Source organism: Novipirellula galeiformis (assembly GCF_007860095.1).
Taxonomy (GTDB): Bacteria; Planctomycetota; Planctomycetia; order Pirellulales; family Pirellulaceae; genus Novipirellula; species Novipirellula galeiformis.
Genome location: NZ_SJPT01000006.1, coordinates 230,687 through 327,093, shown reverse-complemented (window position 1 = coordinate 327,093; position 96,407 = coordinate 230,687). Strand labels below are relative to the sequence as shown.

The following is a 96,407-nucleotide window of genomic DNA, read 5'->3' as shown; positions in this document are numbered from 1 at the left end:
AGAGTCCGATCGACTTTGAGCAATCCATCGAAGAACCGTTATTCGTCGGTGAATCCTGATCCACAGGAGGCACCATTTACCTTCCCGTTAAGACCGGCCCACTGTCAACTTTTCGTGGGCAATTCCATACTCTTAATCTTAATCCCGTCCGCGCAAGCTCTGTTGGACCGGGTTGAACCGGAGGAAATTAGGATTAAGAGTAAGATTAGGATTAAGAATGAAAAGCAACGGTAGGGCCGGTTCCTACCGGCTGTTCCCGATGCGAGAACGACAAAACCGGTCATCCCGGTCGGCCTTCATTTGTAAGTAACGGCAGCGAATATTCAATGCCGGTGGCCGGTGGGAACCGGCCCTGCTTGGCGTTCGAGCGGAGGGTCCAGAAGTATCCGGTCCAATGGAGCGTCGATCCGTGGAGGCCCAATTACAGGTAGAGGGTCCATTTGCACTAGGAGGATGACGCGATAAATCAGTTGATGCACTGGGGGGGGGATTGCCTCACACCGCTCGACACCATGCTCGCGATCATCTCTCGGGTGTGAGCGTGAGCAAGGTAACGCATCGTACGTGAGCCACCAATCCAACCCATAAAGCGTGCCATTTGTACTGGACTCCTTTCTGAGTGGCGAACACTTCTTTGTAGGGCAGCGAAGTTCGGTCACACCAATGAAAACGGTGGTGGGCCACGGGGATGGATTCAGTACCGCGAGAAAATGCTTGTTTTCTCGCACCGCTTACAACTATCGGACCGCGAGTGGTGAAGGTAGAATTTTAGTCAGTAGGGTATGGCGACTTCGGCAATGCCAACACTCAACGCCTGATTTTTTCCGCGATCCTAGGCTGCTGGCGACAAGGGGTGATCCACTATGCAACGCTTCCCACTGAGGCAAGAGGCTGACGCACCGCAAGAGGTCGGGCAGGTCTACCGCGACTTTCAGCACGGAATGGGGTTTCCCGAGGTGCCGAATTTCATCCGCGTCCAGGGAACTTCGCCAGGGATGTTGGCCAGCACCTGGGCACTTGCCAAACATATTCTGCTGGAGGGATCTCTTCCCAGGTCCATCAAGGAACTGATCTTTGTCGCCATCGCCGTGGAACGTCAGTGCAAATATTGCAAGGACGCGCACACCGCGTGTTGCCGAATTCTGGGAGTCGAGGACAGCACGATTCGAGCGGTGATGGAAGGGCTCAGCGAAGAACTCCCCGATCGCATTCGGGTCATCATCCAATTTGCGGTCAAGTGCGCCACCGGACCGCATGAACTGACCGACGAGGATTTCGCCAGTCTGCGGAGGCAAGACCTCGATAATGAGCAGATCCTCGAAGTGATTGCGACTGCGTCGATGGCGGTCTACGCCATCACCATTGCCGACGCAACGTTGTTAGATACCGATGCAATGTTCGTACAGGCTTAGCACTTGAGACTCGCCTGTGACGGATCCACCGGATCCGGATGCGAGCTAGGAGGAAGGACACTCTAAGGACGGAGGGCCGCCCGAGAAGAACGATGCATTCCGGTGCGTTGTAACCTTCCTTCTATCTTGAGGGGTGACGATCGGATCTTGGGGAAAAACTTCAGCCATCGCAAGGATTGGAGCGAACTGCGGTTGATCCCTTTCGCCGTGACCTTTGGGATCGATTTGTGGGTGTCGCTTCTGAATGCCTGCCACCGTTACTTAAGCGGTCGTGTGGCATTCAACTCGTTCGCGGTTCGTCGCTTTACGGGCTTTCCCCCTTGAGAAACTTGTCTTGGGGGGAGGTCTGAACGAGCAGAGCAAGTCCACCGGTGGGGCGTCGACGTGTTAGCGATGGCAATGTGCAGGTTCAGTGTCACTCGCCCGGGAACGAAAACCTCGCTGAAGCCTCGATTTCCGATCCTCCCCAGCATGCCTAGGCGGGGGAAGCAAGTGGTTGCGACATCTATGCTTGAACGCCGCATGACCTCTTACACGATTGAGTCGGGACGCTGCATCACGGTGCGAAGGGGGATGCGACATCGGAAGATTGTTTTAGACCCTAGCGGGGCGTCCCAGGGGGTGTGGATTTGATGCGAAGGTATCGCCCGGTCCGCCGCTGTTATTTGCGGCAACAGACATGTGAGCTACCGGCCGGTGTGGATTGGCGGCAAGCGTCCGTGCGTTTTAGTTGCAGAGGGCCGACGGTGACATCCGATAGATGAAATTGCGTACGATCAACCACATTTTGCTCGATCGACGCAGTATGAATCGCCAGCCTTCGCCGATTGAAGTCGGTCACCGTCAAGCAATCATAGCGTTTTCAATGGTTGTCCGACCGAGGTTGACTTCAACGCTCCAGTAAAGTGTTATGTCTGTGTGCCTGGCGATGGGACTAGGTGACGGAAAAACGGAAAGAAAAGTGCAGGTAGTCCGAGTGTTTTGGGTGATCCCGTTCACCAACGAAGTCAACTGAGGGTGACGCATGCGAATAGCTGGCAAGTTAGTGACTTGGAAGGATGATCGAGGTTTCGGGTTCATTGCACCGGATGGCGGTGGAGACGAATTGTTTGTTCATATCAAATCGTTCGTCCATCGGTCTCGTCGCCCAGCCGAATTAGACGTTGTTACTTTCGAGCAATCGGTTGGACCGGATGGTCGCGGTCAAGCCACCAGAGTGGTGTTCGAGGGAGAACCGCTCGTTAAGCCAACGCTCATTCCCATTCAGATTGTGATCGCGATTTCTTTTCTGCTGGCCTTGGCAGCATTAACAATCGATGGCAAATTGCCTTTTTACGTTGCAGGTTTGTATGCGACGATGAGCGTGATCGCGTTCATCGCCTATTGGATGGACAAAGTCGCAGCGATCCACCGTCGCAGCCGCACGCCAGAAAATACGCTACTGTATCTCGGAGTCATTGGCGGTTGGCCCGGAGCGCTCATCGCTCAGCAGGTGTTTCGGCACAAGACCGTCAAGCAGTCATTTCAAGCGGGGTTTTGGGTTTCGGTGGTCGTCAATTGCTGCGTGCTTATATTTCTAGCGTCTCCAGCATTGCGAGCGTACATTCGTTCGTTGGTCTAACACGTGCTATGGAAAACTAGCGACTGAGGGGGGCATTGCCAACCTTCGTCTTGCGGCGGCGAGGTTGCTGTCCCCGCAATTGCGGCTGGAGTGGAGTTTGTGGCGATGTCGCATGAAGGCGATTGGCAAATGCTTGACCGGATAGCCACGAATGTTGGCACGGAAAAACGCGGCAAGTCTTTCGACCGATTGGGCGTGGATGCGGCCTGATGGTGATTGGGGCAGCGACTTTGGCAGATCGTTTTGCACCGCAGCGGGTTTGCCTTGTCGTTCTCAGCATTCGGCCCGCTTGCGAATTGGAATGCATGGCCAAGTGCCACAGATTAATGAATCCGTTGTCACGAGTTGCCGTAGTCGATTGATTCGGATCGGCGTTTTAACTGCGGATCCAGGCTGCGGTTTCCGACTCGTGGACGATGATTGAGTTGCGATTGATTTTTGACCATGAAAACAGCGGGATCACGTCGGCGGCACTCCGCTCCGCTGCAGTCTCGGTTAAACCGGCGGAGTGCGCGGCCCAGCCGACGATCGTCTCCGGATCGACGCCTTGTTCGCGATACAGACTCAATCGCGTGTCGCCGTGACGTTTGGCCAAGCGGCGGCCATCGGGGCCTTTGATTAAAGGAACGTGAGCGTAGTGCGAACGAGGTAGCTTGAGTGCCTCGGCGAGCTCGAGATGCCGAAACGCACTGGGCAGCAAATCGTCGCCTCGCACCACCTCGGTCACTCCCATCGCGGCATCGTCCACGACACAGGCGAGATGATAAGAATAGCTGCCATTTTTTTGCGTGATCGGGAACGCGCCAAGATGCGCGGCGGGATTGCAATTCTGCTTTCCGAGCACAAGGTCGTCGATGTCAAGCTCGCGATCTTTGACGCGGAATCGCCAAGAAAATGTGCCCGCCTCGGGCAGCGGATCGCCGTTCTGCCAACTCGCACAGATGCCAGGATAGATGTTTCCCTCGTGCTCGAAATGGGGTGCCGAACCTGCATCGGCGATGTCTTGTCGCGAACAAGTGCAAGGAAAGACGAGATTGTCTGCGATCAGTCGCTCGAGTGCGTCGGCGTATAACGATTGACGTTCGGTTTGGATGTACGGCGAATGTGGACCGCCGACATCGGGCCCTTCGTCCCAATCGATTCCCAACCACCGCAAATCCTCGATCGCTTGCTGGATCGCCCACGATTTGACACGCGGCGAATCGATGTCCTCGATTCGCAGGATTAACTTTTTCCCCGTGCTGCGAGCTGACCAGTAGGCGAGCAAATAGGTACGAGCATTTCCTAAATGCTGAGCTCCGGTCGGGGACGGTGCCAATCGGCCGGTGCTCATTAAAAGTCAGCGTTGCCGGGGGTGCGGGGGAACGGAATCACGTCGCGAATGTTGGCCATTCCGGTGACGTACTGGACCGCTCGTTCGAGCCCGAGTCCAAAACCCGCATGCGGCACCGTGCCGAAGCGGCGCAAGTCGATGTACCACCAGTAATCTTCTTCGTTCAATCCCGCTGCGGCCATTCGCGACGTCAATACATCAAGTCGCTCTTCGCGTTGGCTGCCACCGATGATTTCACCAACGCCGGGCACAAGCACATCCATCGCAGCGACCGTTTTTCCATCATCGCTGACCCGCATATAAAACGGTTTGATCGACGACGGATAGTCGGTCAGGATGACAGGGCCTTTGACATGAACTTCGGTCAAATAACGCTCGTGTTCGGCTTGCAAATCGGTGCCCCAGGAAATCGGGTAGTCAAATTTGGCGTCGCAGGTTTCGAGAATCTTGATCGCTTCGGTATAGGTCATGTGAGCGAACGGACGTTCGACGACCGAGCGAATTTGGTCGATCACGCCCGGCTGAATACGCTCGTTAAAGAACTGCATGTCTTCGTCGCAGTGATTCAAGCAATCGGTGAAGATTCGCTTCAAGAAATCTTCGGCCAAACGCATGTCATCGGCCAAGTCAAAGAAGGCGGCTTCGGGCTCGACCATCCAAAACTCGGCAAGATGCCGGCTGGTGTTACTGTTTTCGGCGCGGAACGTCGGTCCGAACGTGTAGATACGACCAAGTGCGGTGGCGTAGGTTTCGCCATTGAGTTGCCCGCTAACGGTCAAATAAGCTGGTTTTTCGAAAAAGTCGTACTCAAATTTCACCGGGCCGCCGGATTTGGCCAGCATGTCCAAATCGAGCGTCGTGACACGAAACATCTCGCCAGCACCTTCGCAATCACTCGCCGTGATGATCGGTGTGTGAGTGTAGAAGAAGCCGTTTTCGTGAAAGAAGTGATGAATCGATTGGCTGATTTGATTCCGAGTACGCATCACGGCGCTGAGCGTGTTGGTGCGAGTCCTCAGATGTGCCCACTCACGAAGTTTTTCGAACGAGTGCCGTTTCTTCTGCAGCGGGTAGGACTCGGGATCGGCCCAACCGAGCACTCGCAGCGAAGTCGCTTGCAGTTCGGTGGCTTGACCTTTGGCAGGCGACTCAACCAACTTTCCCGCCACCACAACGCTGCAGCCCGCCGTTAGTTTTTGGACTTCGTCAGCGTAGTTGTCCAGTTCCCCTGGGGCAACGACTTGGATATTGCCAAGGCAGCTGCCATCGTTGACTTCAATAAAGCTGAAGCCCCCTTTGCTGTCGCGACGTGTGCGAACCCAGCCGCGAACTTCACAATCACGGCCTGCCGCCTCGGCTTTGCGAGCCTCAGCGACACGAATCCAGTTGTCTTGCATCGTCAATCCTTTTGATTTGAAGCTTTTACAAAGGGGAGATTGGCGTCCGATTCGAACGCCCGGACTACCACGCTATTCCGCAGCGACCTTGGTCGGTTTTCGGAACGCAAATCCGATCACCACCGCCAGCGAGTAGACAATTAGAATCCCAATCACGACATAAAACGAAATTGGGTTCTGTTTGTCCATCGCCTTGTCGTACATCGCAGTTCCTGCTGCTGCCACGGCACCGGCGACCGCCAGAAGCATCATCACATTCCAGGCCACCATTCGGCCACCGGTTGGTTTGTCGTCGCCCAAGATTCGGCGACTGTTCATCATCAAAAAGAAGGTGATGTAGGCGATCGGCAACAACATCACCGCAAACGTACTGGCGAAAATGGCCAGCCAAAATCGCGTTTGATCGTCGGTCCATAACCAAACCCAACTGGCTCCGGAGATACCAGCAACCAAAACGCCGGTGACAAACATGCCGCTGCTTCCGGGACGGCCGGACAATTCTTGAAAAGCGTAGCCATTGATCAACATCAAAATGATGATCGTCGAGAACCCCATGCCAAACACACCGAGCCCGAAAACGAGCTTCGCTTTACTGTCGCCCAGCAGCGGAGCCAAGGTTCGTGACAACTGGAACGCGTCCCGCTTGATCAGTGCGGATGCGATTCGCTTTTCATCTTCAGGTAGCTTGGCAACCATTTCGAGTTTTGTTGCCTCGTCGGTCGTCGCGGCGGCGTCGCCGAGTTCCAAGTCGACGCGGGCAAGCAAGCTCGATTTGACCGCACCAAACGTCGGTGACTGTTCCATTTCGGCGAGGTTGGTGGATGCCAATTGCGGATCAATCTTGTTATGGAACGATGCCGCCGCAGCGATCACGACACAGCTGGTCACGAGCACAAAAGGGATCGCCATGCCGGTGGACAAGTCAAAGCGTGCGAGTCCGCGAAACGGGCGATCCCAACCGCGAGCCAGCATCGAATAAGGCAACAAGAACGTCATGTTAATTCCGACGGCCGTTGCAATCGCCGAGATCATCACGCTCCGCTGCGTCCCCATTAATTTATGAGTCCAAAACGATTCACCCTCAGGCGATAAGCCTTCGACCAGCCCTTGCAAGTCGCCCGCCGGATGGATGAACTGGCCCAGATCGGGAATAAAACCGGCCAAAATCGTGCCAAATTCGAGCTCACCGCTACCAAACAGCAGCACGGCAACCCCGACAAAGCAAATCACGACCATGCCGATCAAGCCTTTGAGGAAAATGTCAAAGAACTTCGCCGCTTTGCCTTGCCGAGTATTTAGCAAGACGACAAAACCGGCCGCGAGGAACAACGACAACGTGATTCCCCACTTGGTCACCACGTCGCCGCCCAATCCATCGCCTCCCCCCAACGTCGCTAGATTTTTATCAAGCGCGTCGTAACAGAGACTGAACTGGGGCATACAAAAAATCATGTTGGCCATGATCGTGGCGACGATCCAGCCCCAACCGAGTGCGGGGTTGATTTCGCTATTGATCGCCTCGAAGGGGCGACGCCCGGTGCTCAGCGTGACGTAGCTGATCGCAGACAACATCACAACGCCCAGAATAATCGCAACCAATTGCAACCACAGCATGCTGTAGCCGCCAAGCACACCGAGGAACAACGATCCGGCCAGCGAGCCACCGCCCAGCGTAATCGCACTTTGCAACCAACCGGGCCCCGACAACCGAATGTAAGCCCCCAGAACCTTGCCATCGGCTTGTGCCTGCCGAAGTAACTCACGATCGGCTTGGACTTTTTCATTTCCGAGAGCTATTTGTTCTGTTTCGGCTGCTGACATGGCGAGATTTTCTGGGAGGTGGGGGATGGAGAAAAAGATAAGGTCGGTAGGCAATGGCGGAGGCACCGCGAGGTGCGTTGCTTGGTGCCGCTGGGTAACGCGTTGCTGGGTAACGCGTTGCATTCACGTTGCCGCAGGACCCAACGATCCTGCGACCGTGATTGCGTGGTTCGCTTACCCTTCGAGTTCCGCGAGGTAGCGTTCGGCGTCCAGGGCGGCCATGCATCCGGTGCCTGCGGACGTAATCGCTTGTCGATAATAATCGTCAGCGACGTCGCCTGCAGCAAAAACACCCTTCACGCTGGTGTTGGTGCGGAAACTTTTGGTCCAACGAATATAACCGCTGCTGTTGGTCTCGACAGCATTGTTCAAGAAGGCGGTGTTGGGCGTGTGCCCAATCGCAACGAACATGCCGCCGACGGGCAAATCGCTGATCGAACCATCGACGGTGCTTTTCAGTTTGATTCCGGTGACGATTTTCTCGTCGCCGTAGACTTCGTCGACGACACTGTTCCACTTCATTTCGATGTTGGGGTGATTGAGCGCGCGATCTTGCATCACCTTGGAAGCCCTCATCTCATCACGGCGAACGATCAAGTAGATCGTCGCAGCGTTCTTTAGATTGGCGAGGTAGGTTGCTTCTTCGACCGCCGAGTCACCGCCGCCAACGACCGCGAGTGGTTTGGCTCGATAGATCGGCAACGCACCGTCACAGACCGCACACGCGCTGACGCCCTTGTTCTTGTACGCTTCTTCGGTATCCAAGCCGAGGTAATTGGCGCGTGCTCCGGTCGCGATGATCACGGTTTTCGCTTTGACCGGTTCCCCGTTGGCGGGTTTCAGCACGTGAACGTCGCCGGAAAAGTCGACGCTTTCGATATCATCGCCGATCACGCGAGTGCCAAAGTTGAGGGCTTGTTGCTTCATCAACTCCATCAACTCGACGCCTTGGACGGCGTAATGCGGTTGGCCATCTTTTTCGTGCCCTGCGGGCGGCATCGGCAGATTCCAGTGTCGATCCTTGTCGACGGCCGATTCCACGAACGCGCGAATGTTTCCGGCGGGAAAACCGGCAAAGTTTTCCACTTCCGTCGTGAAAGCCAATTGGCCCAACGGAATCATTTCGGGACGCACGGTGCCTTCGTAGACCACTGGATTTAGGTTGGCGCGAGCTGCATAAATTGCGGCAGACCATCCCGCAGGACCACTTCCAATGATAATTGTCTTCTCGATTTTGTCGCTCACGCTAATGTGGCTCCCTGATTCGTAGCACTAAAGGAAAGATTTTGCGAGTTGGGCACGGTATTATAGGGTCTCAATCGTCCTATACTACGGGCGGTAAAACTGTATCGTCGCCACTGCGGATGCGGAAGTCGCTGTGATTTCATCCGTTGCGGCCACGTCGCCATCGAATGCGGCCACGTCGCCATCGAATGCAGCCACGGCGCCATCGAAGCGTGATTCGGACGCGCTCCCGGCCTGCGATGGCAGTACTTTCCTCTTCCTCCCTTTCCCATCTTGTTTATTTTTCATGAGCACATTGATTGTTGCCTTGGCCTCGATCGTCGGCTTTGTTGTGGCATACAACACCTATGGTCGTTGGTTGTCACGCCGATTGTTCAAATTGACGGCGGACGCGGTCGTCCCCAGCCATGAATTGCGTGACGATGTCGATTTCGTACCCACGCGTCGCTCGGTCATTTTTGGGCATCACTTTACCAGCATTGCCGGGACTGGACCGATCGTGGGACCCGCCTTGGCGGTGTTTTGGGGGTGGTTGCCGGCTCTAATGTGGGTGATCTTCGGTTCGATCTTGATCGGCGGTGTCCACGACATGGCGGCGCTCGTGATATCGCTTCGCAATAAAGGGCAAACGATTGGCGAAGTGGCGGGACGTTTGATTACACCGCGGGCCAAGGTGCTCTTCTTAGCGGTCTTGGCGCTGGCGCTGTCGGTCGTCTTAGCCGTCTTTGGCTTGGTGATCGCGATTATTTTCGCCATCTATCCCGAGTCGGTATTGAGCGTCTGGATCGCCATGCCGGTGGCCGTCGTGATCGGCATCTGGGTTTACAAAAAGGGAGGCGGGCTGCTGATGCCAAGCGTGCTGGGGTTGTTGATCTTGTATGGGGCCGTTTACTTCGGTGCGTATTATCTGCCGATCTCGTTGCCCGCAAACACCGATGGCTTTTTCACACCGGTGGTCGTGTGGACGTTGATATTGCTGGTCTATGCCTTCGCCGCGTCGGTGTTGCCGGTCTGGTTGTTGTTGCAACCACGCGACTACATCAACTCTCACCAATTGTATGTCGCGTTGGTATTGTTGGTGGTCGGGTTGGGAGTCGCTTCGATTTCGGGGAAAGCCGACTTGGTGGCCTCGGCACCGGCGATCGCCAAGGCCGAGAATGTGCCGGCCGATGCGCCACCGATTTTGCCATTCCTGTTCATCACCATCGCTTGCGGCGCGTGCAGCGGGTTCCATTGCTTGGTCAGCAGCGGTACGACCAGCAAGCAAATCAATTGCGAATTGGATGCACAAGCGGTCGGTTATGGAGCGATGTTGCTCGAGGGCGGTTTGGCGGTGTTGGTAATCCTCGCTTGTTGTGCGGGAGTGGGGATGGGGCGAGTCGAGCGAAGCGAGGTCAACGGGATTGGCGAGTATGCAACCGTAATGGCGGCCGATGGTACCGCAATCACAGGCAACGCCGCTTGGAAAACGTATTATCGCGCGACAAAAGCCGATGGATCACCGGGCGGTTGGGCCGATCATAAGTTGCCGCAGAAGTTGGCCGCGTTCATCGACGGCGGTGCGAACTTTTTGGCCACGATCGGACTGCCGCTAAAACTAGCCGTTGCGATCATGGCGGTGCTTGTCGCTAGTTTTGCCGCGACCACGCTTGATACCGCGACCCGATTGCAGCGTTATGTCTTGCAAGAACTTGGCCAAAGTGTGCATGTCAAACCGATGACCAACAAATACATTGCGACGGGAATCGCGGTTGCCGTCGCCGCCGTCATCGCACTCGAGGTGGGGGACAAACCGGGAACGGGCGGAATGGTGCTGTGGCCTTTGTTCGGAGCAACCAATCAATTGCTGGCCGGATTGGCGCTGATGGTTGCCGTCTTCTACCTCGCCCGACGCTCCAAACCGTTTGCCTTCGTCGCCATTCCGATGGTGATCATGTTGGTCATGCCAGCGTGGGCGATGACGTATGACTTGGTTTATAACTGGGTCCCCCAACAGAAATGGACATTAATTCTGTTTGGATTCGGCATTCTAGGTTTGCAAGCCTGGATGGTGCTCGAAGGATTATTGATGTGGCAACGCTGTCGCGGCGTGCTCGAAGCTCCGATTGCGTCCACCACGTCGCCTGCAGCCGAATCGGCTGCGGCAAGCTGACGCAGACTTAGGGGGCGACGAGACAATAAAACGCGTCGTTTGTAGTTACGACCGTCGCCAGACGGTGGAATCCACGCTCTGGCGAGGGTGGCTATGCGGATGATTCAATGGTCGTTGCTGATTCGGCTACTTTTTGGCAATCTTTGATCACCTCGCGACGGATCTTTGCGTCCGTCGTATAAAGACGGCTCACTGGGTTTGGATTCAGTGTGTCGCTTCGTCTCTCGTTTAGTTTTCTTGAAGGTTTTTTGCATGCGTGTTCTCTCTGGTATCCAACCCACCGGACGACCTCACTGGGGCAACTTTTTTGGTGCGATTCATCAATACATCGACCTGCAAGAAGACAACGATGGCTTTTATTTCATCGCGGATATGCACGCCTTAACGACCGTGCGTGACGCGAATGCCCTCAAGCAGTACACGCTCGACGCGGCATTGGATCTGATGGCGCTCGGGTTGGACCCGAAAAAGGCGACGTTGTTCGTCCAGTCTCAAGTGCCAGAAGTTAGCGAGTTGACTTGGTTATTGATGACGGGCACGCCGATGGGGCTGCTCGAGCGGTGCCACGCCTACAAAGACAAAAAAGAAAAGGGACTCAATGCGGACGCGGGGCTATTCACCTATCCCGTGTTGATGGCTGCGGACATTTTGATCTATGACTCCGAAGTCGTTCCCGTCGGCCAGGATCAAATCCAACACATCGAAGTGGCCCGTGATCTGGCTGGTAGTTTCAACCACACCTTTGGCGAAACCTTCAAGTTGCCCAAGGCAAAAACGCTCGATCATAGCGCCAAGGTTCCTGGAACCGATGGCGAAAAGATGAGTAAGAGTTACAACAACACGCTGCCGTTATTTGGTAACGTCAAACAAATTCGCAAACAGATCATGCGAATCACCACCGACAGCCGGGCGATGGAAGAACCCAAAGAGCCCGAGGGCGATCATCTGTTCCAGCTGTATCGATTGTTCTCATCGCCCGAGGATGTCGAAACCATGGCAGCGATGTATCGACGAGGCGGGTTCGGTTACGGCGACGTCAAGAAGGCGGTTGCCGAAGCAAGTGAAAACTACTTTGCCGAGGCGCGGGCACGTCGCGAAGAACTCGAAGCAAATTTGGATTACGTCCACGAAACCCTTCGCGACGGAGCAGCACGGGCTCGTGAAGTCGCCGCCACCGTCCTGTCGCGTGCACAAAAAGCCTGCGGCCTGCGTTAGGCGTCTGTTGAATTTGATGAGCCGCTCGTGCGTGAGCGGCCGGGGCTCACGCATTGCCGGGTCTCTGATGGTTCACGATGGCAAATTTGCATTTCGTTTAAATCTGTACCCCATGGGCCGCTCATTCCCTTCGGAAACGCCAACCACTTGTCCGCGCCGCTTCCTCGCACCGAACCGCTTGCCAACGACTCGCAGTTCGGTCAACACGATCGGCCGGTGCAGTGGCTTCGCAGCGGTTGTCGCGGAGCGGTGCCCCTCGATGGCGTTTTGGCATCGTGGATGGTGGACGTTTTATGCCAGCCATCGATCCACCAATGGGTCGAGCAATTTGAATCGCCTCTGAACGTCTTGTGCGAGGCTCCGCTGGAAGCCAATGTGCGTGCGTTGGCGGCCGTTGCGGGCGATCGAAATCTCGATTTGCAAATCCATTTCGCACGCAAGGCAAACAAATGCCTCCGCTGGATTGATGTCGCGAAGCGACTCGGTATCGCAATTGATGTTGCCAGCGGCATCGAGCTCCAGCAAACGCTTGAGCGAGGTATCGAGCCCGCAAAAATTATTTGCACCGCCGCGGTCAAACCGGTGGCTCTGTTGCAGCAATGTGTTGATCACGGTGTAACGATCGTGATTGATAATACAGATGAACTGTTGGCGATTCAAAGCGTCGCGAGTCGTTCGGCACACGCCGCGAAAATTGCGATCCGAATGAGTGGGTTTCAACATCGCGGTCAAAAGTTGTCCTCGCGATTTGGCATCGATGTTGATGACTTCGCAAGCGTTGTCGGTTCCGGATTCGGACTTTTAGCCGATCCGTCGCTTGCGGTGGTTGGCCTTCATTTTCATCTCGACGGCAGTTCCATCGCCCAACGTGTTACAGCGATTGAGCAAGTGTTGCCATGGGTGGATGAGCTCAATCGGCGTGGTCAGCAAATCAAATTCATTGACATGGGTGGCGGGATTCCCGTGCGGTATTTGCAATCGCAAGATCAGTGGACAGTCTTTCATCAAGAGCATGAACGTTCGCTGCTGGGGCTGCGTGAAGCGATCACGCTGGACCGTCATGGATTGGGGCGAATCGCTGGCGGTGGCAACGTTTTTGGCAAGTTGAATAGTTACCCGATGTACCAAGCCCCTGTTTCGGCAGATTGGTTTTCGCAATTGTTGGATCACCAACTCGATCCGATCATTGCCGCCGAGAGTTCGGTTGCGGATGCGATCCGTCGCCGAGGGTTGCAGCTTCGTTGTGAACCCGGGCGCAGTTTGTTGGATGGCTGCGGCATGACCGTTGCTCGCGTCGAGTTCTGCAAAAAACATCCAAGTGGTTACGCGTTGATCGGGTTGTCGATGAATCGGACTCAGTGCCGCACCACCGATGATGAATTCTTGGTTGATCCGATTCTGCTAACCTGTGCCGGAGTTCGAAGCACGAGCAGGTTGCAATCCGTTGACGGCTTTTTCGTCGGAGCTTACTGCACCGAGTCTGAGTACCTATCGCTGCGGCGGTTTCATTTTCCACACGGAGTCGCACGAGGCGACTTGATCGTGTTCCCCAATACCGCGGGCTACCAGATGCATTTTATGGAAAGTCGATCGCACCAGTTTCCGCTGGCAAAAAATGTGTTTCTCCAGCAACCTGCCTTAGATCAGGCAAGCTTGGATCCAATCGATCGCTAGTGTTTGAGTGTCAGCTACCCGATTTCACCACGGTCGCCGGTGGTCGCCGCAGCGATGTCGGCGGAGTAGCATTCGATCAAGGTGCTTTGATTCGCACTGCGGTCCACTTCTCGCAACGCGCGAATCGAGCGGTCCAGTCGATTTAGTGAATGCTGTGTGACCAAGCGGTCGCCCAAGCCTTGCCTAAGTTGTTGGCGGTAATGCTGGACTGCAAACGAAAACACATCCCGCATTGCGGCGCGTCGCTTTGCGGCTTCTTTGCCCGCTTGTTCGACATGGGCATTGATCATCCGGCACAAGGCTACCGGATCCGGGGTACGGGAACCAAACTGGGACCGCAGCGCATCGCGAAGCTTGTCCGCTTCTCCGCTGAGCAAGCGAACGGCCACGTGCATGTCGCCTCCGGAAACTTCAACGGCTTCAGCAATCTGTTGATCGGTCGCTTCGATCGAGTGAACCTCTCGCATCAATCGTTGGGCGTTCTCGGACGAGGGAGATTGGAACCGAATCACACGGCAGCGCGAACGGATGGTGGGCAATTGGCGTTGTTCGCTGGTCCCAATCAATAGAATGACGGCATTCGAGCTCGGTTCTTCGAGCGTTTTCAGCAAACAATTGGCCCCTTCTTCGTTGAGAAAGTCGGCGTCTTCGATCATGGCGACACGACGGCGACCCCGCATTGGTTTGAGTCGCACATCGCGACAAAAACCTTCTTGCATGCGTGAATCCGGCGGCCCGATTAGCAATTCCAATGGGATGAACGATTTGTCGTTCGGTTTGCTAACGCGGGTGACATCGGGGTGGGTGCCGGCGGCGACTTGAACACAGCCTTCACAAACGCCACAGGGATTCATGTCTTCGGGGGCGTTGCGCTCGCACAACAAGGTTCGCGCCAACAGATTTGCGGTGGTTCGCTTGCCGACACCGGGTTGTCCAACAAACAGAAAGCTGCCCGTCAGATGTCCTTTCCGGATCGCGGTCGCAAACCAGTTTTCAATTTGTTTGTGGCCAATCAGGTTAGACCAATTGGTTGACATCATTGACGCTGCGGTCCCTCCGGACCGGGGGCGGGTGTCGTCGCGGCGTCGCAGCGCAGGTTGGCCTGTTCGATCGAGCAGATTTTTTGCACGCGTTTACCGTGTCGGCCACCGTCGAATTCGGTGCGCAGCCAGAGCAGGACCAAGTCGTCGATCGGTCGTTCGCCGATCATGTCACCGGGCAAACAGAGCACGTTGACATCGTTGTGTCGCCGACTCATTTCGATCAGGACTTCGTCGTAACAGGACGCGGCGCGAACGCCGGCGAATTTGTTCGCCGTAATCGCCATGCCAATGCCTGTACCACAGATCAAGATTCCTCGGTCGGCTTCGCGGTGGCTCACTTTACGCGCCACTTGGCTTGCTAAATCGGGGTAATCACAGGCGGTATCGCTGTTCGTTCCTTCGTCGCTGACCGTGAATCCGGCGGCGGCGAGTGATTGCAGCAATTTGGCTTTGATATGAACGCCACGGTGATCGCTTGCTAAGCAAATTTTCAGCATTTTGTCACCCTATTCATCTTGGCTGGGAGTCTCGCTCGGGAAGAAATCTTCACCAAGCGAATCGAGCCATTTACCTAGTTCATCATTAATTTGGTCGGCACAGGCCTCGTAGACCTCGACCGCCAACCCGACAGGGTCGGAAATATCGCCGCCATCGCGTCGGAGCGTAAAGACACGCTCATGCATGTCCGGCCAAGCGGCCAGAATCGCAGCGCGGTGCCCACGGGTCATCGTCAGGATCAAATCCGCGACATTGACGACCGATTCGTCCAGCGGTCGGCTGCTGTGCCCGGTTAAATCGAGTCCGCGTGAGCCCATCACGGCAACCGCTTGGGGGCTCGCGCCCGCTCCGTTGGAAGCTGCAACGCCCGCCGAGATGACTCGCACCGCGTCGTCGCAACCGGTGCGTTTGTTCAGCTGTTCACGTAAAAGTGTCTCAGCCATCGGGCTGCGGCAGGTGTTTCCGGTACACACCACCGCAATCACAGGTTTTACAAATTGATTCATAGCTGCACGTTCGATCACGCCCTCGCGAAGCAACTGCCATCGATTGCCACTGACTCGGACAACCGTCGTTACACCACCATAACGAGTTGGGCCGTCGTCGAGCAGCAGTGGCAAATCATCGCCGTACATTTCCGCCACTCGAGCTGCGACGGTGGCTACCGGCGTCCCCTCGCTCGGCTGGAAACTCGCGAGCAGCAGCGGCCCCGACAAATAACGGTGTATTTGATCCAAAACGAAGTGGTCGACGACCCGAAAACCAACGTGACCTTTGTCGTCGGTAACCTGTTCACGCACTCCAGCGGACAGCTGAGAAAGTGCCGAAAAGGGCTCGGGGCACTGCACCATCACCGTCAACGGCCCCGGACAACACCGTCGCAAGAGACGCCGCACCGTATTCGAAGCGGCGCCGACGAAATCGCCAGCCGCTTCGCGGCTGCGGATCGATAATTCCATCCAATGGCGGTCCGTTTCGAGCCGGTTGCCATCCTGGGACGGCTGTAGTGCCCCTCGGGTGAGCGTCTTGAGCTGTTCGACACCGGTGGTACTCAAGGCCAATGCGGCCAGCGAGTAGGTCGTTTCGGTGGGAACCCCCACCACTTGTCCTTCGACCAATGCCTGAACCGTCCGATGCACGATATCACGTGAATCTTCTGCGGTTTTCAGGTCGAGAATTTTAAGCATTGCTAAAAATCAAAAGGAACGCGGGCAATTTCGAAGCAGGGGGAATATTCACAATTGTACGGGCGATCCAAAGCGAAGCACGACCCGAAGGGGCGCGATCCCACAAATGATTGTCTGAATGTCCGAGAGTGATCGTAATGACGTGATTGTACGGGGGACTAAAATGTCTTCACAAGTCGACCACGCCCCTGCAAAAGTCGCAATGACGGTTGCCTGTAATGGTAAACTATCGTAAGTGACAAACTAGCCAGTCGAACCAGAGAAACTCACGCCTCGTTCAAGAGAACCCGCTTGAGCAAGTCCGATTGAGCAAGATTGTCTGCGATACCGCCGCCCTACTGAACCGCCGAACACTGAATCAAAACTCCATCGTGTCGTTTACCCCAACCTCTCGTCGCGCGATGTTGTTGTCTTCGCTTGCGTCGGGCGCCGCCATGTTTTCGGGCTGCGTTTCGAGTTCCTCTCAATCGAGTACGCAACTGGTTTGGGGGCGGCGGGGATTTAGCGAGGGGCGATTCATCAAGCCACGCGCGATCACAATTTCTCCGGATGACGAATTATTTGTCGTCGACACCACCGGACGGATTCAAGTCTTTGACGTTGACGGTAACTATCGACGCGGTTGGAAAACGCCTGAAACGGAGAACGGTCGTCCCACAGGACTCGCGATTCAAGCCTCGGCGGGGCCAGACGCGACATCGAATTTGCTTGTCGCCGATACTCATTACTATCGCACGCTAACCTATACGTTGGAGGGAGAACTGCGTGTCGAGAAACAACTGGGCGGCACCTCGGGTCATGCCCCCGGCGAGTTCGCGTTCGTGACCGATGCGGTGTGCGACGAGCAAGGTTGTTTCTATATCGGCGAGTATGGAGATTCGGATCGTATTCAGAAATTTGATCCCAATCGCAATTTTTTAACTCAGTGGGGCGGGACCGGAGATCAACATGGCCAATTCGTCCGCCCACAAAGTCTGGTCGTTCACGAGCAAGTGTTGTGGGTCGCCGATTCGTGTAACCATCGCATCCAATGTTTCGATATTCGCGAAGAGAAGCCGAGATTGATCAAGGTGATCGGTCGCGAAGGAAACGCCCCCGGCGAGTTCTATTACCCCTATGACTTGGCATTCGCCAGCGATGGGACGCTCGTCGTGTGTGAATTTGGTAACCAACGGCTGCAGCGTTTAGAGCCCGACGGAAAATGGATTGCCAGCTGGGGCGGCCCGGGGTTCCAGCCGGGGCAGTTGTACGACCCCTGGGGGATCGTGGTCGACTCGAAAGACCGGGTGCACGTGCTCGATAGCAACAACAATCGCGTTCAACGTTTAGCCCTCTTCAGCTAACCTGGGATTGGTTTCAAGCCCGTCCTTAGCACTCCGCTCTGCTTGACTTTCTCAAGGTCATGCCGTGGGTAAAGCGATTGGTAGCAACAACGTGCAGCACCCTTCCCGCACCGGCTGGGAGGGGCGAAAATTGAGCCTTCAGCGAGATTTTCGGGGAGGGCCTGCGGTGCGATGTGAAAGACGCGGGCGGACGCAACCGCCGGTTGCGGCTTACTTGCTCGTCCCTCCCCACTCGTTTCTCACGCTCCTCACCGAGGGACGGTGGTTTCCGGTTTTGCGTTTCCTTTAAAGACGCGCAACTACGACTAAGCCAAATCCACTATTTGAGCTCGCGTAAGTCGGCGCGGCTCTCTTCGTACGTTGTGTCGAACGCCAACGCTTCGGGATCGGGAGTGACGCCCCAATTTGCACAGGCCGTTTGATAAACCTCAGGCCACCAATTTCGATGTTCCGTCAAGCCTTGCTCTTGGTAGGCACGCCAATGGCTGAGCACTTTAGACCAACACTTGTCGCCATAATCGAGTGCCTCATTGAGCGAGGCGAACTTCGGCACGTACCAACGACGACCGATTTGAGCGTGCAGCACTTCGTCGGCCCAATCGAAATCTTGAAACAATCCTGACAACGGGTCGCCGCTTTCCATACCGACTTCCCATTCGTATCGTTTTCCCGTTTTGGGCATCAGCCCTTGTTCGATGAAGAACAAAACGCCATGGCGTTCACGCGCATTGAGTTGGGTATTCAAATTGCGTGACCAAGTAAAGTTGATCGGGATTTTTGTCCAATCGATGCCTTGAGCAACGAACCCGACTTCGCCCATCATCGCATGCCGTGCTTCGTCCCAAAGTTGTCGCGACATCTCCGCATGAAAATCCCATGGTTCATCGTCGCCAAGCTCGACCAAGATGCTGGCCATCATCTCGGGAACATCTAATTCGCGGATGCGTTTGTAATACATCATCAACGTCTTATCGCGAGCTGAAAAACGCGGATCATAAAGAAACGCTTCGGGATTGACTCCGGCGTTGAACGAGTCTTGAAATCGCTCGTCCCGCTGGGGTTCGCCCTGGTAAACCGGCGGCACCAAGCTGTGCCAAGGCTCTGGAACGGAGCTGCTAGCGGTGTCGGCGCCATCGAGCCCCGCGGCCGAGCAGAGACATTGAATCAGACAGTCGATCCAGGGTTGCATTGAATCGCGTTGGGTTTGGTCCACCAGGCAAGCGATCGCGTCTTCGCCTACGGAGCGAACTTCGCTCAGTTCAAACTCCATTAGCTTGGCGATCCGTACCGAAGGCGCGTCGGCCAGTGGGTGCGCGTCGGCTTTGATTCTTTCACAGGCCTGGATGATCGCCGGGAATACCACTTCATAAACCCCGACGAGAAACTCATTCGTCGTGGGCGCCGAGGCGATCTCGTCCAGCAAACGCTGGAGTCCCGGATGAGGGATTTTGTCGAGCCCGAGCGGTGGTTCTCGCATCTCACTAACGCGGCGACGAATCATGCTGACTTGTTCGCTGCACAGGTAGGCATGATGGCTGAACAGCGTCTTGAGTTCGTAGATCGGCTCGGACGTGATCTTGGCGGTCAGCGTTTCATAGAGCCGTTTGAGCACAAAATGAAGTCGTTTCCAGCGTCTCGCACTTTCGTCCACACTCCAATCGCATTCGATGGCCCGCTCGATTGAGCTCAAACCCGCCAGCGAAGGCAGGCCGCGATAAGATTGATAGTCTTGAGTATTCATGATTTCTTGAACGGCGTCTGTCGACGCTACCCTATCTCTCATCGAGAATGCGAACGTGGGGAACAGGTTGGAATTATGAGCGATGCCAACATTGATCGCAATCTTTTGCTTCGCAATCGAGAGGCGATGATCGAGAGGAGATAAGAACGAGAGCAGGCAGGAAAATTCGATTTAATTTCACATCTGGCGTCAGATCGGGCGTACGACAAGGGTTATACGGTTAGCCGTTACCACTTCGACGCATCATTTCTTTGCATTTTTTGAGGCGAATCTGTTTTACCATGACGCCTTGGCCGACCCCCAATCCGCTGCTGATCTCGGACCTCAGCGATCCGGCGAACGACGCCGCTTGGCACCGGTTTGATGCGTTGTATCGACCGTTGATCTATCGATTCGCTCGTCGACGCGGGCTCGATCATCATGGGGCCGAGGAAGTGGTGTCGGACGTGATCCGCCGCGTCGCGCGAGTGGCCAGCCGATGGAATCGTGCTCCGGGCGAGGAACGATCCTGCGAAAGACCGCCCCAGCGTTTTGCAGCTTGGCTGAACCGCGTCTCGCGAAATTCGCTCGTCAATGTCGTCTGTCGCGATCTATCCCATCGGGGCATCGGCGGCACCACGCATCAGATTACACTCGAGTCGCGACCGGCTGCGACCGAGGATGCTCGCAGCGATTGGGAAAACGATCGCCAGCGAATTCTGATCCGACTCGCAGCCGACGCCATTCGAAGTGATTTCGATGAACCGAGTTGGGACGCGTTTTGGTCCTCGCATGTCGAGGGCGAATCGATTGACCGGGTTGCCCAACGGCTCGGCAAGTCACGCGGTGCGATCTACGCCATCCGCAGCCGGATTGTGCGGCGATTACGTGAGGAAGTTCGGCAGATTGAGGCCGCGGAGGATCGATCATGAAACCCAATGCCGACGTTTGTTTAGCCGAGGTCGATTTTCAGTCGCTGTTGGCTGGCGAGCCTGACCCGCGGATGGAACAACATCTCGATCATTGCCAATTTTGCGCAGCCCGACTCGACCAAATCGCGGCGGACGAGGCGTTTTGGAAAACATCGTCCAGCAGTTTGAGCGACGATTACTTGGACGCACCGACGAGCGAGGAATTGGAGGTGTCGGTGCAGCTATCGCCGGTGCTGCGTGCCATTTTGTCGCCTAGCGATGACCCTCATTCGCTTGGGCGGATCGGACGATTTGAGATCTGCGGCATCGTGGGCAGTGGCGGAATGGGAATCGTGCTGAAGGCACGTGACATCGACATCGATCGTATCGTTGCCTTGAAACTGCCTGCCGCTCATCTGCTGGAATTGCCGTCGGCATTGGAGCGGATCGAACGCGAAGCCCGCTCGGCCGCCACCATTCGTCATCCCAATATCATCGAGATTTACCAGGTCGATCGTTGGCAAGGGATCCCGTATTTGGTCATGCCCTATTTGCCGGGGCCATCACTGATGTCGCGTTTAGAGAGGCATGGCAAGCTCGATGTTTTGGATGCAATCCGGATCGCGAGACAAACCGCCTCGGCGCTGGCCGCCGCTCATCAACATGGCGTGATCCATCGCGACGTGAAGCCAGCGAATATTTTGTTGGGGAAGGGAACCGAACAGGCGGTGCTGACCGACTTCGGGATCGCCAAAATTCAAGACGACGTCTCAATGACCCACACCGGCGTGATCGTCGGGACGCCTGGTTTCTTGTCGCCCGAACAAGCTCGCGGTGACGAGGCCGGTCCGCAAAGCGACCTGTATTCGCTTGGTACCGTGTTGTGGTCGATGCTGACCGGCGGACCTCCGCTGCAAGGATTGCCGACGCATACGATTGTCGCCGCGATCGCTCGCGGCGAGATGCCAAAACTGGCTCAAGCCGGTCTCGATCTTCCCTCCTGGGTGTGTCGCTTGGTCGATTGGCTGCATGCGCTGGATCCCGAGGATCGTCCGGAAACGGCAGCCGAATGTGAAACGATCCTGCGTGCGTGTGAACAGCATTTACTCGATCCCGTGAGGTGTCAATTGCCACCCCGTTTACAACATCGCCGCCGATGGCTGCCGTGGCTTGTTGGCGTGCTATTGATGATGATCGTGATCTCGGTCAGTCTTAATGGCTTCCCCCAATGGCCGGCCGATGACAATTTCTCGCCGCGAGCGATCGCTCCGCAGTCCGCAAACGGAAACGGTCTGGTCGACTCTTCGGTTGGATCTAGCAAAGCCTTCCCGGCTACGAGTCCGCAAAACTCGATTTCAGCGCGTCCACGGCAGGCGAACATGGACGCCCTGTCCTTCTTCGAGACGATCACGCCAATCCCTAGCACAGGTCCTTCAACCGTTCCCGCAACGCCGATACGTGGCGTTGACGATCCGGAAATCGATCGGCTCGAAGCCACGGTGCAGCAAATTGATCTGGAGATGACTGCGCTGATCGATGAACTGGATCGCTTACGAGATGAAAACACACTTCCCCCAACCGACGAGAAAAACGATGAAGACTAAGCTCGCCAAGGTAATCGGAATCTTGACATTTCTCGTGATGGTCTCGAGTTGGGGATCGCCTTTATTTTCGCAAGAACCGACAACGAGGATTCATGTTGTCGGTCCCGATGGAAAGTTTGCTCCCGATACGATCGTCCATCGATTCAACGCAGGAGAACTTGTGTTTTTGCCCGATGGCAAGGCTGTCATTTCGATGAACGCCGAACCGGTCCACCGATCGGTTCTGGGTTATGTGCGACTGATGGATGAGGGAGACGGCATTCAGGTCGAACCTCCGCCATCGATGAGCGGCATGGGCATGATGATGGGAATGGACTCGGGCTCCAACGAAGTAGGGAATCCTAGCGAAAACCCCACAAATATCTTGTATTCAAGTCCAAGGGCACTTGGAGTCTTCTTCGCCACCAACCCGAAAAACGAATTTGCCTTTGTACCTCCGAGCACCAGCGTGGGCAAGAAAATCCAGCTGCGTGAACCGGCGAAGCTAACCTTTTCCGTGCCCGGACACTATACAGCGGATCGTTACGTCGTGTTGGCACTCTGGACCAATGGGTTTGTCTATCCACAGTTTGCTTTCAAGAGGGCAATTACCTCGAAAGGTGGGCAAGGAGGTTTTGCGGCTGGAGGTCCTGTCGGAGATGAAACGGGCCCAGGCACATCCGATTGGCGATTCAATTCGTATGTTTCCTATTGGCAAGTCGCTCCGCTGACGGCGCCTGAAAAGGAGGACGCAAACGGTTTTCTCATTGCCTCGCTGACGGTACCGCCCGGCGAAGTTCGCGTGACGTTGGTCCCGAAAGAGCGCTTCGAGGAAGTGCAGCATAATGCGAAGCTGTTGAACCAGTTGTCGTTAACGGGCGGCCCAAGCCGCATTGTCGTGGCGAGAGCGCGTCCGACAACCAACACCGCTAATAATCTTCCCATCGCGTTGGTGGCCGACGGAACGCTCGATCTCGAAATTCAGGGAGATTTGACCGAAGCGGCGATGCCGGATTGGTCCAGTGACGAACAATTGGTTGTACTGACGCGAAGCGATGATGCAGCCAACACGCCAAATACGGTGGATAGCGATGACTACGTCCGCTTGGCCGATTCGACACGCGCTCAGCGATCGGATTATCGGCCGCTGGGAATCGTCGCCCATCGGTCAGCGAATGGAACGTACCTCGCCACCGGATTGGTGCCAGGCAAATATCAAGCGTGGACAGTGCCGAAGTCAAAACTGGAGCGTGGCACCGATTTTCGTCGACCGATCCTGATTGACCTGGTTCGCATTGAAAACATCAGTTCGACGACGGCGGGAATCCTGATGCGAAAAGTGACGGCAAAAATCGGTTCGTCCGTCTCCTCGTCATCGAACACGTTCGTCTTGCCGACCACGCCGCAGGAGCGTGTGAGTCAGTCGGTTAGCGACGATCCGTTTGCCGATCCGGGCGTTCACCGAGTTGCGAGTGCCAATGCCAGTGAAGCTGACAAGGAACGAAGACGTCGTATTCTGATGCTCGCCAAACAGATCCAGGAGATGGACCAGCGAATCGAAGTGGCCAAAGAAATGCTCACCCAGCTCATGCGTCAGGAGCAAATTTTGCCAACTTCTCCCGCTCAAGATCCTTTTGCGAAGGGGCCCTTCGATCCGTTCGGAGGAGGCTCCGGTGGCGTGGATCCGTTTCACTCGCCCCCGTCCAGGCAAGGAAAGGTAAATGACGATCCATTTGCCCCGTAATTTGCAATCCAGCTCGGGCGAGACTTGTCGCCACTCATCGATACCAAGTGCTTTGTCAGTCTTTGGTTCTTGCGTAGTGGACGAGGCGACGAGTCCTGCTCACACGGCCAACTAGAAGGACTCGTCGCCTCGTCCACTACGATTGAACCTTAATTTTAATCCTGAGAAAGCATAAGAACACCTAAGCCGAAATGATTCGGAGTAATCCACCTCAGCCGAAGGGCGTTAGCTCAGATATTTCATAACCCGAAGCGTAAGCGAGGGACCCTTCGCAAAGTCCCTCGCTTACGCTTCGGGTTACGATTTTGTTTGCGTACATTATTCGAAATGCGTAACACGTTGTTGAGCAAACGGTTAGGACATTTTCGCTCGGTCGGATGAAATATCCGGGCTAACGGCATGCGGCTAATTTTACGGAAAGAGGCCTGCCTATGTGCTTAGAATGCACTCGTGTTGCCCCTCTTGAACGATTGAAAGCCCATGCCTCGCCTCTTTTTTTTAATATAGGGTCGCCTCGTTATTGCCGCGGTCGTTTTCGTTTGCAGCTCGTTGGCAGCCACCTCCGCCGAACCGCTAAATGAACGTCTGCAGGAGCTCGCTCGTCCCTATCTCGAATCCGAGGCGATCGTGGGGGTGTCGATCGCGGTGATCCACGCCGACGATTCGGCGACGGTTCATTTAGGACGCACCAGCGAAATTGGGCCGTCTCCCGATGATGACACGCTATACGAGATCGGCTCGATTTCAAAAGTGTTTACCGGGATCTTGTTGGCCGACGCGGTCAATCGAGGTGAAATCCGTTTGGACCATGAGGTCAACGAGTTGTTGCCCACGGGCGTAACGATGCAGGATTGGCAAGACCGCCCCATGACGGTGCTCGATCTTGCCACGCATCGATCGGGGCTGCCACGATTGGGCGACAACATGCCGAGTCTTTCTACGGACAATCCCTACGCCGACTACACTTCGACGCTGGCCTATGGTTTCTGGATTCGCATTTGCTCCGGCGTGCTCCAGGGACGTAATACGAGTATTCCAATCTTGCCTTCGGGGTGCTCGGACATTTGATCGGACGCCAGGTCGGGATGAGTTACGACGAAGGGTTGGACCAGCGTTTAACGAAGCCGCTGGGGATGCACGACACAGACGTCGTGTTGAGCTCGGCTCAGAAAACGCGTTTAGCGACGCCCTATGATGCGGAGAAAAACGCGACTGCGAATTGGAGTTTTGCCGATATGCCTGGTGCCGGAGGTATCCACAGCTCGATTGCGGACATGATGCGATTTGCAAAAATGCATTTGCCGGTGCCGGAGAACGAGGTTGGCGCCGCGATCGAATTGGCGTGGCAGAAACACTATGTCGGCGCCAACGGGGAGCCCTCGATGGGATTGGGGTGGCATTTGCAGGGCGACGGTTCCACTCGCATTCACAACGGTCAAACGGGGGGATATCACAGCATCATCCTGATCGATCGCGAAACTCAATCGGCCGTGGTCCTGTTGGCCAACACCGCAACCAACGCCGTCGATGCACTGGCATTCGAGCTGATGGGGATGTTGCAGCAAAACTAGGTTGCGATATTTGCGAGACCGATTGCGGGGCACCGGATCAAGCCTTATCACATTGCCTCGGCCCCGCATATTGAAGTTGCGTGTATTCATAACCCGGCGCGTCAGCGAGGGAATATCGATATTGATTCGGTCCCTCGCTGACGCGTCGGGTTATGATTTGCTAGATGAAAATGCAATGGCGCCGCTTCAAAACTGACACGCCGTGATCCGCTTGAACTTTGTCTTCGCACAAGAGTATTTGATGGGAATTTTGATTCCACTGGTTTTGATTTTCTTTACTTGCCTGTTGATTTGGCGAGCGTGTGACAGTTTTGAAATTGCGTCGGAGTACATCGGTCGCAATTTGTCCGAAGGGGTTCGCGGAGGGACGATCAATGCCATCTCCAGTAGCGTCCCGGAGCTGTTCACGACGTTGATCGCGTTGTTTGTGTTGTCGGATCGAGACGGTTTTTCGGTGGGCATTGGGACGACCGCGGGCAGTGCACTGTTCAACGGCATGATCATCCCCGCCGCGTGCATTTTGTCGGTCGTCGGCGCGGTCATCCTGGGCGTACGCGTGACCTCGGTAAACGTGTCCACCAAAGTCTTATTGCGTGATGGTTTGTCGCTGATCTTTTGCGAAATCATCTTGATTTTGTTGATCAACGGTTCGCAATTGCATTGGTGGCAAGGGGTGATCTTGATGGGGCTGTACGGAACCTATCTGGCCTTCATGCTGCTGTCGATGAAGCGTTCCGCGGCATCCGATGACGCACCTCAGGGCGAGGACCTTGAAGACGCGGACGACGCAGCGGCGACCGAACGAGGCATCTTCAGCCAACTGTTTTATTGGCTGTCGCTGGGGCCGTTGATGGACATGGAACGTGTTTTTGTTCGCGAAAAACATCGTCAACAAATCGACGAAGAAACTTGGAATGGTTGGCCGCTGTTGCTCACGTCGACGACGGTGATCGGCGGGGCGTGTTGGTTGTTGGTGAAGGCTTGCGAATGGCTCGGGACGGGCAGTGTCGAGCACCCTGCTTACACGCTCTTCGGATACGAATTGCAAGGGATCGGGATGCCCGCGATGTTTGTCGCGGTGATCTTTGCATCGATGGCCACGAGCGTTCCCGACACGGTGATGTCGATTCGCGACGCCAGGGATGGCGACTACGATGACGCGGTCGCCAACGCGCTGGGGAGCAATATTTTTGACATTTGCTTCGCCCTTGGGTTCCCCTTGTTTTTGTTCACGGCACTGAATGGCCCGATCGAAATGTCACCGGAGATTGTGTCGCAAAGTGGTGAATTGCGGTTGTTGTTGCTGGTGCTGACGATCGTGGGGTTCTTTGTCTATTATCTGGGCAAACGTGGCGTCACCGAGGCGGGAACCCAGTACGTGGAGATGCGACGTGGCAAAGCGTTCATCTTATTGGGAATCTATGTGTTGTTCGTTTTCTATATCGTCGCTCGCAGCCAAGAAATGACGTGGGCACTCGAATGGTCCGAGTGGTTGCAATCGCTGCTGCAGTGGTTGCCAGCGATCGGATAAGCAATGTCGTTGATCGCTCCCGCGATCAAAACGCCTAGCCCCCTCATTCTAACGGGGGCTCATCTCGAACAAGCTTCAAAGCTGGACCTCTTCACGCCCTTTGTCCCCGCAAAAAGGCTGCTTTTCATTGGGTTTCGCAGAACCAGGAAAATTTTTTTCAGGGCGTGACCTGACGTGTCACAGGCATCGTGAATAGTACGTGTAGTCATCCACACCACTTCCACGCATCTTTCGAGGTTCCTATGAATACGATTCTTCGACGCGCAATGCACGACTGCGACAACTACGTCATCGAAATGGATTACGTCGATGCCGAGGGCAACCAAACGCACCGAATCGTGAGCCCGATTCGGTTCATGGGCAGCTATCGATTCTTGGGCTTGTGCCTGTGCCGCGAAGCACCTCGACAATTCCAATTGTCACGCTGCAAAAACGTTCGTCTCACGGCAGCGGCTGACGTGCTGATGCCGGTGGCAATGTGATTTTGTCGACGGGTTTGAAGCCCCAGACAGATTGTCGACGCCGCACATGGGAGCTGCGAACGCGAGGGATCGCGGAAATCGTAGCGAGTGATTCCTTCCTACCTCCGCCGCACGGTTTGCTTGACGTGAAACCGTCACGCAAACCGTGCGGCGGAAGGGCCCTTTTCGCAACATCCGCCGCAGGGCTTAGCACTTTCCGCAGGCTAACACGCTTCGGCTAACGTGGATTGCACCAAGTCATTCCTAGCGAAGTGTTGAGCCGGCTTATTTGCGGATCATTCTTCAAGCGTCAGCGCCTCGGTCACCCATTGGTGAACTGTCGCGATTTTGTCCTCTTGGGTGCCATACATCAGTTTCATTGCCTCGCCGCCTCCCACGATGTAGAAAGCCTTTTCCGCTTCCTCGTCACTGATCAGTTGTTGAGCTTGGTAGAGTCGAATTTCAGCGAGCGCCTTCATGCGATCCGCTCTTGAGCCTGAGAACATCGATGCCACTCGGCGTTTCGCAATCTCAGGGGACAACTTTGGCATGTCCGTCAATGCCAATTGTCGATCAATGATGGCGAACAGATTTGAGATTTGTTCACTGACATAATCTCGGGGAACCGCTTCGGTACGCTGCACCTCATTGCTGTCGGCGGGTTTGGAAAGCCCGAGTGTTTTGCCATCAGAGACTTTGATCAAACGGCATCGCGAGACGTTCTGGATGGTTTCGTCACGCCCTGGCTTCAAGACTACATCAAAATGCAAGAGGAAGTCGATGTCGTGCTTCTGAGCCCGTTTGATCGTTTCGGTCGAGGGGGCTAAGCCGAGATAAACGATGCCCGGCTTCCACATCGGAAACGGTTCAAGTTCAGGGGCGATGACCGGCGCCTCATCAAGTGGCTCCACGGCGTCCACGGTGTTACCCTTGTTGATGCCCATTTGAGACGCGGCGCCAGCGGCTTCCATCATCATTGCTTCTGGGGGCATGCCACCGGCTTCCATTTGTTCGCGAATCATACGTTCGCGTTCCCTGATATCCGGCATCCCGGCAGCCTCTTGACCTCCCATCGCATCACGCATGTCACGGCGGTTCCGTTTTGAGGAATCGGCTGCGGCGACATCGATTTCTGGCTCCGCTGGAATGATCGCCGAGAGCGCGATCCCAAAGTCACCTCGTGAAAACCGTTGCGTGAATTGTTCGGCGGTCAGCTCGGCGACCAAACCGAGGGCATCCTGCATTTCCATCTCCGCGTTTTGGTCCACGACCGCATCGGCTGCAGCGCGGGGTTGTTCGCCTGGCAATCCGGCGCCGCCCATTGCGTCGGCCCCAAATTCAGCTGGTCCAAATTCGCCGGGCCCGCTCTCGCCGGGCGCAAACTCACCACGGTTCCCATTCCTACCGGACCGGTTTCCGCCTTCGGCAGAACTGTCCGTAATCGCTCCTTTATCGCCCCCTTCGTCGCCACGTACGAACAGCGAAACACCCCAGCGAACTTGCCAGACAGGGCGTTTCAACAGCGCACTGTATTTGACGCCTTCAAGTAGCGTTTTCGCTTTGTCGGGCTCGATCACCAGATGGCCAAAAAACAACTCTAACGCGGTGGCAGTTCGCCCCTCCAAGAACGCGTCGTCGCACTGTTTTTTCAGCGGAGGACGCTTGTCCTCCATCGCTGGAATCGATGGCATCATCAGCGGAGCTAGATTCATCGATGAAAAAATCGCGGCGGGCCCCGAGGCAGCTTGGGGGGGCATCCCGTGACCATTGCCCATGCGTTGGTCCATCATCATTTCGTCCTCGATGCTTTGTGAATAAAGCGGCGAAATCGAGCCGAACGTGACGAGCATCAGCACGGCGAAGGGGACCAGAAAACGGTTTTTAGGGAGGAGATTCAACATAAAAGCCTCCCGCTGATAGGAGCGGGTTTGGAGAAGCTAGATCGGGAATTTTAAAATTGTCGACAGGATTTTGAGCCATTCGCCGCGGGTTTGCCCTCGGCTGACGCGTTCTCAATTCGGCGTAGGTTACCTATTCGCCTGTTTTTTCAAGCTGATTATCGCACAAAACATCAGTCCACTGCTTATGATAAACACTCTAAATTGCTGCGTGGTGACCTCCTGTGTCGTCACTTTGAATTCGTCCTCCACTTTTATCCTCCGTTCTCCCCAGGATGGCGGTTAATGGGGAACTTTTTCTCCCCCAAAGCTTCCAAGTGACTGTTTGTATCCCCCCTTTTTGTTGATTGTGTTCGAAAAAGGGTTGTGGGGATTGAAGGTCGCGGTCTGTTTGCAAAGAGAATCATCAAGATGGCCCAACGTCGATCCTCAAGAATCCAATTGGAAAAACGCCGGCGAATCGGCGTGCGCCGGCGTCCCATGGTCGAACACCTCGGCGACCGTCGCGTGCTCGCTGCGATCACCGGCGTGATCTTTGATGACCTTGACCACTCCTTTCGCCAAGAGCCTGGTGAAGCGTCGCTTCCACAACGACTCGTTTATCTCGATGCGAACAATAATGCGGTTTTAGAAACAGGCGAACGGATTGCGGTTGCCGATGAGGCTGGGGCGTTTCGTTTCGAGGGCCTCGGCGATGGGGACCATCATGTTCGTTTGTTCAACGGCACCGAGGTGCAGACGCAACGCTTCCCCTTCCAAGCGACCGTGGAAACTCCGTCGATTGCGATGACCGAATCGATCGGTTTGTTTGCCGCTCCCGAGCACGGTGCGTTGGTGTTGACGCCAACTGGAGTCGAGGTCAGCGATCTTTGGTTGGCTGAAAATGAGACAATCTCGGTCGGCACGAATTTGTCGAAACTGCAACCGCTCGGCGACGGCACCTTTTTGGTGCTTGGCGGTGAAGCGGAAGGCGATACCGCATGGATCGTCGATCCGGTCGCCAAGACATCGAACGCGATCGATTTGTCGGGAACGGGGACTCCCCAGCGATGGTCGGATGTGGCGGTGGATGGCGCGGGACGCGGGGTGCTGATTGGCACCCATAGCGAACCTGGGTTTGTGACTGCGTTGGATGCTTCGGATCCAGAGCTCGAAGTGGTTGTCGTGACGACCACGACGTTGGTCCCGGCCGATACGACCGTGATCGCCTCGGACACAGGCCCACGCAGTGTTTTTGCTTGGGCCGGTGAGGATGGTTTGAAACTTTCGTTGTGGAGTAACGAGACCGCGTCGATGATTACGCCGGAGCCGATCGAGGTTGCTGGCGTAAGCCGTCTGCTTGATTTTGACGACGAGTCCGGTCTGCTTGTTTTACGGCAAAGCGATGGAGGCGTGAGCGTCGTGGATGCCAATGCTGATTTTGCGACGTTGCATTCTTTCGCTGAAATGACCGGCCCGGTGACACTCGATGGGGCACGCGATTTGTTGATGACGGTTTCCCCCGTCGAGTCGTTGTTGCGCGTGGTTGATTTACGTGACGGGGCCGACATCGCTAAATTAGCCGTCAACTTGGCGACGATCGGCGAAGTTCGGTCCATTGCCAGCGAAGGCGAACCCAATGCCGTCATCGTGCTCGGTACGACGGGAATCGTCGAAGTTTCGCTCCGCCGCGACGATGCACATCGAGTCAAAATTGTCGATCAACAAGATGCCAGTCCGATCCAATTTGCGTTAAGCGTCCAAGGGGACAACACCGCGCCGAGCTACACGGAAATCCCGTCGCTTACCACCGCCGAAGACAACGTGTTGAAACTTGCCGCACCGGGTATTCTGGCGGGCGTCTCGGATGCACAAGGTGATCAATTTGTTGTCTTGCAAAAGGGAAATGCGGTCCACGGCGTTGTCCACGTCGGCGTGGATGGTTCGTTGACCTATACGCCGAATGTCGATTTTTATGGCGATGATTCGGTGACCGTTACGTTGCACGATGGCGTCAGTGAATCGGATCCCTTTGAGTTGAGCATCACGGTGCTTCCGGTTGCGGACGATCCCACTTCGGTGGTGATCCAGCTTGATCCGGTCCCCGAGATTTTAGCGCTCGGCGAGGCGGTCGGATTGATTGAGGTGATTGACGCCGACGGGATCAACAATCACGTGATCAAAATCGATGATCCGCGTTTTGAAATGAACGCCCATGGCGCGATTGTGTTTGTTGGCGGGATCCATGGCGAAGGACTTGATTTTGAGACCGAACCGATGATTCCGTTAACCATCACGGTCACGGATTCCGAAACGGGGACTGAATTGGTCAGCTATTCGGCGGTTACCGTTTCTAACGCTAACGACCCGATCACTGGCATCACCCCGAGCGAAGCATCGGTGTACGAGAATGCGACCGGAGATACGATCACCGAATTGTTTGTGGTCGATCAAGACTCCGATCAGTTCCACATCCTGACGGTGGATGACGAGCGTTTCGTGATCGATGGTTCGGATCTTCGTTTAGCCGATGGCGTTTCCTTGAATTACGAAGAAACGCAACAAATCGTGGTCAATGTCACCGCTACGGAATGGGGCGTCGTCGGCGCGGTGCCGTTCACTCAAGCGATCACGGTCAACGTGCTAGATTTGCCGGAACAGCCCGAAGTGCTTTGGTTAGTCGGTGACACGGTGGACGAGTTCACTGTGGGAGCGGTTGTCGGAAATATCACGCTCGATGGTCAACCCGCGACCGATCGCTTTGTCTTGACCGTGGATGACACGCGTTTTCAAGTGGTGGGTGGAGTGTTGAAACTGGTTGGCGATCAAGTGGTCAAGCGAGCGACACAAAGTGAAATTGAATTGACCGTCACCGCGATCGATTCACACAACGAATTCCAGTCGCTGTCGTCCACCTTTGTGATAAGCGTGCTTGAGAACGCAACGCCGTTCCACAATCACGTAAACCCCTATGACGTGGACAATGGAGGTTCGGTGACGGTCGCGGACGCGTTGGCGATCATTAATTACTTGAACGTCTACGCACCGGGGCCTGTGGGTGCAGGCAACCCCGCGTTGGGTTACGACGTCAATGCGGATGGTTTGGTGACGGCCTTGGATGCGTTGCTGATCCTGAATGAAATCAATCGTAGTGGCAACGGCGGCGGGACCGTCGGCGATGGAGAGCAAGAAGGTACCGGGGCGGATGGCGAAAAGGTGGTTTCGCCAACTCCGATGCCACAGATTGCCAATGGTGCAAATGACAAGGACGTCGGTCCGAATGATCCGTTGCGGAACGATCGAGCGATCGTCGATACGTTGAATGAGGAACCTTTGAACGGGGAACCTTTGAATGGGGATCGCAACGGGGGCTTCGAGGTTGCGGCTCCATCGGACCCACGCTATCGACAAATCGCTGCTGACTTGTCGGTGTCGAAATCCGCAACCGATTTCTCAGCCCAAATGGACGAAACGATCCGCTTGTTGTCTGACCCGAAGGCATAATCGCTGCGACTCGAGGTCTGGGGTGTCGCTAGCCCGATGATTCGTTTTCTGATCCGACGCGTTCGGTTTGAAGTTGCGCTATTATCGTTTTTCTCGGCAAATCATAACGCACAGTGTGAGCGAGGGACCGAGTCAATCGCGAGAGTCCCTCGCTGACGCTTCGGGTTATGAACGAAACGCAAATTCAAAGCGTGTTAGCAGGGGGCGAAATCAAGCATGATTGTCCCTCGCTGACGCTTCGGGTTGTGAAAAGAACGCCACTCATCCCTGATACGTTGGGCTGTGAACCCTCCGGGCTAGGCGGCTTCGCCTTCGTTGATTTCGCCGTCTTCGCTGACGTCTTCGAACTTGATCGAGACTTGCTTGCTGACACCCGATTCTTGCATCGTGACGCCGTAGAGGGTGGTCGCTGCTGTCATCGTTTTTTTGCTGTGCGTGACGACGACGAACTTGGAGTGATCCAAGAATTCATTCAAGACTGTCACGAAACGGCCAATATTTGCCTCGTCAAACGGAGCGTCGACTTCGTCCAAGACACAAAACGGGCTGGGGCGATATTGGAAGATTGACATCAAGAGTGCGACGGCGGTCAACGCTTTTTCTCCCCCGGAGAGCAGCGAGTTGCTGAAGCTCGGTTTGCCCGGTGGCGTGGCGACGATTTCCACTCCGGCTTCTAAGGGGTCGACGTTCTCTTCGAGAATCAAATCGGCATGGCCTCCGCCAAACGACTTGCGATAGAGCTTTTGAAAGTTCTGCCGAATCGCTTCGAGGGTATCCAGGAATAGCCGCCGGCTGTCGGCGTTGATCCGTCCGATGATCCGCTGCAGTGAATCCTTTGCGGCGGTTAGGTCTTGGTATTGGCCATGCAATTCATCGTAGCGTGCTTGCAGTCCCTCGAGCTCTTCGAGCGCTTCCATGTTGACGCTACTGGTGCGTTGCAATTGAGCGCGTAGTTCGGTGATCTCGTCCTCGACGGCTTGTCGATCATCGGGAGCTTGGAGATCCTCGGGCGGCTCGGAATTGCGCAGATCGATTTCGTAATCTTCGAGCAAGCGGTCGGCCAACGTATCGCGGCGGATCTTGGCATTGTCGCGTCGCGCGGTGATTGCATGGACCGCTTCGCTGGCAACACTGGTTTGCTTGATGGCGTCTTCGCTGGCTTTGACAATTTGACGATTTTCGGCACGTACTTTTGCCGCCGATTCGGCCAAGGCCGCTAAGTCATGCGTGCTGGCGTCCGATTCCCAACTAAGGGTTGCCAATCGGTTGGTTGCCTCAAGCACTCGCAACGTGAGCTCATCCAATCGCGTGCGGCCTTGTTCGGCCTGGCTGCGCACTTCGGCGACCGCAGCTTCGCGTTGGCTTTGGTCGCGACGTTGTTGCAGCATGGTGGTGGACAGCGCTTCGTACTTTTGTTCGGCTCGCGCGATGTCGACGGAAATTGCCATCACTTCGCTGGTGGACGATTGCAGCGCCGTTTGTGCCCCGGAGAGCATTTCATCGATTTCGGCCGCTTCCAATTCGAGCGTTTCAATTTCGTGTTGCCCGCTGGCGATGTGGCTGCCCATTGCGGCGAACTCTTGTTCGGCCGTCGTTCGTGTGGCGTTGGCGGCAATTACTTCGGCATCAAGTTCATCGTGAGCCGTTTGCAGTGACTGGTAGCGTTCTTGCGCATGACGCAGATCGGCGACGGCGGCGGCACGCTCGGTAATTTGCCCTCGATGCTTTTGCTCGATACGGCCAAGCTCCGCCGCTTGATCGTCAACCAATGACGCTAAACGGGTCGATTCCGCTTCGGTCTCCTTCAGTTGGAATTGATAATGTTGGATCTCTTGCTCGGCTGCCGTGATTTGACTGCGGCGGCTGATCAAACCGGTCGAAATACTAGCCGGACCGATCACGATGGTGCCGTCGGTTTCCAGCAACTCACCCGTCGCGGTGACAAAACGCAGCCCGGCACCACTGAGTTTCCGCAACCCCAACGCGGTCGCTAGCGAGTCGACCAACCACGTGCTGCTGAGCAAATGTCGCGAGAGCGGTTCAAACATCGCTTCGCACTTGATCATGCGGTCGCCTCGCCCGATCACGCCCTTGAGTCCATCGAGCCGAATGCGATCGCCTGGGCGACGACGCGGAAGTTCGTCGATCCGGATCAGACCGACGCGGCTGTTGATCGCTAACTTGCCACTCAAGATCGCTTGCTGCAAGTCACCGCCGCTGACGATCACGTATTGAGCACGTTGCCCCAACGCCGCATCGATCAAGGGAGCAACATGGGTGTCGACCTCGAAGCATTCTGCGACGATACCGTGCATCGATTGAGCCAACGGGTCGGACGAACCGCTCATCTGTTGCAGGATCGACTGCACTCCGCCCGAAACCCCTTCTTGGCGACGGTGCAAATCTTGCAGCACGCCCAAGCGTTCGGTAACGCCTTGCAATCGGACCTTCAACGCCGAAGCCTCTTCGCGACGCCGCGCCAAGGTGCGGCGGCTTTCTTGAAGCTTTGCGTCGGCCAATCCGACTTCTTTGGCGGCGAGTTCAATTTGCTCGTCGAGTAAGTTGACCCGTTTCTGGGCAAGCTCGGATTCGGTTTCCGCTTCGCTCAACGCCGTCCGCGCCGCGGCGACGCGTTTACCGAGACTGGCAAGCAAACGAGCGACTTCGGCGATCTGTTGCTCGGAGCGTTGACGTGACGCTTCGAGATCGGCGACGCGGCGAACACTCGCGAGATGTCGTTGTTGAACTGCGTCTCGTTGCTTGCGGACCTCGTCGACTTCGGCTTGGATTTTGTCGCGCTGTGCCTCGGCGTCGCTACCGCGTTTTTGGACCTCGGCCAGTTCAGATTCGTATTGAGCGAGACGCTCGTTTGCGTTTCGCAATGCGGCGGCGGCCGAGCCCGCTTGGTTTTGCAATAGGCGAACGCGGACGAGTGATTTCGCCACACTCGAACGCAGGTCGATGATCGCAGTGTTATCGGCGTTGCGTCGGCCGCTGAGTTCCGCGATTCGCTGTAACGCCGTCGATCGCTTTTCTTCAATCTCGCGGGCCTGTTCGGCAATCGTTTGCAATTGCATGTCGGCCGCTTGCCGCTGTTGGGTCATCGATTCCCGCAGCGTCTGCAATTCTTCGTGCCGTGCGACCGCGGCAATCAATTCGGCCTCGAAGGTCTCGTGTTCGCTTGACAGATCAGCCCAGTCGGTCCAGGCGACTTGCGTTCTCAGTTCCTTGAGCCGGTCGGATGCTTGGCGATAGCGTTCGGCCTTGCTGGCTTGGCTGCGTAGCGATTTGAGCCGCGAGGCAACTTCGTCAACGATGTCGCCCAATCGGGTCAGGTTTTGTTGCACGCGAACGAGTCGCCGTTCGGCCTCGATTTTCTTGGCTTTGAAGCGACTGATCCCAGCGGCCTCTTCAAAAATCGCGCGGCGATCCTTCGCGTTGGCCTGCAGCATGCGATCGACCTTGCCCTGCTCAATCAAACTGTAGGCATCGATCCCAATCCCGGTGCCGCGGATCAAGGCTTTGACGTCTTTGAGCCGGACCGCTTGGTTGTTGATCAGGTATTCGGCTTCGCCACTGCGGTAAACGCGGCGAGTGACGTGGACTTCCGGAGCGTCGACGGGCAAGGCCCCGTCGCTGTTCTCGAAAATGATCGTCGCCTCGGCCGACGCCGCAGGGCCCCGCGTTTGTGATCCTTTGAAGATCACGTCGGACATGTCTTTGCCGCGTAGACTCTTCGCGCTTTGCGAGCCTAAGACCCATTTGATGGCGTCGACGATGTTGGATTTGCCGGAGCCATTGGGGCCAACGACGACCGTAATCCCATCCGGGAAGTCGAAGCGGGTCCGATCGGCAAAACTTTTGAACCCGGCCAGTTCGAGTGCTTTTAGCATGCGAAGTGTTTTTTGCTCGGGATCATCAGGTAAGGGGGGGCCAGAAAAGCGGACCGAAAAACAGGAAATGCAGCGTTTTGCCGCAATTTACAGAGTAGATGAAAGAACCCCTGGAGCCTAGCTCTGTTTTTGCCGGATTTGCCTCTCTAATCGACAAAGCCCCCAGGAAAGACGGGATTGCGGGATATTCGTAGTTTGGAGTATTTCGAAGCGGTATGAAAACCATCAGCCCCAACGATTTTGGCGTGAGGATTTCGGATTTGCCGATCGATTGGCCCGTTTGCGCTACAATTCAGATGATAGCAACTCAGCGAATCACGATGGTGATCCGCTGGAGCATCGTCGTAGCCGCTCTAATCCCTCAATGGGGTGCTGCCCAGTCACCGGGCCCTCCCAGCGGTACAGAGCCGCCGATCTCATCGCAGTCGGAACCCGATGGGGGGGAGACTGGTTCAGCCACTGGCACGCCGCGTTTTGTCGGTTCCGATGGCAATCCCGCCAGCTCAAACGACCTTGTCTCCGGTTTAAAAGAACAGATTCAACGCTATCTCGCCGCCGGTCAGATCGTCGAAGCGGCGGAAATGGCGAGACAATACGATGATCAAATCATTAATCAGCCTGATTCCGACGTCGATTTGACGTTGCCGTTGGCTCAACTTGGCCGTGCCTTTCAAAACGGGGGGGATGGTGCCCAGTCGCTCGAATTCTTCAGTCGTGCCAACGCGGCACTCGATCGGCCCGCTAGCAAACAGGTGGCTCCCGCGACCGCGGTGTTAGTTCGACTTGCCGCCGCGTCTTTGTTTGTGGAGCTAGGAAAATTGCCGCTTGCCGCGACCACGCTGCAAAAAATGTTTGCCTCGCCCGAGCAGTTGACGGACGCTCAACAGCAATTGGCGGTCGCACTGTGTTTGCGTCTGGGGGCAGATTCATTGACGAAGCGCGAGCTCGGGACGGCCGAGGCCGCCTACCAGCTCGCCGCCGAACATGCCGACGCGATGCAAAAGCCGACCGCGATGTTGGGAGCGGCATGGGCGGTGGCGATGTCCGGATCGCGGGGAGCGGAAGCGGCCGATTTGATGATCGCATTTGTGGATGCCTTTCCCGATCACCAGGACGCTGCCCGAGCGTCTCAGGCGGGGATCGCATGTTTGAAACAGGTTGGTCGCGAGGAAGAGGCTGCGGCCATGATGAACCAATTGTTCGAGCGTTGGCCTGAATCGGATGCCGCCAGCGACGTGCTCAACCAATTCGGTGCGGTGGACATTGAGCGAATTCCGGCCCCATTGCGGCAAATGATTCTGCAGCGTGATGTGGATCAATTGACCTCCGCGATGACAACGATCGCGATTCGCATCGCCGCAGCCGACGGCGATTTGAACCACTGGGATCGATTGGTGGTGCAGCTAGGTAAGGTCGACAAAACGGGGCAAACCACGGCCGACGTGTTGGAGCAGTGGTTGGCTCCGTCCGACGCGGAGCGATTGGCAACGTTTCTGTTGTCGCCCCCGGATCCTGCGCTCGTGCAAGCGAAATCGCGTGAATCGGCCTGTCGTTGGGCGGGGCGTCACGAACGCTGGAGCATGTTGGCATTGGCGTCTCAATCGACGACTCCGGCAACCGCAGACCCGACGCGTACGGTGACGATGGAACGCTTGTTTGCCGAGGCATTGATGCAAACCGGGCGGCGTGAGGAGGCTCACGCTTGGTGGGTCTTTATCGTGGACCAACGAGCGGCGACCGATTTCGCCACCCTGCTCCGCTGTGCCGAGACGGAGGTCTCGACGGGGCAAATCGAACGAGCAACTCAGCGTGTCGATGCCGCCCGCAATGCCGCCGGTGACAATCGCTTTGGGCGTGCGTTGGTGGCGATGTTGTCGGCTGAATTGGGAATCCGAAGGTTGCGGTTCGATCAAGCGCGAAGCGATCTCGAGTCGGTGGTGCGAAGCAGCCAAGTCGACGCGTCGCTGCGTGGGCGGGCGCAATGGATGATCGGAGAAACATACTATTTGCAACAAAAGTATGTCGAAGCCATCGAGGCCTATCGCGGCGTGGCAGGCATCGACCCCGAGGGCACTTGGGTGATCGCGTCGTTGGTCCAAGCGGGAAAATCTTTTGAACAATTGGGGAGGACACGGGACGCTGCGGTTTGTTATTCGACTCTGGTGAGCCGACACGGCGATAGCGAGTTCGCTGGTCTAGCGAGTCGCCGACTTGCCGCGTTGTCGACGAGTGACGAGTCAACGTCTCCCCAATCGGGGGCTCCATCGAAAACAAAGAATCCAACGTTAAAACGATGAGCGATCGCATAACCAACGCCCCGATCACGATGATTTCACCTGCTTTCGGTTCGCCCGAACGAGTGGCGATGCGCCTCCATCGTCGCGATCCCGGAAGGCTGGTCTCGCGATTGGCACCGTTGGGGGTGTTGGCCATCGGATTGTTGTGGTGGATATCGCATCTCGATCTTGCGACCGCCCAGTACCCTCAACAGAACGGCTACCCCCAGCAAAACGGATTTAGTTCTCAGAACCAATTTCAACCTGCGCCGGCTCAATTCAACAGTGGGATTCCCACGATTCCTGCCTCGACCGCCATTCCGTCGACCGCATCGGAACCTCTGCCTGAACCGGAGTTAGCAGCGGACGAGGAAGCGTCGGCTTGGCGATTGCCAGGCATTTTTGGCAAGTTTGCCGAAGGGGGATGGTTGATGATCCCCTTGGCGTTCTGCTCGCTGGTGGTGTTCGCATTGTCGCTCGAGCGTTTGGTGGCGCTGCGTCGCGGTCGCGTGATCCCTCGGCCATTTGTTCGGCGGTTCACCGAATGCGTCGAAGATGGCCAATTGAGTTATGAAGAGGCAACCGAGATTTGCGAAGAGTTCGATTGCCCGGTGGCCGAAGTGTTTCAAGCGGCGGTACGACGCTGGGGACGGCCCATGTTTGAGATCGAACAAGCGGTGATGGATGCCGGAGATCGCGTTGCCGATGGGCTTCGCCGCTTCGTTCGCGTCTTCCACGCGATCAGCAACGTGGCACCGCTGCTGGGATTGCTCGGCACGGTGTTGGGGATGATTGAAGCCTTCGAAACGATCAGCTCGCAAGAATCGATCGGACGTCCTGAGATGTTAGCGTCGGGCATTAGCACCGCCCTGATGACGACAGCGGGTGGGTTGATGGTCGCCATTCCAGCCTATTTGGCGTACATGTATTTCAGTAGCAAGAGTGATCGTTACCTAGGCGAGATCGACAAATTGTGCCAACGGGTGGTCGATTGTATCTCGGCCGAAGGGCTCGAAAATTCGGGCAACGCCCGGCCGCAGCGGAAACGCCGGGCGGCGTAGGCTCATTGGCAGCAAATCATAACCCGACGCGTCCGTTCTGAAGTTGCCTGCGTTTCATAACCCGATGCGTTAGCGAGGGACGACCACTCTTAGCTCGGTCCCTCGCTAACGCTTCGGGTTGTGATTTTCAAAAGCCATAACACTTTACTGAGCAAACGGTTAAGACATTTTGGGTGGTTCGGATGCAATGTCCGGGCTAGACCGCCGAGAAAAAAATTTAGCGAGTCCAAGCATGGCAATTCGACGTGAACGAGCCGAAGATGCGACGATCAATTTGACGCCGATGATCGATGTCGTCTTCCTGCTGATCATTTTTTTTATGGTCGGCAGTAAATTCAGCGAGGCAGAAAGCCGAATTAATGTCAATGTGCCTTCGGTTGGCGATCTCCGCTCGATGACACGCATCCCCGATGAACGCGTCGTAGTCGTTGCCGAGAATGGCTCGATCACGCTCGACGAAACGCCGCTAACGATTGCTGAGTTATCCGAAACGCTGCGCAACCAACATGCCAACTATCCGGCGTTGAAGGTTGCCGTCCGTGGCGACGGTGCCAGTTCTTTTCAACAAGTTGCCGAAGTGCTGCATGCGGTTCGCAGCAGCGGTGTGGAACAAGTCGGATTGTCGGCGAAAAGCACACGACGTTAAGCATCGATCATGCGATTGGCTTCCTCACGTGGGGGCGGCGTCACCTAGTCGAGGATGGTGCGAGTTGTCTAGCACGATGCGACCTGTCGAGGATGACGCGACCAACGATCCCCGCTTATCTCGCACCTGAAAGCCAAGCCTGATATTTCGATTCCTCGACGGTGACGACGTGCTTTCCCACTGGTTTCCCTCTTCGCTGATCGCGATTTCCACTCCGCTTCCGGTCTGGGCGGATCGGCGTTTGGTGATCGTGATCGCGGCCGTCGCAGTGGCACTACTGCTAATCACGGTGTGGTTGTTCCGTCGCCAGAAACGCCAAGGACGCCAAGCGGGAATCATTTGTTTGATTGGATCGGTCGCCTTGCATTTGGCTCTGTTTTTCCTCGTGCCCTATTTGCCCAAAACCGGCGGGGGGGCCGCCGAACGTCATCCGGAGCCCGATGATTCGCTGGGGATTCAAGACATTGAATTTTCGTCCTTCGATCCAGAGGTACAGATCGAAGAACATGCACAAGATTTCGATCAGCCAACGATTTCCCCGTTGCCGGTCGCGGATTTGGCCGAATTGCTGGCTGAGTCGCCCAGCGTCGAAACCGCCGAGGCGCCGCATCGCGATGTCGAATCCCCGCCCATGCTCGAACCGACCGAATCGGAACCGAGCGAATCCGAAATGCCGGATTCGTTAGCGGCCAACACCGACACCGCGGTCAATGCGATGATGGATCGGCTAGATGCTGATTTCCAAAAGCTGTTCGATCCACAGTCTGAATCGTCGCAGTCGCAAGCACCCCAGCCCGAGACCGAGCTGGCTCAAACTCCGGCAGCCGAGTTGGCGACGGAGTCACGCGACGATGCGGTGGCTTCGGATACCGCCACGATGGAGGAACCAACGACAGCGCCGCAAGCGATGTCTCAGCCAATCGTGGCCCAGGCGGTTTCCGCATCGTCGGCCGATCGGGCAACGGTGCCGGGGGAGATTCCAAACGACTTTGCCAATCGCGTGGGGCAAGCGAAGACGGCCGCATTGATCGCCACCGGCGGCAGCTTAGAGACGGAGGCCGCCGTCGCTGCGGCGCTGAAATATCTCGTTGCCCAGCAACGGTCCGATGGGGCATGGGATCCACGCTCCAGCGGTGCTGGCCAGGAACGTCAACCGTTAGGGATGAGCCGTGGTGGCGCGGGCGCCCGCGCCGAAACGGCATTGACGGGATTGTCGCTGCTATCGCTGATGGGCTCAGGTCACACGCATCAACAAGGCCAGTATGCCGAGAACGTTTATCGAGGGCTCGCGTATTTGATTCAAAATCAAAAGCCCAGCGGCTCCTTGGCGGGGGAGGCTTCGGTGTACGCGGCGACCTATGCGCACGGGATGGCGGCGCTGGCGATGTGTGAAGCCGCTGCGATCACTCAGGATCCTTCGGCCATTGAGTCCGCGCGATTGGCGATGCAGTACACCCAAAGCATGCAACATGCTCGCACCGGAGGGTGGCGTTACACCCAAGGCGATACCGGAGATCTGAGTCAACTCGGGTGGCAAGCGATGGTGTTGGATGCCGGCAGCCGAGCAGGGATTCCACCCAGCCATGCTGCGGTTCGTGGCGTGGAGCGATTTTTGCGCAGCGTTCGCTCGGGACGCGGCGGCGGCTTGGCGAGCTATCGAGCCGGTGAAGCCCCCAGCCGGACGATGACGGCCGAGGCGCTCGCGACTCGTTTGCTGATCGGCGAAAGCGTCCCTCCAGCTGAGATCCGCGAAGCCGAACAGGCCTTGTTGCAACAGAAACCCGGCGTCGGACAAGACAACTATTATTACTGGTATTACGCCACGTTAGCCCTGCATCAATTGCAAGACGAGGCCTGGCAGGAGTGGAACGCCGCGCTGCAGTCGCGATTGTTGTCGACGCAATTGCCCGACGGTCAATGGCCCACCGAAAGTGTCTGGGGCGGTTATGGCGGGTCGGTCTACACGACGGCGATGGCAACGTTGTGCTTGGAAAGCTACTACCGGCACACGATTCGTGAATCGAAAGAGAAAATCGCCCATCGTCCTCCCGAGGCGTGGCGACGTTGATGCTGCGCTACGAATCACGCCCGTCCAGCCGATGACGCTCGCGATTTGCAGATCGAAGCGAGGACCGAATCCTTCGTGCCGATGCGTTTAGCGGCGGACGAAACTCGGTTCGTCCGCCGCCCAAACGAGCACGCTCTTTTACTCTTTCGCGTTTTCCTCTTTGACGTTGGCAAAGTCGCCTGCGATGGCCATCACCAAATTCTCAGGTTGGATATAGGTGCGGATCGCATCGTTGACCGACTCCACCGTTGCCGCTTCGATTTGCGCTTCGTGCTCGGCTTCGTAGGCCATCGTTCGCTCGTTAAAGATCGTGCTTAATAGCTCCGAAGCCAACGAGGAATCGTCTGCCCGGCTGACGCGGTTGCGTTGCAAGTAAGCCAACTTGGCTTTCTGCAATTCTTCGGACGTGATGCCGTCCTGGCGAATCCGGTCGATCTCTTCGCGAATCACGCGAATCAGCTTTTCTCGATTGGCCGGATTGGTGATCGCGTAGAGTGTGAAGTCGACACGATTGTCTCGCGCCCGAGCAATCACGCTACTGCGGACGCCGTAAGACAATCCCTCTTGTTGGCGAACGCGGTCTGCCAATCGGCTGCTCAGGCTGCCCCCACCGAGGATGAAGTTTCCAAGCACCAACGAGGCGTAGGCGGGATCGGCATCGTTCAACTCGTATTGTTCGCTGCTGTAAAAGAATGCGTTGGCCTTGTCCGGTGTTTCAATCGCCTCGAGCGAGCCTTCGGTCTCAGGATGAGGATTGCGGTCGACGCGAACATAGGGCTCCGCAACAGTCCAATCGTTCAATTCTTTCGCGATCCACGATTGGAGTTCTTCTGCATCAAAATCACCCACTGCGGCGACTTCACCGGCTTGGTTGCCGAGGAAGTTGTCGTGTAGTTGTTTGATCTGGTCGGCGGTGACACTTGAATACATCTGCAATTGTTCGTCGATCGATTGAACGTAGAGCACGTTGTCCGATTCGTACGGTGCCAATCGCTTGCGGACCGACAGCGGCGCGAGTGCTTGGGGTTCGTTCTTGCTTTGCTGCAGACTGGTGATGACTTGGCGGCGAATCACTTCGAGTTCCTCAGACGAAAGTCGTGGTTCTCGCAGTACCTTGCCGATCAACTGGACGACTTCCGGCAAGAATTCTTTTTTCGTTTTGACTTGCAATTGCAACAGCCCTACGGTGCTGCTGATCGACAATTCGGCACGCAATCGAGTCAGTTCATCTTGGAATTGTTGGTAGTCCAGTTCGCGGGTTCCCTTGGCCATCAACATGCCAAGTAACTCGACCGCGCCGATCTTGCCCTTCAAGGTTTCGCCGGTTCCGAAACGCAGGGTCATATTCAACGTGACCGATCCACCACGGGTTTTCTTGGGCAACATCGCATAGCGAATGCCTCCCACCAACTCGCCACGTGTGGTTCGTGCTTCGATCGCCAATGGAGCGGGATCAAACATTTCGCCCGCAGCGACCGCTTCACGTCCTTCGTAATCTTTAAACAGTTCGACCAAGTTGGGCGATTCAGGAATCGCGACTCGCTCGGATTGCTCGCTCGGAATGAACAAGCCCACGGTGCGGTTGTTGCGAACGAAGTACTTTTTCGCCGCTTCTTGAACCTGCGCGACCGTTAAATTTTCAATCCGGTCGCGATAGAGTAAATACAGACGCCAATCGCCCTGGGCGGCCCAATCGCTCAGCGCGACCGCGATCTTGTCGGTGTCGGACGATTCAAGTTCTCGCTCCTTCAAAATTTGTTGCTTCGCGCGCTCGACTTCCTGTTCCGTGATCGGTGACTCCGAGAGGGACTTCTCGATAATGTCGATCAGCGTTTGCCTCGCTTGCTCGATCGAGTGCTCCTCAGGGATCTCGGCGATTCCCATGAACAGCCCCGGTTCGGTTAAACCGTACGCCAGCGTGAACACGTTGCTGGCGATTTTTGCTTCGACCATCTGCTTGTAAAGCCGGCCGCTCGGTTCGTCGCCGAGCACGTAGACGAGCGCTTTCATGGCAGCGTAATCGGCATGGCTACCCGAGGGAATGTGATATGCCGCGCCGACATATTGAACATCACCGACGCGCCGCAATACGACTGTTCGTTCACCGTCTTGAGGTGGTTCGGTGGTATAGGTGGAATCGATCGGGGTGTCCGGCGACTTCAGCACGCCAAAGGTCTCTGTGATCTGTTGCAGTGCGAATTCCGGATCAAATTTCCCCGCCACGATCAGCATTACGTTATCGGGGCGATAGTATTTTTTGTAGAATTGGCGAAGCTTGACGACTGGCACCCGCTCAATATCGCTGCGGTTTCCGATCGTCGATTGGCCGTAATTGTGCCAATCGAAAGCGGCCGATTGCATGCGTTGCATCAGCACGCGGATCGGCGAGTTTTCGCCGCGTTCAAACTCGTTGCGAACGACCGTCATTTCACTCGCCAAGTCTTCGCCGCGGACGAAGCTGTTCAGTAAACGATCCGATTCCAAATCGAGTGCAAAACGTAGGTTCTCGTCGCTAGCGGGAAGCGTTTCGTAATAATTCGTGCGGTCCAGCCATGTCGTGCCGTTGAACCGAGCCCCGCGGTCGGTCAGCGCCTTGGGAACTTCGGGGAAAGTTGGCGTCCCTTTGAACAACATGTGTTCGAGTAAGTGCGCCATCCCCGCTTCGCCGTAACCCTCGTGTCGTGAACCGACCAACACGGTCATGTTCACCGTGACCACTTCCTTGCTCTCGTCTGGGAACAACAGCACTCGCACTCCGTTTTCGAACGTATATTCGGAGATTCCTTCGAGTTCGGTTACTTTTGTTGGCACGGGGGTGGAGCTTTGGGTGGGAGGAGACTTCGCGGATGGGGACGGTTGAGGTTGATCGGCAATCACCGAGGTGACGACGGAAACGGAGACCCACAGCGCTAGCAGCCCCCGACGTCGATGGCTAGCGAATAAGCGGGCTCGAAGTGAATCAACTTGGTTTCTGAAATCCATTGCAGCGAGTGCTCCGTGTTGACGTGTCGATGGTTAGCTAAGTGAGTTAGCTAAGATTGAGCTGTGATTGTAACGTTTGCTCCCAATCGTTGATAATGGGCTCAGCCATTGAGGGCGAATCATGTTGGGGTAAAAGCGGCCTACACTCCATATCGACCGAACATCGAGCCGAGAGAAGAGGGAATAGCGAATGGGACAGTGGATTGACGTTGCGGCCCTGGAGGACTGTGGCGAGGGGAAAGCGATCGAGGTTTTGGTCGAAGGCCAAGTGATTGCCATCTTTCAAAATGAGGGCGAACTCTTCGCTCTCGATGGGATGTGCGCCCACCAAGGCGGTCCGATTGCCCAAGGGCATGTGGCCGGCGGCTGCGTGACCTGTCCTTGGCATGGTTGGCAATATGAATTGGCGACCGGCATTCAGACGATCAATCGGCAACCGCTGCAAAAGACGTTTGCGGTCCGCCAACGTGACGGTCGCATCGAAATCGACATTTGAAATCGACATCCACGCTTGATCCATCGCAGCGGGATGGAGGGGGGCGCAGGGCCATGATCGCTCGAAACGCGATGACGACCCTGTGTTGCCCGGGGCTCTGTGTTGCCCGGGGCTCTGTGTTGGCCGGGACTCTGTGTTGGCCGGGACCCTGTGCTGCCCGCAGGCAAGATTGACGGCACGCAACTCCTTTACCCAGACCGGATATTCCGGTACCCCAAATTGGAGCGATTGCCGCCGTCGGCGATCGAGACCTTGTTCAGCAATTCCTTTGCGGGTCGTGACGACTTTTCGCATCAAACGGAGCTACCGCCACGCCGCGTTCGCGTGCGGCGTTTGCTTCGGATCCTAGGGCGCGGACCCTACCTGCTTTGCGAAATCGAGCGAGTGTTTGACTCTGGAGGTACCGAAGTTGCGAAAATGCAACGGTTGTAGCGTTAAATAAACAGCCCAGGGGGAATGGCGAATTTAGCACCCCTGTTCGGCAGCGAAAGTGCGTTTTTTTCAGTGTTTTGACTACTTTTTTCTCAAGTCTTGCCTAACCTTGTAGGTGGAGCCTTGAGGACGAATGTCTTCAAGACGCTGCGCTAACTACCCCACTGCGATCGGTGCTTGTGCATAATGGGGGGGGGAAAGATAGCGGAAATGATTTCAGTGACTCGTCCTGCGAACGACCCAAAACATGAAACGACGACTTTTCTCAACGACACTTCTGTTTGCGGCGACTTCGACTTTGGCCAACGTCAATGTAGGTGCCCAGGAGGCATGCTGTTTTGAGCCAACGTATCGCTTGCAATGCGAAACCGTGATGCAGCCCGAAACGGTCCAACGGTTTCGCTTGGCCTACGAAACGAGCTACGTCGAAGAGGAGGTCACCAGCTATCGACCGGTACTGAAAACACGGACCGAAGAGCGAGAGTACAAGGTCGCCAAACCGGTGGTCGAAACCCATTATCGTGAAGAGCGTTTCACGGTTTGGAAGCCGGTGGTGGAGACGTCGTATCGCGATGAGACGGTGACCGAAACTCGCTACGTGACCGAAACCGCCGAGCGAGAAGAACAATACACGACCTACAAACCGGTCGTCGAGACGAGCTACCAACAGCAACAGTACACGGTCCAGCGGCCTGTCGTGGAGACACAGTACTACGATCAACAATACGCGGTTCAGCGGCCGGTGGTGGAAACCCAGTATCAAACTCAGCAATACACTTCGTTGCGTCCGGTGACCACGATGCAAACCCAGACGGTGGATGCCGGCGGCTATGTCGCGCAGCAAGTGGTCAATCCGGGGCAACTTCAATACGGGATGCAGTACGTTCCCAATGCCTATGCCACGCCAGGGCCGCTGGGAATTTTCGCTCGGGTTCGCGGCGCCTACGCCGTCACGCCGATGATGACGCCGCCCACCGTGCAAACCCAAATGGCCTATCGCCCCAACTATATCCAGCAGCAGGTTGCCCAGACTAGTTATGTTCCCCAGGTGCAACAGGTTCAAGTGCCGGTACAGGTACAACGGATGCAGACGGAGATGGTGACTCAGAAGGTGCCTGTGCAAACGACCCGAATGCAGAGCGAAACCGTGACCCAAAACGTGCCGGTGCAAACCACGCGAATGGTGGCCACGACCGAGGTTCGCAAGGTGCCGTACGTCGTTCAACGCCCCGTTACCGAGACCAAGACTCGCAAGGTGCCGGTTCAACAGCAACGTTGGGTTACCGAGGAACAGGTGCGCAAGGTGCCTGTGCAATCGACTCGCACGGTTTACGAAACACGTAAAGAACCCGTTCAGGTTCAGTATTACGAGCAAGAAGCGTACACCCACAAGGTGCGGCGTCCGGTCACGGTTCAAAAGTATGTGCCGTACTCGGAAACGCAAATGGTACCAAGGCAAGTCGTTCAGCGTGTGCCGCTGTCGTACTACGACCCCTTTAGTCCCGCGATTATCAATGGGTACTCGTCGTTCTCGGTGCCAAGTACGTCTTACAGCACTCCTGCGGTGAGCAGTTCGCCCATCGTAAGTTCACCGGTTGTTTCGCAGCCCATTGTTTCGCAACCCAGCCTCGCTCCGGTTGCGGAAGATTCCAGTGGTCATTCGGTTTTGTCACCACCCAAAAGTGATAGCGTGAGCACAGAGACCGACACGGCGGATGAAGCAAGCAACGAACCCAAAACCCGCCTGAAGAGTATTGAGATCGGCCCGCCGACCAATTCGGACTCGAGCCAAGATTCCGCGGTCGATCCAGAGGACGAAGAGTCTCTTCCGCAACCTTCGCTGAAAGCGAACGAAGCGGGGTTTCGGATTCAGTGGAATCCGGTTTACGCTCGCCATACGTAATCCAACGATGGTAGCCGGGGATGTTCCCGCGCTAACGCGTTCGGGATAAACCCCATTCCGCTTTAGTGGCTCCGTCCGTTCTTGTCCGATGGAGCTTCATTTCGGGGTTTCCCTTCACGCGGCGTGCCGTGCGCAGTGCGTCGTTTCGAGCAACCCGTCTTGCATGCGATAGCAGACATCGGCTTTCTCAGCGATGGCGTCATCATGGGTGATCATCACGATGGTCAAGTGATCTTGCTGGTTCAGTTCCACGAGCAGCTTTAAAATCGATTCGCCGGTTTCGGTATCGAGATTCCCGGTCGGTTCGTCGGCTAGCAACAGCGAAGGGTCGGTCATCAGGGCGCGAGCGATCGCGGCGCGCTGCATCTCACCGCCACTCATCTCGGCCGGACGGTGTGTCGCACGGTGCGATAGACCGACGCGGTCGAGCATCGCTTCGGCACGCTTGCGGATTTCTTTTCGATTGCGGAAGTAACCCCACAAGCTTTGGCGGATCATGATCGGAGCGAGCACGTTTTCGAGTGCCGTCAGCTCGGGTAGCAAGTGATAGAACTGGAAGATGATGCCAATGTCTTGGTTACGATAGGCATCACGTGCCGCTCGTGGGGCGTCGTCAATCCGTTTGCCCTGAAACATTATCTCGCCGGTATCGGGGCGATCCAATGTCGCCAACAAGTGCATCAACGTGCTTTTCCCACTGCCGGATCGCCCGATCAATGCATTGATCTTGCCCGCGGTGATATTGACGTCGATCCCACGAAGTACGGGGACTTCGATTTTGTTTTTGTGATAGCTCTTGTGGATACCGCAAGCTTGAAGAACAAATTCAGCGTTCATGTTGGAATCTTAATGGGGATGCAGGGCTATCGCTTGGCGTCGCAAAGCAAGGATCTTATTCAAAGCGAAGCGCTCGAACCGGATGCATTCTCGCGGCGCGGAGCGCCGGCAACACACTGGCTAAAGCCGCAATCGTGATAGCGCCTGCCATCACCCACACGAGGGTAAAGGGATCCACGATCGTGGGAATGGTGTTGAAGTAATAAACCGTCGGGTCAAACACTTCTTGACCGGTGATTTTCTCGATCAAGGCCGCAACCTCGTTTATCTTGCTGACGAAGATCAGCCCGCCGACCAACCCCGCACCGCTGCCGACAAACCCCAACAGCAATCCGTAGCTCAAAAAGATGCTCATCACCCCTTTGCCTGAGGCACCAAGCGCCTTGAGCGTTCCGATGTCACGAGTTTTCTCGACCACAATCATGAAGAAGGTGGCCAAAATGCCGAATCCAGCAACGGCGATGATCAAGAACAACAGGATGTTTAGAATCATCGTCTCTAGACGGACTGCGGCCAGCAGTGGTCCCTGCATGTCTCGCCACGTTTGAATGCTATAGGCATACATATCGGCTGGGAAACGACGGCGAAGATCATCGCGCACTTCATTCAGACTGGCGCCTTCAATCAATTTCAATTGAATCGTCGTCACGCTGCGCGTTCCGGTTTGAGGGTCGATCATGCCGCGGAAATTTTGCAATTGATCGAGACGACAAAAGGCAAACGTGCTGTCGTATTCGCTCATCCCGGATTCATACAGGTCGACGACGGTGAACTTTTGGTTGACGACTTTGGTGTTTTCCGATGCATTGGGAAACATCATGCGAACGTCGTCGCCGGGACGGCAATAGTAATGGTCGCGAACGACGTCGTCGGTGTCCCGAGTTTTGCTGGTACAGGTGGAGATGCCCAGGATGATGCCGGGGTATTGTTCTTGGCCGGGGTCGAACTCCCGTGGAGCCTCGCCGCCGCTGCCTTCGAGCAATTCAGGCGAGAATACGGGGCCCAGCGAAGGCTCAGCGGAGTGTGAAGCGACGGTGGGATTGGAGCCTTCGGGTGCACCGGCAGTCGAGCCGGACTGGGCGATCGCGGCGTTGGCCGCCGCTTGGGTTTGTTGTGCTTTGAGCGACTCAATCCGGTCGCGTTCAATTTGTAATGCGTTTTCGTACGCCGATCGAGCACGGCGATAACGCCATCCCGAGGCGGGGAAACCTTCACGGTCGGGGGCGAATCCCTCTTCGCGAAGATCGAAGCTGACGGCCGTTTGGTTTTCCGGGTGTAGCAGGAATTGCCCGAACTGGCTGACGGAGTCGTAGGTTTCGGGATCAAGTCCGACCAAATTGACATGGCGGGCGATTTGTTGCCCGTTGAAGTCGATCCCCAACATGCTGGGGACATGCACGCTGACCGAGGCGCCAGCAATTTTGTCACCACAGACCTTTTTGATCTCACGCAAATGAGCGTCGGGATCCGGCATTCCGCCGCTGGTGTGGCATTCAATCAAAATGTCCGATGCCAGACCATGCAGCCGATCGTGCATCTCAGCTGAAAAACCAGCCATCACGCTGTTGACGACGATCAAGGTAGCAACGCCTAGCGTCACACTAATAATCGATGCCAGAGCGATATAGCGGGTTTGCAGATAGCGAAAACAGAGCAACCAACGATACATAGCCGTTCCTTCGGCGGTAATAGACAGGTGTCCTTCCTGAATCGATGGAGTCTAGAGCAACTCGGCGGTAAAGGTAAACGTCAATCGTGATGAAGTTTCACGGCGGAGCGGATTCCGGAGGGAAAGGAGTGAGGAGTGAGGAGTGAGGTCCGGCGGTCAGGGATGACCGATTTTGGCTTTGCGCACTGGTAGGATTCTCCTCGAAGCGGCCCCTCTGTGGGTGGGGTGCCGCGGCTGCGCCGATACATTTTCAACCGCTCTCGATGGTTTCGTTAGGCCACCGCACAGAGCACGTTGATTTGAGTGCGCCTCTAATTGAATAATGGAGTGCTCGACCCCCATTTTGCACTCCCGTAGCACTACTGACTTTCTGCGATCATGCTCGCTATACTTCCGGGATGAAGCAACGTGATCAATCCAATCGACCCCCGAAAAACGTCTCCAAGAAATCGGCTCGTGGAGCCAGCGGGAAATCTCGCAGCGAGCTGCGGAGCAACAAAGCCAACGCGACGAGGTTGCGTATTATCGGTGGCGATATGCGGGGTCGCCACATCTACTACCATGGTGAATCGTTCACGCGGCCGATGAAGGACAGCGTGCGGGAGAATCTGTTCAATATTCTCGGCCGCGCCGTTCGCGGGGCGATCGCGTTTGATTTGTTCGCGGGCACCGGCGCCCTGGCAATCGAATCGCTTAGCCGAGGCGCGGTCGAAGCGATTGCGATTGAGCAATCCAACCGTGCCGCAGGGCATATTAAAAAGACGGGCGAGTCGCTCAGCATCGAATCGAAGCTAAAGGTTTTGGTGGGAGATGCGTTTCGTTGGGGCGAAACACTGTTGGTCGCACCGGACGATCCCGACGATCCCAAGATCGGTGTACCCTGGATCGTCTTTTTATCTCCCCCCTACATCATGTGGGAAGAAGAGCTGGAAAAGCTCAACGCCGTGATCAACCAAGTTTTGCGGGAAGCCCCGCCGGGAAGTGTGTTGGTCGCCGAAACCGAAAACACGTTCGACGCGACTCGATTGCCGCCCGGCGAGTGGGACCTGCGCGTCTATGGCAACGTGCAATTGGCCTTCATCGAGCCCGCGACTCAGTGCGGATTGACTTGCTAAGCCGATTGACATGCTAAGCCGATTGGCATGCAGCAGCGGGCGGATGGACTTGCTCAGCAGCAGCGCATAAAAAATGCCCGGCCTTCCCCCGAAGGCCGAGCATTTAACTTCTTTAGGCTCCAATCATGTTTACGTCTCAAGTGGGGCTTGTTTGACCGCTGCTCGAACCGAAAACACCGGCTCCCGTTGGTTCGAGCGAACATGTCACGCCACTTCAGGACGTATGAATGATTAGGTCGATGCCAAGAAGTCTCGCTTTGAAAGTGCCGCTTTGAGCAGTCCGAAGTTAAAGTCTTCGGCCGAAGTCGCCTTGTTCAGCCCCAGTGAGGTAAACACGTTGTCGACGTCGTTGATGGTGGCGGTTGCGTTGGTTCCAGCCTGTTCTCCACCGTCTCGTAACGTCGAAGGACGATCGACACGTTGCAAGCGGTAAGCCGATCCGGCCAACAAGCTTTCAAACGCATATTGTCCATTGGCGTCGGTGGTGTCCGTCAAATTGACGGGGTTGCCGAACGCATCGGTACCGGTCAACGAGATCTGGACCCCTTCGACCGGAGTTTCACCCGCGTCGAAAATCTTGTTGTTGTTGGCATCGATGAAGACAAACCCGTCCACTCGCGAGGTCGCTGGATCAACGCCGGTGGTTGCCGACGCCGAATTGTTCGTCGAGTCGGGATCGCTGGTCGATGTGCTCACGCTGACGTTGTTGACTTGGTCGGCGGTGGTGCCCGAGTTCACCGTTGCATTGATGGTGAACGTAAAGCTCGCACCCGAGGCGAGTGTGCCGCCGGGGACGGTCACGACCCCGTTGCTGGCGGATAGTGCCGTGCTATTGGGACCGGTGCCGCTGACGAACGTCACCCCCGCTGGCAGTGTGTCGACCGCTTGAACTGCATTGGCCGGTGAGGGACCGTTATTGGTCACGGTGACGGTGTAGGTCAACGTGTCGCCAATTTGTGCGTTGGACTTGTCGACGGTTTTGGTGACGGCAAGGTCGGCGATCGGAGTGACCGTGATGACGGCGTCGTCGCTGTTGTTGGTGACGTCGTTCTCACCATTGGCCGACATGTCGGGAACTTGAGCGGTGTTCACGATCTGGCCACTGGCGGTCCCATTGACGGTGAACACCAAGGTGGCGGTCAAGGCGTTGCCGGTACCGGCGAGTACATTGACTGCGGGGAAGGTGACGTTGCTGCCGGTCAAGGTGCCGGCTTGGCCGTTCAAGGTACCACTGACGAAGGTCAAACCACTAGGAACCGCGTCGCTAAGCACGACCCCATTGGCGGTACTTGGCCCATCGTTGGTTAGCGTGACGGTGTAAGTCACATTGCTGCCCGGTGTAGGCGTGGCGTTGTTCACCGTCTTGTCGACGATGATGTCGAAATCGGGTTGGATCGTGACCGGCACACTATCGGAGTTATTGGTGATGTCATTTTCACCTGCGGCGGACATGTCCGGGACACTGGCCGTGTTGACGATTTGGCCGCTGGTTCCCGCGTTCACGGTGAACGTCAGCGTGGCGGTCGCTGCATTCGCCACACCGCTGTCAAGATCGATCGCGTCGAAGGTCACAATCCCGTTGGAGAGCGTGCCATTAACGCCGTTGAGCGTTCCACTGACGAAGGTCAATCCGGTGGGAACCACGTCGGTTAACACGACGTTCGTTGCGCCACTAGGCCCTTCGTTTGTCAGCGTGACGGTGTAGACAAGCGTATCGTTGGGTTTAGCGGTTGCGTTGTCGACCGTCTTCTCGACGACGATGTCAAAGTCGGCACTGATGCTGAGCGTGGCGTCGTCGGAGTTGTTGGTGATGTCGTTCTCGCCGTCGGCGGACATGTCCGGTACGCTGGCGGAATTGATGATCTGGCCACTGGCGTCCGCATTGACGGTGAAGGTCAAGGTGGCGGTCGCGGCGTTGGCCGCACCACTGGCGATGGAGATCGCAGGGAACGTGACGTTGTTTCCGTTGAGCGTCCCGGCTTGGCCGTCAAGCGAACCGCTAACGAAGGTCAATCCAGCGGGAACGGCGTCGGTCAGGACAACGTTCGCTGCCGTGCTGGGGCCATCGTTGGTTAACGTGACGGTGTAAATGACCGTGTCGTTGGGCTTGGCATTGGTCACATTGATGGTCTTGTCGACCACGACATCAAATTCAGGGGTGACGGTGATTGGAGCATCGTCGGAGTTGTTGGTGATGTCGTTCTCACCGTCGGCAGACATGTCCGGTACGCTGGCGGTGTTGACGATTTCGCCTGCCGCATCGGCCTTGACGGTGAAGGTCAAGGTCGCGGTGACGGCGTTGGCGGCCCCACTGGCGAGCGAAATGCCTGGGAAGGTGACATTGCCACCGGAGGCCGTTCCGTCGGTTCCGTCCATGACAGCCGAGACGAGGGTCAAGCCCGCAGGAATCGCATCGGTTAGCACGACGTTGTTCGCCGTGCTAGGGCCATCGTTGGTCAACGTCACGGTGTAAATGACTGTGTCATTGGGCTTCACCGTCGTCACGTCGGAGGTCTTGTCGACCACGATGTCGAAGTCCGGGGATACCGTAATCACCGCATCATCGGAGTTGTTGGTGATGTCGTTCTCACCCGCAGCCGACATGTCGGGGACGGTGGCGGTGTTGGTGATTTCGCCGGTGGTCAACGCGTCGACGGTAAAGACCAACGTGGCGGTCACTGCGTTCGCAGCACCGGGGATCACGTCGATTGCAGGGAACGATACGGTGGACCCTGAAAGCGTGGCGTCGTTTCCGTTCATCGTGCCGCTGACAAACGTCAATCCGGTGGGAACCACGTCGCTAAGCACGACGCCATTGGCTGTACTGGGTCCATCGTTGGTTAACGTCACGGTGTAGGTCACCGTGTCGGTGGGCTTGACGGTATTGTCATCGACGGTCTTGGTGACCACGACATCAAAGACGGGATCCACGATCACGTCGGCATCGCTGCTGTTGTTGCTGGTGTCGAAATCAAACTCGGCACCGGTGACCGTGGCGGTGTTGGTGATATTCGTCAATCCATCCACATCGACGGTGGTCACGATTTGGAAGCTGATTTGCCCGCTGGAGGCAATCGTTCCGACGATCGCTTCGAGGTTGGCACCATTGACATTTTGACTCATTCCAGCGGGACCATTCTGAGTCCGCACGAAGGTTAAACCTGCGGGAATCAAGTCCTGGATGCGAACGTCCGTCGCGGTCAGCGGGCCATTGTTGTTGACAACAATGTCGAAAATTGCGGTGCTGCCAGCGTCAACGTTGGCAGGCGGAGCTCCGACCAGCGTTTTTGTAATCGCCAGGTCGATTTGAGGAACGACGCCGAAATCGAGCGTCGAGTTCGTGTTCTCGTCGTCGCCATCGTTGGTCGGCTCGGTACCGCTAGCCAGCGTGATTGCACCGCTGACGATGCCCACGCCATCCACTCGCACGCCGTTGTCATCCGAGTTGTCGTCGTTGTTGGGATCCGGCGCTGCAGCGGTACCCAAACTTGAGTCATATCCGAATAGCGGTCCGCCGCTGTCCAACATTGTCTGGGGGATCACCACGACATAGTCGCCGGGCGCTAGATTGTCGAACGAATAGACACCGTTGGCGGCGATGGTCGTTGCGATCGGGGTGTCCGTCCCTGGCGTTTGGTCGGCGCGATACAAGTGCACGGTCACGTCGTTGGTGAAGATGGGTTCACCGGCATCTCGCGTGCCATTGTTCCTGCCAGGACGCGTGCCATCGTTCGGGGTTTGAATCACGCCGTTGTCGACGAAAATTTCGCCAGCGAGTGACAACGGAACAATGTTGGCCAGATTCGAGGTTTTCGGAGTGGGCCGCAGCGCTTCGACAATCGACACGCGAATGTCGTTGTCACCGGTCAGGTTCGACAACGCTTCGATTGCACCTACGTTGCGGAAATCGGCTCCTGTTCCACCGATCACGGTGAACGAATCAAAACGAACAAAGGTTTCTAGAAAGTTGGTTGCATCGACGGGCACCGGAACCACGGTTTCTGAAAAATTGACGGCATCGCTGTAGACACGAATCGTCAGCTGTTCACCCGCATCGGCCGCGCGAGTCCGCACAAACAATCCGGCGCCTGGGAATTGGCGTTGGGCCCCGGAGGGATCGGTGGGGTCTAATGGCGTTTCACCCGAAAGGGAAACGTTACCTAAACCAACTGCGTCCAATGCAATGCTGTTGTCGGCTCCGTCATATTGGACCATTGCGGTGCCCACGCCACCGCCACCTGAGGAGATCGTCAGCGCGTCTTGACCGGTGTCGACTTCGACCAAGATGTTGCCCGAACCGCTCGATCGTACCGCTTGGATATCTCGGCTGCCGCCGATGGCCTCGCTAGCAGCGGTCGAATCGGTGTTAGTAGGATTCGCGGCGTTGGCAAGCACCGAGACTGCGGTGGTCGCAAAGTCATCGATCAATTGTGTCTGTAATCCAGCCGCTTCGGCCGCCGAGATCGTGACCAGGGTCGGAGCCGGAGCGGTTTGGCCCGCCACAGCGCTCTGCACGACGAAGTAGTCACCTGCGGCAAGTCCTTCAAAGCGGAATTCGCCGGGGACCTTGACCGGTTGACCTGCTCCGGCGGGGGTTGAGTTGTCCGTGGTGTCAGTCAATACGAGCGGATCGGCGTTGGCTCCTGCGGTGACCAGCGTGCCGGCATTTCCTGCACCGCTATCGCGATACAACTGGACTTGGACCCCTTCGAGCCGGATTTCGCCTGCATCGAGTTGCCCATTGCCGTCCGCGTCGGTGAAGGCGATCCCGCTAATCGCTCCCAAGTCCACCGCCATCAATTCACGGCGAGTCAAATGCTCCATCAACAAACGGCGGTTTGAGGTTTTGCGAGCAGTGGCTTTGGATTTGCGACCGAGACGGTTGATTAGTCGTTGAAAGACCATCATCGATGTCCTGTTGGGGGCGAATTGCCTAGCGTGTCACTTGCTGACGCCGTGTCGCTTCGGAACACGGGGCCACTTGCGACCGCCACTAGGCATCGAACGGTTGTGTTGTTGGCTCGCCGCCGTCATGCGACTGCAGCGCGGTTCGTAGTCGTATCGGAACTTCGATAGGGGGTGCTTGACCGTTACCGTCAAATTGATGGCTGCTATCGAGTTTTCCTTTCACTGGCTTCGCTAACCGTTACCAACGATATTCAAGTCCCGTGCTGATCCCTTGTGCCCAATAGTCGACCGAGTCGAAAGCAAAGTGGGGACGGGCGGGGCCGGTCATTGGATTGGCTGCCGGGGGCAGTTGGTTCGGGTTGACGTCGAGCGAGATCTGCTCGCCTGGACGAACGACGTTGGACCAATACAAGAAGGTGTAGCCGACCATCACCCGCCAGTTATCGTGGATGCGGTAGCCCAGGTTCACGTTGAATTCAGGAACCACCGAGAACTCGTCTCGCTTGTATTGTCCAATGTTCGATTCTTGAGCTAGCAAACCACCGGGCAAGGTTTGGCTTCCTGTCGAGTTAGGATCGCCCGAGATCGTGGTTTGCCCGTTGATCGAAACGGTTTGATGGGTCGTGCCGATCCCCAGTCGCAAGCTTCCATCGAGCGTCCAGCAACCGCGGTTTTGACTGTAAACCCAGCCGATGTCGACGCCATTGAATTGGTTTCGAGTTGCAAATTGATCGTCGATGACAAAGTTGCCCACAGGATTGATCCCAGTCAAACGCTCTTGAATCATTACCCCTTCGGTCAATTGCAGGTGACGGTAGCCAATTAACGCTTCGGTGCGTGAGGTGAACTGTTGAGGGCATCCAAACAAGCCCCATGTGTTACAACCTTGGTTGGTTGCACGAAGATTGCGGAAGTGGATCCCGGCTCCGAGTAATTCACTCTCGGCGGTGGCAGAGACCGATCCGGTCACGGTACCGTTGTAAGCGACAAGCTCCGAGTCTTCGCGAGCGATGCCGCTTGAAGGAGTGACGTTGAAAAATGGGCGAGCAAGGACGGGGTTTCCGTTACTGTTTCCGAAGTACGATTCGCTCTCGCTGCCGATCTTGAAATACTCGCCTGCGATCGCCCAGGTGTGACACTTGTCCAGCCAAACGCCCATTCGCAGACGTCCGCCATCAAATGAATCGGTCAGGACTTCCTCGCCCCCGAAGAGAACGCGAGTGGTGTCTTTGCCGAGGACGCCCGCATCGGCGCGGGCCACATTGGGATTGGTGCTCGTCGTCACCAACGGTGGCAAACTCATGCCGTCTTGCCACCACGATAGGTACTCAAAGGAAACCCATCCATCCTGTGGAAGACAGAGCGTCAAGCAAGGACGCCATCCATTGCCGCCGCACGATCCATCACATGAACCGCCGTGACCGCAGCTGCCCATGGAATCACAGCCGCCGTCACAGCTCATCGAGCCGCAACCACAACCGAATCCTCCTGGCATCGCATCACACGCCATCGACCCGCCGTGAATCGGTTCCAGGTCCACATAACCGCCATCGATCGATTCGTGGATGATCGGCTCTTCGATGATCGAATGCGGTGGGTAGGAAGGCGAAGGAATGCCATGGCCGGTCCGTTGCACATGGCTCGCTTGACGTACAGGCGAGTTGCTAGCAGAACGGGAATTGGGCTTCGTCACGACGCGGCGATTGGTACTCTCTTCGCCAACGTAGCTCGCATCGGCATCCGTTGAATGCGACGTTCGCACCGGTTGCCAATTGGCGCGAGCGGTGCGTTCATTCTTGCGAACGCTCGATGTGCCGGTGGGGGAATTCTGAGCACTTGCGGTAGTCGCTAGCAGTGCTGCTAACCCAAGTGTGAAACATGATAGTGTTCGAATGGAAAGCATTGGCTTCACCAATTTGGATCCTGGAAAGCGAAACGAGAGCAACCTGACTACAAGCATCCAGGTCGCCGACGAATCATCGCTGAAGTGGTATCACCCCCCCGGGCGAACCCACGGCTCCCAAAACCGAGCGCACTCGGCATGGGAACATGTCGTTCACTAGCGATATCGTCCACAAGGAAAAGAGAACTAAACCTTAATCCGGAAAAATCGGAAAAATTGTTAGAGTCGTCGCGACCGGCAATCTTTGCCTATTCCACTCAGACCGACACGGAAGCCAGCGACGAGGGGTGACCCACAAGGACGCCGTAGGGATGGCGGACATTAGCCATAGGTGAGCGCCGGGCCACCTGCGGTCATCCTGCGAGCGAATCCTGACGCCCATCTTCGGGGGCGGCGTTTAGAGTTCGACTGGTTTCGATCGGTTTCCGGCGGTTTTCGCTTCGCTCGACCACCGGCTAATCTCTGTTGGTGCCTCCGGCGCAATCGTCTTTGCTGGGGAATCAACAACGTCAACGGTCTCGTTGGCCGAGATGTGCGATTCCCCCCGCTCGCTGCCTGATCCAAAGTTGCCTGTCTGCCAAGTTGCCTGTCTGCCAAGTTGCCTATCTGCCAAAAAGGAACAGGGGAGATCGAGAGCGATCAAGATCAGCCTGCAGGGCGGCTGTCGACGAAGGCGTGGAGGTCCGCCGCCATGTCCCCGGCCCGTTGGTATCGATGCTTGACCGAGGGATGCAGCGCGCGCAGCAGGATTCTCTCTAACGCCTTGCTAAACGTCGGGGACAGTTTTGTCGGCCTTCGCACCGGACCATGGGCGATCTCCATGATCGTTTGCTGACGATCTTGCGGCGCAATGTGATGGGGATGCTTTCTCAACAGCAGCAGGTACAAGACAATGCCTACCGAGTAGATGTCGCTTCGTTGATCGAGGTGCTTGATCTCGCCTCTTGCTTGCTCTGGGGACATGAACAATGGCGTTCCAATCACACAACCATCAATGCTCTGTTGGGGATCGGTGGTCACGTTGGCAAAGATCGATTTACCCAAGCCGAAGTCGACGATTTTGGGTTGTCCATCGTCGCTCACCATCACGTTGGACAATTTTAAATCACGGTGGATGATGCCGCGATCGTGCGCGTGTTGCAGTCCTTCACAAATTTGTGCGACCAAACGAATGATGCAGAGCGGCGGAAGGGCATGTTCACGAACGTAATGAGCGATCGTTCCGCCACGAATCAAGTCCATGGCGTAGTAGCCGAGTTGGCGATCGATGTGGCTGTCAAGGATGGTGGCCAGATATGGATGATCAAGTCCTTGCATGACCTGGATTTCGTGAGCGAACCGTTCCATGACTTTGCGAGTCGTCAAATCAATCCGCAATACCTTTAATGCCACAGGGCGTTGGGTCGCCACATGAACCGCTTCCCAGACCGTCGCAAATGCTCCCTGGCCGAGCACTTGTTTGACCTCGTAACCCGCGATGCGTGGACGAGACCATCCCTTGGGAGGAATGGCTTCAATGATCCGTCGCGCCGCTGTGAGACGGCGTTGCAGCAGATCCAAGTCGGCGGGCTTGGTCATGTACTCGTCGGCGCCCGCATCGAGTCCCGTGACGACGTCTTGCTTCGAATCGCGACTCGATAACAACATCACGTAGGTATACGGGCGTGTCGAGTCGACTTTGATTCGGCGACAGACTTCCACTCCATCGAGGTGCGGCATTTGCCAATCCAACACAGCGATCCGCGGCGCATCGTCGCTGGCAAGTTCATCGAGTGCGACTTGACCATCCTGGGCGATCACAGGAACGAAGCCCCACGAACTCGCGTTTGTCTGCAGGACTTTCAGCCACATCGGGTTGTCTTCGGCAATCAATAGCTTCATGCCGCTCATTGTATCGCCTTCATCCAATGCAAGCACTGGTATGTTTTGTGTTGCGAAACGGGCGAGTGCTGTGTTGCAACCCGATTTTGGGTAGCGGAACTCACGCGAGCGTTTTGAGCTCTCCGCTAGACGTCGAAAGTCTTGACGGTGGCTGCTACGGCTTGCATCCTAATTCCTGGCTGTTGCGCAGCACGAGCCTGGAGGCACTTGATTTGCCGTGTGAGTGCCCATCGTCGCCCCGCCAGACTAGACTGCGGTGCCGACCGGCTAGCGAGTTTTCATCTTTGATGTAGCTATCGTCACGTTCGCGGTGGGCCACGTTCTGGTGAACGTAGCTACTTTTTTTACCTACGTCATTTCTCAAATTGCTCTAGCGGCCAAGAGACTTAGAATTCTTTCAATGACTCGCGAAGTGCTTCGGTCAAATCACAAACATGTTGGCATTGCTGGTCCACTTGGCACAATTCATCATGCTCGCCCATTTTTTCCAGTTTTAATGCCGCTTCGATGCAAGCCTTCGCTCCGAACAAAGAGACCGAGCCTTTGAGAATATGTGCCGTGGCTTGAATCTGTTGAGCATCGCGCGCGGCCACCGCGTCGCGGATCGCGTCGAGTTGTCGAACGGACTCGGTTTGGAACATCTTGATCAACTCACGCACAAACGAGGGGGCGTGGCCGGTGTTTTTTAGCACGGCATCAAAATCAAATTCCGTCGAACCATTATGCGGTGTTTGCGCCGCGGGAGCCGCGGAAACCGGGTGCTCGATGGCTTCGAATAATCGCTCGGGGACAAAGGGTTTGGCAATGAAATCATCCATCCCCGCGGCAATGCACTGCTGGCGATCGCGTTCCAATACATCCGCCGTGAGGGCAATGATTTGAACGGGGGGGGCGTTGCCCTGTTCGCGCTCGCGAATCTCGCGTGTGGCCAGGAAACCGTCGAGTACCGGCATTTGAATTTCCATCAAAATGACATCGTATTGGCCTGTCTGCGAATATTCGACCGCTTCACGCCCATTGCCAACGACGGTCACGCGATGGCCCCGTTGTTCGAGCAGCTTGGTGATCACCCTTTGGTTGACCACGACGTCGTCGGCCAGCAAAATCGTGCGTGGATGCGTCGTGGGGGCGATGGAAGTTACCGGTGATGCTAAGACGTTGCTCACTGAATCATTCGTTAAAGAGACTGAAAAAACGGATTCCAAGGCTTCTCGCAGCGTTTTGGGCGATACCGGTTTAAGCCGTGGTGGGTGAATCAAGGAGGACGTCGCTGGTTCATCCTCGGGGGGGCGATCGATCGGCGAAACGAGGATGACCGGCACCGAAGCAAGTGAGGGTTCACGCTGTAGGTGGTCAAGGACTTCCCGACCGTCCCTCTCTAGCATCGTCGCAACGAGCAGGACGACTTTAATTGCCAAGGACGGATCGCGGGGGTGACGTAATTCGCTCAAGCAGGCTGCGGCACTCGAAACCACCGTGGGTGATAACGACCACTGCGATAATCGCTCGTGTAGCTCTAACGCGTTCGTGGCATTGTTGTCAACAATCAGCACGCGTTGGCCATGGAAATTTGCAGGGTTCTTTTCGTTGACGTTTTGCATTGATGGAATTTCCAGTGGCAATGGGACGTGAAATTGATTGCCAATGCCTCGTTGGCTTTCCACCGAACTACGTCCGCCCTTTGATTTGCAGAGGTCTGCGCCGATTGCCGCTGCTAACCCAGAGCCTCCGTCGGGCGATCACCCCCACGACGAACTTGATCGAGTCGAGTTTGTCAGGGCTCATGGTCAGACGCCTTTTTTGAAATGCAAAACGCAAACGAAAGCGTCGGAACTACAGCGAATCACGTTGCCGTGCTTGTTCGGCGTATTGACGCAGTTGATCGATCAAAGTTGCAAGTTCACGTGCAGCTTGCGGAAGGATGGTATCACAGTGTTCATGCACGTCGGCTAGCGGCCCACGCAGGCCATCGCATGCCTTGGCAACCTCGTTCGCCCAAGAACGCAATTGACGAGTCTTGTCTTCACAGACCCGTAGTCGCCGTTCGGCTTTCTGGACTCGCGCAACCGCTTCGCTTGCGGCGGGGCGATCTTCGATGCGAATCGACGCTCGTTTGCGGGCCAAGTTGTCTTTGGCTTCGTTGAGCTCACGTTCGGCAAGCTGAGTTTGGCGCCGCCAATAACGAGGCTGTGTTTGCGAAAAATGCTCCTCCGCACGCTGCACGAAGCTGCTCAATTCTTGCACCGTATTGTCCCAATCATGAGCCAGCCGGAGCATGCCGCTGTGGAGTGCGGCAAGCGAATCGATGTTGCGAACGTTACTCGTTGACATAGCCATTTCCGCAGTGATACAGGAACAATCCGGTCACGAAAACCGACCGTTAGCGTCCGAGGTACGCATCAATCTGTTCGGCTTTTCGCATCAGGTAGGGGACGTGTGCTTCGGTGGATTGAATCAGTCGCGAGAGTTGACGCATTTGTGTCGTGAACTCCTCGGCAAATTTGCGTTGCTGTTCATCGCGCCATGTTTGTTCGAGTTGGTTCATCTGGGCTGCTAACCCAGTGGACCGCTGTTTTAGCTCTTCGGAAAATCGATGCAGATGGGCGGCAAATTGCCGTAATTGTTCGGGGTCGACGACGGCTTGGTTCATGACGGTTGGCCTTCCAAGAAAACGTGGCGGCGATCACCGCCACGGGGGAGCTGTGATCGGAATGGGTTAAACGCGTTTCATCTTTGCCGCTGTGGTCGACTTGGCTATCTCGGCTTCGACCATCGCCAAGTGGCGTTGGTAGTGCTCCGACAGCAACTCGATGCCAAGCCGTTGTGCCGTTTCACACAACAACCTTAGCGCTGCTAACCGCGTTTGCAACGGCGCCACCACGGCGCGACGCAGCCCCGCAGCCCGCAACGATGCCATCGCTTGGACATCATGACCAAGGCTAAGTAAACACTTTCCACGCAACAAATAAGCTTGCGGTGAAAACTCGTCGTTCTTCACCAACGCGTCCAGCTCGCTGATCGCTTTGTCTTGCTGTTCCGTATCGATGTAGGCTTCCGCCAAAACGAGTCGTAAATGTTCAAGCGACGGGTCTCGCTTGAGCCGGGCCTCGCAAACCTCGATGCGTCGATACGCCCAATCTTCTCGACTTCGCTTTAACTCGCGTTCGACCTCGCTTGTTTTCAGCCGGGCTGCCAAATCACTGACCTCGCGATACTGCTGTAACGATCTGGCTAGTTTCGCTTCCTCTAAATCCCACAACAACGAAGCATTGTCGGGGAAGATCCGTAGTGCTTCGGTCAAGACTCGCTTGGCTTCCTGAGGTCGATCCTCCTGGCGGTAGATCGAGGCCAATTCGCGAAACGCTTCTTGATCGGTGGGAGACGACTTTAGATGCACTTCGAGCTCTTGGCGACGTTGACGAATCAGCTTGGGATTGTCATCGAGCTGATGTGACTCGCGTTCGGTAGGTGCGTTCTTGCGCAGCAATTCCTCAGGACGTACCGGGCGCCAATGGCCACCTTCCATTGGATTGGTCGGTGGGGGATTGGCGGGTTGGCCTGACGAGGAGGAGACACCCGAGGAGGAGCTCTTTTCCGACGGCTTCCTGACGCGGTTCAGATCGGATGACTCATCTGAATTTGGCATGCCGATCCGCACCTAACAGACGAGGGGATGAAGCAATGAAAACTGCGTCTATTGTGAACGATCGGGCGGCCAAGAGCAACTTAGTCGTCGGAATCGATGTTGCTCTATCCAAGCGAGCGGCGAGCGCTTCGGAGGAAGCGGCGAACGTGCCGAGTCGTTCTCGGTCGCTCGCCCCCCCCCCACATTCGGCCACTGCCTACCACAGGGTTATGCTTGGGCAGCCAGCATGTTTTGCATGCTTTCGTTCAGCAAACGTTCGGCGCCGGGCGAGTAATCAAACACTTCCACGCTAATCCAACCGTCGTAGTTGACTTCGTCCAACGCGGTGAAAATCGGGCGGAAATCGACGTCACCCATCCCCGGCCCCAGCAGATTCGGATCGTTCGCGTGGAAATGTAGCATCCAATCGGCGTTGTCCCGAATGACCTGAGGGATCGGATCGGGCTCCGTACTCATCGCTTTGACATCCAAGTGCAATCCGACCTGCGAACTGCCGATCATTGCTTGCAATTGCCTCGCCTGGGCGGCCGTGTTCAAAAAATTGCCCTCTTGAGGGCCCAGCGGTTCGAGTGCGATTTGAACGTGATGTTCCTCGAGGGCTGCGACGCATCCCGAAATCACTTCGGCCGCGTTTTGCATCGCTTGGTCCATCGATTGACCTTCCGTCAAATTGCGCTGCGCCGGTGACCCCAGCACCATCAATGGCCCTCCTAAGTCGCTGCACAATTGAATCAGTTCGCAAAAGTAATCCGTCGTGCGTTTGCGAGTCTCGGCATCCAGCGTGGTGAGATGCAAGCCTTCGGTTTTGGCCAACAACCAATGCAATCCGACGATCTCCAGTCCCGCGCTTGTCACGGTGTCGCGATAATCTTCGCGTTGGCTTTTACTAAACGTACGAATGTCGTCGGAGAGCATGAACGGTGCTACTTCCCAGCCCGTGTAACCCGCCTCTTTCGCGAATTTCACAGCACGCTCTAGCGGCCATTGTTGAAACGTTTCATTGCAAATTGCGTAGCGTCGTGACATTGAATTGAATTCCTAAGGTTCCTCACCGAGCGAGTTCCTTCGCCTGAGAACTCGCTGCGATTGCGTGATCGATGTGCGATAGCGTGTTGGATGATGTCGAGGGCGATCTTGACGGATAAAACTTTGCCGCAGTGCGAGCTACATCGCTCGTCTGAATCTGGGATTCCCACCGCCGGACGACATTGCGTCGCCTCCAGTCGCCTCGCCTGCGATTTGCTTGCGATCCCCCAGGGGCGATTGCAAGGCGCATCGTGGTAAAGGCAAGGACTCGCCATCCAAGGGGGTATCTTGCCCTTTTTCTTGACGATCCGATACCCCGGCGGTGTTCAACTCGGGCGACGTTCCATCGCTGTACGCACCCGCATAGCTTGTAAACCCCTCGTCCCCAGGCTGACTCACCCGCGAACCTCGTGCGACGTTCCCACTGCGAATGAGGGTGCAAGTTGTAGCGGAAGTCGTCACGACGTTCGATGTTGAACTGGGTAGGACAATCCTCTCACGCACGTTTCGCTCCCTTTGAATTAAGCGGTAACGCTGCATTAGCCCAGCGGTCCTCCGTCGAGCATCCCCTGATGCTTGGGGAGAAAGAGAATGACGTTTGCCCGCTAAGTGGCTAACCCACTCGATTTTTTTTGCGGATTGCTTCCATTTATTTCGCTTTCCTGGGTGGGGACTTGGTATTTCCGCAGGGGGGCTGGTTGGAGGGGGCCGGAAGATGGGCGAACTGGGGATGCGATCGGCGAGTCAAGACGAGTGTTACCGTCTGGTTTACCACCACGGAGGGGCTTTGGCGGCGAATCGACTCGGGGGCGTATGGCTCGATCCCAGGAAGGTGATCTTTTGTTCGGTGGGGGTGGTTTTTACCCCATCGTTGATTTGGAGAGCGACGTAAGCTGCGCATCTCCCTTGGACCTCCTGTCTTTGCTAATCTTTTTTACACAATCCAACAAGATTTTTAGGTCATCCTTTGTCAAGCGAGCAACGTTCTCTAAACCTTAATCAGCACACAACTTAGGGATTAATGGTTGCTTGATTTTCGTTTGCGTTGGATGTCGCTGGAGTGAATCTAAGTCGAGCATCAATAACGAGTTAGCGATTTCGTAGGATTCGGTTTGACACCCAGCACGCAATGCCTAAGATTCGCCAGTCGCCCATATGTAGTGTGGTTGAGCCGGAATCAGCACTACGGGTAGTGATGGCATTAGCGTTTAGAGAAACGCAGCGTTTTGGATCGGAGAGTCGGGTTCCACCGGATGTGCTCCCCAATGGACGTGAAAAAAGCACCACACGTACAGCGACCACGGCAACACATTTCTTATACCAGTTTGGTGAGTACCCGACGTTTTCGCGAGGATCGCGAGCTTTGTCTTGACGATCGGTACAAGCCCCACGGACGAAACACACTAGGAGTCTCAAAGCGATGGCATCGGTTCTATCGGAACGTACCCACGAAAGTTCACCCTCGGCTGACAATGATCCCGCACTGCGACGTGTTAACGAGCAGCATGGCGTTGAATATGCGCAAAGCAAGTTTGGCAAAAAGCTTCGTTCGCGAAACAACGGTAATGGTTCGGCCGGTTTAAAAATTGACACCGTCTTTTGTCCCGACGATGGGCAAACTCCATTCGCGACGACGCGTTGGGAATTGCGCAGCGCGACGATCAAAGACGAAAGCGGCAGCGCATTGTTCGAACAGAACGACTGCGAAGTGCCGGCCAGTTGGAGCCAATTGGCGACCAACGTGGTGGTTTCAAAGTATTTCTACGGCGACCCCAAGAACCCAGGGGAACGCGAGCGAAGCGTTCGTCAATTGGTCCACCGCGTCACTCGTACGATTGCCGATTGGGGACTTGAAGACGGCTACTTTGATTCCGCGGAAGATGGCGAGCGATTCTATCGCGATTTGACCTGGTTGTGCTTGCATCAGCACGGTGCGTTCAACAGCCCCGTTTGGTTCAACGTCGGGTTGCACGCTCAATATGGTGTGGTGGGCTCGAAGTGCAACTGGCACTGGAACGAAGCGTCTCAGGACACTGCACAACCGGATAACCCGTATGAGTACCCGCAAGGCTCGGCGTGTTTCATCCAATCGGTCAACGACAATATGGAAGACATCATGCGGCTCGCGTGCAGCGAGGCGATGTTGTTCAAGTTCGGTAGCGGGACCGGCACTGACCTTTCGACCATCCGTTCGCAACGCGAAAAACTCTCTGGCGGCGGAACGCCTTCGGGCCCCTTGTCGTTCATGCGTGTCTACGATTCAATCGCTGGCGTCGTCAAAAGCGGTGGCAAAACACGCCGCGCTGCGAAGATGCAATCGTTGAAGGTTTGGCATCCCGATGTGCTCGAATTTGTCGAGTGCAAATGGAACGAAGAGAAGAAGGCTCACGCGCTGATTCGCGAAGGTTATGAGTCCAATTTCAATGGCGAAGCGTACGGCAGCGTTTGTTTCCAAAACGCGAACCTTTCGGTTCGTGTTACCGACGATTTCATGGAAACCGTTCGTGACAACGGACGTTGGCAAACGCGTTGGATCAGCGACAAAGTCAAAGAGGCGGCACCGGAGTACGACGCTCGCGAGTTGTTGAACAAGATGGCCGAGTGTGCTTGGCATTGTGGCGACCCCGGCGTTCAGTACGACACGACAATCAACAAGTGGCACACCTGTCCGAACAGTGGGGCGATTAACGCTAGTAATCCGTGCTCGGAGTACATGTTCCTCGACGATACCGCGTGCAACCTCGCTTCGATCAACTTGATGAAGTTTGTCAGCAAGACCGACGGCACCTTCAACGTCGAACGTTTCCGTGCGGCATCGCGATTGTTCTTCATCGCTCAAGAAATCTTGGTCGACCACGCCAGCTATCCGACCGAGCCGATCGCTCGCAATAGCCACAAGTATCGTCCCTTGGGGCTCGGCTACTCGAACCTGGGCAGCGTCGTGATGACGTCCGGACTCGCCTACGACTCCGACGCAGCGCGGGGCTTGTGCGGTTCGTTGACCGCACTACTGCACGGCGAAGCGAACCGGACCAGTGCTGAAATTGCGTCGGTCGTTGGTCCCTTCGATGGTTATGTCAACAACGCAGAGCCGATGCTCAACGTGATGCAAATGCACCGCGACGCTTGTGAGCAAATTCACGATGATGGCCCTGCGGAGCTTAAGGTCGCCGCACGCGAATTGTGGGATGAAGTGCTGAAGATCGGCAACAAATACGGCTTCCGCAACGCTCAAGCCACCGTGCTTGCTCCGACCGGCACGATCAGCTTCATGATGGATTGCGACACCACTGGAATCGAGCCTGACATCGCGTTGGTGAAATACAAGCAGCTCGCCGGAGGCGGGATGCTCAAGATCGTCAACCAAACCGTTCGTCTAGGTCTGCAAAAACTCGGTTATGACGAAGCTCAGGTCGAAGGCGTGTTGGCGTACGTTGACGAGAACGACACGATCGAAGGGGCTCCCGATCTCGATCCCGAACACTTGAAGGTCTTCGATTGTGCGTTCAAACCCAATAACGGTGTTCGCAGCATCGCGTGGCAAGCTCACGTCACCATGATGGCGGCGGCTCAGCCGTTCCTCTCCGGTGCGATCAGCAAGACGGTCAACATGCCCACCGACGTGACGGCCAAGGACATTGCCGACGCTTATTTCTGGGGTTGGGAACTTGGGCTCAAGGCCATTGCAATCTACCGCGACGGTAGCAAGCAATCGCAACCGCTCAATACAAAGAAGAGCGAGGGCAAGGAAGCGGCGGCAGCAGCACCAGGGGTGACCAAGACGATTGAAAAGGTTGTCTTCAAGCCACGTCGCGAACGTTTGCCCGACACGCGCCAAAGCTTGACCCACAAGTTCAGCATCGCGGGGCATGAAGGCTACTTGTGCGTCGGTTTGTATCCCGATGGACGTCCTGGTGAAATGTTCATCACGATGGCCAAAGAGGGATCGACGATCGGCGGCATCATGGACAGCTTCGGCACCGCGCTTTCAATCGCACTTCAATATGGCGTACCGTTGGAGGTGTTGGTCAACAAGTTTAGCCACACCCGTTTCGAACCGATGGGGATGACGAGCAACAAAGACATCCGCATTGCTAAGAGTGTGGTCGACTACATCGCGCGTTGGTTGGGGCTGACGTTCATGAGTGGCCATAGCGATTATTCCCCGTCCGCCGCAAATGCCGACGCGGGGGATAAAACCAACGCCGGCAACGGACCCGTGGTCGCTTCACCCAATCGTGTGACGCAAGAATTGAAGGAAGATGCCGGGGCCGCAGTCGCCCTCGCCGAGCGTGCTACGTTCTTGGCCAGTCTGCAAGATTCGGCAACCGGCAACGGTGGCAGCCAGGGCAATGGCCATTCGCAAACTGAAACCTCGCCAGCTTCGCAAGAACAGCAGTTTGCCCGTTTCCAGATTGACGCGCCATCGTGTGACAATTGTGGATCGATCACCGTTCGCAACGGCAATTGTTACCTCTGTCACAACTGTGGAAATAGCATGGGATGTAGCTAGTTCGCTGCTCTCCCCTCCCCCTCCGATTTGTGGGTGAGGAGTCTCAACGACGCTGGCCGCGGGAATCTTCCTGCGGCCAGCGTTTTTTTTGCCTCGAACCGTTTACTACAAAACGTTTACTACAAAACGTTGTCCAAGAAATCGAGGAAGTGGTTCCAATCGGATTGCTCGAGTCCGTGACCTCCACTGCGAATGTGGTAGCCGGTTTGGCCCGCAATCCGCGGTTGATTGATCGCTGGCATTGCTTGCTCGTGGATCGATTCTTTGCCGAGCAGCTTGAACACGGGCGCTGCTGCGACGAGCGAGCCGTATTCGCCACGAGGGTCTGCCCACAGATCCTCATCCGCGCTGGCCACATAGACTGCCCGAGGTGCCACCAACGCGATCGCTTCGTGTTGGTCGACGGGCAGTTCCGACTCACGTCCGGCGTAGGCTGTAAAATTGGCACAGAACCAATGGGGAAACGCCGTCGTGATTCGTTTGACGGTTTCACCGTAGGTTCGCCGTGAGAGTGCCGCACCGCCGCAGCCCGAGTTGTTGCTGTACGCGGCCGCGAATCGCGAGTCTTCCGCCGCACTCCAAAGCGCGGCCTTGCCGCCACGCGAATGTCCCACCACGGCGATACGAGTCGCATCGACGCTGGGCACGGTCGCTAAGTAGTCCAGTACACGGCTGGCCCCCCATCCCCACGCGGACAGACTACGCCACGCATCGTCGGCAGGGGCTTGGCCGTCGGCGAAAAAGGAGCGGATGCCGTCGGCGTATCCGTTTTTGTTATCGGGATCGACGTCGGAGGTGTAAAACGTCGCCGCGGCGTAGCCTCGCTGCAGCATCGTTTTCACGGGCCAGAACGGATCCGCCTCTGCTACCGCTTTTTCCAGCGGAATCACATAGCGGTTGTTGATTGCAATCACCGCAGGGGTTTTCCCAGACGTGTGATTCGGCGTGAAAACAACGAAGGGGAACTCGAAGCTTCGATTCTCGATCGTCACGATGGCCTTCATGCTTCGTCCCGTCGCGAGCCCATCGAAGGCATCCTTCAACTCCGCGGTCGTTTCAAATTGCACTTCGTATTTTGTCTCGGGACGGCGACCATAGACTTGGTCGCGGAAGAGTTCGAGGACTTCGCCGCGACGTTGGTTCATCCATTGTTCGCCCGTTTCTACCTTCGTTGAGTCGTTCATTGTCAACGGATCGGGAAGTTCGTAGGCGGGGACCTTGGACTCGTCATAGTTGAATTCATTTTGGGCACTCAGTTTCTTGACGCGTTGCGGGTTTGCCGACCATGGGGCCGACTCTTGGCCAAATCCGGCAACGGTGCAAAACAGAGTGCATATCACTGCAAACGCGCAAGAGATCGCGGCGGCACGACGAGTATTCGTCAACATGTTCATCAAGGGAGACTCTTGGAGATGGGAGGGTAGAAGGCGAGTGACGTGGCCACCTAGTCTACTCACGTTTTTTGCTGCAATCGCCCCCCGAAGATAGCCGGTCGACCTCGGGCAGCGAAAAAGCGAAGCGGTTCGCCTTGCCCCAACGGTGACAGCGCGTCGCTCCGGTCTCCGCGGGGAGTTTTTTTTTGGGAATCGCATCCCCCGCGAGCGTGGTGTACACTGTGTCCGGTTTTCAATCGCGGTCGCACGTTACACTGGCGGCCGTTGTACCGGCGATCGGGACATCGCGTTGATGTCCGTCTCGTCCCAAATTTCCCAAACCCCCCGTCGACTCAGAATGAATGCTTTTCTTGTGCGTGCGGTTGCTTGCATGCTGTTGTGTATCACCGTGGCACCGGTTCAGGCGGAAGTGAACGCCCAACCCCTGGCCCAAAACTTGCAGCCCATCCTGTCTTGTTTTTCAGGACAAGCGAAGGCCTTTTCCGCCACTGCCGAGATTGACGTGTTCGTCGATGGCAAGATCCAACACGTCGATGGGCGGTTGGTCCGCTACGATGCTCAGTCGTTTGATTTCGATTTGATCCACAGCGACTACAGCGTTCAGATTCGCCGTCGCGCGGACGCAACTGCCTTGGCGTTGCCGAATCACAAAACCGTCTTTATCGGCGCTGGCGATGTCGACTCGGCAGACCAATTGTCGCCGCTGGGAATGACGGACCGGTTGATCGGATCCGGTTCCATGGTGAGCACCTATGTACCGATGCTTCAGCAAGCCGACGCATCGGTGGTTGCCCAAATGTTAACGGGCATGTTGAAGATGAATTTCGATGCCCCGTCGCAACAATGGGCGATTGGCGATGACGTTACCCTGCAATTTCTCGACCAGGGCAAACGGCTCGACGTGAAGGTCCGTGATCAACATCGCGTACAGCTAACGATCCAAGAGGGGCTGCCGGTCGCGCAAGGCGTGGACGATTGGCCTGGGTTTGAAGCGGTTGCGGTAGAGCGACGTGAGCTAGAGCAGACCCTGGCACGCGGAGTTCGCCGTGGGGTGGAGATTGCCGCTCCATCGCGTCTCTTGACTTCACCGCTGCAAAAGCCTCGTACGGTGGCGAATGGCGAATTGCGCTGGATCGACGGGCATCGCGTCGCGTTGCTCAAAGGCACTCCCGAGGAAGTCGGGTTCGCTCACGGCCGCCTACTCGCGGAAGAATCACGACGCTGCATTGACTCGGTCCTCTACACCTTTGGCACGGTCAACACGATTCGTTCGGGGAAATGGTTTCGCTACGAGCTCGATGCCGCTTACAAACGACTTGCTCCGCATATCCCCGAAGATCACAAACGCGAGACCCTTGCGTTTGCCAAGGCGATGAATCTCGAGCCGCGGACGGCGCACGCCATCAACGTCTTTCCCGAACTGTTCCACTGTTCCGGATTTGCCGTGTTTGGCAACGCGACCAAGGATGGCAAACTCTATCACGGTCGCGTTTTGGATTACATGACGACGATCGGGTTGCAAGATGCGGCCACCACCTTCATCGTGGCCATCGATGGCAAGCATGCGTTTGGGAATATTGGCTACGCCGGATTCATCGGCAGCGTCAGCGGCATGAACGACCAAGCCATTTCGCTTGGCGAGATGGGCGGCGGTGGCGAAGGGTTGTGGGATGGCGTCCCGATGGCAACGTTGATGCGGCGCGCACTCGAGGAATGTACGACGTTGGACGAAGTGATGGATTTGTGGAAAAACAATCCGCGGACCTGCGAGTACTACTATGTATTTGCCGACGGCAAAACCAATCGAGCTGTCGGTGTGGCTGCGGTCCCCGAGTCGGTGGAGTTCATCATGCCGGGACAAACGCATGAGCGGCTCGGCGAAGGGATTGCCGATGCGGTCGTGTTGTCCTCGGGAAGTCGTCTGGAAAAACTGCGTGAACGAGTACAACAGCGTTACGGCGAGATCGATGTGGAGGGGGCAAAATGGTTGATGAGCCGACCGGTCGCGATGTCATCGAATCTGCACAACGTGTTGTTCGTGCCCGAAGACGGTGTCTTTTACGTTGCCAATGCCACGCATAACGAAATCGCCGCGAATCGCCCCTACGTCAAAATTGATTTGACGTCGCTGCTTCGCGAAGTCAGGGCTGAAACCCCCGCCATCGAACGCTCGGCCGCCACGACGAGTGCAGCAGCCCAATAAGTGCGTGGCCGATTCTTGAATCGCCGGTGGCGTCATCCACCGGCGGCTACTCGTACGTGAACGTCACCGATGCCGTCGTATCGGTATCGCTGATCGCTCGCACCCAATAGGCGCTGAAGCCCTCTGGGAAATCGTGCTCGATGGGCTCGTTCGCCTTCAACGCGAACGCTTGATAGGGCATCCACATGCCGGTGCCATCGACGTCGACCTCGATGCGAATCGTCGTGTCGGTGTGGGCGAGCATCGCAACTCGCTTTCGATCGTAGGCGGTCATCAGGTACCGATCGGAGGGCTGATCACGCTTCACCGCCGTGTTCTTCCACGGTCCGCCGACGCCGCGTGGTTTGCCAAGTTTCCAAAGATCATCAACGACACCTGCCCAGACGGCGACACGTCCATCGGCACTGCGGAAGATGTTTTTGCTGCGGGTGTTGCCATCTATCCCCGTGAACAACAACAAACCGTTGTGAGAGCAAAAATCGTGAATGCTCAATCCGTGAGTTGCGATGGGGCGCATTTTGGCTAGCCCCTGAGCGTTTCGAGCGGGCAGTTCATAAAACGTGCCATGCAAATTCAATAAGTCACGTTCGGTTGCCACTTCGCGACAAACCCGCGCGATCCCAAACCCATTCGGAGGTTGCGTGATGTCCAATTTTCGATCAAACAACGCGACTTCGTAGACACGCATGAAACCGCTTGTCTTCGCAACGATTCGTACCCGTTGGGCGGTGATCGGTGACTGCAACGCGATCTCCCGTTCAATCAACCGGTTCTCGCGAATCTCGCCCCCCGGAATCGTTTTCCAATCTTGGCCGTCGTGAAATTGGACATCAAAGTTGGCGGTGACATACTGTGGATTGTTTAACCAGCCCGTGACGACCCAAATGCTTTGGAATGTTTTGGGCGACTTCAGATCGAGTTCGATCCAGTGGTTGCCCGAGGCCTCGCTGATCCAACGTGACTCGTCCGACACAATCCCATCGACCGCACGATCAGCCGCATAGCCTTGCAACGTCGAGCTGACCGTCACCGTCGCGTTTTTTGCAAGGCTTTCCGGCATGTATTCGGCCAAGGACTTGCCCGCTTTTGGGGCGGGTGCGGCCGGGAGTTCATAGCCATCTCGTTTAGGGATTCGGTAGCGTTCGCCTGCTTCGATCACAACCACGGAGGCTTCGTCTACCGTGATCGATCCGCGAGGTTGCTGGACGGCGGCAACCAGTGTTCTCGCTGCATCGGGGTTGGCAACGGGAACAATTTCCATCGCTTGATTCATTTCATAATAGGCGACGTCGTCTCCGCTGGAATCCGCCGATGCGGCAATGCCAAGCTTGTCATACGCGAGACTACGCATCAGCCCGTAGCTGGCCGGAGCCGTAGTGGGAGTGGCGATTCCGGCGAATTGGGCGTCGTTTTGCGAGTTGCGTTGATCACGATTGCGATACTGGAAATTCGCTGTCACTCCGCGGGCAGCTGCAACGCTGACCAAGCGGATCCAGGCCCCCGACTCCTCGGCGGTAAACAGATGCGACACCGCTTGACCCGGTGGCACCGTGATCGTGCGCAGGGATTCCCAATGGTCGTTTCCTTGACGGTCGACTTCGAGTTGGAAGCTCACGCTGTGGTCGGATCCGTGGCGGAGGTGTAATTGTCGATAGTCGTAGCCGGAAAACAGATAAGGGTCGCTGATCTGACTTGGCTTGGTGTCCTCACGCAACCAAACATTGCCGCGTCCGATTGCGGGGCCAAGTTGATCGAGGCGACTCGGATCCACGAACCACAGATTGGAATTGGACTGTACCGCCGCGGCGTGCTTGGCTTTGAAGGAACGCGTATTGAGGAATTCGGAGTTCGCCGAGTCATCGCACCCCAGCACGATCCGATCTTGCCAACGGCAGAAGTCGCCGACGACCTTCAAGTAATTCGAACGCGGTGAGATGCCTGCGGAATTGGATCGCGAAAACCCAGCGGGAAATCGCCAAAAGGTGCCGTGCATCGTCGCCAACAAATCGGTCTCGCCAATCTCGCGGATGCGCGGCCATTCGGTATTCCAACCATGCGCTCCGTCGTAGCTGTGGCTCGCTTTGGGCAAACGGTAGTATCGCCAAACGCCCTCTTCCAACAAACCAAGGACAAGCGAACGGGCGTCCCAACCGAGCGTCCAAATCGGGTCGGTTTGCGGATTTTCGCTGCCCATGATGCCTGCGGGGCCCGTGACTTCGGTGAACTGGTTGCGGCGAACCAATTCCCAATCGCCTTCGCCGAACCATTGCCCCAACGCTCCGGAGGCAACCGTGGGGTCGGCTTGCGCCTCAGGCCCCGCTTGCCCATTGTTGCTGTAAACGACGCGACCTTGACCCGAATACAACCCTTTGCCGTGATAGCCCGGCAATTCGCTCACGAGCCCGAGTTTCGGAGCGCCGCCGTTGCCGTCACGGATGTGGCATTCAACCTCCAATGTGTTGACGTCGACCGAATACAGTCCTTCTTCCATCGTGGCGTAATAAACCTTGTTCGCGGGGGCAACCAAGTGGCGTGCGTTGCCCGTCAATCGTCCGTACATCGAGGTCGGCGGAATGACGCGGATTTTTTTTTGATCGTCGATGAGGTAGGGGCCAATCAGCAGCTGATTCGACTCGCGATGGATCATGCGATTGGCAGGCGTTCCACCAACGCTGGCGGCAACGATTTTCTGCTGTAAATCGGGGGTGATTTGATAGAGCTTGTCGGTCGATCCCGCCGGTCGGTGGGGTGCGTACGTGATCGCCCAAAGCTCTCCCTGCCATGGCACGACCGCGCCCGTTCCGCACTCGTTTTCCTGGTTGTGCATCGTCAAATGCGGATACACGCCGGAGATTTGAAGCGGTGCTGGCGTGGGGGAACGTTGGCCTGAAACTTCGCCTACCAGGCCGATCAGACTCAACAGCACCGCGACAATGGGAAGAGTTCGATCGCGTCGGCTCATCTTCATCATGCATTCATTTTTTTGGGGGGGAAATGGAGATTGTTAGCACAGTTTAATCCAATCATTGCGCCGAAGCGGGGGCCAGATGTTCCCCACAGGACGAGCGTTATTGATCACCCAAAGCGTAAGCGAGGGAATCTCATTCTTGGCTCGTTCCCTCGCTCTCGTTCCCTCGCTAACGCGTCGAGTGATGATTTGCTGGGAAAGTCGCAATCACACAACCTTCAAGAGTCACGCGATGGGGTGATGCCAAAATGTGGATTCCACGGCGCTGACGCTGCCGTTGATCCGATAGCGGGGGGGACGCCAACCGGCGGGTAAGCACGAGATCGAGTGGTGACGGGCGTTGGGGCAAATCGGATTGAAATTCCCCCGCGGTCGCGATCGTGTATAATTGGAGGCGATTGAGCTCCGCGGCGATGGAGCTCGGCTCGATCTCTCCTGCCCGCCCCCCCTCCTAAAAACGGCCGTATCGTGCATCGCATTTCGCTTGCCCTCTTCGCCGGATTTCTATTTTGCGGACAAGCTGTTTGCCAGCAACTCTCTCGCGAAGAGCGTAATCTATTTGAAATCCACGTTCGGCCGACGCTGACTCAGCACTGTATCAAGTGCCATGGCGAGACGAAACAAGAAGGGGGACTGCAACTCACGACGCTTGAGCAGTTGCTCGAAGGCGGCGAATCGGGGCCCGCAATCGTGGTCGGCAATCCGGACGAAAGTTTGTTGGTGGAGGCGCTGCGGTACGAGTCGTTTGAAATGCCACCCGAAGAACCACTCCAAGACGAGCCGATCGCAGGTTTGGTAAAGTGGATTGCCGCCGGAGCTCCTTGGCCTGCGGATGTTACGATCGAACCACCGCCGACCATCAGCGAGCAAGACCGCGAGTGGTGGTGTTACCAACCGATTCGCGACCCCAAGCCACCCGCGACCGTGCGTGACGATTGGTGTCGTGGCGATTTGGATCGTTTCATTCTCACGCGTCTGGAAAGCGAAAACCTCGCTCCCTCTTTCGAAGCCGACCCGCTGACGCTGGTTCGCCGCGTCCATTTTGCGATCACGGGGTTACCACCCGATGAAGCGGCAATCAAAGCAGCCTCCTCCGCTGATTTTGATTACCAGGCGATGGTCGATCGCTTGTTGCAAAGTGAAGCGTACGGCGAGAGCCAAGCACGGCACTGGCTCGATCTTGTCCGGTATGCTGACTCGGATGGTTATCGCGCCGACCACGTACGCCCCCACGCTCATCTCTATCGCGACTACGTCATTCGGTCATTTAACGAAGACAAATCGTATGACCGCTTTATTCGTGAACAACTGGCCGGCGACGAAATCGATCCAGGTAATCGTGATGCCCACATCGCCACGATGTACCTGAGGCATTGGATCTACGAACACAATCAACGCGATGTCGAGACACAGTGGCATGAAATCTTAAACGACATCACCGAAACGACGAGCGACGTTTTTCTAGCGCAAGGATTGAAGTGTGCTCGATGCCACGACCATAAATTTGATCCTTTGTTGCAAAAGGACTTCTTTCGCATCAAGGCCTTCTTTGCTGCGTTTCAGCCCACTGAGGGGCATCCCGTCGCCGATGCGGAAACGCGACGCGTCTATCAAGCCGAGTATGCAAAATGGGAAGCTGCGACATCCGAGATTCGTGAGCGATTACGTGAAATCGAATATCCCGTGGCGATCCAACATGCGACTCGTGAGAAAGCGGATAAATTCATCGCGGAAATTAAGGCGATGATCCACAAGCAGCCGCACGAACGGACTCCCTATGAACACCAAATTGCCTCGCTCGCTGAGCGACAATTCGATCTGCCCTACGACAAGTTGTCAAAGTGGTTGAGTGAGGAACAAGAACAAGAGCGGCAAGCACTGCACAAAAAGTTGGCGGAGTTTGACGCGATCAAACCCGAACCACTTCCCGCCATTGATTTCGTCGCCAGCGATGTAGGGCCGGTCGCGCCCGAGACGTTCATTCCCGACGCGAGTGACAAAACGCCGATTGCTCCTGGCTTTATTACCTTGCTCGATGACGGGGACGCCGAGATTACGTCGCCGCCTGCGTCGCTTCGTTCGACAGGACGCCGCACCGCATTGGCCGATTGGATTGCCAGTCCCGAAAACCCGCTGACCGCTCGCGTGATCGTCAATCGTGTTTGGCAACAACACTTTGGCGTGGGATTGGTGGAGACGTCTAGCGATTTTGGACAACTAGGTGTTCCGCCAACGCACCCGTTGCTGTTGGACTGGCTCGCGTCGCGGTTCATTGAAGATGGCTGGAGTTTGAAAAAGCTGCATCGGCGCATCCTGCTGTCGGCCACCTATCGGCAAACGTCTCAGCGTCCGATCGACGAGGCGCTCAGTGCCGCCGATCCCCATAACGAATTGCTGTGGCGCATGAACCCGCGACGGTTATCCGGCGAAGAGATTACCGATGCGGTGCTGACCGCTAGCGGTGAATTGAATTCGGCGAAGCGAGCGATTTACAAAACGGTACGCCGCAATTCGCCTGATCCCCTGTTGGCTGCATTTGACGCACCCGATCGCATGCGTAGTGTGGGGAAACGGCATCGTACGACCACGTCGCCGCAAGCGTTGCTGCTCAGCAACGGCAGTTGGTCGCACGATCGTGCCACCGCCATCGTCCGACGCATTGCGAACCGTGGCGATGATGAGCTGCTGATCGCGAATGCCTACGAAGCCCTGTTCAGTCGCCAACCGAGCCAAGACGAAGTGCAGATGGCGTTGGAATTTCTCGAACACTACGCTGGGGAAACCCCCGAAGATCCAGGACCAAAAATCGAAACGTTGGTGTCGATGCCGAAGGTGGCCGGCCACGCCATTGATTTGAAGCCCGGCGGTCCGATGCGTGTGAGTCTGGCCACGTCAAAGGAACTTCCCGACGGCGACTTTACCGTCGAAGCGGTCGTCCTTTTGCGATCGCTCTACGAAAATGCCAATGTTCGCACCATCGTTGGCCATTGGAACGGCAACCGTACGGGGGCCGGATGGTCGTTGGGCGTCACGTCAGCTAAAAGCTCCTACAAACCACGCAACTTAATCCTGCAACTTGTCGGCAAAACTGCGACAGGCGAAGCCCTTCATTATGAAGTCGTCGCTTCGAATTTGAGGCCCGAATTAAATAAGCCGTATTACGTTGCCGCAAGCGTCAAGCTCGATGATACCTCGGAAAATGGCATCACCTTTTATCTAAAAGATCTGTCGGTGAAGGACGCCAAGCTACAGGTTGCTCATGCAAAGCATACCGTCACCAAAGGCATTCGTCCCAACAATGATCTGACGATTGGGGATCGCTTTGGTCAACATCAATGGGATGGATTGATCGACAGCATTCGTATCGAAGCCAAAGCACGCGATCTAACCAAGGTCGCGCAAGCGGATTCGGCCGAAGGATTGCCCAACTATGTGACGGATTGGCAGTTCGAAGATAAGGAATCGATTGGTTTCGATTCGTCCGGTCATCAACATCACGCGTCGACAAGCATCAACGAGTCCGACGTCGCTTCCCCCCGCACTCGTGCTCGCATCGCACTCGTGCACGCACTGCTCAATTCCAACGAGTTTATTTATATCGACTAGTCGTCGGGTGAAAATGGGGCGTTGATTGCTCCGCAATCAATACGGAACGATCAATGACTTGGCGTGATGATCGCGGAGCGATCCACGACGATCAAGCATCTCAAAAATGGAACAATCAATGACATCAACCTATTCGCGACGAGAAATGTTGTTGCAAAGTGGAACCGGATTCGGGGCACTGGCGCTGGCTGGCATGCTCGGGGGTGTCGGTTCCGCCGCAGAGTCGACGGCTGCACCGTCGCCGTTGATGTCCAAGCTGACGCATCACCCCGCACGGGCGAAGAGTGTGATCTTTTTGTTCATGGAGGGCGGCCCAAGTCATATCGATACGTTTGATCCAAAACCCGCGATCCAAAAATTGGCCGGCAAGCCATTGCCCGATAGTTTCGGCCGCGTCATTACGGCGATGGGGGAATTCGATTCACCGGTGTTGGAGTCCAAACGAACATGGAAACAGCATGGCGAAGGAGGGCTGTGGATCTCGGATTGGTTGCCGCACATGGCGACGCGAGCGGACGATTTGGCGGTGATTCGTTCGTGCTGGACCAACGGGATCAATCATTCCGGTGGCGTTTGTCAAATGAACACGGGAACTCAATTTGCGGGTCGCCCGTCCTTGGGCAGTTGGGTGACGTATGGGTTGGGGACGGAGAACCAGAATCTGCCTGCGTTTGTGGTGATGCAAGACAAAGGGACCGTGGTCAACGGGCCGCGGAACTGGGGCACCGGCTTCATGCCAGCGATTTACCAGGGCACGAAGATGCAAATCGAAGGCACTCCGTTTGCCAACTTGTCCGTGCCGAAACACGTTAATCCAAGACAACAGCGGACCGAGTTGGACTATCTAGCCGCGCTTAATCATCGGCACATGCAGACCCGCCGCGACAATAGTGAGCTCGAAGCACGGATTCGCAGCTACGAGTTGGCTTTTCAAATGCAAAGCCACGCGCCCGAAGCGGTCGATCTCTCGCAAGAAACGATGGAGACAAAATCGTTGTACGGAATGGACGATAAGGAGACGTCCGAGTTTGGGCGCAACTGTTTGCTGGCCCGGCGGATGGTTGAACGTGGAGTCCGATTCATTCAGCTGTACCACGGCGCGGGCAGCAAATGGGATGCACACAGCAAGATCGAGTCGAACCACACTAAAATGTGTCGTGGCATGGACAAACCGGTGGCGGGCTTGTTAACCGATTTGGCGCGGCGAGGACTGCTCGACGAAACCCTCGTCGTCTGGGGCGGTGAGTTCGGACGAACGCCGATGAGTGAAAAGGGGGACGGCCGAGACCATAACCCGACGGGATTCACGATGGTGATGGCGGGCGGCGGCGTCAAAGCAGGCCAAGCGTTCGGAGCAACCGATGAAGTGGGCTTGCATGCGGTAGAGGATCGAGTGCATGTGCATGATTTGCACAGCACCATTTTGTATTTGATGGGAGTCGATCATCGCAAGTTGATCTATTTAAACAAAGGTCGCCCCGAACGCATCGACGAGAACGAAGGCCACGTCTACAAGAAAGTGCTCGCGTAGCCGTCATGAGCGATGGGAGGGCTTGTGTTATAGTGCGTCGTTTCACAGCCCATCTCAACGGCATCGCTTCGTGGCGATGTCCCATTCGGATCGTTTGCAACGATTTTGGGAGTTGGCCTCGATGATCTCAGTGGATTGCCGTGCTTATGACCGACATCGAAATGGCAGAGCCCAAGCCGACTCACAGCCTGATCGAAATTGGTGTGATCGTTGCTGGCCCTCTCGATGTCATTGATTCCCAAGCGGCAAAGATCGCGGTGGAACAAACCGATGCCAGATTGTCGGAGCTCTTTCCGGCGTTCCGCTTTGATTTTTTTGAAATCAAACGCCCCGAGTTAACGGGGGCCAATCTCAGCGGCAATGGGCGCGTTGAACCGAGTTTGTTGCTGCAACAAGCGGTCGAGGCGCGTGATTCTCGCCACTGGGACTTTGCGTTTGTGTTGACCGCCGCAGAATTAGTCGGCAACTATTCACCGTATTGTTTTGCAGCGCTGAGTCGTCCACTCGATGCGGCCATTATTTCGATGTCATTGATTGATCCTCAAGCCCTGGGGATCGAGGTCAATCGCCAAGAACGGGTCGAACGTATTGCTCGTCGCCTGAGTCGGTTGATGCTACATAGCATTGGGCACCTCACTGGGTTGCCAAAGAGTGATCATCCCAACGATCTTTTATTTCATCCGCCTAACGCAGAGGCGCTCGATCTGATGGCGGGGATGGACCAGGACAGTCTGCATCGCCAACGCGTCGCGCTCGCAGAGATCGCCGATCAACGACTCGAGGAAGGTGCCGGGCGTGGTTTAACGTACCCGGTCTTTGCCCTCCGCGCCGCATGGATCAATCGCAAAGAAATTTGGCAAGCGATTTGGGCGGCCCGTCCCTGGGAATTTCCTAAACGACTCAGTCGATTGACGATCGCCTCGTTTTCGGCACTGGCGATCCTGTTCATGACTGCCGAGTCGTGGGACTTGGCGCTCGCTCAAGGGATACCTCAACTTGGGATGCTGTTGGTGGTGACGTTGTTGTCAACCACGGTTTACGTGGTCGCGCGACAACAATTGTTGGTCCGACGGGGTAAGCGGCGAAGCGAACAATCGGTCGTCACGACTGCCGCCGCATTTGGGATCGTGTTTGTCGGCATGGCGACCACTTGGTTGGCGTTATTCGGAGTCGGCGTGGTGCTCGCCCATTTCCTGTTCCCGAGCGATTTGATCGCAAGTTGGGCCTCGTCGAGAATTAGCGACGTTTACCAAATCGGTTGGGGCGATCGGCCCGTAATGGCCTTTTTTGCCGCTTCGCTGAGCCTGCTGATTGGCGCTCTTGGGGCTAGCTTTGAGTCACAGCACTACTTTAGACACATCATTTTTGTGGATGAAGAAATTTAGCATCGCTGGAAATCCGGTTCCGGTTGTCGTTCACTTCAGCGTTCTTGTCGCCTCCGTACGCGCCCCGCCGCTCGCTGACTTTTCGGATGGCCCAGAAAACGTCCATCGGTTTGGCGTGATCATTGCACTGAAAATGGCTGCGGGCACTAAGCAGGGAGGCAGGAATGATTGGGTGAAAACCCATTAGCCCCGCTTGAACCGGTTGAACCGTGGCTAACGCCAAAACGGCTAATCTACCGAAAGACTCCTGCCTACCTGCTTAACTCAAACGGCGTTTGATACGAAACGCAGTTCGAGTGGGGGAGAGCCGCCGGTTCACTCCTTTGTATTTCACACACTTGGTATTCCATACACACACGGAGGACCATGGTCATGAACGGCAAATCCCATGTCTCGTCGCCCCAGAGTGAAACGGAAAACTGGCGAGATTTCGGCGAACATCGCGGGCGGATTTTGCATCGTGAGCCACTCGCTAAAAACGTGCATTGTTATGTGGTTGAAAAACCAAATGGTTTTGTGTTCCGTCCAGGGCAAGCGGTGGAACTCTCGATTGACGAAGAAAATTGGCGTGATAAGAAACACCCGTTCACGATCACGAGCGTGCCCAACAATCCTTGTCTGGAGTTCATTATCAAGTCGTATCCGACGAGCGACTTTCCCGACCATTGTGGAATGACGGAACATCTTGGTCGCGATCTGCAACGCGGGGACCGCGTGATCTTCAGCGATGCCTGGGGGGCGATTGAGTACAAAGGCCCAGGCGTCTTCATCGCCGGCGGCGCGGGGATCACTCCCTTTATCGCCATCCTCAGGCAACTCGAACAAGACAAGGCAATTGACGGCAATTGCATGTTTTTCAGCAATCGCAATGCGGAAGATGTGTTCTTGCAAAGTGAATTAATCCGGACGTTCGGCACACGCGTCATTTGCACCCTGACCGGCGAAGCCCATCGTGATTATGAATCCGGTCGCATCGATAAAGCATGGTTGCAAGCACACGTCGATGACTTCCATCAACCCTTTTACCTCTGTGGTCCCCCGGCAATGGTGCAAGACATCCGCGAGACATTACAGCAACTCGGTGCCAAGCCGGATTCGCTCGTGTTCGAAGAAGGTGAGTAGACGAAGACGATGAATCGATGGCGTGAGGGCTCGATGGTGTTGCGAATCACGCCGACGCTCTCAATGGGTGGTGTCTAAACGAACGATGTGGTTGAGCAGCGACCACTCGTTGTCTCGCGTTGCGTCGCTTCGCAATACGTCGGTCTCACGCGTGGTGCAGGGCGCGTGGTGCAGGGCGCGTGTTGGCGGAAGCGATGGCATAGTCTTTGCTGCTTGGGGCTGGTCTCGCTCGTTTCTCGGGCGACGTTGAGTTGGCGTTCCTTGACACACTCGGAAAATGAATGCAATTCGATGAATCCATTCACAAAGGGAAGCAGATGGGGTTTCAAAAGGCGATTGTCACGGGCGGCAGTACGGGCATCGGTCGCTCGGTTGCAATTGCATTGGCAAAATCGGGGCACGATGTGGCCATCACCTACGTTTATGAGCAAGAGGAAGCTCGCCACACCGCAACCGCCATCGAAGCCGTGGGGCGTCGCTGTGTAATCAAGCAACTTGATCTTTCGAATCCAGAAACTGCGAACCCTTGCGTTGACGAAATGGTGGACGAATTAGGGGGGCTCGATGTGATGGTTAGCAATGCTGGGATGATGGTCAACAAAAAGATGCCCGACCTGGATCTAGCGACCGCAATGCAGATCTTCAACGTCAACACATTCGGTGCGATGTTGGCGATCCAGCGAAGCATTACTCATTTGTTGCCAAACGGTTTGCAAGGGCCGCCCCGGAAGACGCCTGGTCGCATCATCGTGGTCACCAGTGTCCATGAGGTGATCGCTCATCCTTCGGATACGCTCTACACGATGACCAAGCATGCCTTAGGTGGCTTGGTCAAATGCTTGTCACTCGATTTATCCCCGTTGAATGTCACGGTCAACGCGGTCGCCCCAGGCGAGATCGCGACCCCGATGAACAAGATGGCAGCGGAGGATTTTGACACTGCCGATCGTCCTGCGATTCCCGTTCGCCGCGCCGGTCATCCCGATGAAGTGGCAGCGGTGATCGATTTTCTAGCAAGCGACAAGAGCGGCTTCGTCACAGGGTCGCGTTGGACGGTCGATGGCGGGTTGGAGGCGGCCGCACCGCTCGCTGCGAGCGGGTTCCGCGAAAAATATCTGCACGCTTGATCCCCAGGATTCCCGTGGAGTGATTGCTCTCGCCATGATCATTCTCTCCGGCTCGCTCGTTTCCGGGCCCTCATTTCTGTTTCGTCACCTCGTTTTTTTACTCACCTACCGAAGAAGGAAATCCCATGGTTACCGCCAGCAAAACTGAATTTAAACGCGACATTCTGAAAAGTGATGCTAACGATGACGTCACGTCGTTGCTGCAACGCAACCTCGTTAATCTGATCGATTTGGCGTTAGTGATGAAACAGGCCCACTGGAACGTCGTGGGCCGAAATTTCCGTAGCATCCATTTACAATTGGATGAGATCATTGCCTCGGTGCGCGACGCCAGTGATGAAGTGGCCGAGCGTATCTCAACTCTCGGGATCGCGCCAGATGGGCGTGCTGAAACCGTCGCCAGCCAGAGTGAGCTCGCCGATTACCCGCGGGACTTCGTCAAGGTTCCCGAAACGATCGAGTTGGTGGCCAATGCGACTAAAACGACCATCGACTCGCTCCGTTCGGCGATCGAAAAACTAGGTGATTTGGACCCGATCAGCGAAGACATGTGCATCGGGATCTCGGCGTCGCTAGAGAAGCATCTCTGGATGTTGCAAGCTCAAGAAATTGACTGAGGTCGATCGCGTTTTGTGGTGGGTTTACGTTCGTGGGGATCTAAAACCGACCAGCCGTGGAACGAATGAGTCAAGCAGCGCGTGGTATTGAGGTTGGGCGCTGATGCCGATGACAAAGCGTTTCATGCCACCCCCGGTACATCTGCGATGAAACGATTGAAAAATCGCCCGCCAACGTTGTCTTCTGACGCTGGGGAACCAACGCCATGTTCGCCACCTTCGCGTGAGCGAAGTGGTTTCGAATCAGGGTGGGCTGCTAAAAAGTTAGCGTGACGGCGTCCTTTGCTCATCATTTTCAATTGTTTCTGTTCCGTCTCCATCCGTTCCGCCTCATTACGCCAGCGGCGTTAACCGCATTGTCCAGGTGTAAGGCTTGGGGAAGCAGCGAGCGTCCCGCAACCCAATGAGGTAGCAGTCCAGCCTTTCGCCATCGCGGTGAGGGCGAGTCATTCACGAATCGCCGAGTCTGGCACGCTGCTTGCTCTACAGTGAGTCGACTGCGAAGCCCAGTGAATGGTTTCCATGGTGGGACCAACATCGGGGTTTGCGAGAAATGGAACGTATTGTCCTGAGCAAGGTCAATCACCTGATCAAGACCAGGGCTCCCTTTACACGACTAGGAAAGAGAAAGATGAAACTTGCAATCTCCACATTGGCACTGTCGGTTTGTTTGGCATCGGTTGGCTGTAACGACAGTGTGACCGACGAGCGAGCCGACGCGGTTCGTGAAACAACGCAGGAGTATGCTGCGGACGTTCGTGACAGCACGCAAGCGACCGCCGACGCGGTCCGCGAAGAGAGCCAACAAGCGGCGGAAAACGTGCGTGATCGCTACGAATCCGCTAAGCCTGCACTTGAAGACGACGCGGAAGCGAAGGCTGATGCCATCGAAGAGCGTGGCGAGCGAAAAGCAGATGCGATCGAAGAGCGCGGTGAAATGAAAGCTGATCAAGCGGAGAGCGAAGGCGAGAAGAAGGCCGATCGACTTGAAGAGCTGGACGACGACGTAAAGGTGACCGAATAACGGTCAAGCGAACGATCGAAATGCAAAACGCGTTGCGGGAGACCGCAACGCGTTTTGTTTATTCCGGTTGGATTTAATAACCCGCACCATGGTGCATGGTGCCCGGCGATGATGAACGAGTGAGTCGCTGCACTTTGGGGGCACATCAAGGTAACGACTCGACGCGTCACCCACTCGACGTGCTACCAACACGTTTGGCGGACGCATTTGCTACGATTTGCCTGTTGGGTTTGTGGCGTTTGGCTTACAACGGGAAGTCGTCGTCGGCTGCGTTGTCCGCATACAGCGGCATGTGGCGATAATAAACTTCCAACATCATCGTCGCGAACGAAGTGGCTGCCAAGCGACCACCATCCTTCGGTCCGTGTCCGCCACCTGGGAAATGCCAGCTGCCTTTGGCTCCATCGCTCTGCGACTGCGTTTCGACGAGCCAATCTCGCATTTCATTGTTGAACTTTTCCCAGTCCGCGCCACCGAATTGACGCAACACTTGGGCGGCATAGTAATCGTAATAGATCTGGTCTTTGCGGAATCCAATCTTGGCAATTTGTTTGACGCCCGCGATGGTTCGCGGGTCGGTCTTGGCCCAACCGGTATACATCCGGCACAACACGCCGACGGCGGTACAGGCGGGACGCACGGAGGTTGAGGGGCGATCGTATCCGTAGCTAGCTCCGTTGTTGGATTGCACTTTGTCCAAAAATAGGATCGAGCCTTGAACCGCGGTCGGAGGGACCATCAAGTGTCCCATGTGGGCGCTTTTGAGTGCCATGACTTGCCAACCGACAACCGAGGTGTCACCCCCATCGGCTTGCTGGGGTTGGTAACGCCATCCACCGTCACGACATTGAGCGTAGACGATGAAGTTGATGGCGGCTTGAGCTGGCATTGCCAACTCGGGGTCGCCCGTCATCGCGTAAGCTTCGCACAGGGCAATTGCGGCCAAGCCATGCGAGTACATCCCGTTGCCAGCGCTTTCGGTGAGATCGAGAACGGGCATACCATTCTTTTTGCCCAATTTTCCATTCGCGATCAGGAATTTTAGGCCGCGATAAACGTTCTCGCGAAAGTCGCCGGATTTGTGAGTTTGCCCCGCTCCCATGAACGGCAACAGCGCCATTGCCGTCGCTGCGTTAACGGCCCCGGAGCGTCGAGGTTCGCCCGGTTCGCCGCAACGATTGTTACAAGCAACATTGTGCTGGAATGACCAACCTCCATTAGGAAATTGGTGTCGCGAAAACCATTTGAGCGCTTCCGTCACAGCGGCTTCACTACTGGCAGTGCCCCCGTAATCTCGCAACAGTTTTTTCTTCATCTCCGTACTGCGGCTGCTCATCGGGGCGCCTGAGACCGAGGAAAGCGTTTGCAGTGACGTCGCCGACGGTGCCATGTCCGAAACCATGTCGCCCATATCGATGGCCACTTCGGCAATCTCGATCGTTTCCACCGCCGTGGTGGGTTCGGGCATCTCGATTTGTTCGCTGGTGTCGACCGTCGTTTCCGTGACCTCTTCCATTTCAGCGACGTCCCCAGGATCGATTTGCTCGATGGCAAATTCTTCCATCTCAGGACCTTCCTCTGACATGCTCGAAGCGGAGAGAACGTTCACGATCTTGACCGGATCGGCGATCGAGACGAGCCCCAGCACCAGCAGGATGATCACGTGCACAAACGTGCTCACGGCCCAGGCCGGCATCGCGCTGAAGAACAGAAACCGACGACCCGGAGAAATCTCTTGGGACGCTTCGTCGTCCACCACGGGGGTGGGGATGAATTCAGCTTGAATTGGCTGTTGATTGGGATCGTTGACAGACGCCATGGAAATCGCGGTTCCTATGTTTCAAAAAACACTTCTTGCAGAATCGAGCCGAAAAGTTTGAGACGCGCCAGCGATGGCACCGCATCTCAAGGAGGCATACTTCTCTAGTATACGCACGATAGGGGAGTGCAATCGACCACCAATTGCACTTTTAATGGCTTCATTAAGATGGGGGCGACTGCGAGCTTCCTATGCTACAAGAATCGTTCGCATCGCAGAAACGTACTCATAATCCCCCCTTTTAGTCGGGGCAAACGAAAAGTCAGCCGAGCATTCCTCCCTCCTGCCCTCGAGCAAGCGTCATCGCTGGCGAAATAAGCGAAATAAGGGGGCGTTGCGGGCTGGGGGCAACCGACTTGATCAACGCGTCCGATTTTGCCAAGCCCATTGAGCCGCAGTGCGAATCTGGGTCGCGTCGGTGGCGTGTGCGTTCGCCATCGCAACGGCATCGTCGTCTTCGACCGTAAAACGTTCGTCGCCGCCCGGCAATACGACCACCTTGCCACGAATGGACCCGAAACTCGTCTGAACCGATTCGGCTCGGCGAATCAATTTATGGCGATCGGAGGAGTGCCGTCGAATGCCAATCGAAGAGGTGTGGGTGAACAGAATCGCTTCGAGATCCGCAACTTTGTCGACCGGCGAGATCGCGGTCAGCACAACGCCCAGTCGCCCTTTTTTCATCACACAAGGCGTCTGGAACACGTCCAACGCTCCGGCGCTGAGCAAACGGGTGGCGCAAAACGCAATCAATTCAGCAGTGGCATCGTCGATGTTGGTTTCCAGCACGACGACCTGATCGGCCGCAAGCGGATAATCGCGATTCGCCGCGGATTCGCCGGCGGGGGCATCACCGCGTTGGCCGAGCATGACCTTCAACAGATTGGCTTGTTCTTCGAGATCCTTGGTTCCCGCGCCATAGCCGACGGCCGCCAGCGTCATGGAGGGGAGCGATCCAAATCGCGTCGCGGTGGCTTTTAGGATTGCCGCTCCCGTGGGGGTGGTTAGCTCCGCTTGAACATCGCTGCTCGCGATGGGAATTCCCTTTAAAAGTTCAGCCGTCGCCGGAGCGGGGACGGCGACTCGGCCGTGGGCGATCGTGATGGAGCCCGAACCGGTCGGGACGGCCGAGGCTTCGACCGAATCGATCCCCAACGCACACATGGCGACCGCGGTGCCGACGATATCGGCAATCGAATCGATCGCGCCGACCTCGTGAAAATGAACTTTTTCGATGGTCGAACCGTGAACGTTCGCCTCAGCCTTGGCTAGTTCGAGAAAAATTTTATGCGCCAACTGCTTGGCTTCCGGAGCGATGGCATCGGCTCGGTCGATCATCTCGGTGATGTGATGAAGGTGTCGATGAGCGTGTTCGGGGGGGTGGTTGATATGCACTTTGACCGCCCTGAACCCCCGCTTTTTAACGATTTCGGAAGTGATTTGGATGTCGCCAAGCCCCATCGATCGCACCGCCGTTTCGATCGCCTGGGCGTCGATTTCGCCTGTTTGGTCGCCTAAATCGACGAGCGCCCCGAGAGTCATGTCACCGCTAATGCCGCTGAGGCAGTCAAAGTAAGCGATTTTAGGCATGGATTTCGAATTCCCAGATTTTTGAAAGATGGAAGGATTGAATGGACGAAGGGAGAAGCGTTGACAGCTGTGTTTAGGGGATTTTGTGCAGAAGAATAAGGGGCGAGAGGGGTACGCATGGGCTGCCATGGGACCCGCGAGCCGGGCTCAAGCGACGGATTATAAAAAGATCCTGGCTTGTCGTCTCGGGATCCGGGCGGTTTGCCGTTGAAGGAAATAGAGAAACCGCTATACTCCGCCCTCGCTAACGAAGAAGAGTCGCTCCGGCATCCTGCTGTGCAGCGTAGATGAGTAAAAAATATACGAAACGTCCGACGAGATCGATCCGATGAAAGTTGTCAGCAGTATCGGCGCCCTAAAGTACCGCCACCCCGATTGCCAAGTAGTCAAACGCCGCGGCCGAATCTATGTGATTTGCAAAAGCAATCCAAAGTTCAAGGTCCGCCAAGGTGGAGCGAAGGTCAAAAAGGCTCGCCGCTAGTCCTTACTAGCGTTCTCGCTGCTCAAACCGTGCAACGAACGACCGGGATGTTTCTTCGGTCGTTTTTGCGTGCGCCTGTTGGGTAGGCGCACGCGTAGATCGTTGTATGCGTACTTCCACTCGCGGGCTGGGTGCGAGCGGTTACCCTGCGACTCGTTGCCCTGCGACTCGTTGCCCTGCGACTCGTTGCCCTGCGACTCGTTGCCCTGCGACTCGTTGCCCTGCGACTCGTTGCCCTGCGACTCGTTGCCCTGCGAGCGGTTGCCCTGCGACCGGTTGCCCTCTGGTCTAGGGGGGCCTGCGGTTCCATTTCGGTAAAGCGGTTCCAGCGGTGGCAAGCAGCCTCACTCCTACATTAGAACGGCAAGATGATGGCGGTTGTGTTCACGGAATCCCCTGCGAATCTCGCTCCGATTTCACCCTTGGATATGCTCGTCGTCGCTCCGCACCCCGATGATGCCGAGCTTGGGATGGGTGGCACGATCGCGAAAATGATCTCGCGAGGTTGGCGGGTCGGTGTCTTGGACCTGACCACCGGCGAACCGACGCCACATGGTTCGGAAACCTTGCGCCGAACCGAAACGAATGTCGCTTCGGACGCTCTCAAGTTGACGTGGCGAGGAAACGCGGGACTGCCAAACCGTTCTCTGCAACACACGCTCGAAGCACGCGAATTGGTGGCCAGCTATTTTCGAATACTGAAGCCCAAGTGGGTCTTCGCCCCTTATTGGCAGGACGCCCACCCCGATCATGTTGCCGCCACCGATTTGATCGAAGCGGCCCGGTTTTGGGCGAAATTGAGTCGTACCGACATGCCGGGCGAACCGTTTCATCCCGACCGTGTGTTCTATTACTACTGCATTCATCTTCGCTTGGCCGTGCAGCCGAGCTGGATCGTTGACATCAGCGACCATTGGGACGCGAAATTAGCTTCGATTCGTGCTTACGAGAGCCAGTTCATCACAGGACGTGACAGCCAGCCTCCCACGATGTTGGATCGATTGCATGACGAGGCGTCGAATTGGGGCCGATTGATCGGTCGCCGCTATGGCGAACCGTTTGCAACGAAAGAACCGTTGGCGCTCGATTCGCTCGAATCCATTCTTTAGTGGTTCCATTCTTTGGCGGTTCCATTCTTTGGCGGTTCCATTCTTTAGTGGTGGACTCGGCTTTCTTGGCTTGAATCCCGGTGTCTCGAATAATCGCAATTTCGAATGTTCGATCGGTATCACGCCCCACCCTTGCCACGGTATATTGCGGGAAGATAGGAAGAAGCGAACCTCGGCGTGCGAAAATGAGGGCTGAGGTTCCCTTCGTATTGGTTCTTCGATTTTGATCGACCCTTCGGCGACCGTTCGCTTTCCATCTTCGACACTCTTCTCCATGTGCTCCGCCCATGCCCGTCAAAATGCAGCTAGCTCGGATCATCATCTCCGAACTCACTGAAAACCAAGTGATCTATCTCCAAGAAGTCGATGGGGATCGTGAGTTTCCGATTCTGATCGGCATCTTCGAAGCGACGAATATCGATCGTCGGGTGAAGGAAGATTATCGTCCGCCGCGCCCGTTGACGCATGATTTGATCGTGCGCGTGGCGGAATCATTGGGGGCGAAGATCGAAAGCGTCGTGATCACCGACTTAAGTGAGCACACCTATTACGCTCAGCTGAGTCTTCGCAAACAAGACGGTGAAGTGATCACGATTGATTCGCGGCCAAGTGATGCCATTGCCGTGGCGGTGACCTTCACTCCGGCGCTACCGATTTACGTGAGTGAAAAAGTACTCGAAGAAGCAACGACGACGCCGTTCTAAGATGATGGATCGACTGTTTACCCCCGACCAAGCACGCCAATACGTGTGGAAGGCTCGCATTGCGGGCGAGAATATCGGCATCGTTCCCACCATGGGAGCGCTGCACGAAGGCCATCTTTCGTTGGTGCGAGAATCACAAAAGCATTGTGACGTCACGATTGCAACCATCTTTGTGAACCCGACCCAGTTTGCGCCTCACGAAGACTTGCAATCCTATCCGCGTACGCTCGAGCAGGATTGTGAATTGTTGGCGTCGCATGGCGCATCGGCCGTCTTTATTCCCGAAGCGAGCATGATCTATCCCGCCGGATTCAGTACGTATGTGGATCCGCCCGAGGTAGGTGCAACGTTGGAGGGCGTTTGTCGTCCTGGGCATTTTCGGGGGGTCGCCACCGTGGTGTTGAAGTTGTTCCAAATTCTGCCTGCCACGCACGCCTTTTTCGGTCGCAAGGATTATCAGCAACTCAAAGTCATTCAGGCAATGGTTCGCGATCTGAATGCGGGGATCAACGTGGTCCCCTGTGACACGGTGCGTGAGCCCGATGGGCTCGCGCTGAGCAGTCGCAATCGCTACCTCAGTCCAGAGCAACGGCAGATCGGATTACAGATCTCAAAGGCCCTGCGCATTGCGAAGAATCTCGTTGATTCGGGAGAGGTCGAGGTCGATCGAGTTCAGGATGCGATGCGGAGTGAATTGCTCGGCGGCGGCGATGCGAGTAAAGCGGTCGATAAGATCGACTATGCGGTGATCGTCGAGGCCGATTCACTAGCGCCGCTGGAGAAAATTGATCGCCCTGCGGTTGCACTGATCGCTGCTTTTGTTGGACAAACACGACTCATCGACAACGCAATTTTGTAACGCGTGTTCCGGATCGCTTGGGCAAACTAAGCTCGTCTTTTTCAAAAAAACATTCACTTTAACAGTATATACAGCATGATTCATCGAATTCTTGTTACCGGTGGAGCGGGGTTCCTCGGCTCTTATTTGTGCGAACGGTTGGTCAATGAAGGGCATGACGTCATTTGTTTGGACAACTTTTTCACCAGCCAGAAGTCCAATGTCGCTCACCTCTTAGCCCGTCCCAACTTTGAGCTGATTCGCCATGACATCACGCTGCCGATCTTTCTCGAGGTCGACCAAATCTACAACATGGCATGCCCTGCCGCTCCCGGCCATTATCAACACAACCCGATCAAGACGATGAAGACCAGCGTGATCGGCGCCATCAACATGCTCGGGGTAGCGAAACGCTGTGGCGCACGGATCCTGCAAGCAAGCACGAGCGAAGTTTACGGGGATCCCGAAGTCCATCCGCAAACCGAAGACTATCGCGGTAGCGTCAACCCGATTGGCATCCGAGCGTGTTACGACGAGGGTAAACGGGCTGCGGAAACCTTGTTCATGGACTATCACCGCAGCAACAAGGTGGACGTTCGGATCGTGCGAATTTTCAACACCTACGGACCACGGATGCATCCCTACGATGGCCGTGTCGTTTCGAACTTCATTCGCCAAGCGTTAAACGGGGAAGATATTACGATCTTTGGTGAAGGGTCACAGACGCGATCATTCTGTTACCGTGATGATCTTGTCGACGTGATCATCGCGATGATGAACAACGACGATGACTTCATCGGCCCGGTCAATATTGGAAATCCCGATGAGTTTACGATCCGCGAGTTGGCTGAAAACGTGATGGCGTTGTGTGGCTCGAAAAGCAAACTGGTTCAGCGGCCGTTGCCGTCGGACGACCCGACCCGTCGACGCCCCGATATCTCGTTGGCCAAAGAGAAGCTCGGCTGGCAACCCAAGGTGCCATTGGCCGAAGGGCTCAAGCATACAATCGATTGGTTTCAATCGATTCAGTTGTCGGATTACCGCCCGCCAACGCCAAACTTTAGTTAGACACAACGCTTTGGTTAGGCAGTGATGTCAGTCGTCATCGGCTAAGACATTTTCATCATTGATGTCGCTGCCGTCGCGTTCGCGGTGGGCCACGTTCTGGTGAACGTAGCTACTTTTTTTGGGCCCGTTCCGGGCGCGGGGAGAGACGCGTCACTTTGGGACAAGCCTCGTTTATCGAGATCTCGCAGCGGATCGGCATTGCCGACTTACGGATTCTGAGAGATCCGTAGGGCAGCCGACGGCTCGATATCGATTCGAGACGAAGGCACCGGTAATTCCAACCAATCGGTGATCAACAGACGTTGGACGATCGGTTCGTCGAGGTGTTTGCCGACGATTTCCATCATCCGGTCGCGTATTTGGCTCTGTTCGGGGTCTTGCAACCAAGCGGTTTCGACTTGCCGCAGTAGCAGTTCGGTCTCTTCGTGGATTTCCATCTGTTGCTGGGAAATCCGATCTCGACCGACCTGTCGACGCAGGGGGTCGAGGACCGCATGCAGTTGGAATTGATAGACTCGCGATTTGTCCGCGGCGTTTTGGAAGCGATACCGTCCCATGTCGACGGTGTTGGACTCCGCCGTTTGCAAGCGAGCCACGCGGCTGCGTACATACCCAATCACGGACGCGTGAACGACGACGATGGCTAAGATCAATCCGGCTGCCCAGTATCGACGAAGGAAGCTCACGGCCTATTCTCTCGCGGGGGGATGGGGAAATCGAAATTAAGTTTTCGGGGCACCACGGTTAGAAATCATGCGCAATGATCGCGTCCGAGGGGCTCGTAACATTTAGGTCGATCTTGATGGCAGGAATCGCTTTGCGCAGCTTTCTGACCACCCGATCATTAAAACGATAGGTTACAAAACGTGACCCGATCCCCCGTTTTGAGAAAATATGAGTTTGACGCCAAACCAATCGCGGAATGCCGGCTCCCAACCCATCACGGTGCTGATTTGCACCAGCCCCAAGGCGGGACGTGGACAAGCTCGCGAACAGGTTCCCATCCTCCTCGAGCGGTTAACGCAAGCGGGATACTTGGCGACCCAGACCGATTCGCTTGCCACGATTCGAGAGCGTATCGATCGATTCCAATCGGCTGAGAATCAGCGACTCGTGATCGTTGCCTGTGGCGGTGATGGTACGGTTAGCTTGTTAGCGGATCTTGCCACTCCCGAAATTCCGATCGTTCCGATGCCGATGGGAACCGAAAATCTGCTGGCGCGACACTTCGGCTACTCGGCCGACGCGGAACAGGTTTTCCAGACCATCGCCGACGGATGCGACCACCGGATCGATGCCGGTTCGGCAAACGGGCGTTTGTTCTTGGTGATGGCAACATGTGGGTTTGATGCCGAGGTGGTTCGGGATGTGCATTTACGAAGACGGGGGCACATTCACCGACTGAGTTACCTGCGGCCGATCCTGCGTGGGATCGCGCGCTATCGATTCCCCAAGATTGATTTGCGTATCGAGTGCGATCAGGTTGCGCGCGATCCGCTTAGCGAGGGCGACCCCGGTGCGACCGAATCGTCGTCATCCTCGTGGCAACCGTGTTGGGCCATGATTTTTAATTTTCCCTGCTATGGCGGTGGACTGCACATCGAGCCCGATGCCGTGGGAGACGATCATTTGCTCGACGTGATCACGTTTGAGCAAGGAACATTGTGGAGTGGGCTTCGCTACGTTGCCGGCATTTTGATGCGGCGGCATCTCGGTTTTACCG

The 96,407-nt window shown here is 56.0% G+C and carries 64 protein-coding genes (1 of these 64 cut by a window edge); 37 read left to right on the top strand and 27 right to left on the bottom strand.

Annotated elements, in window-relative coordinates; all coding sequences use genetic code 11:
- Positions 1–863 precede the first annotated feature (863 nt).
- A complete protein-coding gene (locus Pla52o_RS17800; protein WP_146595953.1) occupies positions 864–1,412 on the top strand; it encodes a carboxymuconolactone decarboxylase family protein in 549 nt (182 codons plus the stop codon).
- Positions 1,413–2,436: 1,024 nt separating this feature from the next.
- A complete protein-coding gene (locus Pla52o_RS17795; RefSeq protein ID WP_146595952.1) occupies positions 2,437–3,033 on the top strand; it encodes a DUF1294 domain-containing protein in 597 nt (198 codons plus the stop codon).
- Between the two features lie 376 nt (positions 3,034–3,409).
- Here Pla52o_RS17795 and gluQRS read toward each other — a convergent pair whose 3' ends face one another.
- The 5 genes from gluQRS to Pla52o_RS17770 form a co-directional block, all read right to left on the bottom strand.
- Positions 3,410–4,366 carry a tRNA glutamyl-Q(34) synthetase GluQRS gene (gene gluQRS / locus Pla52o_RS17790; RefSeq protein WP_146595951.1) on the bottom strand — a complete coding sequence of 319 codons (957 nt, stop codon included), beginning with the start codon at positions 4,364–4,366 and terminating at the stop codon, positions 3,410–3,412.
- A complete protein-coding gene (gene asnS / locus Pla52o_RS17785) occupies positions 4,366–5,763 on the bottom strand; it encodes an asparagine--tRNA ligase (RefSeq protein ID WP_197169321.1) in 1,398 nt (465 codons plus the stop codon). The genes gluQRS and asnS overlap by 1 nt, the downstream gene beginning before the upstream one ends.
- A 72-nt stretch (positions 5,764–5,835) precedes the next feature.
- Positions 5,836–7,584, bottom strand: a complete 1,749-nt coding sequence (locus Pla52o_RS17780) for a divalent metal cation transporter (protein WP_146595950.1) — start codon at positions 7,582–7,584, stop codon at positions 5,836–5,838.
- A gap of 174 nt (positions 7,585–7,758) precedes the next feature.
- Positions 7,759–8,829 carry an NAD(P)/FAD-dependent oxidoreductase gene (locus tag Pla52o_RS17775; protein ID WP_197169320.1) on the bottom strand — a complete coding sequence of 357 codons (1,071 nt, stop codon included), beginning with the start codon at positions 8,827–8,829 and terminating at the stop codon, positions 7,759–7,761.
- Positions 8,830–8,913: 84 nt separating this feature from the next.
- A complete protein-coding gene (locus Pla52o_RS17770) occupies positions 8,914–9,117 on the bottom strand; it encodes a hypothetical protein (RefSeq protein ID WP_146595948.1) in 204 nt (67 codons plus the stop codon).
- Here Pla52o_RS17770 and Pla52o_RS17765 point away from each other — a divergent pair.
- From Pla52o_RS17765 to Pla52o_RS17755, 3 genes are all read left to right on the top strand, one after another.
- Positions 9,116–10,981 carry a carbon starvation CstA family protein gene (locus tag Pla52o_RS17765; RefSeq protein WP_146595947.1) on the top strand — a complete coding sequence of 622 codons (1,866 nt, stop codon included), beginning with the start codon at positions 9,116–9,118 and terminating at the stop codon, positions 10,979–10,981. The genes Pla52o_RS17770 and Pla52o_RS17765 overlap by 2 nt on opposite strands.
- A gap of 252 nt (positions 10,982–11,233) precedes the next feature.
- Entirely contained in the window at positions 11,234–12,196 is a 963-nt protein-coding gene (gene trpS / locus Pla52o_RS17760) for a tryptophan--tRNA ligase (protein ID WP_146595946.1), read from the top strand.
- 147 nt (positions 12,197–12,343) lie between these two features.
- Positions 12,344–13,870 carry a Y4yA family PLP-dependent enzyme gene (locus Pla52o_RS17755; RefSeq protein WP_197169319.1) on the top strand — a complete coding sequence of 509 codons (1,527 nt, stop codon included), beginning with the start codon at positions 12,344–12,346 and terminating at the stop codon, positions 13,868–13,870.
- 14 nt (positions 13,871–13,884) lie between these two features.
- Here the strand turns inward: Pla52o_RS17755 and Pla52o_RS17750 are convergent, their stop codons facing one another.
- Genes Pla52o_RS17750 through Pla52o_RS17740 form a run of 3 tightly spaced genes read right to left on the bottom strand, consistent with a single transcriptional unit; the run spans position 13,885 to position 16,598 of the window.
- Positions 13,885–14,910 carry a DNA polymerase III subunit gene (locus Pla52o_RS17750; protein ID WP_231612455.1) on the bottom strand — a complete coding sequence of 342 codons (1,026 nt, stop codon included), beginning with the start codon at positions 14,908–14,910 and terminating at the stop codon, positions 13,885–13,887.
- A complete protein-coding gene (gene rpiB, locus Pla52o_RS17745; protein ID WP_146595945.1) occupies positions 14,907–15,410 on the bottom strand; it encodes a ribose 5-phosphate isomerase B in 504 nt (167 codons plus the stop codon). Before rpiB ends, Pla52o_RS17750 begins: the two co-directional genes overlap by 4 nt.
- Positions 15,411–15,419: 9 nt before the next feature.
- Positions 15,420–16,598: an arsenate reductase/protein-tyrosine-phosphatase family protein gene (locus Pla52o_RS17740; protein WP_146595944.1), complete on the bottom strand. Its 1,179-nt coding sequence runs from the start codon at positions 16,596–16,598 to the stop codon at positions 15,420–15,422.
- A 305-nt stretch (positions 16,599–16,903) separates the two neighbouring features.
- On the opposite strand from Pla52o_RS17740, the gene Pla52o_RS17735 reads away from it, so the two are divergent.
- The gene (locus Pla52o_RS17735; protein ID WP_231612454.1) at positions 16,904–17,941 is read left to right on the top strand and encodes an NHL repeat-containing protein; all 1,038 of its coding nucleotides are present in this window, start codon (positions 16,904–16,906) and stop codon (positions 17,939–17,941) included.
- A 319-nt stretch (positions 17,942–18,260) separates the two neighbouring features.
- On the opposite strand, the gene Pla52o_RS17730 is transcribed toward Pla52o_RS17735, so the two are convergent.
- Complete coding sequence (locus Pla52o_RS17730; protein WP_146595943.1) at positions 18,261–19,682, bottom strand: hypothetical protein; 1,422 nt, start codon at positions 19,680–19,682, stop codon at positions 18,261–18,263.
- A 281-nt stretch (positions 19,683–19,963) separates the two neighbouring features.
- Between Pla52o_RS17730 and Pla52o_RS17725 the strand changes: the two genes are divergently transcribed.
- The 7 genes from Pla52o_RS17725 (at position 19,964) to Pla52o_RS17695 (ending at position 27,483) form a co-directional block, all read left to right on the top strand.
- Positions 19,964–20,593: a sigma-70 family RNA polymerase sigma factor gene (locus Pla52o_RS17725; RefSeq protein ID WP_146595942.1), complete on the top strand. Its 630-nt coding sequence runs from the start codon at positions 19,964–19,966 to the stop codon at positions 20,591–20,593.
- Positions 20,590–22,176, top strand: coding sequence for a serine/threonine-protein kinase (locus tag Pla52o_RS17720; RefSeq protein WP_146595941.1), 1,587 nt, complete (start codon positions 20,590–20,592; stop codon positions 22,174–22,176). Before Pla52o_RS17725 ends, Pla52o_RS17720 begins: the two co-directional genes overlap by 4 nt.
- Positions 22,166–23,899, top strand: coding sequence for a hypothetical protein (locus Pla52o_RS17715; protein WP_146595940.1), 1,734 nt, complete (start codon positions 22,166–22,168; stop codon positions 23,897–23,899). Before Pla52o_RS17720 ends, Pla52o_RS17715 begins: the two co-directional genes overlap by 11 nt.
- A 549-nt stretch (positions 23,900–24,448) precedes the next feature.
- Positions 24,449–24,967, top strand: coding sequence for a serine hydrolase domain-containing protein (locus tag Pla52o_RS27725; RefSeq protein WP_197169317.1), 519 nt, complete (start codon positions 24,449–24,451; stop codon positions 24,965–24,967).
- A gap of 17 nt (positions 24,968–24,984) precedes the next feature.
- Positions 24,985–25,470: a serine hydrolase domain-containing protein gene (locus Pla52o_RS27720; RefSeq protein WP_261343356.1), complete on the top strand. Its 486-nt coding sequence runs from the start codon at positions 24,985–24,987 to the stop codon at positions 25,468–25,470.
- A 241-nt stretch (positions 25,471–25,711) separates the two neighbouring features.
- Complete coding sequence (locus Pla52o_RS17700; RefSeq protein ID WP_146596052.1) at positions 25,712–27,001, top strand: sodium:calcium antiporter; 1,290 nt, start codon at positions 25,712–25,714, stop codon at positions 26,999–27,001.
- A 242-nt stretch (positions 27,002–27,243) separates the two neighbouring features.
- Positions 27,244–27,483: a WYL domain-containing protein gene (locus tag Pla52o_RS17695; protein ID WP_231612453.1), complete on the top strand. Its 240-nt coding sequence runs from the start codon at positions 27,244–27,246 to the stop codon at positions 27,481–27,483.
- A gap of 275 nt (positions 27,484–27,758) precedes the next feature.
- On the opposite strand, the gene Pla52o_RS17690 is transcribed toward Pla52o_RS17695, so the two are convergent.
- On the bottom strand, positions 27,759–29,363 hold the full coding sequence (locus tag Pla52o_RS17690; RefSeq protein WP_146595937.1) for a hypothetical protein: 1,605 nt from the start codon (positions 29,361–29,363) through the stop codon (positions 27,759–27,761).
- A gap of 408 nt (positions 29,364–29,771) precedes the next feature.
- On the opposite strand from Pla52o_RS17690, the gene Pla52o_RS17685 reads away from it, so the two are divergent.
- Positions 29,772–32,843 carry a cadherin-like domain-containing protein gene (locus tag Pla52o_RS17685; protein WP_146595936.1) on the top strand — a complete coding sequence of 1,024 codons (3,072 nt, stop codon included), beginning with the start codon at positions 29,772–29,774 and terminating at the stop codon, positions 32,841–32,843.
- A 296-nt stretch (positions 32,844–33,139) separates the two neighbouring features.
- On the opposite strand, the gene smc is transcribed toward Pla52o_RS17685, so the two are convergent.
- Entirely contained in the window at positions 33,140–36,736 is a 3,597-nt protein-coding gene (gene smc, locus Pla52o_RS17680) for a chromosome segregation protein SMC (RefSeq protein WP_146595935.1), read from the bottom strand.
- A gap of 215 nt (positions 36,737–36,951) precedes the next feature.
- Between smc and Pla52o_RS17675 the strand changes: the two genes are divergently transcribed.
- The 4 genes from Pla52o_RS17675 to Pla52o_RS17660 all read left to right on the top strand — a co-directional run bounded on the left by Pla52o_RS17675 (position 36,952) and on the right by Pla52o_RS17660 (position 42,787).
- Positions 36,952–39,033 carry a tetratricopeptide repeat protein gene (locus Pla52o_RS17675; protein ID WP_146595934.1) on the top strand — a complete coding sequence of 694 codons (2,082 nt, stop codon included), beginning with the start codon at positions 36,952–36,954 and terminating at the stop codon, positions 39,031–39,033.
- The gene (locus Pla52o_RS17670) at positions 39,030–40,073 is read left to right on the top strand and encodes a MotA/TolQ/ExbB proton channel family protein (protein WP_231612452.1); all 1,044 of its coding nucleotides are present in this window, start codon (positions 39,030–39,032) and stop codon (positions 40,071–40,073) included. The genes Pla52o_RS17675 and Pla52o_RS17670 overlap by 4 nt, the downstream gene beginning before the upstream one ends.
- Before the next feature lie 232 nt (positions 40,074–40,305).
- Positions 40,306–40,719 (top strand): ExbD/TolR family protein, encoded by a 414-nt coding sequence (locus tag Pla52o_RS17665; protein ID WP_146595933.1) that lies wholly within the window; start codon positions 40,306–40,308, stop codon positions 40,717–40,719.
- Between the two features lie 169 nt (positions 40,720–40,888).
- Positions 40,889–42,787, top strand: coding sequence for a prenyltransferase/squalene oxidase repeat-containing protein (locus Pla52o_RS17660; RefSeq protein WP_231612451.1), 1,899 nt, complete (start codon positions 40,889–40,891; stop codon positions 42,785–42,787).
- A gap of 138 nt (positions 42,788–42,925) precedes the next feature.
- On the opposite strand, the gene Pla52o_RS17655 is transcribed toward Pla52o_RS17660, so the two are convergent.
- Entirely contained in the window at positions 42,926–45,598 is a 2,673-nt protein-coding gene (locus Pla52o_RS17655; protein WP_231612450.1) for a M16 family metallopeptidase, read from the bottom strand.
- 361 nt (positions 45,599–45,959) lie between these two features.
- Between Pla52o_RS17655 and Pla52o_RS17650 the strand changes: the two genes are divergently transcribed.
- Both Pla52o_RS17650 and Pla52o_RS17645 read left to right on the top strand, forming a co-directional pair.
- The gene (locus Pla52o_RS17650; protein ID WP_146595931.1) at positions 45,960–46,265 is read left to right on the top strand and encodes a Rieske (2Fe-2S) protein; all 306 of its coding nucleotides are present in this window, start codon (positions 45,960–45,962) and stop codon (positions 46,263–46,265) included.
- 679 nt (positions 46,266–46,944) lie between these two features.
- The gene (locus Pla52o_RS17645; RefSeq protein ID WP_146595930.1) at positions 46,945–48,600 is read left to right on the top strand and encodes a hypothetical protein; all 1,656 of its coding nucleotides are present in this window, start codon (positions 46,945–46,947) and stop codon (positions 48,598–48,600) included.
- A gap of 114 nt (positions 48,601–48,714) precedes the next feature.
- On the opposite strand, the gene Pla52o_RS17640 is transcribed toward Pla52o_RS17645, so the two are convergent.
- Both Pla52o_RS17640 and Pla52o_RS17635 read right to left on the bottom strand, forming a co-directional pair.
- The gene (locus tag Pla52o_RS17640; protein WP_146595929.1) at positions 48,715–49,437 is read right to left on the bottom strand and encodes an ABC transporter ATP-binding protein; all 723 of its coding nucleotides are present in this window, start codon (positions 49,435–49,437) and stop codon (positions 48,715–48,717) included.
- Positions 49,438–49,492: 55 nt separating this feature from the next.
- Positions 49,493–51,106: an ABC transporter permease gene (locus tag Pla52o_RS17635; protein WP_146595928.1), complete on the bottom strand. Its 1,614-nt coding sequence runs from the start codon at positions 51,104–51,106 to the stop codon at positions 49,493–49,495.
- A gap of 398 nt (positions 51,107–51,504) precedes the next feature.
- On the opposite strand from Pla52o_RS17635, the gene Pla52o_RS17630 reads away from it, so the two are divergent.
- Positions 51,505–52,221, top strand: coding sequence for an RsmD family RNA methyltransferase (locus Pla52o_RS17630; protein WP_146595927.1), 717 nt, complete (start codon positions 51,505–51,507; stop codon positions 52,219–52,221).
- 231 nt (positions 52,222–52,452) lie between these two features.
- Here the strand turns inward: Pla52o_RS17630 and Pla52o_RS17625 are convergent, their stop codons facing one another.
- The 8 genes from Pla52o_RS17625 to Pla52o_RS17590 all read right to left on the bottom strand — a co-directional run bounded on the left by Pla52o_RS17625 (position 52,453) and on the right by Pla52o_RS17590 (position 65,585).
- Complete coding sequence (locus Pla52o_RS17625; RefSeq protein ID WP_231612449.1) at positions 52,453–57,126, bottom strand: beta strand repeat-containing protein; 4,674 nt, start codon at positions 57,124–57,126, stop codon at positions 52,453–52,455.
- Positions 57,127–57,367: 241 nt separating this feature from the next.
- On the bottom strand, positions 57,368–59,032 hold the full coding sequence (locus Pla52o_RS17620; protein ID WP_197169316.1) for a BBP7 family outer membrane beta-barrel protein: 1,665 nt from the start codon (positions 59,030–59,032) through the stop codon (positions 57,368–57,370).
- Between the two features lie 645 nt (positions 59,033–59,677).
- Positions 59,678–60,949 carry a protein kinase domain-containing protein gene (locus tag Pla52o_RS17615; protein ID WP_231612448.1) on the bottom strand — a complete coding sequence of 424 codons (1,272 nt, stop codon included), beginning with the start codon at positions 60,947–60,949 and terminating at the stop codon, positions 59,678–59,680.
- Between the two features lie 350 nt (positions 60,950–61,299).
- Positions 61,300–62,514 (bottom strand): response regulator, encoded by a 1,215-nt coding sequence (locus tag Pla52o_RS17610; RefSeq protein WP_146595924.1) that lies wholly within the window; start codon positions 62,512–62,514, stop codon positions 61,300–61,302.
- 232 nt (positions 62,515–62,746) lie between these two features.
- Entirely contained in the window at positions 62,747–63,244 is a 498-nt protein-coding gene (locus Pla52o_RS17605; RefSeq protein ID WP_146595923.1) for a hypothetical protein, read from the bottom strand.
- Between the two features lie 49 nt (positions 63,245–63,293).
- Entirely contained in the window at positions 63,294–63,563 is a 270-nt protein-coding gene (locus Pla52o_RS17600; protein WP_146595922.1) for a WXG100 family type VII secretion target, read from the bottom strand.
- Positions 63,564–63,629: 66 nt separating this feature from the next.
- A complete protein-coding gene (locus tag Pla52o_RS17595; protein ID WP_231612447.1) occupies positions 63,630–64,559 on the bottom strand; it encodes a tetratricopeptide repeat protein in 930 nt (309 codons plus the stop codon).
- Positions 64,560–64,766: 207 nt separating this feature from the next.
- Positions 64,767–65,585: a sugar phosphate isomerase/epimerase family protein gene (locus Pla52o_RS17590; protein ID WP_146595921.1), complete on the bottom strand. Its 819-nt coding sequence runs from the start codon at positions 65,583–65,585 to the stop codon at positions 64,767–64,769.
- Positions 65,586–67,005: 1,420 nt separating this feature from the next.
- Here Pla52o_RS17590 and Pla52o_RS17585 point away from each other — a divergent pair.
- Positions 67,006–70,098, top strand: coding sequence for a vitamin B12-dependent ribonucleotide reductase (locus tag Pla52o_RS17585; protein WP_146595920.1), 3,093 nt, complete (start codon positions 67,006–67,008; stop codon positions 70,096–70,098).
- 119 nt (positions 70,099–70,217) lie between these two features.
- Here the strand turns inward: Pla52o_RS17585 and Pla52o_RS17580 are convergent, their stop codons facing one another.
- Positions 70,218–71,492: a dienelactone hydrolase family protein gene (locus Pla52o_RS17580; protein WP_146595919.1), complete on the bottom strand. Its 1,275-nt coding sequence runs from the start codon at positions 71,490–71,492 to the stop codon at positions 70,218–70,220.
- A gap of 337 nt (positions 71,493–71,829) precedes the next feature.
- Here Pla52o_RS17580 and Pla52o_RS17575 point away from each other — a divergent pair, with 337 nt between their 5' ends.
- Entirely contained in the window at positions 71,830–73,695 is a 1,866-nt protein-coding gene (locus Pla52o_RS17575) for a C45 family autoproteolytic acyltransferase/hydolase (protein WP_231612446.1), read from the top strand.
- Positions 73,696–73,741: 46 nt separating this feature from the next.
- On the opposite strand, the gene Pla52o_RS17570 is transcribed toward Pla52o_RS17575, so the two are convergent.
- Positions 73,742–76,666 carry a discoidin domain-containing protein gene (locus Pla52o_RS17570; RefSeq protein ID WP_197169315.1) on the bottom strand — a complete coding sequence of 975 codons (2,925 nt, stop codon included), beginning with the start codon at positions 76,664–76,666 and terminating at the stop codon, positions 73,742–73,744.
- Between the two features lie 465 nt (positions 76,667–77,131).
- Between Pla52o_RS17570 and Pla52o_RS17565 the strand changes: the two genes are divergently transcribed.
- The 8 genes from Pla52o_RS17565 (at position 77,132) to Pla52o_RS17530 (ending at position 87,075) form a co-directional block, all read left to right on the top strand.
- Positions 77,132–80,269: a DUF1553 domain-containing protein gene (locus Pla52o_RS17565; protein WP_231612445.1), complete on the top strand. Its 3,138-nt coding sequence runs from the start codon at positions 77,132–77,134 to the stop codon at positions 80,267–80,269.
- Positions 80,270–80,387: 118 nt separating this feature from the next.
- The gene (locus Pla52o_RS17560) at positions 80,388–81,800 is read left to right on the top strand and encodes a DUF1501 domain-containing protein (protein ID WP_146595916.1); all 1,413 of its coding nucleotides are present in this window, start codon (positions 80,388–80,390) and stop codon (positions 81,798–81,800) included.
- Positions 81,801–81,946: 146 nt separating this feature from the next.
- The gene (locus Pla52o_RS17555) at positions 81,947–83,185 is read left to right on the top strand and encodes a hypothetical protein (RefSeq protein ID WP_231612444.1); all 1,239 of its coding nucleotides are present in this window, start codon (positions 81,947–81,949) and stop codon (positions 83,183–83,185) included.
- The gene (locus Pla52o_RS17550) at positions 83,172–83,372 is read left to right on the top strand and encodes a hypothetical protein (protein WP_146595915.1); all 201 of its coding nucleotides are present in this window, start codon (positions 83,172–83,174) and stop codon (positions 83,370–83,372) included. Before Pla52o_RS17555 ends, Pla52o_RS17550 begins: the two co-directional genes overlap by 14 nt.
- 185 nt (positions 83,373–83,557) lie before the next feature.
- Positions 83,558–84,307: a flavodoxin reductase gene (locus tag Pla52o_RS17545; protein WP_146595914.1), complete on the top strand. Its 750-nt coding sequence runs from the start codon at positions 83,558–83,560 to the stop codon at positions 84,305–84,307.
- Positions 84,308–84,588: 281 nt separating this feature from the next.
- Positions 84,589–85,434 carry an SDR family oxidoreductase gene (locus tag Pla52o_RS17540; RefSeq protein ID WP_231612443.1) on the top strand — a complete coding sequence of 282 codons (846 nt, stop codon included), beginning with the start codon at positions 84,589–84,591 and terminating at the stop codon, positions 85,432–85,434.
- 125 nt (positions 85,435–85,559) lie between these two features.
- The gene (gene dps, locus Pla52o_RS17535; RefSeq protein ID WP_146595913.1) at positions 85,560–86,051 is read left to right on the top strand and encodes a DNA starvation/stationary phase protection protein Dps; all 492 of its coding nucleotides are present in this window, start codon (positions 85,560–85,562) and stop codon (positions 86,049–86,051) included.
- Between the two features lie 631 nt (positions 86,052–86,682).
- Positions 86,683–87,075 (top strand): hypothetical protein, encoded by a 393-nt coding sequence (locus tag Pla52o_RS17530; protein WP_146595912.1) that lies wholly within the window; start codon positions 86,683–86,685, stop codon positions 87,073–87,075.
- Between the two features lie 244 nt (positions 87,076–87,319).
- On the opposite strand, the gene Pla52o_RS17525 is transcribed toward Pla52o_RS17530, so the two are convergent.
- Both Pla52o_RS17525 and larC read right to left on the bottom strand, forming a co-directional pair.
- On the bottom strand, positions 87,320–88,894 hold the full coding sequence (locus Pla52o_RS17525; protein ID WP_146595911.1) for a prenyltransferase/squalene oxidase repeat-containing protein: 1,575 nt from the start codon (positions 88,892–88,894) through the stop codon (positions 87,320–87,322).
- A gap of 360 nt (positions 88,895–89,254) precedes the next feature.
- Positions 89,255–90,484 carry a nickel pincer cofactor biosynthesis protein LarC gene (gene larC / locus Pla52o_RS17520; protein WP_146595910.1) on the bottom strand — a complete coding sequence of 410 codons (1,230 nt, stop codon included), beginning with the start codon at positions 90,482–90,484 and terminating at the stop codon, positions 89,255–89,257.
- Between the two features lie 328 nt (positions 90,485–90,812).
- On the opposite strand from larC, the gene ykgO reads away from it, so the two are divergent.
- The 5 genes from ykgO (at position 90,813) to Pla52o_RS17490 (ending at position 94,684) form a co-directional block, all read left to right on the top strand.
- Positions 90,813–90,965, top strand: a complete 153-nt coding sequence (ykgO, locus tag Pla52o_RS17515; protein ID WP_040763550.1) for a type B 50S ribosomal protein L36 — start codon at positions 90,813–90,815, stop codon at positions 90,963–90,965.
- Between the two features lie 371 nt (positions 90,966–91,336).
- Entirely contained in the window at positions 91,337–92,074 is a 738-nt protein-coding gene (gene bshB1 / locus Pla52o_RS17505; protein WP_146596043.1) for a bacillithiol biosynthesis deacetylase BshB1, read from the top strand.
- A gap of 287 nt (positions 92,075–92,361) precedes the next feature.
- A complete protein-coding gene (locus tag Pla52o_RS17500; protein WP_146595908.1) occupies positions 92,362–92,778 on the top strand; it encodes a bifunctional nuclease family protein in 417 nt (138 codons plus the stop codon).
- Between the two features lie 4 nt (positions 92,779–92,782).
- Positions 92,783–93,637, top strand: coding sequence for a pantoate--beta-alanine ligase (gene panC, locus Pla52o_RS17495; RefSeq protein WP_146596042.1), 855 nt, complete (start codon positions 92,783–92,785; stop codon positions 93,635–93,637).
- A 75-nt stretch (positions 93,638–93,712) separates the two neighbouring features.
- On the top strand, positions 93,713–94,684 hold the full coding sequence (locus tag Pla52o_RS17490; protein ID WP_146595907.1) for a UDP-glucuronic acid decarboxylase family protein: 972 nt from the start codon (positions 93,713–93,715) through the stop codon (positions 94,682–94,684).
- 206 nt (positions 94,685–94,890) lie between these two features.
- On the opposite strand, the gene Pla52o_RS17485 is transcribed toward Pla52o_RS17490, so the two are convergent.
- Positions 94,891–95,370: a hypothetical protein gene (locus Pla52o_RS17485; RefSeq protein WP_231612441.1), complete on the bottom strand. Its 480-nt coding sequence runs from the start codon at positions 95,368–95,370 to the stop codon at positions 94,891–94,893.
- A 208-nt stretch (positions 95,371–95,578) separates the two neighbouring features.
- On the opposite strand from Pla52o_RS17485, the gene Pla52o_RS17480 reads away from it, so the two are divergent.
- Positions 95,579–96,407, top strand: partial view of a diacylglycerol/lipid kinase family protein gene (locus Pla52o_RS17480; RefSeq protein ID WP_146595906.1) — the 5' portion only. The gene runs 179 nt beyond the window's last position; 829 of the gene's 1,008 nt are visible here — the first part of the coding sequence; it begins with the start codon at positions 95,579–95,581; the stop codon falls past the right edge of the window.

What these genes read in the sequence shown, in the direction of transcription:
- Pla52o_RS17800 (WP_146595953.1), top strand. Translation starts at nt 864, where the DNA reads ATGCAACGCTTCCCACTGAGGCAAGAGGCTGACGCACCGCAAGAGGTC.
- Pla52o_RS17795 (WP_146595952.1), top strand. Translation starts at nt 2,437, where the DNA reads ATGCGAATAGCTGGCAAGTTAGTGACTTGGAAGGATGATCGAGGTTTC.
- gluQRS (WP_146595951.1), bottom strand. Translation starts at nt 4,366, where the DNA reads ATGAGCACCGGCCGATTGGCACCGTCCCCGACCGGAGCTCAGCATTTA.
- asnS (WP_197169321.1), bottom strand. Translation starts at nt 5,763, where the DNA reads ATGCAAGACAACTGGATTCGTGTCGCTGAGGCTCGCAAAGCCGAGGCG.
- Pla52o_RS17780 (WP_146595950.1), bottom strand. Translation starts at nt 7,584, where the DNA reads ATGTCAGCAGCCGAAACAGAACAAATAGCTCTCGGAAATGAAAAAGTC.
- Pla52o_RS17765 (WP_146595947.1), top strand. Translation starts at nt 9,116, where the DNA reads ATGAGCACATTGATTGTTGCCTTGGCCTCGATCGTCGGCTTTGTTGTG.
- Pla52o_RS17770 (WP_146595948.1), bottom strand. Translation starts at nt 9,117, where the DNA reads ATGAAAAATAAACAAGATGGGAAAGGGAGGAAGAGGAAAGTACTGCCA.
- trpS (WP_146595946.1), top strand. Translation starts at nt 11,234, where the DNA reads ATGCGTGTTCTCTCTGGTATCCAACCCACCGGACGACCTCACTGGGGC.
- Pla52o_RS17750 (WP_231612455.1), bottom strand. Translation starts at nt 14,910, where the DNA reads ATGATGTCAACCAATTGGTCTAACCTGATTGGCCACAAACAAATTGAA.
- rpiB (WP_146595945.1), bottom strand. Translation starts at nt 15,410, where the DNA reads ATGCTGAAAATTTGCTTAGCAAGCGATCACCGTGGCGTTCATATCAAA.
- Pla52o_RS17740 (WP_146595944.1), bottom strand. Translation starts at nt 16,598, where the DNA reads ATGCTTAAAATTCTCGACCTGAAAACCGCAGAAGATTCACGTGATATC.
- Pla52o_RS17730 (WP_146595943.1), bottom strand. Translation starts at nt 19,682, where the DNA reads ATGAATACTCAAGACTATCAATCTTATCGCGGCCTGCCTTCGCTGGCG.
- Pla52o_RS17725 (WP_146595942.1), top strand. Translation starts at nt 19,964, where the DNA reads ATGACGCCTTGGCCGACCCCCAATCCGCTGCTGATCTCGGACCTCAGC.
- Pla52o_RS17720 (WP_146595941.1), top strand. Translation starts at nt 20,590, where the DNA reads ATGAAACCCAATGCCGACGTTTGTTTAGCCGAGGTCGATTTTCAGTCG.
- Pla52o_RS17715 (WP_146595940.1), top strand. Translation starts at nt 22,166, where the DNA reads ATGAAGACTAAGCTCGCCAAGGTAATCGGAATCTTGACATTTCTCGTG.
- Pla52o_RS27720 (WP_261343356.1), top strand. Translation starts at nt 24,985, where the DNA reads ATGAGTTACGACGAAGGGTTGGACCAGCGTTTAACGAAGCCGCTGGGG.
- Pla52o_RS17700 (WP_146596052.1), top strand. Translation starts at nt 25,712, where the DNA reads ATGGGAATTTTGATTCCACTGGTTTTGATTTTCTTTACTTGCCTGTTG.
- Pla52o_RS17695 (WP_231612453.1), top strand. Translation starts at nt 27,244, where the DNA reads ATGAATACGATTCTTCGACGCGCAATGCACGACTGCGACAACTACGTC.
- Pla52o_RS17690 (WP_146595937.1), bottom strand. Translation starts at nt 29,363, where the DNA reads ATGTTGAATCTCCTCCCTAAAAACCGTTTTCTGGTCCCCTTCGCCGTG.
- Pla52o_RS17685 (WP_146595936.1), top strand. Translation starts at nt 29,772, where the DNA reads ATGGCCCAACGTCGATCCTCAAGAATCCAATTGGAAAAACGCCGGCGA.
- smc (WP_146595935.1), bottom strand. Translation starts at nt 36,736, where the DNA reads ATGCTAAAAGCACTCGAACTGGCCGGGTTCAAAAGTTTTGCCGATCGG.
- Pla52o_RS17675 (WP_146595934.1), top strand. Translation starts at nt 36,952, where the DNA reads ATGAAAACCATCAGCCCCAACGATTTTGGCGTGAGGATTTCGGATTTG.
- Pla52o_RS17670 (WP_231612452.1), top strand. Translation starts at nt 39,030, where the DNA reads ATGAGCGATCGCATAACCAACGCCCCGATCACGATGATTTCACCTGCT.
- Pla52o_RS17665 (WP_146595933.1), top strand. Translation starts at nt 40,306, where the DNA reads ATGGCAATTCGACGTGAACGAGCCGAAGATGCGACGATCAATTTGACG.
- Pla52o_RS17650 (WP_146595931.1), top strand. Translation starts at nt 45,960, where the DNA reads ATGGGACAGTGGATTGACGTTGCGGCCCTGGAGGACTGTGGCGAGGGG.
- Pla52o_RS17645 (WP_146595930.1), top strand. Translation starts at nt 46,945, where the DNA reads ATGAAACGACGACTTTTCTCAACGACACTTCTGTTTGCGGCGACTTCG.
- Pla52o_RS17640 (WP_146595929.1), bottom strand. Translation starts at nt 49,437, where the DNA reads ATGAACGCTGAATTTGTTCTTCAAGCTTGCGGTATCCACAAGAGCTAT.
- Pla52o_RS17635 (WP_146595928.1), bottom strand. Translation starts at nt 51,106, where the DNA reads ATGTATCGTTGGTTGCTCTGTTTTCGCTATCTGCAAACCCGCTATATC.
- Pla52o_RS17630 (WP_146595927.1), top strand. Translation starts at nt 51,505, where the DNA reads ATGAAGCAACGTGATCAATCCAATCGACCCCCGAAAAACGTCTCCAAG.
- Pla52o_RS17625 (WP_231612449.1), bottom strand. Translation starts at nt 57,126, where the DNA reads ATGGTCTTTCAACGACTAATCAACCGTCTCGGTCGCAAATCCAAAGCC.
- Pla52o_RS17620 (WP_197169316.1), bottom strand. Translation starts at nt 59,032, where the DNA reads ATGCTTTCCATTCGAACACTATCATGTTTCACACTTGGGTTAGCAGCA.
- Pla52o_RS17610 (WP_146595924.1), bottom strand. Translation starts at nt 62,514, where the DNA reads ATGCAAAACGTCAACGAAAAGAACCCTGCAAATTTCCATGGCCAACGC.
- Pla52o_RS17605 (WP_146595923.1), bottom strand. Translation starts at nt 63,244, where the DNA reads ATGTCAACGAGTAACGTTCGCAACATCGATTCGCTTGCCGCACTCCAC.
- Pla52o_RS17600 (WP_146595922.1), bottom strand. Translation starts at nt 63,563, where the DNA reads ATGAACCAAGCCGTCGTCGACCCCGAACAATTACGGCAATTTGCCGCC.
- Pla52o_RS17595 (WP_231612447.1), bottom strand. Translation starts at nt 64,559, where the DNA reads ATGCCAAATTCAGATGAGTCATCCGATCTGAACCGCGTCAGGAAGCCG.
- Pla52o_RS17590 (WP_146595921.1), bottom strand. Translation starts at nt 65,585, where the DNA reads ATGTCACGACGCTACGCAATTTGCAATGAAACGTTTCAACAATGGCCG.
- Pla52o_RS17585 (WP_146595920.1), top strand. Translation starts at nt 67,006, where the DNA reads ATGGCATCGGTTCTATCGGAACGTACCCACGAAAGTTCACCCTCGGCT.
- Pla52o_RS17580 (WP_146595919.1), bottom strand. Translation starts at nt 71,492, where the DNA reads ATGAACATGTTGACGAATACTCGTCGTGCCGCCGCGATCTCTTGCGCG.
- Pla52o_RS17575 (WP_231612446.1), top strand. Translation starts at nt 71,830, where the DNA reads ATGAATGCTTTTCTTGTGCGTGCGGTTGCTTGCATGCTGTTGTGTATC.
- Pla52o_RS17570 (WP_197169315.1), bottom strand. Translation starts at nt 76,666, where the DNA reads ATGATGAAGATGAGCCGACGCGATCGAACTCTTCCCATTGTCGCGGTG.
- Pla52o_RS17560 (WP_146595916.1), top strand. Translation starts at nt 80,388, where the DNA reads ATGACATCAACCTATTCGCGACGAGAAATGTTGTTGCAAAGTGGAACC.
- Pla52o_RS17555 (WP_231612444.1), top strand. Translation starts at nt 81,947, where the DNA reads ATGACCGACATCGAAATGGCAGAGCCCAAGCCGACTCACAGCCTGATC.
- Pla52o_RS17550 (WP_146595915.1), top strand. Translation starts at nt 83,172, where the DNA reads ATGAAGAAATTTAGCATCGCTGGAAATCCGGTTCCGGTTGTCGTTCAC.
- Pla52o_RS17545 (WP_146595914.1), top strand. Translation starts at nt 83,558, where the DNA reads ATGAACGGCAAATCCCATGTCTCGTCGCCCCAGAGTGAAACGGAAAAC.
- Pla52o_RS17540 (WP_231612443.1), top strand. Translation starts at nt 84,589, where the DNA reads ATGCAATTCGATGAATCCATTCACAAAGGGAAGCAGATGGGGTTTCAA.
- dps (WP_146595913.1), top strand. Translation starts at nt 85,560, where the DNA reads ATGGTTACCGCCAGCAAAACTGAATTTAAACGCGACATTCTGAAAAGT.
- Pla52o_RS17530 (WP_146595912.1), top strand. Translation starts at nt 86,683, where the DNA reads ATGAAACTTGCAATCTCCACATTGGCACTGTCGGTTTGTTTGGCATCG.
- Pla52o_RS17525 (WP_146595911.1), bottom strand. Translation starts at nt 88,894, where the DNA reads ATGGCGTCTGTCAACGATCCCAATCAACAGCCAATTCAAGCTGAATTC.
- larC (WP_146595910.1), bottom strand. Translation starts at nt 90,484, where the DNA reads ATGCCTAAAATCGCTTACTTTGACTGCCTCAGCGGCATTAGCGGTGAC.
- ykgO (WP_040763550.1), top strand. Translation starts at nt 90,813, where the DNA reads ATGAAAGTTGTCAGCAGTATCGGCGCCCTAAAGTACCGCCACCCCGAT.
- bshB1 (WP_146596043.1), top strand. Translation starts at nt 91,337, where the DNA reads ATGGCGGTTGTGTTCACGGAATCCCCTGCGAATCTCGCTCCGATTTCA.
- Pla52o_RS17500 (WP_146595908.1), top strand. Translation starts at nt 92,362, where the DNA reads ATGCCCGTCAAAATGCAGCTAGCTCGGATCATCATCTCCGAACTCACT.
- panC (WP_146596042.1), top strand. Translation starts at nt 92,783, where the DNA reads ATGGATCGACTGTTTACCCCCGACCAAGCACGCCAATACGTGTGGAAG.
- Pla52o_RS17490 (WP_146595907.1), top strand. Translation starts at nt 93,713, where the DNA reads ATGATTCATCGAATTCTTGTTACCGGTGGAGCGGGGTTCCTCGGCTCT.